This is a genomic window from Azotobacter armeniacus (genome assembly GCF_054779355.1).
The window spans coordinates 57,239-143,124 of the sequence record NZ_BAAGYK010000116.1 but is presented as its reverse complement, the minus strand read 5'-3'; the positions used below and the strand labels follow the sequence as shown (position 1 = coordinate 143,124).

The following is an 85,886-nucleotide window of genomic DNA, read 5'->3' as shown; positions in this document are numbered from 1 at the left end:
ACCTGGAACAGCGGGTGCAGGCCGGGCTGCCGCTCGGGTTGCAGGGCCTCGACCAGCAAGTCGAAGGGCAGGTCGGGATGCGCCTGCGCGTCGAGCACCGTGTCGCGTACTGCCGCCAGCAGTGCGCAAAAGCTCCCGGAGGCCTCGACCCGGGTGCGCAGCACCTGCACGTTGGTCAGGTAGCCGATCAGCCCGCGGGTCTCCGCGCGCTGCCGGTTGGCGATCGGCGACCCGACCCGCAGATCGCTCTGGCCGCCGAAGCGATAGAGGGTCAGCTTCAGCAGCGCCAGCATCACCATGAACAGGGAGGCATTCTGTGTGCGCGCCAAGCCGCGCAGCCCTTCGCTCAACGCGCCAGGCAGGCGGAAGCCGCAGCGTCCCTCCTGTAGATCGGCCGACAGGCCTCGCGGCCGATCCAGCGGCAACGCCGTGGGCGGATGCTCGCTGCCGAGACGGGCGCACCACCAGGCGAGCTGACGCTCCCGCTCGCCCGCCTCGAACCAGTTCCGCTGCCAGAGCGCATAGTCGGCGAACTGGATCGGCAGCGGCGCGAGCCGGGGCTGGCCGCTGCTGCAGCCGGCTTCATAGAGGGCGAAGAGTTCGTCGAACAGAATCTGGATCGACCCGCCATCGCCGGCGATATGGTGCAGCGCGAGGCCGAGAATGTGTTCGTCATCGGCGAGCCGCCACAGAGCGGCACGCAGCGGCGGCTCGGCATCGAGCCGGAAGGGCGTCTCGGCGAAAGCGCGTTGCAGGCGCCGCGCCTCGTCCACCCGCGACTCGCCCGGCAGGCCGCGCAGATCCGTGACGGGCAGCGCTATCGCCGCCTCGGCCAGAATCCGTTGCTCCGGTTCGCCATCGCCGCGCGTGGGATAGAGCGTCCGCAGGATCTCATGACGCCCGACGAGGGCCTGGAGCGCGAACTCCAGCGCGCCGGCGTCGAGGATGCCCTTGAGATGAAGCGCCCCGGGCATGTTGTAGGCCGGGCTCGCCGGCTCCAACCGCCAGGTCAGCCATAGGCTGCGCTGGGCGTAGGAGAGCGGCAGCGGGCCGCCGCGATCGGCCGATACGATGGGCAGTTCGGCGAAGCTGAGACCGGCCTCCTGAAGCTTCGCAAGGAATCCACGCCGCGCGTCGGGCGCCAGGGCGGCGAAACGCCGGGCAATCTGCTGATCGTCAAGTGCCATGGATCAAACCTCAAATTCGTTCAGAAGAGAGTCGATTTCCGCCAGCCGTTTCTCTTTGGAGCCCCGCGCGAGCAGGCCTCCGGCCGGCAGATGCGCAGCGAGCGCCTGAGCGAGCGCCTGGAGGGTCGGAGCGTCGAAGAAATGTCGGACGGCCAGCTCGCACGCGTGACGCTGGGCGAGAAGCGCCGTGATCTGAATGGCCAGCAGGGAATGCCCGCCCAGCTCGAAGAAGTTGTCCTGGCGTCCCACGCGCTCGACGCCCAGCACCTCGGCCCAGATCGCCGCCAGGGTTTCCTCGACCTCCCCCTGCGGCGCCTCGTAGGTCCGCTCGCCGGCCAGCTCCGGCTCGGGCAGCGCCTTGCGGTCCACCTTGCCGTTCGGAGTGAGCGGCAGGGCCTCCAGCGTCACGAGGACGCTCGGCACCATGTAGTCCGGCAGCAACCGGCCCAGCCGCTCGCGCAGCAGGCCGCCGTCGAGCGCCTGCCCGCCCGGCGCCGCCACATAGCCCACCAGCAACGCCCCGCCCGGCCCTTCCTTGGCCACCACCACTGCCTCGCGCACCTCGGGCTGGGCCAGCAGCTGCGCCTCGATCTCGCCCAGCTCGATGCGGAAACCGCGCACCTTCACCTGATGGTCGAGGCGCCCCAGGTACTCCAGCCGACCTTCCGCGTTCCAGCGCACCAGGTCGCCGGTACGATAGAGCCGCTCGCCCGTGCCGAACGGATCGGCCACGAAGCGCTCGGCCGCCAGAGCTGCCCGGTTCAGATAACCGCGCGCCAGGCCCACCCCACCCAGGTACAGCTCGCCCGCCCCGCCTGGTGGCGTGAGATTCAGAGCCGAATCCAGGACATAGAGCTGCGTTGCAGCGATGGCCCCGCCAATACCGGGCTCTCGGCACACTTGCTCCACCGTCGACCAAATTGTGGTCTCGGTCGGACCGTACATGTTCCAGAGCTCGACACCCAGGTTCCGCAGATCGCGTGCAAGATCCACCTGCAACGCTTCTCCGCCGCACAGTCCCTTGAATGTCCCGCAATGGCCACCGCGCCATCCGCCAGCCAGTAGAAGCCGCCAGCCTGCGGGGGTAGATTGGAGCATCGTTGCTCCGCACTCCCTAATGAGCTGCCCAAGAGCCGCCCCATCCCGCGCAAACTCTCTTGCCGCCACGACGATCCGGGCGCCGCACAGAAGAGGCAGATACAGCTCAAGCGCAGCAATATCGAACGACAAGGAGGTGACGGCGACCAGAACGTCTTCTGCAGCCATCCCCGGCTGGACTCTCATGCTGAGCAAGAAGTGGCTGAGTGATCGATGACGCACCATCACCCCCTTGGGCCGCCCGGTGGAGCCCGAGGTGTAGATCACGTAGGCGAGGTTGTCGCCGTGCGGCTCGATCGGCGGGTCCTGCTCGGGCTCGCCGTCGAGATCGAGGCTGTCCAACGCCAGTACGACCAGCGCCCGACCGCCGGCGATCCGCTCCACGAGGTGGCTTTGCGTCAGCAGCAGCCCGATGCCGCTGTCCTCGACCATGTAGGCCAGCCGCTCGGCCGGATAGTCCGGATCGAGCGGCACGTAGGCCCCGCCCGCCTTGAGGATGCCCAACAGGCCCACCACCATCTCGACGGAGCGCTCCACCGCGATGCCCACCTTGGTCTCCGGCGCGACGCCCAGGGCGATCAGCCGGTGCGCCAGGCGGTTGGCCCGGCGGTTCAGCTCGGCGTAGCTCAGTTCTTCGTCACCGAAGACCAGCGCCGTGGCCTGCGGCCGCTCCTGCGCCTGCCGCTCGAACAGCCGGTGCACTGGCTCGGCATCCGGGTAGCGCTGCGGGTTCTCGCCCCACTGGCGCAACTGCGCCCGCTCGGCTTCGTCCAGCAGCTCCACATCGCCCAGTGCCTGTTCCGGCCGCTCGGCCAGTGCGCGCAACACGGTCAGGTAATGCCCCGCCAGGCGCTCGATGGTTTCGGGCTCGAACAGCTCGCGCGCGTAGCGGAACCGCGCCTCGACCCTGCCGTCCTCGGTCTCGCAGGTCTCCAGTGTCAGTTCGAACTGCGCGACCTGTTCGTCGAAGTCCAGCCGCTGCACGGCCACGTCGGGCCACTGCGCCAGCGAGCGATGGTCCTGTCGCAAGTGGTTGAACATCACCTGGAACAGCGGGTTGATGCCCTGGCTGCGCTCTGGCTGCAGCGCCTCCACCAGCCGTTCGAAGGGCAGGTCCTGATGCGCCTGGGCGCCCAGCGCCCTGTCCCGGATCTGCCCCAGCAGCTCGGCCAGGGTCATCCGTCCGTCGAGGCGGGCAGGCAGCACCTGGGTGTTGACGAAGAAGCCGACGAGACCGGCCACTTCCGCCCGGTTGCGGTTGGCGATGGGCACGCCGACGCGGATATCCGTCTGGCCGGTATGGCGGAACAGCAGCGCCTGGAAGGCCGCCAGCAGGGCCATGAACAGCGTGCCGCCCTGCGCCTGTGCCTGCTGCCTGAGCCGGTCCAGCAGATCCTCGCCCAGCGCGACGCTGTGCAGGGCGGCGGCGTACTGGCCATCGGCCCGACGCAGCCGATCCGTATGCAGCGCCAGAACAGGCTGCTCGTCGCCCAGTTGCTGGCGCCACCAGGCGAGCTGGCGCTCGCCCTCCGCCCCGTCGAGCCACTGCCGCTGCCATACGGCATAGTCGGCGTACTGGATCGGCAACTCCGGCAGCCCGGCCGGCTGGCCTTGCCGGTGCGCCCGGTACAGGGCCGCCAGCTCGTCGAGAATGAGCTGGGTGGACTGGCCATCCGACACAATGTGGTGCATCACCACCACCAGCCGGTGCTCCTCCTCCCCGGTCTTGAGCAGCGCCACGCGAAGCAGCGGGCCATGGGCGAGATCGAAGGGCGTCGCGCAGATCAGCCGTACTTCGTCCTGAATGCGCGACTCGCGCGCGGCGGCTTCGAGGCCGGCGAGATCGATGCAGGGCAGCTCGATAGCCGGCGCCGGCTGGACGAACTGCTCCGCCAGGCCATCGCCGCCTTCCCGAAAGACGGTCCGCAGCGACTCGTGGCGGGCGACGAGGGCCTCGATGCTGGCGCGGAGCGACGGAACATCGAGGCGACCGACGAACGCCAGGCCACCGCTCAAGTGGTAGGCGGCGCTTGTCGGATCGAACTTCCACAAAAACCACTGGCGCTGCTGGGCGAACGACAGGGGAGCCCGGTCGCACGACGGGCGACGCGGGATGCTGTGCTGCGCCGTGGCGGCGGCAGCCCCGCCCCGCAGGCGGGTCCGCAGCTTGGCAAGCTGCTCGGGACTGAGCTTGGCACGGCGTTCGAAAAGGTCTTGCGGATCGGGCATGACGAGCCTCTCAAGCGGTTGCAGGCGCACGATCCAGGGCCGCGGCGGCCGAATCGGCGTTCTCGATTTCTTCGATCAGTCAGGTTTCGGCGAACGCCGCCAGCGCGGCGATCGTCGGGGAGTCTTGAAGAAGGTGGCGGGATACAGCTCCACGTCGCAGGCGCTGCGCCCCTCGGCGACCAGTCCGTTTAAAGAACCCTTTCAGGAGCCGCTCCAGTTGGGCAGCAAGCTGGCCGGCCTCGACGTTCAGCGCTCCCACACCACGCGCCGAGAGCACCTAGGAGTGCTGAAAAACCAGGCTGAGCGGCAGTGTCTTGGGCTGGAGCACCATGCCAGGATGCACGATGTCGATCTTCGCTAAGCCGGATGGTGCGAATCCGCTCCGGCAGTGGGCGGCGCCAGCACAGGCACAGGGTCGCGCTGGTGCCGTCGCACGGCCGGGCCAGCAGGTCGATGAAAGGCAGCTGCATGGAACGGATCACTGTGCGGTCGTAGCTGGAGCGTCGGCCGTCCGCATGGCCTGTTCGTCCATCCATTGGTGCAGCGGGCGCATGTCGGTCCAAACGTTCTCGACGTATTCGAGCACGGTCTTCCTGTCGCCCTTCTCTGCCTCGACAACCTTCCAGTGGGGCCGAATGGAGTACTCTTCCTCGTGGTTAGCGAGAACGATGAAGGTCTCGTCTTCGCGGTCAAAGCAACTGGTGGACATGGGCAGCCTCGTGCGGTTGAAGGGAAGCGAATCCATCCTCTGCCGGCCTGGGAACCGGCATGCGGGTCGTCTGCCTTCAAAGACGAAGCGGCCTGTGATTTGTTTAGTACTATCGTGTCATGAGCGTACTCACCATAGGCACATGTATAGGGTTTCTCCCGGTCTGCCAGTGAAACAGGGCAATCGCGCTATATCCCTCTTGCCTTTGGCGACGATTGCCGGTAGCGGATGGAATCTTTTCGAGCCCCTCTCATGCTGCCCAATCCCCAGCCCTACTGCGCCGAACTCATCGACCCCCGCCATGAAACCCGCAACAAGCTGCATGCCCTGCAGGACATCGCCATGATCACCCTCTGCGCCACCCTGTGCGGCTATGACGACTGGGTCAGCATCTAGGACTTCGCCCACGAGAACGAAGCCTGGCTGCGCGAGTTCCTGCCGCTGGCCAACGGCATTCCCTCGCACGATACCCTCAGCGACGTCATCGGGCGCCTGGAGCGCAAGGCCTTCGCCGACGCATTCGCGCGCTGGATGCAGGACAGCCAGCACTGGGTATTGGATGTGCAGTTTCGGGAGGATGCCAATCGCAGTCGCAAGGATCACTCGGCCAGCAACCTGGCCGTGATACGTCGGGCCGCCCTGAACCTGATACGACAGCACGACAGCAGCAAGCTGAGCATCGGCAGGCGGCGCATGCGGGCCTGCACCCATGCGCCGTACCGAACACAGCTGCTATTTGAGGCAGAAGATTCATAGCGCGATTGCCCTGCATGGTCGGAGGCGGCACGGATTGGGACGAGGAGGACTGTGGCTGGCAGGTGGTATCGGAACGGGGGCCGGCTTTACCGGTAGGCGAGCGCCGGGCCAATCAGTCCTGAGAAAACGCAGGAGAAAATTTCTCCCTGCTGCCGTTGGCAAGCCTGCTGGCGCCTATCCCCAGCAGGAAAAACGGTTGCGAGAAAATCCGCCTCGCCTTCAAGGTAGCGCTGCTATAGATGTGGGTCTGCTGCCATGATGTAGAAACATGCCTGCATTGACGTTAGAGGAGCAGACTATGCCGACGACCATTTCTAGCCGGGAGTTCAATCACGACACCAGCCGGGCAAAGAAGGCCGCGCTGACCGGGCCTGTGTTCATCACAGATCGCGGGAAACCGGCTCACGTTCTGCTGTGCATCGAAGAATATCTGCGACTGACCGGCAGCCAACCCAACATCATCGACATCCTGGCAATGCCAGTGGGAGAGGATGTGGAGTTTGAAGCCCCTCGCGCCGCGATCAAGACGAAGCCGGTGGATTTTTCTTGATGTTCTTGCTCGCTACCAATGTTGTCTCCGAGTTGCGTAAGGCCAAGCAGGGCAAGGCCGATACCGGTGTTGTAGCTTGGGCGCAAAGCGTTCAGGTCGGAGAGTTGTACCTGTCGGCCATCTCGGTGATGGAGTTGGAAACCGGAGTATTGCTGCGTGAACGAAAGGAGCCGACTCAAAGGGCGCTTCTGCGAGCGTGGCTCGATCAGCACACCCTTCCTGGCTTTTGCCGGACGCATTCTGGCAGTGGATACCGCCGTGGCTCTCCGGTGCGCGAGGCTGCATGTGCCGGATCAGAAGAGCGAGCGCGATGCGCTTATTGCTGCGACGGCGCTCGTTCACGGCATGACGGTCGTGACCCGGAACGTGGCGGATTTCGAGCGGACGGGTGTTGCAATGCTCAACCCCTGGACTTGAAGGACAAAGACGCGGAGCATTTGAAGGAGATCGTTGAGGCCAGTATGTGAAAGTGATGCTCCCCGCCCCATCGCCTGCTCAATCCGCTGCACCCCGAGGCTGGAGGGGCGAGTATTCAGGTAGAGAAATTTCCCCTCGACTCCCGCCTTATCTAGGGCCTGTTAACACTACTCCACGCGACCGCGACGGAGCCTGTTTTTGCGCGGGGTTAGGCGCGAGGAGAGAAGTTTGGTCATTCCAAATGAACGACGAGCAACGACACATCGCGCAAAAACAGGCCCGTCCCTGCGGGTTGCGCGGCAAATGGCGCCATGCGTCGTTGCGGGACTTGGCAAGGGAATGCCATTCCCTGCGTCCCGCGCCTCGCCTGGCGCCATTTGGCGCGGCAACGCGGCTCGCGGAGAGTAGTGTTAACAGGCCCTAGCGGATGCGCGCAGGCAGCCCGTGGAGAGACCTGCCCAGCGCCTTCGGAGGCTGGAACCGGGTCTGCAAGCGTTTCAACGCGTGGTCGGCAGCCGGCAAGTGGCTCAAGGTTTTCCAGGCATTGATCGAGGAGCCCGATCTCGAGTGGGCCTTCATCGATGGCACCTCTGTGAAGGCCCACCAGCACTGTGCCGGTGCGGCCAGCGACCAGCCCGAAGCCATCGGCAAAAGCCGCGCGGGACACACGAGCAAGATCCACCTGGCCGTCGATGCGCATGGATTGCCCGTGGCCTTCGAGATCACCGGGGGCGAGGTCAATGACTGTAGCTCGGCCCCCGAGCTGATTGCACAGCTGCCGTCCGCCGCGGTGATCGTGGCCGACAAGGGCCATGACGGTGAGCGCATCCGCGAACGGATCGAGGCGCAGGGCGCCCGGGCGGTCATTCCCCGAAAGCGCAACTCGATCAAGGGCAATGCCGATCTGGACCGGGGGCTGTATCGCTACCGGCATCTGGTCGAGAATGCCTTTGCGCGGCTGAAACATTACCGTGCCGTGCCGTGGCGTTCCGCTACGACAGGCTGAAGCGAAATCACGAGAGCATGGTGACCATGGCCTGTGGGTTTCTATGGCTCCCCATGTGAATCGTCAACGGCCCTAGCTACTCCACATTTATTCGCTATTGTTTTCCCGAAAATCGGTGTTGCTGACCAGCTTTTCGCACAGCTGATATCAACGCTTGCACTGCCGCCGAGTCGTTTCGTGGGAAGGCATAGAAGCGGACCATTGGCAGGTTGGGCATACCGTTCTGCGCGCCTAGAGTCCTTAAGCCATCGCATAACTGGCTGCGCGCCACTGGCGTAACAGCGAAGCCAGCCAGGGCGGCCGCTAGGCAGCCGGCCATGCTGCTGCTCTCGAAGACCAGGCGCCATGGGCGCATCGAGTGGCCGAGAGCGATCAGCGCCGACTCGCGGTAGACGCAGGGCTCGGGGAAGACGGCCAACGGAACGGTTGAAGCCGCATCGAAGTCCTGGTTCGCAGCAAATGCCCATATCAAATCTTCCTCCCACATCAGCTCACCGATGTCGGGCACGAGCACGCACTGTTTGCCGAACACCACATCCAGCCGGCTATTCGACTTATGCCGCAGCAGGTCGGCCGTCACGCCAACCTTCAGCTCGATAGAGGCATCGGGATGCCAACGGCGGAACGTCTGCAGGATGCGCGGCAACCAGGTTCCGGCGAAGTCCTCTGACGCGCCGACGCGCAACCGTCCCTTCAACGGCGCACCGCGCAGCCGGGCCCGAACTTCGCGCTCCAAGTCCACGATGTTGCGCGCATAGGCATACAACAACTCGCCGGCCGGGGTCAGCTCGAAGCGTCGCGTGGTCCGCGCCAGCAGCATGGCGCCGCTGGATTGCTCCAGGCGCTTGATGTGCCCGCTGACTGCCGAAGGCGTCAGGGCCAAGTGTTCCGCGGCCAAGGCGAAGCTGCCGCTGTCCACCACTTCCAGACTGGTCTCAGGTCGTGCTCTACTCGTACCGCCACCGCTGGGGCTTCGCCGAGGGCGACTCCACCTATGCCGCAGACGAGGCCTGCCTGAATCCAGCGCCGAGCCTGGCGGTGCCGACGCTGGTCCTGCACGGCAGCGCCGATACTTGCAACCAGCCGGCCAGTTCGGCGGGCAAGGAGAGCTTCTTCGTGGGGGGTATGAACGCCAGGAGCTGCTTGGCGTCGGGCACTTTCCGCAACGCGAGGCCCCAGGAACGGTCGCGGACGCCATATTGCGCTTCTGCGGTGACGGCAATGCCGGTTGACAGCGAGCGACAAGGTACGTCGTGGAGATCAGGTAGTACAGGTCACGTCCGAAGCCAACCAGCATTTGGCGCAGGGTGACCAGCGCACCGGCCATGTGTGCTTCGGCCTGCCGTTCCAGATCGGCCAAGGCCAGCCGGGTGAGCGGCAGGCAGGCGCGCAGTGGGCTGTCATCACACGGGCTCGGCCACCTTTCGTGCTGGCAAGCGCAGATCGAACAGGCCATATGCCGCAACCACGAGAAAGCAGAATCCCGGCAACGCATAGGAAATCGCCGCACCAAAGATGTCAATCACCGCACCCAGGGCTATCGGCATCAGCGCACCGCCTAAAAGCGTCATGCAGATCCTGGATCGATTAGGCTGGCGATTTCTGTGGCGGTCTTGCCTCGGCACTGGCCAGCAGGATCTGGCAGCGCAGCAGGGTGAAGGACTCACGGGCACGCAGACCGGCCTGCAGGGCCTGCCGCTCCCCGGTACTCAAGGGGCGAACGAATAATAAAGGTGCTTTCATGGGTCAGGGCATCGCCCGGCGCCGCACTTTTCACAACCATATCCATGAAACTGCACTATCACTACAGTTGCATATTTAGCCTTCATCTGCCTTGCTTGATGTATTCCCTTGCCTGGGAGAGACCGGATGACAACTGCATCGATCGAGACAACCCTGGAGCTGTGGGCTTCATCGCTGCGCGAAGTCAAGGCGCGTATGCGCCCCCTGTTTACCCAGGAGCGAGTGGCGGCCTCTGCCGGCTTGTTCCTCGATGGCCTGCTGGGCAACGAGCCACGCAAGACCGGCTGGATGCGCGCCGAGGCAGCCGGCGATCCCGGCCCCTGGCGTCAACAGGCCATTCTCGGCCGTGGTCGCTGGGAGGCCGATGCCCTGCGCGATCTGGTGCGCGCCTATGTGCTCGAGCATCTGTCCGACGACGAGGCCGTCCAGAACGCGTGGGGGCTCGATCATAACGAAACCCGTCCTGGCACGGCTGGTACCGCCATGTCTCGTTGGTCATGCTCGCCTTTGCCCTGCTGGCAGCGGTTCGCCATCGAGCCAATGTCATGGCTCCCCCCAAAACAGCCAGGCGGCTGGCGAGTCCCCTTCGGCAGAGCTGACTCGCTGGTCTGTTCAGGAAATTCGGCGCCTCACCCTCAGGCTTGCGCTGCGACGGGTAGATCCGGTTCACATCATCGCCTGGTCGCTCTGGCGAAGGGCTCATCAGGCCAGGGTCCGGCAAGCTCATATCAGCGCAAAAATGCAACTGTAGTGCTAGGGCGCAACCAAGCCGCCTTTCCGCTGCCTCAAGGACATGTTCATCGTTCGCATGTTTTTATTGTGCGCACTGCTGGCGGGGCTCGCCTGGGTCGGCTGGCAGGCCTGGCCAGCCGTGCCGCCCCGCTGGAATCCCTGGGCGCCGCTGGATGTGCGTGAACCGCCGAACCTGCTCACGTCCTTCAAGCAGTGGCGTCTGCAGCATAATTCCGCGCTCTGCGCCGAGGCCCTGGCCAGTTCCACATTGCGCTACGCTCCCTTGGCCGACAGCCGGCCGGCGCCTGGCTGTTCGATCGAGAACAGCGTTCTCTTGCACTCTTCCGAAGTCGCCTTCAATGCCAGCCTCACCGCCACCTGCCCGCTCGCCGTCGGTTATGCGCTGTTCGAGCGGCATGGCCTACAGCCCGCCGCCCTGCAGGTATTCGGCCAACCGGTGGTGCGTATCGAGCACTATGGCAGCTTCGCCTGCCGCAACATCGCCCGCAGCGCAAGGCGCAGCCAGCACGCCAGCGCCAACGCACTGGACATCGCCGGCTTCCGCCTGCATGACGGCCGGCGCATCACCGTGGCCCGCGACTGGGCGGGAGATGATGCATCGGCGCGCTTTCTGCGCCTGGTGCGCGATACCGCCTGCCATTCCTTCAACGTCACTCTGGGCCCGGATTACAACGCCGCACATCGCGACCATCTGCATGTCGACATGGGCCCAGGGCGGCTCTGTCGCTAGTGGCCTGTGCGGTTGATTGGTTAACGCAGGTTCGGATGATCGGGGTTTCGAGACAAGGCGCCGCGACGAGTCATGGCAGGGCTATGGCGAGGAATGGCAACGCAATATCGGAGCCTCGAGCGCCGAAATTGACTGATCCAATCAACCAAACAAGCCGCCAGGCCCGGATGGCATGAACCTGCCGGGAGCGCTGGGAATGGCCCCAACTCTGGCAGAATGCCGAATTTGAAGTTGGCGGCCGCCCGTGCGGCCATTTTCGAGCGTTTTGCAATGATCGATGAATGTCCTGCGGTACGTATCCGGGTCGAGGCCCTGGACCCGGTATTTCATGAAGCTGCACAGAGCCTGGCCGAGCGCCTGGACCTGCCGCTCGGCGGCGAGGCGCAATTCGCCCTGCAGCTCGGCGAGCAGGGCCTGCAATTGGCCGAGCTGGGGCCGCAGGCGCCCGGGCCGGTGCGGGTCGACTTTGTCGAGGGCGCGGTGGCGCATCGGCGGCTGTTCGGCGGCGGCAGCGGACAGATGATCGCCAAGGCGGTCGGTGTGCAGCCGGGCGTGCGGCCACGAGTGCTCGACGCCACCGCTGGGCTGGGGCGTGACGCCTTCGTGCTCGCCTGCCTGGGCTGTGAGGTGACCCTGATCGAGCGCCAGCCGCTGATCGGCGCGCTGCTCGAGGACGGCTTGGTCCGTGCCGCCCGCGATCCCGACGTTGCCCCCGTGGTTGCGCGCATGATCCTGCGCAGCGGCGACGCCATCGAGCAGATGCACGCCTGGGCAGAGGAGCCGCCACAGGTGATTCACCTCGACCCTATGTTTCCCCACCGTGACAAGAGCGCCCTGGTGAAGAAGGAGATGCGCCTGTTCCGCCCACTGGTGGGCGACGACCCGGACGCGCCAGCACTGCTCGAGGCCGCCCTGGCGCTGGCCAGCCACCGGGTAGTGGTCAAGCGCCCGCGCAAGGCGCCCTGCATCGCCGGACCGAAGCCGGGCTACAGCCTGGACGGCAAGTCCAGCCGCTACGATATCTATGCGCTGCAGTCGCTGAAGGGCTGAGGGAGCGGCGTTACTTGGTCTGCGGCACGGCGGCCTCGGCGGTCTGGTTCATGCGGGCCTCCAGTAGGTCGACCTGGCTGCCCATGCCCATCATCTTCATGGTCCTGGCGACCTTGCCGAGCTTACCCGGCAGTTCGATGCGCACTTCGGGATCGTTGCTGAAGCCGCCGGGTTTGCCCGGTTGCTGCACGGCCAACTGGCGCCCTGGCTGAGCGCATCCTTGAGTCCGCCGCCGGCGTCCTGTTGCGTGAGATCAGCAAGGGAGAGGGTGAAGGCGTTGGCGCTCAGCATGAGGCCTGCGAGCAGCAGGGCAAACGACGCATGATGGCATTCCGTGCGGAAAAGGGGCGGCCAGCTTAGCCGAGGCGGGCGGGACATCCACGCTTTCGCGAAATGGCCGCCTGCCGCGTGGCGCAGGGCGACTTGCCGAAAGGTTCCGGCGCCAGGCGGCGTCTTGCCATGCCGTCGACGGACTCCTTATAGTCCGCCGGCATTCACCACCGGCCGTTGGAAAGCCTCTATATACGGCCATGGACTCCGGAGGCCGGTTTGCCGGCCCGGATATGCCTGGCTTTCGCGCTACTTTTCAACGGATCGAACGAGACGCTTCCTGCGCAGGGCTGTCGGCTGGCAGGAAGGCTTCACTACACGGATGAGAGGCTATGATCGAGATAAACAACCTGACCAGGCGCTTCGCGCAGCACACCGCGGTGGACGATCTGTCCTTCCATGTCCGGCCAGGGGAGGTACTGGGCTTTCTCGGCCCCAATGGCGCCGGCAAGTCCACTACCATGAAGATGCTCACCGGCTTTCTCGCGCCGACCTCTGGCAGCGCGAGCATCCTGGGCTTCGACATCCGGCGTCAGACCCTCCAGGCCCAGCGGCGGATCGGCTACCTGCCGGAAGGCGCGCCCTGCTACGGCGACATGCATGTGGCGGGCTTCCTCGGCTTCATCGCCGAGGTGCGCGGTTTCCGCGGTGCGGAGAAGCGGCGCAGGGTCGCGGCGGCGGTGGCCCGGCTGGAGCTGGAGAAGGTCCTCGGACAGAGCATCGAAACTCTCTCCAAGGGTTTCAAGCGCCGGGTCGGCCTGGCCCAGGCGATCCTCCACGAACCGCCGGTGCTGATCCTCGACGAGCCGACCGACGGCCTCGATCCCAACCAGAAGCATCAGGTGCGCCAACTGATCGGCGATCTTGCCCGCGACCGGATCGTTATCATCTCCACCCATATTCTCGAGGAAGTGGCAGCGGTGTGCAGCCGCGCGCTGATCATCGCCGCCGGCCGGCTGGTGGCCGACGGCACGCCGCTGGAGCTGGAAAGCCGCTCGCGCTACCACCAGGCGGTGACCCTGGTCGGCGAGGGCCTGGAGCAGGACGCACTGGCGGCGCTGCCGGGTGTCGCCGGGGTCGAGGCCAATCCCCTGGAGGGCAGCCTCACCGTGCTGGCCAGGCCCGGAGAGGTGATCTTTCCCCAGGTCAATGCACTGATCCACCAGCGCGGCTGGGAGGTGCGCGAGCTGGACGTGGAGCGTGGCCGCCTCGACGAGGTGTTCCGCAGCCTGACCCGGGGGGAAGCGGCATGAGGCAGCTATCGGCGGTCTTCAAGCGCGAGCTGGGCAGCTATTTCGCCACGCCCCTGGCCTACGTGTTCATCCTGATCTTCCTGGTCCTCTCCGGGGTGTTCACCTTCTATCTGGGCCGCTTCTTCGAGAGCAACCAGGCGAGCCTCGCGCCTTTCTTCAATTTCCATCCCTGGCTCTACCTGTTCCTGGTGCCGGCCATCGCCATGCGCCTCTGGGCGGAGGAGCGCAAGTCGGGCTCCATCGAGCTGCTGATGACCCTGCCGATCAGCCGTTTCGAGGCGGTCGCCGGCAAGTTCCTCGCCGCCTGGGCGTTCGCCGGCCTGGCCCTGCTGCTGACCTTTCCCATGGTGCTCACCGTCAACTACCTGGGCGAGCCGGACAACGGCGCGATTCTCACCGGCTATCTCGGCAGCTGGCTGCTGGCCGGCGCCTACCTGGCGATCGGCTCGTGCATGTCGGCGCTGGCAAAGAACCAGGTGATTGCTTTCATCCTCGCGGTCAGCCTGAGCTTCCTGTTCATCGTCAGCGGCTTTCCGCTGGTGCTCGACGCCTTCGCCGGCTGGGCGCCGCAGTGGCTGATCGATGCAGTGGCCTCGCTGAGCTTCCTGGTGCGCTTCGACGCGATCAGCAAGGGCGTGCTCGACCTGCGCGATCTGCTCTACTTCGTCTCCCTGATCGCCGCCTGGCTGGCTGCCACCGTCGTGGTGCTCGATCTGAAGAAGGCCGACTGACATGAAGAAAATCCTGTATTCCGGCGCTGGGCTGCTGCTCATCGGCGTAGCGTTCCTCGCCTTCAACATCCTCTCCGGCCAGTTGCTCGGCAACGCCCGTCTGGACCTCACCGAGCAGAAGCTCTACACCCTCTCGGCCGGCACCGAGCAGATCCTCGCCGAGCTGGACGAGCCGCTCGACCTGTACTTCTTCTACTCCGACCAGGCCACCCGCGAGCTGGCGCCGCTGCGCAACTACGCCCGGCGCGTCGAGGAAATGCTCAAAGCCTACGAGCGGGTCGCGGACGGCAAGCTGCGGCTGCACATCGTCGATCCCGAGCCATTCTCCGAAGACGAGGACCGCGCCGCCGAGTTCGGTCTGCAGGCGGTGCCGCTGAACCAGGGCGGCGAGCAGGTCTACTTCGGCCTGGCTGGCCGCAATCCCGCGGGAAATACCCAAGTGATCCCGTTCTTTCCGCTGGACCAGGAGGAGTTCCTCGAGTACCAGATCAGTCGCCTGGTGCAGAGCCTGGCCCATCCCGAGCTGCCGGTGGTCGGAGTGCTCTCCGGGCTGCAGCTGAGCGGTGGCTTCGACATGCTGGCCGGGCAGCCGACGCAGCCCTGGATGGTGCTCGAGGAGATCCGCCAGCTGTTTCACATCGAAAGTCTGGAAGCTGGCGTCGACCAGATTCCCGAGGAAGTCTCGGTGCTGCTGCTGGTACACCCGAAGCAACTGCCGGAGCAGACCCTCTACGCCATCGACCAGTTCGTGCTGCGCGGCGGCAAGCTGCTGGCCTTCGTCGATCCGCTCAGCGAGGCCGACAGCGGCATGGGGCTGTCCGGCGAGATGGGAAGTGGTCGGGCATCTGACCTGGAGCCGCTGTTCAAGGCCTGGGGAGTGCGCCTGCGTCCCGGCGAGGTGCTCGGCGACGGTGCCTACGCCATGGCGGTGAGCATTGGCCAGGGGCAGCGGGCAGTGCGCCATCCCGCCTGGCTGAACCTGCCACCCGCGGCGCTGGACGGCGAGGATGTCAGCACCGCCGGGCTGGAAAGCCTGACTGTCGCCAGCGCCGGCATCCTCGATCCTGTGGAGGGCGCCTCGACCCGCTTCGTGCCGCTCATCCAGAGTTCTGCCTACGCCATGCCGCTGGATGCCGAGCGCGTCGCTGCCATCGACGACCCACAGGCACTGCTCGGCGACCTGCAGCCGACCGGCGAGCGCTACGCCCTCGCCGCGCGGATCAATGGACCGGCCAAGTCGGCCTATCCGGATGGCATCGAGGGGCGCGGAGATGGCCTCAAGGCGGCCGACAACATCAACCTGATCGTGGTCGCCGACAGCGATCTGCTCAGCGACCGCATGTGGGTGCGGGTGCAGGACTTCTTCGGCCAGCGCATTCCGCAGCCGTTCGCCGACAACGCCAGCTTCGTGATCAATGCGCTGGACAACCTGGCCGGCTCCGACTCGTTGATCGAGGTGCGCTCGCGCGGCCGCTTCAGCCGCCCGTTCGTGGTGGTCGAGGCGCTGCAGCGCGAGGCCGAGGCGCGCTTCCGCGAGAAGGAGGAGGTACTGCAGCAGCGTCTGGCCCAGACCGAGCAGCAGCTCGCCGCCCTGCAGCGCAGCGAGGAGCCGGGCAAGGCCCTGGAACTGAGCCCCGAGCAGCAGGCCACGCTGCAGCAGTTCCTCCAGGAGAAGCTGCGCATCCGCAAGGAGCTGCGCGAGGTGCGCTATCAGCTCAACGCCGACATCGAGGCCCTTGGGCGTACCCTCAAGTTCATCAACATAGCCCTGGTTCCGCTATTGCTGACCCTGGGGGTGCTGGCGGCCTGGCTGTGGCGCCGCCGGCGCCGGGTCTGAGGGAGCGTCGCAGGTGGCGAGCGACAGGGGGGTATTTGCCCGCGGAGCGGGCGAACACTCTGAAATCAGTCGAAATATTCAAATTTTCGCCTGATTTATTGATCTGGGGGGCTTGCGCTACCTGCGGCAAAAAGTCCTTCCTAGTCCGGGCGGTTGTTTTATACTGCCCGAGCGGCGCTTCCAGGGATGCGCCTTCAACACCCCAGCGAAACGAGCATGTTTGAGGGTTTGGAGCACGTCCGCCGGGCCTGCGGGGCCTCTGGTAAGGCAAACAACAAAATTGCATGTTTGGAGAGAGTGTTAATGGCTGATCGTGAGGTCGGAACCGTCAAGTGGTTCAATGATGCCAAGGGCTATGGATTCATTCAGCGCGAGAGCGGCCCGGACGTGTTCGTCCATTACCGCGCTATCCGCGGCGACGGTCATCGCTCCCTGATCGAGGGACAGAAGGTGGAGTTCTCGGTTATCCAGGGCCAGAAGGGCCTGCAGGCGGAAGACGTCTCCAGAGTGTAGTTTCCGGCAGGCCCGTCAAGCGACGGGCCTGTTCGCTTGCGGGTTTCGGCAGCCGCCGGTGCCTTCCAGAATCGTTCACTGGGTCCGCCAGATGAACTCCTGCTCGCCATCGCCGTTGATCTTGATCCAGCGGTCGGTGGCGTCGATGTCTTCCTCTTCCTGCCAGCCTCCCGGCGCACAGCGGATCTCCACGCCCAGTGCAGCGTAGGCGGCGCGGGCAAAGGACAGGTCATTCTCCCAGGGCGTCCGCTCGCTTTCGATGAACAGGCTGTGCCACTTGCCCACCGCGTTCGGCAGCCAGGTGACGGGTGCGCCGTTGGCCGCCTCGCACTTGAAGGTCTGGCCCTTGCTTTGCCAGGGCGTGCAGGGACCGATCGTTGCATTCAGCCAGTCGGTGACGACCTGCTGATCTCCGTCCTTCAGGTAGATCTCGATATCGGGTTGGCGCATGGCGAATCCCCTAGCTTCTTTCAATCCAATCGTAACGTATGGCGACTGTGGCCTCTAAGGGGGCGGCGATCACGGCGGCGCGCCGCTCGGCGCTGGCGCGCCAGCCGTGCGGGGTCATCGCCAGCAGGTCGGCGCGGGCCTCGGCGCTATCCAGACGCAGCCGGTAGCTTAGGGTTTCGCTGGCGGTCAGGCGCATGCCTGACGGAATCAGCGACAGATGCTTCTGATCGTCGTATTCGCGCACTTCGTCATAAAGCCTGGCGCGCAGTTCCAGCAGGTGCTCGCGGGTCGGCCCCATGCGCAACAGGCCGCCGCCGGGCGCCAGCAGGCGGTGGGCCTCCTGCCAGTCGAGCGGGCTGAACACGCTGGCCAGCAGGTCGCAACTGGCGTCGGCCAGCGGCACCCGGGCCATGCTGGCGACCAGCCAGGTCAGCTGCGGCGCACGGCGGCAGGCCCGCTTGACCGCCTCGCGGGAGATGTCCAGGGCATGGCCGTCGGCTTGGGGCAGGGCTTCGGCGAGTTGCTCTGTGTAATAGCCCTCGCCGCAGCCGATGTCCAGCCAGCGGCGCGGCGCGCGTTCGGCGGCCAGTTCGGTCAGGCGGCGGGCCAGGGGGGCGTAGTGACCGGCGTCGAGGAAGCGCCGGCGGGCCTCGACCATCGCCTGGTTGTCGCCGGGGTCGCGGCTCTTCTTGTGCTGCACCGGCAAGAGATTCAGGTAGCCCTGCCGGGCGCGGTCGAAGCTGTGTCCGGCGGGACAGGCGACACCCCGCTCGTCGCGCTGCAGCGCACCCTGGCAGAGCGGACAGATCAGCATGCCAGCAGCCGCACCAGGGTCTGGTAGTAGATCTCGGTGAGTAGATCCAGATCGCTGGCCAGGATGCGTTCGTCGATCTGATGGATAGTGGCATTGAGCGGGCCGAGCTCGACCACCTGGGTGCCCAGAGTGGCGATGAAGCGTCCGTCGGAGGTGCCGCCGCTGGTCGAGGGCGTGGTTTCCCTGCCGGTCACCGCGCGGATGCTGGCCGACACGGCGTCCAGCAGCTCGCCGGGCTCGGTGAGGAACGGCAGGCCGGACAGTGCCCAGTCGATGTGCCAGTCCAGGTCGTGGCGGTCGAGGATCGCGGTAACGCGCTGCTGCAGGCCCTCCACCGTGGATGCGGTGGAGAAGCGGAAGTTGAAGATAACCTGCAGCTCGCCGGGGATCACATTGTTCGCGCCGGTGCCGGCATTGATGTTGGAGATCTGGAAGCTGGTCGGCGGGAAGAAGGTGTTGCCGTCGTCCCAGTGCTCGGCGGCGAGCTCGGCGAGGGCCGGTGCGGCCAGATGGATGGGGTTCCTGGCCAGTTGCGGATAGGCCACGTGGCCCTGTTTGCCGCGCACTGTCAGGGTCGCGCCGAGGGAACCGCGGCGGCCGTTCTTCACCGTGTCGCCGAGCGCCGCGCTGCTCGACGGCTCGCCGACGATGCACCAGTCGAGGCGTTCGCCGCGCGCGCGCAGGCGCTCGACCACCGCGCGGGTGCCGTGCTGCGCCGGGCCTTCCTCGTCGCTGGTGATCACGAAGGCGATCGCTCCGCGATGGCGCGGGTGGTCGACGACGAAGCGCTCCACCGCGACTACCATGGCCGCCAGGCTACCCTTCATGTCCGCCGCGCCGCGCCCGCAGAGCATGCCGGCGTCGTCGATGCCGGCCTCGAAGGGGGGGGATCGCCAGGCGCCGGGCGGGCCGCTCGGCACCACGTCGGTGTGGCCGGCGAAACACAGTACCGGCCCGTCCTCGCCCACGCCGCCGTCACGGCGGGCCCAGAAATTCTCCACTTCCTCGATGCGCATCGGCTCCAGGGCGAAGCCGGCGGCGCTCAGGCGGGCCATCATCAACGCTTGGCAGCCTTCGTCCAGTGGCGTGACCGAGGGACGGTTGATCAGCTCGCAGGCGAGCGCCAGGGTGGGGGAGAGGGCTGGGGCAGTCATTGCAGCTCCGGAGCGGCGGGAAAAGGGCGTCATTTTAAGGCAAAAACCGCTGCTCGACTGCAGCGGCCTTGCCGGTGTACAGGATAAGGGTAGGCGGCTGCCGCCCTGCCGGGCCGGAGCCCGGTAGAGATGCCGTGCCTCAGGCGGCCTCGGCGAGCGGGGCTTCCTGGGCCTTCTTCGGCAGCGACGACAGCAGGGCCATGATCAGCGCTGCCAGGTAGGGCAGCGACTGGATCAGCAGGACCACCACCCAGAAGATCACGTCGTTGCTCGGGAAGCCCTGCACTAAGGCGATGCCGGCGGCCGCGCCCCACAGCACGAGCATGATGACGACTTCCTCGCGGGCTTCCGCCAGGGCCAATAGAATGCCATGGCTGGTAGCCATCTTCGGCGTGCGGAAGAACGGGATGCTGCTGGTGACGAAGCCGTAGAGCACCGCCTTGGCGATGGTGTGCGACAGCGCCAGGCCGGCGATCGCGGCATAGAAGGCATCCTTGAGGTTGACGCCCACCGCACGGCGGTACAGGAAGAGGATCTTGCCGACCTTGAAGGCGAACAGCGCCAAGGGTGGGATGGCGAAGATCAGCAGCGGCGGATCGACCCGATGCGGCACGATGATCATCGCCGCCGACCAGAGCAGGGCGCCGAGGGTGAAGAAGATGTTTAGCCCGTCGGCGATCCATGGCAGCCAGCCGGCAAGGAAGTGGTAACGCTGGCCGCGGGTCAGTTCGGTGTCCTTGCCCCACAGCAGGCTGCGGCTATGGCGCTTCATGATCTGAATGGCGCCATAGGCCCAGCGGAATCGCTGCTTCTTGAAGTCGGTGAAGGTGTCGGGCATCAGGCCCTTGCCGTAGCTGCGTTCCGAGTAGGCGGCGGAAAGGCCCTTCTCGAACACCCGCAGGCCCAGCTCGGCGTCCTCGGTGATGCACCAGTCGGCCCAGCCCAGCTCTTCCAGCACCGAGCGCCGGGTCATGGTCATGGTGCCGTGCTGGATGATCGCGTCGCGGTCGTTGCGGGTGATCATACCGATGTAAAAGAAACCCTTGTATTCGGCGTAGCAGAGCTTCTTGAAGGCGCTCTCCCGATCGTCGCGGTAGTCTTGCGGCGACTGCACCACGGCGATCTTCGGGTCGGCGAAGTGCGGCACCATATGCTTGAGCCAGTCGCGCTCGACGCAGTAGTCGGAGTCGATCACCGCAATCACCTCGGCATCCGCTGCGGTGTGCTGCATCACATAGTTCAGCGCACCGCCCTTGAAGCCGGCCAGCGGCGCGACGTGGAAGAATTTGAAACGCGGGCCGAGGCGCGCGCAGTGCTCCTCGAGGGGTTTCCAGACCGCCGGGTCCTTGGTGTTGTTGTCGATCACCAGCACCTCGTAGTCCGGATAGTCCAGACGGGCGAGGGCGTCGAGGGTCTGCTTGACCATCGCCGGCGGCTCGTTGTAGCAGGGCACGTGGATCGACACCTTGGGCCGGTAGGCGCTGTCGCCGGTGACTGGCGGGAACGGCCGGCGACGCTTGAGCATCCATACCGTCTCGGCCAGTTCGTGGGCCTCGGTGAGCAGCACGATGAACACGCCGAGCGCGCCTAGGGCGAGGAGGAAGCCGACGGTGAGGCTGAACCAGGTGCTGTACTGCTGGCTGTAGTCGTAGCCGATCCATACCAGGATCGAGCCGCAGGCGAAGGCGACGAAGGTCAGGAAGGTGCGCCCGCGCTGGTGCAGCGCGCTGCCGTCGATTAGCAGCAGGGCCAGGGCCAGCAGGGCGAGGACCACCGAGCCGACCGCCAGCAGGCGCCACTGGGGAATGGCCACTACTGGCCCTTCGAAGGCGAACTTGGGCTGGCGCCAGAAGTTGTAGACGCCCCAGTAGGCGCCCACAGAACCTTCGTCATCGATCTTCCAGGGCTGATCGAAGGCCTCGATGACGAAGTAGTTGTAGCCTTGGGCGTTGAGGGTGTTGACCAGGGTGCGCAGGTAGAGCGCCTGGTCGACCACGGAGGCCTCGGCGCCGCCGCGGGTACGGCCGTTGCTCGGCCAGCCGACCTCCGAGAGCAGCAGCGGCTTTCTCGGGAACAGCTTCTTCAGGTCGTGGGCGCGGTCGAGGACGAACTGAGTGGAGTCCTCCATCGGCACGAACTCCCAGTAGGGCAGGATGTGCGCGGCGATCAGGTCGACGTGGCGTCCCAACTCCGGGTACTCTTGCCAGATGTGCCACTGCTCGGAAGTGGTCACCGGCACCTTGACTGCGGCGTGTACCCGGTCGATGTAAGCTATCAGTGCGTCCACGGTGATCTCGCCGCGGAACAGCGCCTCGTTGCCGACTACCACGCGCACCACGCTGCGCGAGCTTTTGGCCAGTTCGATGGCCTTGGCGATTTCCAGTTCGTTGCGCTCGATGTCCTCGCTGATCCAGATGCCCAGGGTCACCCGCAGGCCGAATTCCTCGGCCAGGTGCGGCACGTTGGCCAAGGCGCCGTCCACCGAATAGGTGCGGATGCTATCGGTCTGCCGGCTGAGGAGCTCCAGGTCGGCGCGAATCTCCTCGTCGCTCGGGTAGACGCCCTCCTGGGGATTCTGCCCCGGACGGAATGGCGAGAAGGAGTAGCCGGAAATCTGCTCGGGCCAGTCCGGTGCGGTGACCGGTAGATTGTAGAGTGCCCAGAAACCGGTGAAGAGCGAAGCGACCGCCACGACCACCACCAGGTTGAGACCGAATTTATGCGATGACATGACTGATTCAGGTTCCAAGGGGTGGAACAGGGGAAGCCGGCGAACGCCGTCGGCGCATCCTACTCTGCCATCCCTGACCTGTATAGCTAGCTACCGCCTGTCCCGCCACGCCAGGCCAAGCGCAGCTTGCAGCCGTTTTGCAGCGGTGGGCCGGATAAGTTCGCCGTACTGTCCGCGGGAGTCCGGCGAAGGCTTCAATCCCGCCTCGCCAGCGCCGATAATACGCGCCTGTTCGCGAGGTATGTGCATGATTACAGAGGATCGGCGTTTCGGCGGCATCGCCCGCCTGTATGGCCGCGACGGCCTGGCCCGTCTCGCCGCGGCGCATGTGGCGGTGGTCGGGATCGGCGGGGTCGGCTCCTGGGCGGCGGAAGCCTTGGCGCGCAGCGGGATCGGCGAGATTTCCCTGTTCGATCTGGACGACGTCTGCATCACCAACACCAATCGCCAGGTGCATGCCCTCGAAGGGGCCATCGGCCGCCCCAAGGTCGAGGCGATGGCCGAGCGCCTTCGCGCCATCAGCCCCGACTGCCGGGTGCATGCGGTAGCCGACTTCGTCACCCGCGAGACCATGGTCGGGTACATCGGCGAAGAGTTGGACTTCGTCATCGATTGCATCGACAGCGTGGCGGCGAAGGCGGCGTTGATCGCCTGGTGCAAGCGGCGCAAGATCGGCATCGTCACCACTGGCGGCGCCGGTGGGCAGATTGATCCGACGCAGATCCAGGTCGGTGACCTGAACAAGACCTTCAACGACCCGCTGGCCGCCAAGGTGCGCTCGACCCTGCGCCGTGACTACGGCTTCTCGCGTACCCCGGGACGAAGCTACAGCGTGCCCTGCGTGTTCTCCAGCGAGCAGCTGCGCTACCCGAAACCGGATGGCACGGTGTGCCAGAGCAAGGGTTTCGTCGGCGAAGGGGTGAGGCTGGACTGCGCTGGCGGCTTCGGCGCGGTGATGATGGTCACCGCCAGCTTCGGCATGGCCGCAGCGGCGAAGGCGCTGGACAAGCTGGTAGCCGGCGCGCGCCGCCCGGCGGAGCGCTTCACCTCTTCAGTCTGAGAGGCTGGGCTGAAGGGAAAAAACGCACAGGTATGATCTCGGCCGGCTCAAGAAGGTGAGCTTGAGGCAGTATGGCTGCAGGCTTTGGACTGATCGTCGGCGGGTGAACCACTATTGCATCTGAAAGCGGTACCCCACCCCTGGCTCGGTCAGGATGAAATCGGGATTGGCCGGATCGTTCTCGATCTTCTTGCGCAGGTGACCCATGTAGACGCGGACGTAGTGGCTGTCCTCTGTGTGGGAGGGACCCCAGACCGCTTTGAGCAATTGCCGGTGGGTCAGTACGCAGTCGGGGTGCGAGACCAGATAGGCCAGCAGGCGAAACTCGATCGGGGTGAGATGAACGGGCTGGCCGTCCTTTTCCACCAGGCGCCGCCCGAAGTCGATCCGCACCGGGCCGAAGCAGACCGACTCCGTTCCCTCGGTGCCACTCCGGTGCCGCCGCCTGAGGTGCGCACGGACCCTGGCCAGCAGTTCGGCAGAGCCGAAGGGCTTCGACAGGTAGTCGTCGGCCCCCGCATCCAGGGCGGCGACCTTTTCCGCCTCGGCGGTCCGTGCCGACAGCACGATGACCGGGATGTCGGACCAGGTCCGCAGATCCCGGATCAGCTCGATGCCGTCCCCGTCCGGCAGGCCGAGGTCAAGGATGAGCAGGTCGGGCTTGCGGGTGCCCGCCTCGATCAGCCCGCGCTTGACGGAGTCCACCTCGTGGACTTCGCAGTCCTCGGCCTCCAGGGCCAGGCGCACGAAGCGGCGCAGGTTGGCTTCGTCCTCGACGACGAGAACTCTCGGAGTTGGCGTGGACATGGGTTCTCACTTTCCGGCTGGCAGCGATTGCCCGTCGTCCAGCGCGACGAGCGGCGGATTGCCGAGGGGCAAGGTAATGACGAAGCAGGCCCCGCCCCCCGGTCGAGGGCGGGCCAGGATGGTTCCCCGGTGTGCCTCGACGATGGCCCGGCAGATCGCCAGGCCGAGGCCGACGCCCGGCGTGCTGCCCTCCTGCTGGCCCCGCTCGAACTTCTTGAATATCGCCTCTTCGCGTCCTTTCGGCAAACCCGGGCCGTTGTCCTCGACATGGATCTCCATCTGGCTGCCCGCGGTGAAGGCGCCGATCCAGATGCCGCTGCCGGACGGGGTGTATTTCACTGCGTTCTCCAGGAGGTTGCAGAACACCCGCTGCATCAGCACCGAGTCGACTTCGACCAGCGGCAGGTCGTCCGGCAGCTCCACCTTGAGCCGATGTTCGGCCAGCATCGGCTTGAGGCTCTGGATGGCGCTGCCGACCACCTCCTCCAGGGGCTGCCACTGCCGGTTGAGGTGGATGCGGCCGGCCTGCAGGCGCGCCATGTCGAGCAGGTTGTTCACCTGGGCGTTGATGCGCAGGGCTTGCTCGCGCAGCTTTTGGGCAATGCCGGCCTGCGCTTCGCCGAGGGGCGGCTGGGTGAGGAACATGGAGTCCACCAGGCCGATGAGCACGCTCAAGGGCGTGCGCAGATCGTGCGAGATCGCCGACAGCAGGGAGTTGCGCAGGCGTTCCGACTCCATCTGGACAATGGTCTCCTGAGCCACGCTGACGTAATGCACGCGCTCCAGGGCGATCGCAATCAGGGAGGCGAAGGTGTCCAGGAGCCGCCGCTGTTCGGGACTCAGCAGTTGGGCCGGGTCACGCATTTCGAGGGCCAGGACGCCGCGGAAGCGCATCGGTGCCTTAAGGGGCAGGTAGAGAATCGGGCTGGCCGGCAGGGTGTTGGTTCCCTGGCCAGCCGGCTCGCCGTGGTCGAAGGCCCATTGGGCAATGCCCCGGTCGATCTCCGGGAAGCCGGCCGAGACCTGCGCTGGCACTTGCAGCCGGTCCGCATCGTCGGTCAGCAGGAAAGCTGCGCGCACGTTCATTTCCGTGGTGAGAAAACGGCTGCCGATCTCGGTGATCTGCTCCGGCAGCAAGGCCCCGGAAAGATCCCGCGACATTTCGTAGAGCGCCTTCACCCGCGCCTCCCGCCAGCCAGCGACGTGCGCCTGGTATTTGAAGCCTGCGGTGAGCTGGCCGACGACCAGCGCCACCACCAGCATCACCGCGAAGGTCATCAGGTATTGCACGTCGCTGACCGCGAAGGTGAAGCGCGGCGGAACGAAAAAGAAGTCGAAGATGGCCACGCTGAGAAAGGAGGCCAGCACCGACGGCCCACGACCGAAACGAACGGCGACCGCCACCACCGCGAGCAGAAACACCATCACGATGTTCGCCAAGTCGAAGAAGGGATAGAGGGGCGCCGCGATCAGCCCGGCCAGCCCGCATACAGCGGCACTCAGTACGTAGGCCGGCCAGTCCGTGGGACCGATCCGCTCCCTGGCGGGCCTGTCCTCCTGGGCTGTTTCCCGCTCGGCCCGGGCCACCTGGATCACATCCAGGTCCGCCGCGAGGCGGCCGATCCGGTCGGCGACGGAGCGCCGCCAGAAGCGCCAGAGCGGCGGATCGTCACGTCCCACCATGATCCGCGACAGATTGTGCGTCCGTGCATAGTGGACGGCCTCGTCCTCCACGCGGGTGCCCGAGAGGGTGGCGGTCTGGGCGCCGAGCTCCTGGGCCAGCCGCAGGGTCTTCAGGGGGCGCTCGCGGTCGGCCGGGGGAAGCCGTTGCAGGTCGGGCGTCTCCACATGGACCGCATGCCAGGAGGTCTCCAGTCGTCCGGCGATGCGCGCCGCGGTGCGCACCAGCTTCTCGCTGCCCATACCGGCGCCGATGCACACCAGCAGGGCGTCATGGGTCTGCCAGACCGGCGTGACCAGCTGGTCGCGGCGGTACTGCTGGACGTCCTCGTCCACCCGGTCGGCGGTACGGCGCAGGGCCAGCTCGCGCAGGGCCAGCAGGTTGCCTTTGCGGAAGAAGTTGCGGATCGCCCGCTCGGCCTGGTTGGGCAGGTACACCTTGCCTTCCCGCAGGCGCTGCAGGAGCTCGTCCGGCGGCAGATCCACCAGGACCACTTCATCGGCCTCGTCGAACACCCGATCCGGCACGGTTTCCCAGACGCGGATGCCGGTGATCCCGCTCACCACGTCGTTGAGGCTCTCCAGGTGCTGCACGTTCACCGTGGAATACACGTCGATGCCGGCCGCGAGCAGTTCCTCCACATCCTGCCAGCGCTTGGGATGGCGGGAGCCGGCGACGTTGGAGTGGGCCAACTCGTCCATCAGAATGAGCGCCGGCTGCCGGGCCAGCGCCCGGTCGAGGTCGAATTCCCGGAGTATCCGGCCGCGGTAGGGGATTTCCCGCAGATCGATATGCTCGATCCCCTCGGCCAGCACGGCCGTCTCCTGCCGGCCGTGGGTTTCCACCACTCCGATGACCACGTCCAGGCCCTGGGCGAGCTGTTGGCGGGCGGCGACCAGCATGGCGAAGGTCTTGCCCACGCCGGCCGAGGCGCCGAAGAAGATTCTCAGGCGACCCCGCCTGGCCCGCGCTTCCTCCAACTGGACCCTGGCCAGCAGCTCGTCCGGATCGGGACGGCGCGCGGCCGGGTCGGGGGGCATTGGCATGGCTTGTTCTCCCTCCTTCAGAAGTTGCGGGCGACCGAGACGACGAGGGTGGCGCGTCCCGCGTCTAGGTCATGGGAGCCATTGGCCCGGCCGGCGCTGTCGGTGCTGCTGCTGAAGCAATAGAGCTCGCCGTTGCCGCAGCTGCCCTGCGCATCGCTGGCGATATAGGAGGCGGCGACGACCCAGCCGGCAAGATCCTTGCTCAATCCCAGCCGCCAGTCGGTGTAGCGACCGTCGTAGCGGGAGCCGTCGGCATTGCGGTAGGAGAAGTCGCGCATGAAGAGGTGTCCGACATGGGCCGTCAGGGTCAGACCGTTGCCCAGCTCGTGGCTGGCGGCAAGGTCCAGATAGCCCGTGCCGCGGGTTCCGGGGAGCTGGAAATAGTCGGTAAAGGCATGGTGATATTTCAGCGTGAGAAAGCGCCAGCTGCCGGCCAGGTAGATTTCGCCGTTGTCGACCACGCCGTTGGCTTCCCGATCGGAATGACGAGCATTGACGCCTTTGAAGGCGTTGTCGAGGTGCGTACCAGGGTAATAGTAATAGATTGCCCCTATATCCAGACTACTAAAGTCGCCGATTCGGGTCTTGTAGCCCCCATAAAAGTCCATTTCCAGGCTGCCGCCCGGATAGCCCGCGCCGCTGCTGACGTTGGAGTTCCAGTTGCCGGCATAGAAGCCGCTGGCATGGCTGTACTCGAAGCCACCCTGCAGGGCCGGCCTGCCGAAGGTCTGGTCGAGGCCGCGGAAGCGGTACTCGCTGAACAGGCCGAGGTTGGCCGTGAAGCTGTGCGGCGTTGCCTGAGGCTGGTCGGCGGCGAGCGTCAGGCTCGCGCTGGCCAGGGTGGCCAGTGCGTAATGCTTGATGGTCATGGGTTCGGCTCACGATAAAGGGGGCATCACTGCCCCAGGGCATCCAGCGCGAGATTGAGCTTCAGCACGTTCACCCGCGGCTCGCCGAGCAGCCACCACTGGCGGCCTTCGGCATGGCCTTCCACGAGGGACCTGACCTGCGCCTCGGTCAGGCCTCGGGCGCGGGCCACCCGGGGCACCTGCCAGAGGGCCCCGGCCGGGCTGATGTGCGGGTCGAGGCCGCTTGCCGAAGCGGTGACCAGATCCACCGGCACCGGCTGGGCATTGCCCGGATCGGCGGCGTGTAGCGCCTCGAGGCGGGCCTCGACCGCCGCGGCCAGGGCCGGATTGAGCGGCCCCTGGTTGGAACCGGACGAGGCGTCCGCGTTATACGGCTGGGGCGCGGTCGCCGAGGGGCGTCCCCAGAAATACTGCGGTGTGCTGAAGTGCTGGCCGATCAGCTCCGAGCCGATCACCTGGGCGTCCTTGAAGATCAGGCTGCCGGCGGCCTGTTCGGGAAAGACGGCCTGGGCGATGCCGGTCACCGCCAGGGGATAGGCCAGGCCGGTGACGGCGCTCAGCAGCAGGAACAGGCTGACGGCGGGGCGAACGAGGGTTTTCATGGCTGGATCTCCGGGTCAGGCAAGGCCGCTGGCGGTCAGCAGCAGGTCAATCAGCTTGATGCCGGCGAAGGGCACGAGAATCCCGCCGAGACCATAAATGGCCAGGTTGCGGCGGAGCAGGACGGCCGCGCCGAGGGGGCGGTAGGGCACGCCCTTGAGCGCCAGGGGGATCAGGAAAACGATGATCAGCGCGTTGAAGATCACCGCCGAGAGGATCGCCGAGGCTGGACTGGACAACCCCATCACGTTCAGCGCGGCCAGTTGCGGGTAGGTGCCGACGAAGGCTGCGGGAATGATCGCGAAGTACTTGGCGATGTCGTTGGCGATGCTGAAGGTGGACAGGGAGCCGCGGGTCATCAGCATCTGCTTGCCGGTCTCGACCACCTCGATGAGCTTGGTGGGGTTGGAGTCCAGGTCCACCATGTTGCCGGCCTCCTTGGCGGCCTGGGTGCCGCTGTTCATCGCCACCGCCACGTCGGCCTGGGCCAGGGCCGGGGCGTCGTTGGTGCCGTCGCCGGTCATCGCCACCAGGCGGCCTTCGGCCTGGTACTGGCGGATCAGCGCCAGCTTGGCCTCCGGCGTGGCTTCCGCGAGGAAGTCGTCGACCCCGGCCTCGGCGGCGATGGCGGCCGCGGTGATCCGATTGTCGCCGGTCACCATCACCGTCTTGATGCCCATTTGGCGCAGTTCGGCGAAGCGTTCCTTGATGCCGCCCTTGATGATGTCCTTCAGCTCGATTACCCCCAGCACCCTCTTGTCCTCGGCGACGACCAGCGGCGTGCTGCCGCGCCGTGAGACCTCGTTGACCAGAATGGTCACGGAGCGGGGCAGGCTGCCGCCGAGGTTTTCCACGTGCATGCGGATCGCCTCGGCGGAACCCTTGCGGATCTGCCGGCCGCCCAGGTCCACGCCGCTCATGCGGGTCTGCGCGGAAAAGTGGATGAAGTGGGCGTCCAGGGCGTGGATGTTGCGTTCCCGCAGGTTGTACTGCTGCTTGGCGAGCACGACGATGCTGCGCCCCTCCGGGGTTTCGTCGGCGAGGGAGGCCAGCTGCGCCGCGTCGGCCAGCTCCGCCTCGAACACCCCATCCGCCGGCAGGAAGACCGAGGCCTGGCGGTTGCCGAGGGTGATGGTGCCGGTCTTGTCCATCAGCAGCACGTCCACGTCGCCGGCGGCCTCCACCGCTCGACCGGAAGTGGCGATCACGTTGGCCTGCAGCATGCGGCTCATGCCGGCCACGCCGATGGCCGACAGCAGACCGGCGATGGTGGTGGGGATCAGGCATACCAGCAGGGCGACCAGCACGGTGATGCCCACCGGGCTGCCGGCGCCGGTGGCGTCCACGGCGAACAGCGAGAAGGGCAGCAGGGTGACGGTGACCCCCAGGAAGACGATGGTCAGGGCCACCAGCAGGATGGTCAGGGCGATCTCGTTGGGGGTCTTCTGGCGCCTGGCGCTCTCCACCATGGCGATCATGCGGTCGACGAAGGTTTCGCCCGGATTGACGGTGACCCGCACGACGAGCCAGTCGGAGAGCACCCGCGTGCCGCCGGTGACCGCCGAGAAATCGCCGCCCGACTCGCGGATCACCGGCGCCGATTCGCCGGTGATCGCCGACTCGTCGACCGAGGCCACGCCCTCGATCACCTCGCCGTCGGCGGGGATCAGCGCGCCAGCCGGGTCGCCGGCCTCGACCAGCACCACGTCGCCCTTGCGCAGCTCGCTGCCGCGCACCGACCGCCATTCGGCGCCGTAGCGCGGCTCCTGCAGCTTCCTGGCCCAGGTTTCCTGCTTGATCCCGCGCAGGGAGGCCGCTTGGGCCTTGCTGCGGCCTTCGGCGAGCGCCTCTGCGAAGTTGGCGAAGAGCACGGTGAACCACAGCCATAGGGTCACCGCGAGGATGAAGCCGACCGGCGCCTCGCCTTCGCCGGTCAGGGCCTGCAGCCAGAGCAGGGTGGTGAACAGGCTGCCGACGTAGACCACGAACATCACCGGGTTGCGCCATTGCACGGCCGGATGGAGCTTGCGCAGGGCCTCGCCCATGGCCGGCAGCAGCAGGGCCGGATCGTAGAGGGTAAAGGTCTTCTTGGTCATGGTGTTTTCCTTCAGGCATCCATCCACAGCACCAGGTGTTCGACGACCGGGCCCAGGGCCAGGGCCGGCACATAGTTGAGCAGGCCGAACAGCAGCACGGTACCGATCAGCAGGGCCACGAACAGGAGGGTGTGGGTGGGTAGGGTCCCGGTTGTCGTGGCGATCCGTTTCTTGGCGGCGAGGGAGCCGGCCATGGCCAGCACCGGCACGATCACGCCGAAGCGCCCGAACCACATGGCCACTGCCAGCAGCAGGTTGTAGAACGGGGTGTTGACGGATAGGCCGGCGAAGGCGCTGCCGTTGTTGTTGCCCGCCGAGGTGAAGGCGTAGAGGATCTCCGAGAAACCGTGGGTGCCGGGGTTGGCGATGCCCGCCCGGCCGGCTTCCGTGCTCACCGCGAGGGCCGTGCCGAGAAGCACCAGCAGGGGGGTGACGAGGATGGCGATGGCGCTCATCTTCATCTCGTAGGTTTCGATCTTCTTGCCCAGGTATTCGGGGGTGCGGCCGATCATCAGGCCGGCGATGAACACCGCAAGGATGGCGAACACCAGCATGCCGTAGAGGCCGGTGCCGACGCCGCCGAACACCACCTCGCCGAGCTGCATGTTGGCCAGCGGCACCAGGCCGCCCAGGGGCGTGAAGGAGTCGTGCATGGCGTTCACTGCGCCGCAGGAGGCGGCGGTGGTGATGGTCGCAAAGAGCGCCGAGGCGGCGATGCCGAAGCGGGTTTCCTTGCCCTCCATGTTGCCGCCGGCCTGCCAGACGCTGGCCGCCTGATCCACGCCGAGGGCGGCCAGGCGCGGATTGCCCTGCTGCTCGAAGCTCATCGCCGCCCCGGCGGCGACCACGAACAGCAGGGTCATCGCCGCCAGGATGGCCCAGCCCTGGCGGGTATCGCCGACCATGCGCCCGAAGGTGACGCACAGGGCCGCGGGAATCAGGAAGATCGCCAGCATCTGCACGAAGTTGGTCAGGGGCGTGGGGTTCTCGAAGGGGTGGGCCGAGTTGGCGTTGAAGAAGCCGCCGCCGTTGGTGCCCAGCATCTTGATCGCCTCCTGGGAGGCCACCGGCCCCATCGCCAGTAGCTGCGGCCCGGGCTGGGCCGGCTCGAGGGTGGCCACCTCGCGATAGGCGTCGAAGTTCTGGATGACGCCCTGGCCGACCAGAAACACCGCCATCGCCAGGGAAAGAGGCAGCAGCAGATAGAGCGTGGCGCGGCTCAGGTCCACCCAGGCGTTGCCGAGCGTCGCGGCGCTGTGGCGGGCGAGGCCGCGGATCAGGGCGATGACCACCACGATGCCGGTCGCCGCCGAGAGGAAGTTCTGCACCGTCAGGCCGAGCATCTGCACCAGGTAGCCAAGGCTCGACTCCCCGGCATAACCCTGCCAGTTGGTGTTGGTGGCGAAGCTCACCGCCGTGTTGAACGCCGAATCCGCCGCGACGGCAGGCATCTGCTGGGGATTCAGGGGCAGCACGGCCTGCAGGCGCTGCAGCCCGTAGACGGCGAGGACGCCGAGGGCGTTGAACAGCAGCAGCGCCAGGGCATAGCGCAGCCAGCCCATTTCCTCGTCGGGCCGCACGCCGCACAGGCGGTAGAGGCCGTTCTCCAGCGGCCGCGCCCAGCGCAGCCGGCCTTCCATGAGGTGTGCGATGTAGAGACCCAGGGGCCTTGTCGTCAGCAGCAGGATGGCCAGGAAGGTCCCGAGCAGCAGCCAGGCATGCAGGCTCATGAAAAGTCCTCCGGCTTGAGCAGGGCGGCCAGCAGATAGATCAGCAGACCGGCGGCGGCGAGGCCGCCGAGCACGTAGGGCCAGCTCATTTGTGGCCTCCCAGGCGGTCGCAGCCGACCGCTAGTCCCACCATCAGCGCGAAGAGCAGGCCGATGGCGCCCAGGTACACGAAGTCCATGAATCCTCCTTGCGGATTCGCTCAATCGGTACTGGTCATGCTAGGCAGGGCGGTATTAAAAGGTTCGAAAAAAGGCGGGGCAGCGGATAAAGAACTTGTAAAAGAATCGGATGAGTTAGGCCGGCGGGATTCTTTACCCGACGCTTACCCAACCTGACCCAGCCCTTGCGCCCCAGCTGGCACCATCGACCGCCGTTCCGAAGCGTTCCGGAGACCGTGCGAATGTCGAAATCCAGGCTCTTGCGTCTTTCCTTGTCGTTGCTCGTCGGCGCCGTGCTGACGGACTGCGCCGGGCGGCCCGAGCCGCCGGGGCCGCCCGGCGAAGGGCTCGAACGCCATCTGGAGGGTGCCTACCGGCCGCCCGCGCGCCTGCCGGTGCGCGGCTGGGACGCCGAATGGCAGGTCGCCGGGCAGGCGGTCGAGGTCAGCTGGTTGGCGCCTGAGCAGGCCAAGAGCGCGCCGCTGATCCTCTACCTGCCGGGGCTCGGCGAGGGCAGCCGGGCCGGCGCGCAGTGGCGCCGGGCCTGGGCCGAGGCCGGCTACGCGGTGCTCTCGGTGCAGCCGCAGCCCTACAGACGGGCGGTCTATTCGCGTCCCGAGGCGCAGGCCGGCGAGCCGAGCCTGGCCGGGGTCGACTGGTAGACGCTGGTGGTGGCCGGCTTCGACCTCGGCGCGCAGACCGCCGCCGCCCTGGCCGGCGAGCGCACGGTCGGGGAAGCGGCTCGGTCCGGCTGGCAGCCGAAGGCGGCGATCTTGCTCAGTCCCTACGTGGCCGAGGAGGACGAGGCCGAGCGCTTCGGGCGCATCGGCACGCCGCTGCGGGCAGTCACCGGCCCACGCGACGAGGACTCCTTCGGCTGGGTCGAGCCACCGGCCCGCCGCCAGCGGCTCTGGCAGGGGCTACAGGTATCCGGCAGCTATCAACTGATCGCCGGCGAGGCCAGCCACCGGCTGCTCAGCGGCTCGTTCGAGGCCATGCCAAGGCCGGCCGGAAGGCGGCGGTCCTGGCGCCGGGGGGCCCAGAGGCGGAGGTCCGGGGGGCGGCAGAGAGGGTGGCCGGCTGGGCCATGGCCAGGGCATGGAGGAGCGCATCGATCCGCGCCAGATGGCCAGCCTGCTGACGCTCAGCCTGGCCTTCCTCGACGCCCGCGTGCGTGACGCCGTGCCGGCGCGCCTGTGGCTTGAGCGCGATGCCGCCCACTGGCTGGAAGCGACCGGCCGGCTTGAGCGGAAGCCTTAACCGGCCTGTCCGGCCAACTCGCGCATCCGCTGTAGCACGGCGTTCAGGCCATTGCTGCGCGACGGCGAGAGCTGGCGGGACAGGCCGAGCCGGGCGAACCAGTCGGTCAGGTCCACGGCCTGCAGTTCTTCTGCGCTCAGGCCGTCGACCCGCGCCAGCAGCATGGCCAGCAGGCCGCGCAGCAGGCGCGCGTCGCTGCCGGCGCGAAAGCGCCAGCGGCCGTCATGCTGCTCGGCGAGCAGCCAGACCTGACTTTCGCAGCCATGCACCTGATTGGCCGTACAACGCTCCTCATCGCTCAGCGGCTCGAGACGCTCGCCCCATTGCAGCAGCAGGCGTGCGCGCTGTTCCCAGCCGGGGCACTGGGCGAAAGCCTCCAGGGCCTCGCGGGTGGCGGCAGGCAGGTTCACCGCAGCAGCTCCAGGGCGTGATGAAGGGCGGCGAAGAAGCGTTCGAGGTCATTCCCGTCGCTGTACAGGCCGAGCGACACGCGCAGCGCGCCGGGCAGGCCGAGGCGGCGCAGCAGCGGCATGGCGCAGTGCTGGCCGGCACGCACGGCGATGCCCTGTTCGGCGAGCAGATGGGACAGGTCGGCGTTGTGCACCCCCTCGACCACGAAGCTGGCCAGGGCGGTGTGCGACTCGGCCAGCAGGTGCAGGCCGTCGAAGGCATGCAGCCCGGCGAGCAGGCGGGCGTGCAGGGCGGCTTCGTGGGCGGCGACTGCTTGGCCGTCCAGCCCTTGCAGATAGTCCAGCGCGGCGCCGAAGGCGATGGCCGCGCCGATCGCCGGGGTGCCGGCCTCGAAGCCGAGCGGCGCCGGGCGGAAGCGCGCTTCGTGGTAGCCGGCCTGCTGGACCATCTCGCCGCCGAACTGCCAGTGGCGCAGGTGCTCCAAGGCCTGGGGACGGCCGTAGAGCACGCCGAGGCCGTCCGGGCCGTAGAGCTTGTGCGCGGAGAACACGTAGAAGTCGCAGTCCAAAGCCTGCAGATCGTGCCGCCCATGGACCACTCCCTGAGCGCCGTCGACTACCGTCAATGCCCCTTGGGCCCGAGCCAGAGCCAGCAGCGCCGCGAGCGGCTGCCAACGGCCGAGCACGTTGGACAGTTGGCTGACCGCGAGCAGCCGGGTGCGCGGGCCGATCAGCTGGGCAGCCTGCTCCAGGTTGATGTCGCCGGCGGCGTCCAGCGGCAGCACCCGCAGCTCCAGGCCGCGGCGCTGCGCCAACTGCTGCCAGGGCAGCAGGTTGGCGTGGTGCTCCAGGGCGCTGACAACGATCTCGTCGCCCGGGGCAAACAGGTGTTCGAGGCCGTAAGCGAGCAGGTTGAGGGATTCGGTGGCGCCGCGGGTGAAGACGATCTGGCTGGCGCTGTCGGCATTCAACCAGGCGGCGACTTTCGCCCGGGCGTCCTCGAAGGCCAGGGTGGCGCGCTCGCCGGGGGCATGCTGGGCGCGGTGCACGTTGGCCGCGCCGCTGGCGTAGTAATCGAGCAGGGCATCCAGCACCGGCTGTGGCTTCTGCGCGGTGGCGGCGCTGTCCAGGTAGGTCTGGCAGTCCCGGCCGAAGGCCGCTAGGGCTGGAAAGTCGGCCCGCCAGGGGGAGGGGAGGGACATGGTGTTCAAGCCTCGCGCTGCAAGCCTCAAGCTGCAAGGGGGGGCGGATGTATCCCCCTCACCCCGGCCCTCTTCCCGTCGGGGAGAGGGGGCAAAGCAGTTGCCTGCCGCTGCTGTTCAGTTATGCGCGTGCAGCGCTTCGTTCAGCTCGATCGCCGACTTGTGACTCTTGCATTCCACCGCGCCGGTCTGCGAGTTGCGGCGGAACAGCAGGTCCGGCTGGCCGGCCAGCTCGCGGGCCTTGACCACCCGGACCAGCGCGTTCTTCTCGTCGAGCAGGTTGACCTTGGTGCCGGCGGTGACGTAGAGGCCGGACTCGACGGTGTTGCGGTCGCCCAGCGGGATACCGATGCCGGCATTGGCACCGATCAGGCAGCCTTCGCCGACGGAGATCACGATGTTGCCGCCGCCGGACAGAGTGCCCATGGTCGAGCAGCCGCCGCCCAGGTCCGAGCCCTTGCCGACGAACACCCCGGCCGAGACGCGGCCCTCGATCATCCCCGGACCTTCGGTGCCGGCGTTGAAGTTGACGAAGCCCTCGTGCATCACCGTGGTGCCCTCGCCGATGTAGGCGCCCAGGCGGATGCGTGCGCTGTCGGCGATGCGCACCCCGGCCGGCACCACGTAGTCGGTCATCTTCGGGAACTTGTCCACCGAGAAGACTTCCAGCAGCTCGCCCTTCAGACGCGCTTCCAGCTGGCGCGCCGGCAGTTCGGCCAGATCGACGGCGCCGTGGTTGGTCCAGGCCACGTTGGGCAGCAGTGGGAAGATCCCGGCGAGGTTCTGCCCGTGCGGCTTGACCAGCCGGTGGGAGAGCAGGTGCAGCTTGAGATAGGCCTCCGGGGTGGAGGTGAGGGCGGCGTCTTCGGCCAGCAGGGTGGCGACCAGCGGCTTGTGGCTCTCGGCCAGGCGGGTGAGCAGGGCGGCCTGCGCCGGGTCGATGCCCCTGAGCGCCTTGGCCAGCTCGGCGGCCTGGGTGGTGTCGATGGCGATCGCCTGGTTGCCGCCGGCATAGCCGAGGATCGGCGTGACCGCGGCGACCAGCTCGACGGCCGGCTGCAGCAGCGGCAGGGCGTAGAAGACTTCCAGCCAGGCGCCCTGGCGATTCTGGGTGCCGACGCCGAAGGCCAGGCTGAACAGGGTAGTGGACATGGGGGCGTTCCTTGTTGCTGATTCGTGAAGGCGCAGGCTTCAGGCCAGCGCGGCGGAGTAGAGGTCCGGCTTGAAGCCGATCAGGGTGCGCTCGCCGAGATCGAGCACCGGGCGCTTGATCATCGAGGGTGCGGTGAGCATCAGCTCGATGGCCTTGGCCTGATCAAGATCGGCCTTCTGTGTGTCAGCCAGTTTGCGGAAAGTGGTGCCGGCGCGATTCAGCACGACCTGCCAGCCGTGCTCGGCGCACCACTTCTCCAAGTGGGCGCGGTCGATGCCGGCGCTCTTGTAGTCGTGGAAGCGGTAGGCCACGCTCTGCTCGTCGAGCCAGGCGCGGGCTTTCTTCATGGTGTCGCAGGCCTTGATGCCGTAGAGGACCGGGGTTCCGTCTGTCATCGGGGTATCGTGTCGTCGGGAAAGAGGGCGGGAATTATGCCACGCCGAACCCGTGCCGGCGGCAGATTGAATCCGAACAGTTCGTCTTGCGGATATATCGCGCTGGTTGCGCCGCTGGCGGGGACGATTAGCCGCGAGAGAAGACCCGGCCTCTTCGCAAACCCCCTTCAGGCGCTACACTGCCTCCCCCTTTCGGCCGCCGTCACCACCGTTTTCCTGAAGGACCCGCATGCCCAGCCTGAACCGTATCATCCTGATCAACACCCACCTCCAGGGCGTGGTGGAACTGGTCGTGGACGACCACACCAACATCTGCGGCACCAACGCCTCCGGCAAGACCACCCTGCAGCGGCTGGTGCCGGTGTTCTACGGCGAATACCCCAGCCGCGTGGTGCCGGCCACCCGCGACAGCTTCGAGCGCTGGTACCTGCCCACCGAACAGAGCTTCATCGTCTACGAATACCAGCGCATGGATGGCCAGCTCTGCCAAGCCGTGCTGGCCGCCGCGCAGGGCAAGGGCGTCACCTACCGCCTGGTGCAGAAGGCCTTCGTGCTGGAGGACTACATCAAGAGCCGGCAGGGCGACGCGCTCACCTGTCTGACCATGAACGAGCTGGGCCGCCAGCTGAAACAGGCCGGCATCTTCACCACCACCCTGCTCAATACTAGCCAGTTCCGCGCGATCATCCAGAACGACCGCAGCCTGCTCGCCGCCGACGGCCAGCGCGTCGAACTGCGTACCTGGGTCCGGCAGTTCTCCCTGTGCGACCCTGAGCATTCCCTGCGGCATATCGAGAAACTAGCCAGGGCCGTGCACTCCCGGGAAGGCAAGATGGAGACGATCAAGTCGATGATTGCCGCCATCCTGGAAGAGGACGGCGTCAGCCCGCCGGCGTCCCATCTGAACCTGCAGCGGGTCGAGGCGTGGATTCGCGAGAGCCAACTGATCCAGGGCTTCAACGCCATCCGCCCGGAGTTCGACAAGCTGGAGCGCGAATATCAGGAACTGCTCGCCTGCGAACGGCGCCTCGGCGGCCTGCTGCAGGGCTACCGCACGGAGGAGCCGCGCCTGTACCAGCGCGAGGAGGAAACTAGCGTCGTCATCGAGCAGACCGGCTTTCAGCTCAAGCAGCTGGAGGAGCGCTGGAAGGACCAGCGCGACGCCCTCAACCAGGATCTTTCGGCGGCCAGGGGCGATATCGGCCGCATCGAGGACGAGCTGGACCAGATCGAAAACCAGTACCAGGCCTTTCTCGACGCCGACATCGAACAGGCCAAGGCCGATCTGGAGCAGGTCGGCGCCTGGCGCGACGACCTGGACAACCTGCAGGCCCGCCACCGCCTGCTGACCGAGCAGCACCTGGACGTGGAGAGCGCCTACCTGGCGCGCTGCCAGGCGATCAAGGACCAGCGCGAGGCCGCCCTGGAGCAGCTGCGCGAACAGCAGGAAGCCCTGCAGGAAGAGCGCGCCTTGCAGCGCGAGCAGCAGGCCGAGGCACTGGCGAGCCTGGACCAGAGCTTCAACCAGCGCCGCCAGCAGGGTCAGGACGACTTCCGCGAGCGGGAATACCAGCTCCAGCTGGAGCAGAACCGGCTGCAGCAGCAGATCGCCAACGCCGGCTACAGCGAAGAGGAAAACCGCAGCCTGGCGATCTTCGACCAGCGCCTGGAGCGCGCCGACGAGGACGCCGAGGTGGCCGAGGCCCGGGTCCGCCAGCTGGAAACCCAGGAGCGCCAGCTGCGCGGCCGGCGCGACGAGGCCAACACGGCCTTCTCGCTGACCAGCCGGCGGCTGGTCGAACGCCAGGAGCAGTTGGACGAGATCGACCGCATGCTCTATCCCGGTCACCACACCCTGCTGGAGTTTCTCCGTCGCGAGCAACCCGGCTGGGAAGGCCGGCTCGGCAAGGTGATTCACCCGGCGCTGCTGCAGCGTGCCGACCTCAAGCCGGCACTTGACGACGCGGCTGCGGAAAGCCTGTTCAGCGTGCGCCTGGACCTGGCCGCCATCGATACTCCTGAGCATGCGGCCAGCGAACAGGAGCTGCGCCAGCGCCTGCAGCTCGCCAAGGACGCCGTGCAGGACGCGCAGAACCAGCAGCAGGAGGCGGAAAAGCAGCTGGTCGAGGCCAGCACCGCCCTGGACGAGCTGCAGCGCCAACTGGTGTTTGCCCGCACCGAGCTGCAGAACCGTCGCGACGACCGCCAGCGCCTCAAGGACGAACGACGCAGCCAGAAGGACAAACTCGATGCCGCCCTGCAGGAGCGCAGGCTCAAGGCGAAGAAGCAGCTCACCGAGCTCGGCGGCGCACTGCAGCAGCTCGCCGGCGAGCGCGACCGGTGGCTGGCCGAGCTCAAGGACCAGCACGGCGAGGCCCGCCTGGAAAAGTCCGCCCACTGGCAGCAGGTCATCGGCAGTCTCGACGGGCAGATCCAGCAGCTCAAGGCGGCCGCCGACGAGCGCCGCAGCAAGGCCAGGGTCGAGCTTGACGAGTGCGAGCGCTGGTACAAGGCCGAGCTGAAGTCTCGCGGCGTCGACGAGAACGCCATCATGGCCCTGAAGCAGCAGATCCGCAGCCTGGAGCAGAAGATCGCGCGCACCGAGCAGCGCCGCTCCGAGGTGCTGCGTTACGACGACTGGTACCAACACAGCTGGCTGCTGCGCAAGCCCAGGCTGCAGGGCGAACTGAGCGAGAGCCGGACCCGCGCCAGTGCACTGGATCAGCAGCTGAAGACCGCTTCGGTAGAATACAAGGCCGAACGCAGGCGACTGGAGGAGGCACGCCAGCAGGCCCTTATACAAAAGGGCGCGGTCGAGGAGGCGCTGACCCGCCTGAAATCCCTGCTGCGTCGCTTCGGCGAGCTGAAACTGCCGCGCGAGGGCGAGCTCGCTGGCGGCGAGCTGGACGAACGCCTGCGCCTCGGCGAGGAGCTGCTGCACGGCCGCGAGCAGATGCTCGCCGCCATCCGCGCCCATGTGGAGCATTTCGACAGCGTGATCGCTGGCCAGTCCGGTTCCAGCCTGGCGGAAACCTGGGAGCGCAGCCGCGAGGAGTGCACCCTGGTCAACGACCGCGGCATCCCCGGCCTGGACTACCGTCGGCTGGTGCCGCACCTGGAGCAGTTGCTCAACGTGATGGTGCCGCAGAGCATCACGGCCCTGCGCGAGCAGGGCAGGATCTTCGGCATCGACCTCAACAGCTACTACGACGTACTGGCCAACGTCGACCGCAGCATTGCCACACAGAGCGCACGCATCACCAAGGAGGTAAGCGAAGAGCTGTTTTTGGATGGCGTATCGGGATCGGAGGTGCGCATCCGCTCGCGGATCAGCGAGCTGGAGTTCTGGCCTGAACTCAAGGCCTTCATCAATGCCTTCCACGACTGGCGGGAGGAGGGCTTCTCCGGTCTGCCCGGCGAGGAGTACACCAGCAGCATGCGCCGGGCGCTGGACATCATCGGTCGCTCTGCGCTGACCGGCGGCATTGTCGGGCTGCTGGAAATCGAGCTGCGCCTGCGCGAGGGCAACAGCGACCTGGTGATCCGCACCGACCGCCAGCTCAACGAATCCTCCAGCCACGGCATGGCTTATCTGATTCTGTGCAAGTTCCTGCTGGCTTTCACCCGCCTGCTGCGCGGCCAGTCGCCGGCCACCATCCACTGGCCCATCGACGAGCTGGGCACCCTGCACCACAACAACGTGAAGAAGATCTTCGACGCTTGCAGCAACAACAACATCCGCGTGCTCGGCGCCTTCCCCAACCCGGACTCCGAGGTGCTGTCGCTGTTCGCCAACCGCTACATCGTCAACAAGCAGACACGCCAACTGCAGGTGGTCAAGCCGCGGTTGGACGCGATCGCCGAGAAGCTGAAGAAACTGCATACCGAGGAGGCGCTGTAAATGCTCTCGACGAAAGGACAGGTCATCGAGCGCCTGCTCAAGGGCGACTTCATCTGCCGCACCACCGACGAGGACGGCTGGCGCTTCCTGAAGAACGCCGCCAACCGTGCCCAGGTGGACGACTACCTCGCCCAGCTCAACCGCATGGTCGCCCAGGTTGGCGCCAATGCCGACGGCGAGGTGTTCTTCTGCGGCTACCGGCAGCTCGGCGAGGACGAGCGCAGGGTCATCGGCCAGCAGTTCCGCGACATCTGCAACGCCCTGACGCCGCTGGTCGAATGGCTGGTGCTGGTGCAGGAAGCCGGCGCCCAGGATGCGCCGCTCACCGAGGGCACGCCGGTGCGCCTCAACGAGCTGCAGAGCATAGTCGAGGACACCCCGGCGTTCCGCGAGCAACTGGCGCGGATCAGCCACTACCGGCTGTTCAACTCCACCAGCAGCAGCGTCGACGGGCAGATCAAGCAGGTATTCAAGCGCCTGTGCGAGCTGGGCTACCTGACCCGCCCGAACCCGGACAAGCAGATCTACCTGGCCACCGGCAAGCTGGACTACCTGTACGAGGTGATCCGCTTCATCGACGAGACCGAGAGCCTGGACCTCGAAGGCCGTGCGGAAAGCGCCAGCCAGGGGCAGCTGCTATGAGCGGCAACCTGCATCAGGCCGGGGTGCGCTTCCTGCGCCAGCTGGGCCGGCATGCCGAGCCGATCATGGACGCCTACCTGTCCGGCTCGCTGGCAGATCAGGCGCTGGAGCCGGCGGTCGAGGAGCGGCTGGTCAAGGACGGCATCCTCTACCGTCCCGAGCCCGGCGCCGACCTGCACCTGCGCCGGGCGGTGCGCGCGCTCTTGGAGGAGGCCCTGCGCGACGACCGCAACCGGCAGATCGACACCAACACCGGCTCCGCCCTGGCCACCTTCAAGACCCTTGCCGCCCACTACAAGGAGGCGCGCCACCAGGGCGACTACGCCGCGGCGGATGCCTACCTGGGCGATCTCAAAGAGCACGTCTACGCCTTCGGCGAAACCCTGAGCCACAGCATCCGCGTGCTGTGGAGCCGGCTGAACAACGAGTTCGGCTACGTCGGCACCCTCAATGCCAAGATCCGCGAGAACGAGCTGGCCCAGTCCCAGGTGAGCGAGCTGCTCGCCGGGCTGGAGATGATCAGCTTCGAGGAGCTGGCGGAAACCGCCGGCGACCTGCGCGAGCTGCGCCGCCTCTTGGTCACCAGCCTGCAGCGCAGGATCAGCGCTTGCGCCCAGGAGTTGAGCGTGGTCCAGGGGCGCCTGCTGGAGCTGCTCGGCCGCTTCCGGCAAATCCGCGGACGCACCCGCCTGCTCAAGGGCTGGCTGCTGCACATGGAGCAGCAGCCGGACTATCAGGTGGGCAACCACGCCGCCCACCAGAGCGTGCCGCAGCTGTTCAACCTGGCGGCACCCGTGCTGGCGCCGGCAGCGCTGGACATCCACAACCCGCAGCACGAGGCCGATCTGCTGGTGCTGGTGGCGCAGATCCGCGCCCTGCAGTCGCCGGACCGCTTCGCGCCGCAGCCGGGCGAGGCCACCGAGCTGATCCTCGGCGAGGTGGAAGCCTTCGAGGTGCAGGGCAACCCGATCCGGGAGGCCGTCTCGGCCTACTTCTGCCAAGTCATCGACAGCGGCCAGCCGATCTCGGCCCTAGACTACCGCCGGCAGCACGACCTGTCTTGGGATGCGGAAAGCTGGCTGTATCAGGTGATCGGCGGCTACGAAGGCCTGCCGGAAGAGCAGAGGCGCCACTTCGAACTGGACGCCATCGGCGAGCCGCATCCTGTGTATTCCGGCAACTTTATCGTTAGGGATGTCGCACTATGGTTAGCCTGACCCCAAAACATATGCACGCGGTTCACAAGCTACTGCGAGAGCGTCTCGACAAAACCGAGCTGAACGTGACCTGGCAGAAGATCCATGCGGCCTTCGAGGTGGGCGAGCCGCTGGGCAAGTGGCTGTACTTCAGCCGTGAACAGCGGGAAATCCTCCGTGAACTGGCGCAGCGCGAATAGGGCTTAGATCCGCTGGAGCAGGTGCCAGACGGCACGCGCCGGGAGGTCGCCGCCCAGGCCATCGACGAAAAGCTCGCCCGCCAGCGACCCGACGACCACTACATACTGGCCAAGGGCCGCCTGCCTGCGCCGCTTCCCTCGCTGAGCCCGGAGCTGAGCCTGCGCGTGCCGCTGGCCAGCCTGGACCTCGTATCCATCGGCCAGGTCGTGGTGGTGGAGAGCCTGGACAGCTTCGACGACTGGCACGCCTATCCCGCCCCCGCCGAGCTGGCCGGCAGCCTGGTGCTCTACCGCGGCCATGGCAGCCTCGCCCGCGGGGCGCGCCGGCTGCTGGCGGCACTGCCGGACACGGCCCGCGTCACCGTCTTTCCCGACTGGGATCCGGCGGGCCTGTTCATCGCCCAGACCCTGCCGTGCCGGGGGCCGGCACCCTGCTGATGCCGGCGCTGGACGAGGCTCTTCTGGCCCGGGGCAGCAGGGAGCACTTCAATCGGCAGCACCTGGCCGTCCGCCATCTGGAAACGGCCGAGCTGGGTGGCTGGCAGGGCGTCTGGGAAGAGATGAAGGCTGCCCGGGTCAGCCTCAAGCAGCAGCACATGCTGGCGCTTGGAGTCGCGCTGCGGCGGGTGCCGCGCCAGTGACTCGAAAAGGCTTTCATCTCGACCAATGCACGGTCTCGCCGCTTCGCTTGAGGGAGTAGACTGAGACCCCCTGGCTGCTCCTTCCCGTTCAAATAACTTCCCTACATCATCCTGATCTTCCTGCTGCTTGGCCTGCAGCTGCCGGACATCGTCAAGGCCTCGCTCGGGGAGAGTGGGCCGCTCTGGGCGAGCGTCGGGCAGCTGGCGCTCTACGTGGGCCAGGTGTACCTGGCGCCGATCCTGCTGCGCTTTGTCTGGACCTATCTCTACTGGCTGGTATCCGGTGCGCTGCTCCGCTGGCGCGACCTGCTGATCTTCATCGCCGCCGGGGTGATCCTGCTATCCCTGCCGGTCGCTACGCTTGGCCTGCCACAGTTGCTTCGCGGCCTGCCGGCGGACAACCAGGAGGCGTGCGAACAAGAGTTGCGGCGGCACCGGGCAAAGACCGTCGAGGCGGCGATCCGCGCCCTGGAGGCGCAGAGCGACGACCCCGGCCTGAGCCCCGAGGGCATGGCCCTGGCGGCCGAGGTCAAGGCCAAGATCATGGCCGAGTACCGCCAGCAGCTGGAGCGCGACGATTCCGGGGAGGCGCGCACGCGCCTGCGCCAGATGGATGCGCTGGAGCAGCGTCTGGAACTGTACCGCCTGCGTTATCGCAATCAGGTCGACGACGATCTGCTCGGCGAGATCCTGCGCGAGCTGGACATCAGCGAGGCGCGGCTGAGGGGAGGGGCGGAGCGCCGGGTGCGCTCCGCCTGGAGGGTTCAGCCCGCGCGGGCGAAGTCGCGGATGCGCTCGGCGGCTTCCACGCATTCGGCCAGGGGCGCGACCAGGGCCATGCGCACGCGGTCGGCGCCGGGGTTGAGGCCGTCCACGCTGCGCGACAGGTAGGCGCCCGGCACCACGGTCACGTGTTCGCGGGCGAACAAGTCGCGGGTGAAGATCTGGTCGTCCACCGGGGTGCGTGGCCACAGGTAGAAGCTGCCGTCCGGGCGCTTGACGTCGAGTACCGGCTGCAGGATGTCCAGCACGGCGTCGAACTTCTCCCGGTACAGCACGCGATTGGCGCGGACGTGGGCCTCGTCGTTCCAGGCGGCGATACTGGCCAGCTGGGTGGGCACCGACATGGCACAGCCGTGGTAGGTGCGGTAGAGCAGGAAGCTCTTGAGGATCTCGGCGTCGCCGGCGACGAAGCCCGAGCGCAGGCCCGGCAGGTTGGAGCGCTTGGACAGGCTGTGGAACACCACGCAGCGCGCAAAGTCGCTGCGGCCCAGTTCGGCGCAGGCGGTCAACAGGCCGGGCGGCGGGTTCTGCTCGTCGAAGTACAGCTCGCTGTAGCACTCGTCGGCGGCGATGATGAAGTCGTGCTCGTCGGCCAGGGCGATCAGCTTCTTCAGGATCTCCAGCGGCACCAGGGCGCCAGTGGGGTTGCCCGGCGAGCAGAGGAACAGCAGCTGGCAGCGCTGCCAGACCTCCGCCGGCACTGCGTCGAAGTCAGGGTTGAAGCCGTTCTCCGGAAGGCACGGCAGGTAGTGCGGGGTGGCGCCGGCGAGCAGGGCCGCGCCTTCGTAGATCTGGTAGAAGGGGTTGGGGCTGACCACCAGGCCGTTGCTCTCGCGGTTCACCACTGTCTGGGTGAAGGCGAACAGCGCCTCGCGGGTGCCGTTGACCGGCAGCACATGGCGCGCCGGGTCCAGCCAGCCGGCCGGCACCCGGAAGCGCCGCTCGCACCACTGGGCAATGGCTTCGCGCAGTGCCGGCAGGCCGAGGGTGGTGGGATAGACCGCGAGCTGCTCGAGGTTGGCGGTCAGGGCTTCGGCGACGAAGCTGGGCGAGCGGTGCTTGGGTTCGCCGATGGACAGGGCGATGGGCTTCTTGTCTGCCGGCGGCTGCACGCCGGCGAGCAGCGCGCGGAGCTTCTCGAAGGGATAGGGTTGCAGCAGGTTCAAGGCGTCGTTCATGGGGCTTTCCTGGTGGCCGCAGGCGGCGGCCGCCTGGTCGGGGTGGGCCGCCGTCTGCTTCAAGGTTCAGATGCTGATCCGGCTCGGCTGGATGTGGCTGTCGCCGTCCGCCAGCTGTTCGACGATCGCCAGCTGCAGGCGGGCGCAGAGTTCCGGATCGGACAGCGGCTGGTTGCGCGCGTCGGTGACGAAGAACACGTCCTCGACCCGCTCGCCGAGGGTGGCGATCTTGGCGTTCTGCAGCGACAGGTCGAAGTCGAGGAAGATCTTGCCGATCCGCGCCAGCAGCCCAGGGCGGTCCGGCGTGATGATCTCGAGGATGGTCACCGGGCGCAGGGCGTCGTTGTGGATAATGACCTGCGGTGCGAAAGCAAAGTGCTTGAGCTGGCGCGGCACGCGGCGCTGGATGATGGTTGGGTAGTCGGCCGGATTGCGCAGGGCCTCCACCAGCCCCTGGCGAATCTCCTGGATGCGCGCCGGATTGTCGCCGATCGAGCCGCCATCGGCGTCGAGCACTATGTAGGTGTCGAGGGTGAACTGGCTGGTCGAGGTGATGATACGGGCGTCGTGGATGCTCAGGTTGAGCTGGTCCATGGCGGCCACGGTCACGGCAAAGAAGTCGTGCTGGTCCGGCGCGTAGATGAAGATCTGGGTGGCGCCCTCGAACTCACGCTGCGTGGTTTCCTTGATCAGTACCAGCGGCCCTCCGCTGCCGGGGTGCTGGAGGATCGCCTCGGTGTGCCAGGCAATGTCGTTGGAGGTGTGGCGCAGGAAGTAGTCGTCGCCCAGCTGCGCCCAGAGGTGTTCGGCGTCGTCGGGGTCGGTGCCGCTGCGGACCAGGATGTCCAGCGCGGCGTTCTGCGTCTGACGGATCTGCTCCTCGCGGCCGACCGGGTGCTCCAGGCCGCGGCGCAGGGCGTGCTTGGTCTCGGTGTAGAGCTGGCGCAGCAGGCTGGCCCGCCAGGAGTTCCAGAGGGTCGGGTTGGTGGCGTTGATGTCCGCCACGGTAAGCACGTAGAGGTAGTCCAGGTAGGTCTGGTCGCGGACCAACTGGGCGAAGTCGAAGATCACCTGCGGGTCGGAAAGGTCCTTGCGCTGGGCGGTCGTGGACATCAGCAGGTGGTTGCGCACCAGCCAGACCACCAACTGGGTGTCCCAGGCCGGCAGCTGGTGGCGCTGGCAGAAGGCCTGGGCGTCGGCGGCGCCGAGGTCCGAGTGGTCGCCGCCGCGGCCCTTGCCGATGTCGTGGTAGAGCCCGGCCAGGTAGATCAGTTCGGGCTTGGGCAGCTTCTCGATCACCTTGCCGGCCAGCGGGTATTTTTCCGCCAGCTCGGGCCAGAAGAGTTTGCGCAGGTGCTTGATCAGGTTCAGGGTGTGGGCATCGACCGTATAGATGTGGAACAGGTCGTGCTGCATCTGGCCGACGATGCGGCCGAACTCCGGCAGGTAGCGCCCGAGGATGCCGTAGCGGTTCATCCGCCGCAGGTTGCGGTGGATGCCCTGGCGGCTCCTGAACAGTTCGATGAACAGACTGGTGTTGTGGGGATCGCGGCGGAAGGCGTCGTCGATCAGGTAGCGGTGGTCGCGCAGCAGGCGGATGGTGTCGGCGCGCACACCCCGGATTTCCGGGTGCCGGGCCAGCAGCACGAAGATCTCCAGGAGGGCGGAGGGGGTCTTCTGGAAGACCTTCCCGTGAGTGGCCTCCAAATAGCCGTCACGCACCTGGAAGCGCTCGTTCAGCGGCTCGACCTGTCCAGCGGTGTCGCCGGGTAGGATGACTTCCTCGAAATGCTGGAAGACCAGCTCGGTCAGCTCGGCGATGCCCATCACCACCCGGTAGTACTTCTGCATGAAGCGCTCGACCGCCAGCTTGGCGTCGCTGTCCTCGTAGCCGAGCAGGCCGGCGATCTGCCGCTGGTGGTCGAACAGCAGGCGGTCCTCGGCGCGTCCGGCGAGCATGTGCAGGGCGTAGCGCACCTTCCAGAGGAACTCCTGGGAGGCGGCGAGCAGGGTGTATTCGCTTTCCAGCAGGAAGCCCTGGCCGACCATGGCATGCAGGTTAATGGTGCCGAACTGGCGGCGGGCGATCCAGAGGATGGTCTGGATGTCGCGCAGGCCGCCGGGTGAGCCCTTGACGTTGGGCTCAAGGTTGTATTCGGTGTCGTTGTAGCGGGCATGGCGGGCTTTCTGTTCGTCGCGCTTGGCGAGGAAGAAGGCCCGGCTCGGCCACATCCGCTGCGTGCTGGTGACTTCCTGCATGCGCTGGCGCAGGTGCTCTGGGCCGGCGATGGTGCGGCTTTCCATCAGGTTGCTGATCACCGTCAGGTCGGCCTGCGCCTCCTCGGCGCATTCGGCCTGCGAGCGCACGCTCTGCCCAACCTCCAGGCCGATGTCCCAGAGCAGGGTGAGAAAACCCTCGATCGGCTCGCGGAAGACCTCATGATCATCGCCGTCCAGCAGGACCAGCAGGTCGATGTCCGAGTAGGGGTGCAGCTCGCCGCGACCGTAGCCGCCGACGGCGATCAGGGCGATGTCGGCGTCCTCGCTCCAGTCGAAGCGGTTCCAGGCCAGGGTGAGGATCTGATCGACGAACCAGGCGCGATCCTCGATCAGGCGGCGGATGTCGCGGCCCTCCCGGAAGCGTGCGTCGAGCGCCTCCCGGGCATGTCGGAGCGCCTTCTTGAAGGCAGCGATGGGGCTGGACTTCAGGGCCAGTTCCGCCTGGAACTGGCCGGGGTCGAACAAATCGGGATCCACCTGCGGCATGGTGTCACCTTTCTGCTGCTGTCAAGAGCGCGATATTCATGGGCAAATGTGGATCAATGCGGGGTGCGTGCGATGCTATCGTCACGGCGCAGGGTGAGGATCTCGTAGCCGTCGGCGGTGACCAGCACGGTGTGCTCCCACTGGGCGGACAGCTTGCGGTCCTTGGTGATGGCGGTCCAGCCGTCGCCGAGCAGGCGGGTTTCCGCGCGGCCCTGGTTGATCATTGGCTCGATGGTGAAGGTCATGCCTTCCTTGAGTTCCAGGCCGGTCCCGGCGCGGCCGTAGTGGAGTACCTGGGGCTCCTCGTGGAACACTGCGCCGATGCCGTGTCCGCAGTATTCGCGGACCACCGAGAAGCCGTTCTTCTCGGCGTGCTTCTGAATCGCCTCGCCGATGTCTCCCAGGTGTGCGCCCGGGCGCACCAGTTCGATGCCCTTGTACAGGCACTCCTGGGTCACCTGGCACAGGCGCTTCGCCCACTCGGGGGTCTTGCCGACCTGGAACATCATGCTGGTATCGCCGTGGTAGCCGTCCTTGATTACCGTGATGTCGAGATTGACGATGTCGCCATCCTTCAGTGGCTTGTCGTTGGGAATGCCGTGGCAGACCACATGGTTGACCGAGGTGCAGATCGACTTGGGAAAGCCCTTGTAGTTGAGCGGCGCGGGAATGGCGTGCTGCACGTCAACAATATAGTCGTGACAGAGGCGGTCCAGTTCCTCGGTGGTGACGCCGGGCCTGACGTGTTCGCCGATCATTTCCAGCACCTCGGCGGCCAGGCGGCCGGCCACGCGCATTTTTTCGATTTCCTCGGGCGTCTTGATGGTGACGGTCATGCAGACTCTCTCTCGGCGCCTGGGGCGCAAGGCATTCATTTGGATGGGGGCGATGATAAACCAAATCACCCGGGCGCCGCGCGGCGGGAGCATGGCGAGCAGGGTTGGCCGTCTGCCATCCGGTAGCCTGCGCCCGGCTTTTGTGCTATAAAACGCGCCGCTCGGCGGACCTCTGTTCGCGAGCTAACCCCACACACGTATCGGCACGGTATCCTGGGTGCCCGCAAGGGTTGGATATCGGGATGCGTGGAGGCCTAACCCGATTCGATCGAGGAATTTGAGATGTCCCAAGTCAATATGCGCGACATGCTGAAGGCTGGCTGCCACTTCGGCCACCAGACCCGTTACTGGAATCCGAAGATGAGCAAGTATATCTTCGGCGCGCGCAACAAGATTCACATCATCAACCTGGAAAAGACTCTGCCGATGTTCAACGAAGCCCTGAGCTTCGTCGAGAAGCTGGCATCGGGCAAGAACAAGATCCTGTTCGTCGGCACCAAGCGCTCTGCCGGCAAGCTGGTCCGTGAAGAGGCGGCCCGTTGCGGCATGCCCTACGTCGACCACCGCTGGCTGGGCGGCATGCTGACCAACTACAAGACCATTCGCGCCTCCATCAAGCGCCTGCGCGAACTGGAAATCCAGTCCCAGGACGGCACCTTCGTCAAGCTGACCAAGAAAGAGGCGCTGATGCGCTCTCGCGATCTGGAGAAGCTGGAGCGCAGTCTGGGCGGTATCAAAGACATGGGCGGTCTGCCGGACGCAATGTTCGTGATTGACGTCGACCACGAGCGCATCGCCATCACCGAAGCCAACAAGCTGGGCATCCCGGTCATCGGCGTGGTCGATACCAACAGCAGCCCCGAGGGTGTCGACTACATCATTCCGGGTAACGATGACGCCATCCGCGCCGTGCAACTGTACCTGGTCGCCGTGGCCGATGCCGTGCTGAGCGCCCGTCAGAACGCCAGCACCGGTGATGAGTTCGTCGAGGAAGTCGCCGCCTCCGAGGTTTCGGAAGGCTAAGCGCGGGACGCCAGGCGGTACCCGCTGCGCAAGAAGGGGGCTAGGCCCCCTTTTTGCCACCTTCATATATGAAGATCTGTAGCGCCCGATCCAGCGGGCGGAATGGTTGAAAACCTATTCAAGAGGATTGCGAACATGGCAGAGATTACTGCGGCGCTGGTCAAGGAACTGCGCGAACGTACCGGCCAGGGCATGATGGATTGCAAGAAGGCTCTGACTGCCGCCGGTGGTGACATCGAGAAGGCGATCGACGACATGCGCGCCGCCGGCGCGATCAAGGCGGCCAAGAAGGCTGGCAACATCGCGGCTGAGGGCTCCATCGCGATCAAGGTATCCGACGACAGCAAGGCGGCCGTGATCGTCGAAGTCAATTCCCAGACCGACTTCCTGGCCTTGCAGGACGACTTCAAGGCCTTCGTCGCCGAGAGCCTAGAGAAGGCCTTTGCCGACAAGCTGACCGAAGCCGCTCCGCTGATCGCGGCCCAGGAGCCGGCTCGTGAGGCCCTGGTAGCCAAGTGTGGCGAAAACGTCAATATCCGCCGTCTGACCCGTGTCGAGGGCGACGTAGTGGGGGCCTACCTGCACGGCCACCGCATCGGCGTTCTGGTCACTCTGAAGGGCGGCAACGCCGAGCTGGCCAAGGAAATCGCCATGCACGTGGCGGCCAGCAACCCGCAATTCTTGAGTCCATCCCAAGTTTCCGAGGAAGCGATCGCCAAGGAAAAGGAAATCTTCCTGGCGCTGAATGCCGACAAGATCGCCGGCAAGCCGGAAAACATTGTCGAAAACATGGTCAAGGGCCGCATCAACAAGTTCCTTGCCGAAGCCAGCCTGGTCGAGCAGCCGTTCATCAAGGATCCGGAAGTCAAGGTAGGTGATCTGGCCAAGAAGGCCGGTGCCGAAATCGTCTCCTTCGTCCGCTACGAAGTGGGTGAGGGCATCGAGAGGGCGGAAGTCGACTTCGCTGCCGAAGTGGCTGCCCAGCTCGCTGCCAGCAAACAATAAGACGGCTTCGAGATTCCGTCGTCCCGACAAGAGGCTGCCCGCTCACGCGTGTGGCCTCTTTGGCGACTGGCAGCCCGCGGTTCGCTGGCCCGGCGCCGGACGTCCGGTTTCGGACCTGGGCGTGGCGATGCGGCATTTCCGGCCGCTACGCCGGAAATGCCGCTACAACCAATTTGCAGGCAGCTGGGTGCGCAACCGCTTCGCCGGGTTGCCTCCCAGCCGCCGGCCCGCGCTGTTCCCGGCGCTGAGCAACGGCAGGCACGGGTGCCTGTTTCGACTGATATGGATAGAGTCGCAGGAGAGATACGCAATGGCCCAGCAGGTGAGTGGTCGTCAACCTCGCTATAAACGCATTCTGCTCAAGCTCAGCGGCGAAGCTTTGATGGGCTCCGAGGAGTTCGGCATCGATCCCAAGGTGCTGGACCGCATGGCGTTGGAGGTCGGTCAGTTGGTTGGCATCGGTGTGCAGGTCGGTCTGGTGATCGGCGGTGGCAACCTGTTCCGTGGTGCCGCGCTGTCCGCCGCCGGTATGGATCGGGTCACGGGCGATCACATGGGCATGCTGGCCACGGTAATGAATGCGCTGGCTATGCGTGACGCCCTGGAGCGCTCGAATATCCCTGCGCTGGTCATGTCAGCGATCTCCATGGTTGGCGTGACCGACCATTATGATCGGCGCAAAGCCGTGCGCCATCTGGGATCCGGCGAGGTAGTGATCTTCTCTGCCGGTACCGGCAACCCTTTCTTCACTACGGACTCCGCGGCCGTCCTGCGTGCCATCGAGGTCGATGCGGACCTGGTATTGAAGGCCACCAAGGTGGATGGTGTCTACACAGCCGACCCCTTCAAGGATCCCAATGCCGAGAAGTTCGAGTACCTGACCTACGACGAGGTGCTGGATCGCAAGCTGGGCGTGATGGATCTGACCGCCATTTGTCTGTGTCGCGATCACAAGATGCCGCTACGCGTCTTCAATATGAACAAGCCGGGTGCCCTGCTGAACATCGTGGTCGGCGGTGCCGAAGGAACCTTGATCGAGGAAAGCAAGCATGATCAATGAGATCAAGAAGGATGCGCAGACGCGCATGAAGAAGAGCCTGGAGTCTCTGGAGCACGCCTTCGCCAAGATTCGTACCGGCCGCGCCCATCCGAGCATCCTGGATAGCGTCATGGTTTCCTACTATGGGGCCGACACTCCGCTGCGCCAAGTTGCCAACGTGGTCGCCGAGGATGCACGTACCCTGGCATTGACTGTGTTCGACAGGAGCATGATCCAGGCGGTGGAGAAGGCCATCATGACCTCCGATCTGGGTCTCAACCCAGCGACCGCCGGCACCACCATCCGCGTGCCGATGCCGGCGCTGACCGAAGAAACCCGCAAGGGCTATACCCGTCAGGCGCGTGCCGAGGCGGAAAACGCCCGGGTCGCGGTGCGCAACATCCGTCGCGATGCACTGGCCCAGCTCAAGGACCTGGTCAAGGAGAAGGAGATCAGCGAGGACGACGAGCGCCGCGCCGCCGACGAGGTGCAGAAGCTCACTGACAAGGCTATCGCCGAAGTCGACAAGGCGCTGGAGGCCAAGGAGGCCGACCTGATGGCCGTGTGATAGCGGTCGCTACGGGACATTTCATGGACAAGTACAAGACCGCTGCTCCTGTCGTGGTGCCGCGCCATGTGGCGATCATCATGGATGGTAACAACCGCTGGGCGAAGAGGCGCCTGCTGCCCGGCATCGCCGGGCACAAGGCGGGGGTCGATGCGGTGCGGGCGGTGATCGAGGTGTGCATCGAGGCGGGGGTCGAGGTGCTGACCCTGTTCGCCTTCTCCAGCGAGAACTGGCAGCGCCCGGCCGCTGAGGTCGGCGCCTTGATGGAGCTGTTCCTGGCGGCCCTGCGCCGCGAGGCGAGGCGGCTCAGCGAGAACGGCATCTGCCTGCGCATCATCGGCGATCGCTCGCGCTTCACTCCAGAGCTGCAGGCCGCTATGCGCGAGGCAGAACTGCAGACCGCCGGGCAAAGGGGCCTGCTCCTGCAGGTAGCTGCCAACTACGGTGGGCAGTGGGACATCGCCCAGGCCGTGCAGCGCCTGGCGCGGGAGGTGCAGGCCGGCCATCTGCGGCCGGACGACATCAGCCCCAAGCTCCTGCAGAGCTGCCTGTCGACCGGCGACCTGCCACTGCCGGACCTGTGCATCCGTACCGGGGGGGAGCGTCGCATCAGCAATTTCCTGCTCTGGCAGCTGGCCTATGCCGAGCTGTATTTCACCGATCTGTATTGGCCCGACTTCAAGCAGGATGCCATGCGCCAGGCGCTGGTCGACTTCGCGTCCCGCCAGCGCCGCTTCGGCAAGACCAGCGAGCAGGTGGAAGCAGAGGCGCGAACCTGATGCTCAAGCAACGAGTCCTCACCGCGCTGGTGCTGTTGCCCCTCGCCCTGGTCGGTTTCTTCCTGCTCGAGGGCGGGGCGTTCGCGCTGTTCATCGGTGCGGTCGTCACCCTGGGCGGCTGGGAGTGGGCGCGGCTCGCCGGCTTCGCCGGGCAGTCGGCCCGCATTGGCTTCGCGGCGGCAGTCGCGGCACTGCTCGTTCTGCTCTACTGGCTGCCGGTGCTGGCGGCTGGGGCCATGCTGCTCGGCATCCTCTGGTGGCTGCTGGCCGTGCCACTGGTCCTGAACTACCCGCAGAGCAGCCATTGCTGGGCGGGGACGGGGTGCCGGCTGGCGATCGGCCTGCTGATCCTCCTGCCGGCCTGGCAGGGGCTGCTGCTGCTCAAGCAGTGGCCGCTGGGCAATTATCTGATCCTGGCGGTGATGGTGCTGGTCTGGACCGCGGATATCGGTGCCTATTTCGTCGGCAAGGCCTTCGGCAGGCGCAAGCTGGCGCCGCAGGTCAGTCCCGGCAAGAGCTGGGAAGGGGTGGCCGGTGGCCTGCTGGTCTGCCTGCTGGTTACCGTCGCTGTCGGGCTGGTTCGTGGCTGGTCGGTGGGCGAGCAGGTGCTGGCCTTGGTGGGCGCTGCCCTGGTGGTGCTGATCTCGGTAGTCGGCGACCTGACCGAGAGCATGTTCAAGCGCCAGGCCGGTCTCAAGGACAGCAGCCATCTGCTGCCCGGGCACGGCGGCGTGCTGGACCGTATCGACAGTCTGACGGCAGCCATCCCGATGTTCGTCGTCATGCTCTGGATCGCTGGTTGGGGGGCATTTTGAGTCCGCAACAGATAACCGTGCTGGGTGCCACCGGCTCCATCGGCTTGAGTGCCCTGGACGTGATCGCCCGTCATCCCGATCGTTACCGGGCCTTCGCACTGACGGGGTTCGCCAGGCTGGACGAGCTGAAGACCCTCTGTCTGCGCTTTTGTCCCCGTTATGCTGTGGTGCCCGAGGTTGTGGCGGCGCAGCGGCTCGAGGGCGAGTTGCGCGCTGCCGGTCTGGCCACTCGGGTATTGGTCGGCAGCGAAGGCCTTTGCGAGGTAGCGGCCCACCCCGAAACGGATGCGGTGATGGCGGCGATTGTCGGCGCCGCTGGATTGCGCCCCACCCTGGCGGCGGTGGAGGCGGGCAAGAAGGTCCTGCTGGCCAACAAGGAGGCGCTGGTGATGTCCGGTACCCTGTTCATGCAGGCGGTGCGCCGCAGCGGCGCGCAGTTGCTGCCGATCGACAGCGAGCACAATGCGATCTTTCAGTGCCTGCCCTCCGGTAACGGGCAAGGCCTGGCGGCGGTGGGGGTGCGGCGTATCCTGCTGACCGCTTCCGGCGGGCCATTTCGCGAGACCCCGGCGGCCGAGCTGGCCGGGGTGACGCCCGCGCAGGCCTGTGCCCATCCCAACTGGTCGATGGGACGGAAGATCTCCGTGGACTCGGCCAGCATGATGAACAAGGGGCTGGAGCTGATCGAGGCCTGCTGGCTGTTCGATGCACGACCCGCACAGGTCGAGGTGGTGGTTCATCCACAGAGCGTGATCCATTCTCTGGTCGATTATGTCGACGGTTCAGTGCTGGCGCAGCTGGGCAATCCGGATATGCGCACACCGATTGCCCATGCCTTGGCCTGGCCCGAACGCATCGACTCCGGAGTCGTCCCTCTGGATCTGTTCGCTATCGCCCGTCTGGACTTCCAGGCTCCCGACGAGTCGCGCTTTCCCTGTCTGCGTCTGGCTCGCCAGGTGGCCGAGGCCGGCGGCAGCGCGCCGGCCATGCTCAATGCAGCCAACGAGGTGGCCGTGGCGGCCTTTCTCGGCGGGCGTGTCCGCTTCCCGGAAATCGCGAGTATCATCGAGGAAGTTCTGCAGGGTGAGCCGGTTGTCACTCTCGATGACCTCGAGACGGTGCTGCTCGTCGATGGCCAGGCCCGTGCAAGGGCCGAGTGCTGGCTGCGGCGCTACGATCGCTGAGCCAGGCCGGCGGCTGACATGTCTGGTCGAGCAGGCATCTTTCCGTTGTGCCATGCCGGGGCTCGTCGGTCAGCAACATAAGGAGGCGTATCCTTGCTGGACAGGATGCGCGGGCGCGCGACGAAGGGGCGAGCACAGCCCTTTCGGCAGGGCAGGTGAGGCGAGTTCGCCAGCCTGCCCGGGCGTCCACACCGCGACTTGAGTTCGGCGGCTCGATCGTCGACCCGGAGAACTTTCGATGAATACTCTGTACATGATTGTTGGCACCCTGATAGCGCTCGGGGTGCTGGTCACTTTCCACGAATTCGGCCACTTTTGGGTCGCCCGTCGTTGCGGAGTCAAGGTGCTTCGCTTTTCCATCGGTTTCGGTACGCCTTTGCTACGTTGGCGCGATCGGCAGGGAACCGAATTCGTGATCGCCGCGGTTCCGCTGGGTGGCTATGTCAAGATGCTCGACGAACGGGAGGGCGAGGTGCCCCCGGGACTGCTCGACCAGACATTCAATCGCCAGGGTGTCGGCCGGCGCATCGCCATCGTCGCGGCAGGCCCCATCGCCAACTTTCTCTTGGCCCTGCTGTTCTTCTGGGGGCTTGCCATGCTTGGCAGCCAGCAGCTACGACCGGTGGTCGGAGCGGTGGGCGCGGGCAGTCTGGCAGCGGCTGCGGGGCTGCAGGCCGGAGAGGAGATCCTCGCAGTGGATGGCGAGGAGACGCCTGGCTGGGCGGCAGTCAACCTGCAAATGGTGCGCCGCCTAGGCGAGAGCGGAACCCTCGAGATCACCGTGCGCGAGCCGGGCTCCAGCGTGAATGCTCAGCGCCGGTTGATTCTCAAGGACTGGCTGAAGGGCGTAGAGGAACCTGATCCAATCGCCAGTCTCGGGATTCGCCCATGGCGTCCCGCCTTGGCGCCGGTATTGGCGCAACTGGATCCGAAGGGGCCGGCGCAGGCGGCTGGCCTGCAAGGCGGCGACCGTCTGCTGGCACTCGACGGGCAGGCGCTGGACGATTGGCAGCAGGTGGTCGATCGGGTGCGCGCCCGCCCAGGCGCGCGGGTCATCTTCCTGGTCGAGCGGGAGGGGCAGCGGATCGAGCTGCCGGTCAAGCTGGCGGTGCGTGGCGAGGGCGAGGCGCGCAGCGGCTATCTCGGGGCCGGCGTGGAGGCTGTTGAATGGCCGCCGGAAATGGTTCGGGAAGTGCGCTATGGTCCGCTGGATGCGGTCGGTGAAGCCCTGCGGCGCACCTGGAGCATGAGTGTCCTGACCCTTGATTCCCTGAGGAAAATGCTCTTCGGCGAGCTCTCGGTAAAAAACTTGAGCGGGCCGATAACCATTGCTAAAGTGGCGGGCGCTTCAGCCCAGTCAGGGGTGGGAGACTTCCTGAATTTCCTCGCCTATCTGAGCATAAGCTTGGGGGTGCTCAATTTGCTGCCGATTCCAGTGCTCGATGGCGGGCATCTGCTTTTCTATTTCGTCGAGTGGGTCCGTGGGCGCCCCTTATCGGAACGGGTCCAGGCTTGGGGAATGCAGATTGGGATCAGTCTTGTCGTTGGGGTCATGCTGCTGGCTCTGGTCAATGACCTGAGTCGATTGTGACGCGTTGCCGGGTTTCGAAACTGCCGCGTTTCGTTTCGCGGCAGTTTCTTTATTGTTAGTTGAAAAAGAAAGGACTTCATGAAACGCCTGCTGCTGCCTGCGGTCCTCGCCGCTCTGATGACCGCCGAGGTTCACGCCGAGTCCTTCACCATCACCGATATCCGTGTCAATGGTTTGCAGAGGGTCTCCGCCGGTAGCGTGTTCAGTGTCCTGCCGCTCAGCGTTGGCGATCAGGTAGACGATCGGCGTCTCGTGGAGGGTACGCGGGCCCTCTTCAAGACCGGGTTCTTTCAGGACATACAGCTTGGTCGTGATGGCAACATCCTGGTAATCACTGTAGTCGAGCGGCCTTCGATTTCCAGTATCGAGCTGGAGGGCAACAAGGCCATCAAGTCGGAAGATCTGCTGAACGGCCTGAAACAGTCCGGTCTGGCCGAGGGCGAGATCTTCCAGCGAGCCACCCTGGAGGGGGTGCGCAACGAGTTGCAGCGTCAGTACGTCGCCCAGGGCCGTTATTCGGCCTCGATCGAGGCCGAGGTCGTGCCGCAGCCGCGCAACCGGGTGGCACTGAAGATCAAGATCAACGAGGGTTCGGTCGCCGCCATCCAGCACATCAACGTGGTGGGCAACACCGTCTTTTCGGACGATACGCTGCTCAACCTGTTCGAGCTGAAGACCACCAACCTGCTGTCCTTCTTCCGCAACGACGACAAGTATGCCCGCGAGAAGCTGGCCGGTGACCTGGAGCGTCTGCGCTCCTACTACCTGGACCGCGGCTACATCAACATGGATATCGCTTCCACCCAGGTATCCATCACGCCGGACAAGCGGCATGTCTACATTACTGTCAATATCGACGAGGGCGAGAAGTACAGCATCCGCGAGGTCAAGCTCACCGGCGACCTGAAGGTTCCCGAAGAGGAAATCGAGTCCCTGCTGCTGGTCAAGGAAGGCCAGGTGTTTTCCCGCAAGGTAATGACCAGCAGTTCCGAATTGATCACCCGGCGCCTGGGCAACGAGGGCTATACCTTCGCCAACGTCAATGCCGTGCCCGAACCCCATGACGAGGACAAGACGGTTTCTGTCACCTTCGTGGTCGACCCGGGCAAGCGTGCCTATGTCAACCGCATCAACTTCCGCGGCAACACCAAGACAGAGGATGAGGTACTGCGTCGCGAAATGCGCCAGATGGAGGGCGGCTGGGCCTCGACCTACCTGGTCGACCAGTCCAAGACCCGTCTCGAGCGGCTGGGCTTCTTCAAGGAGGTCAGCGTCCAGACGCCACAGGTGCCGGGCACCGACGACCAGGTCGATGTCAACTTCACAGTCGAGGAGCAGGCATCCGGTTCCGTCACCGCCAGCGTCGGTTTTGCCCAGAACGCCGGTCTGGTCCTGGGCGGCTCGATCAGCCAGAACAACTTTCTCGGCAGCGGCAACAAGGTCACCATCGGCCTGACCCGCAGCGAATACCAGACTAACTACAACTTCGGCTTCGTCGATCCTTATTGGACCGAGGATGGCATCAGCCTCGGCTACAATGTGTTCCTCCGGACCACAGACTATGACGATCTGGAGGTAGACTATTCCAGCTACTCGGTGGACAGCTTCGGCACTGGCATCAACATCGGCTATCCGATCAGCGAGACCTCGCGCTTGAGTTTCGGGCTTACCGCCCAGCAGGATACCATCGATACCGGCACCTTCACTGTCGACGAGATCTTCGAGTTCCTCGACGAGGAAGGCGACGATTATCTGAACCTCAAGGCTTCGGTGGGCTGGTCCGAATCGACCCTGAATCGTGGAGTGATGCCCAATCGTGGTGCCTCCCAGAATCTGGTGTTCGAAACCACGCTGCCCGGCAGCGACCTGTCGTTCTACAAAATCGACTACAACGCTCAGATGTTCAAGGCATTGACGGACGATTACACCCTGCGTTTCCATACCAAGCTTGGCTATGGCGACAGCTTCGGCTCCACGTCGAAGATGCCTTTCTACGAGCACTACTATGCCGGCGGTTTTTCTTCTCTCCGCGGATTCAAGGACAACACCCTGGGCGCGCGCAGTACGCCGAGCCGGGGCGAGGCGGTGACCGGCCACGAGGGTACCGAGGAGGATCCGGATCAGGATGAAGAGCCGTTCGGCGGCAATGTGCTGATGGTCGGCGGGGTCGAGATGATGTTCCCGATGCCGTTCGTCAAGGATCAGCGTTCGCTGCGCACCTCCGTCTTTTGGGATGTGGGCAACGTGTTCGATACCAACTGCAGTTCCTCGCAGAAGGAGCGCAACGACGAGAGTTGCGACATCGACTTCAGCAACATGGCCAGCTCGATAGGGCTGGGTGTGACCTGGGTCAGTGGCTTCGGACCGCTGAGCTTCAGTCTGGCCGTGCCGATCATGAAGCCTGATGATGCCGAGACCCAGATATTCCAGTTCTCAATGGGTCAGAGCTTCTAACGAGTCTGCCCTCATCACGTAAATGCTGCAAAGCGGGAGTTCATCGTGCGCAAGCTGACTCAATGGGTTTTATTAAGTGCTGCCCTTCTGGCTTCACCGGCCTTCGCGGAAATGAAAATTGCCGTGCTCAACTATCAGATGGCTCTGCTCGAATCCGATGCAGCGAAGAGATATGCTGTGGATGCGGAGAAGAAGTTCGGCCCGCAGTTGAACAAGCTGAAGACCCTGGAAAGCGACGCCAAGCGTATCCAGGATCGTCTGGTGAATGAGGGCGAGAGGCTGCAGACCGCCGAGCGCGAGCGGCTCGAGCTCGAGTTCAAGCAGAAAGCCCGCGATTTTCAGTTCCAGTCCAAGGAGCTGAACGAGGCCAAGGCGGTCGCCGACCGCGACATGCTCAAGCAACTGAAGCCGAAGCTGGACAAGGCCGTCGAGGAAGTCATCAAGAAGGGAAGCTACGATCTGGTGCTCGAGCAGGGCTCGGTGGTCGAGGTCAAGCCACAATATGAGATTACTCGCCAGGTCATCGAGCGCATGAACCAGATGCGCTGATGATGAGCATTCCCGCATTCACACTCGGCGAGTTGGCTGAGCGCCTTGGCGCCACGCTGCGCGGTGCGGCGAATAGAACCGTTCGCGGGCTTGCCGCCATTGATGAGGCTGGCCCGGAGCACTTGAGTTTCCTTGCCAACCCGAAGTACCGCAGATATCTGGGAAGCACCCGCGCCGGAGCCCTGCTGCTGACCCCGGCGGACGCCGAGTCCTATGCGGGTGATGTCTTGCTGCTGGCCAATCCCTACCTGGCCTATGCGCAGCTGTCGCACCTGTTCGATCCGAAGCCAGCAGCTCCCGCCGGGGTGCATGCCACTGCCCTGGTCGCGCCGGACGCCTGCGTTCATCCCACCGCCAGCATCGGTGCCTATGTGGTGATCGAGGCCAGGGCGCGGATCGAGGCGGGGGTCTCGATCGGCGCGCATTGCTTCGTCGGTGCCCGCAGCGTGATCGCAGAGGGCGGCTGGCTGGCCCCGCGGGTGACGCTCTATCACGACGTGCGGATCGGCAAGCGGGTGGTCATTCAGTCCGGAGCGGTGATTGGCGGCGAGGGGTTCGGTTTCGCCAACGAGAAGGGTACCTGGCGCAAGATCGCCCAGATCGGCGGGGTGACTATCGGCGACGATGTGGAAGTCGGCGCCAATACCACCATCGACCGGGGCGCGCTGGCCGATACCCTGATCGGCAACGGCGTCAAGTTGGATAACCAGATCATGATCGCGCACAACGTGCAGATCGGCGATCACACCGCCATGGCTGGCTGCTGCGGCATTTCCGGCAGCACCAAGATCGGCAGGCACTGCATGATCGCCGGCGGCGTCGGCATGGTAGGGCATATCGAGGTATGTGACGGAGTGTTCGTCACCGGGATGACCATGGTCACCCGCTCGATTCACGAGCCGGGTGCCTACTCCTCCGGCACGGCGATGCAGCCTGCCGCCGAGTGGAAGAAAAGTGTCGCCCGTATTCGCCAGCTGGATGATCTGGCGCGGCGCCTGCAACAAATGGAAAAGCGCCTGGTAGCTGTGACCTCCGATGGAGATGCTACATCAGAGGCTGACCCACTTTGATGTGCGTCCCCAACTTTACCTACAGGCTTTCCTGGAAATGATGGACATTAATGAGATTCGCGAATACCTGCCGCACCGCTATCCTTTCCTGCTGGTTGATCGGGTGGTGGACCTTGATGTTGAAGGCCAGCGCATTCGCGCCTACAAGAATGTCAGCATCAACGAGCCGTTTTTCAATGGCCATTTTCCTCAGCATCCGATCATGCCTGGTGTGCTAATCATCGAGGCGATGGCCCAGGCAGCCGGCATCCTGGGTTTCAAGATGCTGGACGTGAAGCCCGCCGATGGCACGATCTACTATTTCGTCGGCTCGGACAAGATGCGCTTCCGTCAGCCGGTGATGCCAGGCGACCAGTTGATCCTCGAGGCCAGGTTCCTCAGTGCGAAGCGCAGCATCTGGAAGTTCGAATGCCAAGCCATGGTGGATGACAAGCAGGTTTGCTCGGGCGAAATCATTTGTGCGGAACGTAAACTATGAGTTTGATCGATCCTCGCGCCATCATCGATCCGACCGCCACCCTGGCGCCCGACGTACGTATCGGTCCCTGGACCCTGATCGGGGCGAACGTGCATATTGGCGAAGGCACCGAGATCGCTCCCCATGTGATCGTCAAGGGGCCGACCTGGATCGGTCGACACAACAAGATCTTCCAGTTCTCCACCATTGGCGAAGACACCCCCGACCTGAAATACAAGGGCGAGCCGACCCGGTTGGTGATCGGTGATCACAACGTGATCCGCGAGGGGGTCACCATCCACCGCGGCACTGTCCAGGACCGTTCGGAAACCACCATTGGCGACCACAATCTGATCATGGCCTATGTTCACATCGGCCATGACTGCGTGATGGGCAGTCACTGCATCCTGATCAACAATGCCTCCCTGGCCGGCCACGTGCACGTGGGCGACTGGGCGATCCTCTCCGGCTATACCCTGATCCACCAGCATTGCCAGATTGGCGCGCACAGCTTCGTCGGCATGGGCAGTGGCGTGTCCAAGGATGTGCCGGCCTTCGTCACCGTCCTCGGCAGCCCGGCCCAGGCCCGCAGCATGAATTTCGAGGGCATGCGCCGGCGCGGCTTCACGCCCGAGGCCATGAATGCGCTGCGCCGGGCCTACAAGATCGTCTATCGCCAGGGGCTGACGGTGGAGCAGGCGCTGGTGGAGCTGGAAGAGGCGGCTGTGCAGTTCCCCGAGGTTGCCGTTTTCCGCGACTCCGTTCGCGCCTCCACCCGCGGAATCACCCGCTGAGATGGTTGTTAAAGTGCTACGCGTGGCCCTGGTAGCTGGCGAGGCGTCCGGCGACATCCTCGGCGCCAGCCTGATGCAGGCTCTGAAGGCGGTCCGTCCGGATATCGAGTTCATCGGCGTTGGAGGCCCGCGCATGCAGGCCGAAGGCCTGCGGTCGTATTTCCCCATGGAGCGCCTGGCGGTCATGGGGCTGTTCGAGGTGCTCGGCCGCCTCCCCGAGCTGCTGCTGCGCCGCCGGCGGCTGATCCGCAGCCTGATCGAAGCCCGGCCCGACGTGTACATCGGCATCGATGCGCCGGATTTCAACCTGGGGGTCGAGCTCAGGCTGCGCCGCGCCGGCATCCGCACCGTGCACTATGTCAGCCCGTCAGTGTGGGCCTGGCGGCAGAAGCGTGTGCTGAAGATTCGCAAAGCCTGCGACCTGATGCTCACCCTGTTTCCCTTCGAGGCGCAGTTCTACGAGGCGCAGGACGTGCCGGTGCGTTTCGTCGGCCATCCGTTGGCCGATCAGATTCCCCTGCAGGCCGATCGCGACGCCGCCCGCGCTGCGTTGGAGCTGACTGCGGGAGAGACCATCATTGCTTTGCTGCCAGGCAGCCGCGGCGGCGAGCTGGCCCGTCTCGGCCCGCTGTTTCTCGAGGCTGCCGAGCGTCTGCTGGCGCTGCATTCCGGGGCGTTGCGCTTTGTGGTGCCCTGCGACAGTCCCGAACGGCGCCGACAGCTCGAGGAGATGCTCAGCCACACCCGCCGCGACCTGCCGGTGATGCTGCTCGACGGCCGCTCCCACGAGGCGCTCGGCGCCTGCGACACGGTTCTCATCGCCTCCGGTACCGCAACCCTGGAGGCCCTGTTGTACAAGCGGCCGATGGTCGTGGCCTATCGCCTGGCGCCGCTGACCTACAAGGTCGCCAGGCATCTGGTAAAGACACCGTTCTTTTCCCTGCCCAATCTGCTCGCCGGTCGGGCGCTGGTGCCCGAGCTGCTGCAGGAGCGTGCGACCCCTGAGGCGCTGGCCGAGGCGTTGATGCCGCTGCTGGAGACTGGCCGGGAGCAGACCGAATGCTTCGATGCCATCCATCGCTCGCTGCGCCGGGGCGCCTCGCGCCAGGCGGCCGAATCGGTGCTCGAGCTGGCGGAGCGCGGTTGATGCAGCTGGGCCTGGACTTCGGCCGGGTCGAGGCGCTGGTCGCCGGCGTCGATGAGGTCGGCCGCGGCCCGCTCTGCGGGGCGGTGGTTACTGCCGCGGTGATTCTCGACCCGGGCCGACCGATCCTTGGGTTGAACGATTCGAAGAAGCTCTCCGAGACCCGTCGCGAGGCGCTGTTCGAGGAAATCCGCGAGAAGGCACTGGCCTGGTGCATTGCCCGCGCCGAAGTGGAAGAGATCGACCGGCTGAACATCCTCCAGGCGACCCTGCTGGCCATGCAGCGTGCCGTCGAGGGTCTCGCCGTGACGCCCCGCCTGGCGCTGATCGACGGCAACCGCTGTCCGCAGCTGGCAGTGCCCTGTGCGCCAGTGGTCAAGGGCGACGCCCAGGTGCCGGCCATCGCCGCGGCATCGATTCTCGCCAAGGTCGCCCGGGATCGGGAAATGCTCGTGCTGGATGCCCTCTATCCCGGCTACGGACTGGCCAGGCACAAGGGCTACCCCACCGCCATGCACCTGGAGGCCCTGGCCCGTCTGGGGCCGACCGCCATCCATCGGCGCTCCTTCGCGCCGGTGCGCGAACTGCTCGACGCTAGCCCCGGCATCTATGTCCTGCCCGAAGTCCTGCTTTCCTGAGCGGACGCTCGTTGCGAACAGTTGCCAGTAAGACGGTTACAATCCTGCTTCTGCCGTTTCCCTGTCAGTCAAGGTCTGCCATGTCCGTTTCCTTCGTCCACCTGCGCGTGCACACCGAATTTTCCCTGGTCGATGGCCTGGTGCGGATCAAGCCTCTGATCAAGGCGGTGGCCGGAGCGGGCATGCCGGCGGTGGCGGTCACCGACCAGAGCAACATGTGCTCGCTGGTGAAGTTCTACAAGACTGCCATGGGCGGCGGGGTCAAGCCGATCTGCGGCGCAGATCTCTGGCTGGCCAGCCCCGAGGTCGACGGCCCGCTGTCGCGCCTGACCCTGCTGGCGATGGATGCCGGGGGCTACCGCAACCTCACCGAACTGGTTTCCCGTGGCTGGACCGACGGCCAGCACAACGGTGGCCTGGTGATCATCCAGCGCGACTGGGTGAAGGAGGCCGCCGATGGGTTGATCGCGCTGTCCGGGGCGAGGGAAGGGGAGGTCGGCCTGGCCCTGCTCAACGGCCATGCCGAGGAGGCCGTGGCGCTGCTCGGCGAGTGGCTGGCGGTGTTCCCCGAGCGCTTCTACCTGGAGGTGCAGCGCACCGGCCGGGTCGGCGACGAGGAGTATTTGCATGCCGCCGTCGAACTGGCCAGCCGCTGCGGCGCCCCCCTGGTGGCCACCAACGACGTGCGCTTTCTCAGGCAGGAGGACTTCGAGGCCCACGAGACCCGCGTCTGCATCGGCGAGGGCCGCACCCTCGGCGACCCACGGCGGCCGCGCAACTACTCCGACCAGCAGTACCTGAAGACACCTGCGGAGATGTGGGAGCTGTTTTCCGACCTGCCAGAGGCGCTGGAGAACAGCGTGGAGATCGCCCGGCGCTGCAACATCGAGGTGCGCCTGGGCAAGCACTTCCTGCCCAATTTTCCGGTGCCGGAAGGCATGACTATCGACGACTACCTGCGCCAGGTGGCCTTCGAGGGGCTGGAGGAGCGCCTGGCGGTGCTCTGGCCGAAGGGAACCACGCCCGACTACGAGGAGAAGCGCCAGGTTTACGTCGACCGCCTGGAGTTCGAGCTGGGCACCATCATCCAGATGGGCTTTCCCGGCTACTTCCTGATTGTGATGGACTTTATCAAGTGGGCGAAGAACAACGGTGTGCCGGTCGGTCCCGGCCGCGGTTCCGGCGCCGGTTCTTTGGTGGCCTATGTACTGAAGATCACCGACCTTGATCCGCTGGCCTACGACCTGCTGTTCGAGCGCTTCCTCAATCCCGAGCGGGTCTCCATGCCCGACTTCGATGTCGACTTCTGCATGGACGGCCGCGACCGGGTCATCGACTATGTGGCCGAGTCCTACGGGCGCAACGCGGTGAGCCAGATCATCACCTTCGGCTCGATGGCGGCCAAGGCGGTGGTGCGCGACGTGGCGAGGGTGCAGGGCAAGTCCTACGGCCTGGCCGACCGCCTGTCGAAGATGATCCCCTTCGAGGTCGGCATGACCCTGGAGAAGGCCTACGAGCAGGAAGAGATGCTCCGCGAATTCCTCAAGAACGATGAGGAGGCCCAGGAGATCTGGGACATGGCCCTCAAGCTGGAGGGCATCACCCGCGGCACCGGCAAGCACGCCGGCGGCGTGGTGATCGCGCCGACCAAGCTCACCGATTTCGCGCCGATCGCCTGCGACGAGGACGGCGCCGGTCTGGTGACCCAGTTCGACAAGGATGACGTGGAAGCCGCTGGCCTGGTCAAGTTCGACTTTCTCGGCCTGCGCACCCTGACCATCATCAAGTGGGCGATGGAGACCATCAACCGCGAACAGGCGAAAAAGGGCCTGGATCCGGTGAATATCGACTTCATCCCGCTGGACGATCGAAGGACCTACGAACTGCTGCAGCGTGCCGAGACCACCGCGGTGTTCCAGCTCGAATCGCGTGGCATGAAGGAGCTGATCAAGAAGCTCAAGCCGGACTGTCTGGAAGACCTCATCGCCCTGGTGGCGCTGTTCCGCCCGGGCCCGCTGCAGTCGGGCATGGTGGACGACTTCATCAACCGCAAGCACGGCCGGGCGGAAATCTCCTATCCGCACCCGGACTACCAGTACGAGGGCCTCAAGCCCGTGCTGGCGCCCACCTACGGCATCATCCTCTATCAGGAGCAGGTGATGCAGATTGCCCAGGTGATGGCCGGCTATACCTTGGGTGGCGCCGACATGCTGCGTCGCGCCATGGGCAAGAAGAAGCCGGAGGAGATGGCCAAGCAGCGCGGCGGCTTTATCGAAGGCTGCGCCAGCAACGGCATCGATGGCAACCTGGCGGGCAACATCTTTGATTTGGTGGAAAAGTTCGCTGGTTACGGCTTCAACAAGTCGCATTCCGCGGCTTATGGCCTGGTCTCCTACCAGACCGCCTGGCTGAAGACCCACTACCCGGCGTCCTTCATGGCCGCGGTGCTTTCGGCGGACATGCACAATACCGACAAGGTGGTGACCCTGATCGAGGAGTGCCGCAGCATGAAGCTGCACATCGTCGCGCCGGACGTGAACAACTCCGAATTCATGTTCACTGTCGACGACGAGGGCCGCATCGTCTACGGCCTGGGCGCGATCAAGGGGGTCGGCGAGGGGCCGGTCGAGGCCGTCGTCGAGTGTCGCAGGGCGGGCGGTCCATTCACCGACCTGTTCGACTTCTGTGCGCGGGTCGATCTCAAACGGATCAACAAGCGTACCCTGGAGGCGCTGATCCGCGGTGGAGCGCTGGACCGCCTGGGGCCGTACTTCTCCGACGAAATCAAGGCCTACCAGGCGAACATCGACCGCAACCGGGCGGTCCTGCTGGCCGCCGTGGAGGAAGCCGTGCAGGCAGCCGAGCAAACCGCGCGCAGCGCCGACAGCGGCCACCTGGACCTGTTTGGCGGGCTTTTCGCCGAGCCCGAGGCGGATGTCTATGCCAACCATCGCAACGCCCGCGAGCTATCACTCAAGGAGCGCCTGAAGGGTGAAAAGGACACCCTCGGCCTGTACCTGACCGGCCACCCGATCGACGAGTACGAGGGGGAAGTCCGCCGCTTCGCCCGCCAGCGCATCGTCGAACTGCGTCCAGCGCGGGATACCCAGACCGTCGCCGGGCTGATCGTCAACTTGCGGGTGATGAAGAACAAGAAGGGCGACAAGATGGGCTTCATCACCCTCGATGACCGGTCTGCGCGGATCGAGGCCTCGCTGTTCGCCGATGCCTTCGCCAGCGCCCAGGCGCTTTTGCAAACCGATGCCCTGGTGGTGGTGGAGGGCGAGGTCAGCAACGATGACTTTTCCGGCGGCCTGCGCCTGCGCGCCAAGCGGGTGATGAGCCTGGAGGAGGCGCGCACCGGACTGGCCGAGAGCCTGCGCCTGCAGGTCGCCAGCGAGGCGCTGGTGGGCGACCGCCTGCGCTGGCTGGCGGAGCTCTGCAGTCGTCATCGTGGTGCCTGTCCGATCACTCTGGACTACATCGGGCACGATGCGCGGGCCCTGCTGCAGTTCGGTGAGGCGTGGCGGATCGATCCGGCGGATAGCCTGATCCAGGCGCTGCGTGACCAGTTCGGCAAGGACAACGTCTTCCTGCACTACCGCTGAGACGAATGCCGGTGGAATTATCGTGCGCGAGGGTCGCTCCGGACTGCTCCGATTCTCGACGCCAGGTGCCCGATTCCGTAAGGTTAGGGCGCCAAACGGAACAGCAAACGGCGGCTTGGCCGTCGACTCAAGACGGAAACTTATGAACCCGAACTTTCTGGATTTCGAACAGCCGATTGCCGACCTGCAAGCCAAGATCGAAGAGCTGCGTCTGGTTGGCGATGACAATGCACTGAACATCAGCGACGAAATTTCCCGCCTCCAGGACAAGAGCCATGCGCTCACCGCGAGCATCTTCGGCAACCTGACCAGTTGGCAGATCGCCCAGCTGGCGCGGCATCCGCGGCGTCCCTACACCCTCGACTACCTCGAGCACATCTTCACCGAATTCGAAGAGCTGCATGGCGATCGCCACTTCACCGACGACGCCGCCATCGTAGGCGGTGTGGCGCGTCTGGACGGCGAGCCGGTAATGGTCATCGGCCATCAGAAGGGGCGTGACGTGCGCGAGAAGGTCCGCCGCAACTTCGGCATGCCGCGCCCCGAGGGTTACCGCAAGGCCTGTCGCCTGATGGAGATGGCCGAGCGCTTCAAGCTGCCGATCCTGACCTTCATCGACACCCCCGGCGCCTATCCCGGAATTGACGCAGAGGAGCGCAACCAGAGCGAGGCCATCGCCTGGAACTTGCGGGTAATGGCACGTCTGAAGACACCGATCATCGCCACGGTGATCGGCGAGGGCGGCTCCGGCGGTGCGCTGGCGATCGGTGTCTGCGACCGTCTGAACATGCTGCAGTATTCGACCTACGCGGTGATTTCCCCGGAAGGCTGCGCCTCGATCCTCTGGCGCACCGCCGAGAAGGCCGCCGATGCCGCCGAGGCGATGGGCATTACCGCCGCGCGCCTGAAGGATCTCGGCATTGTCGACGAAGTGATCGGCGAACCCCTGGGCGGCGCCCACCGTGATCCGGCCGCCACCGCCGGCGGCATCCGCCAGCAGCTGCAGGCCCAGCTGGAGGAGCTGCGCAGCCTGGATAGCGACACGCTGCTCGAGCAGCGCTACGACCGCCTGATGAGCTACGGCAGGATCTGATGGGCGACGACCGGCAGCACTCCGGCGGGGTTGGGCGGATGCGCCTGGCTCGTTCGGGATCTGCCGGTCGGTCTGTGTGCTGCGCAGGGGCTTCGGGCCCGCTGCGCTGATGCTTCCGCGATTTATCCAGCATGACTTTGGAGTCCCGCCTGTTCACCGTCCTGGCCCCCTGGTGCGACGCGCCGGGATGGTGCCTGGCCTTTTCCGGCGGGCTGGATTCCACCGTCCTACTGCATCTGCTGGTACGTCTCGGCCGGCGGCGGCGCCTGCCGCCGCTGTCTGTCCTCCACGTCCATCACGGCCTGCAGAGCGTGGCCGACGACTGGCCGGAACACTGCCGGCAGGTCTGCGCGCGGCTGGGGGTTCCCCTGCAGGTTCGCCGGGTTCGCGTCGAGGCCGGCGCCAGCCTCGAGCATGCCGCCCGCGAGGCGCGCTACCGGGCCTTCGCCGAAATGCTCGGGGAGGGCGAGCTGTTGCTGACCGCCCAGCATCGCGACGACCAGGCGGAAACCCTGCTGTTTCGCCTGCTGCGTGGGGCCGGGGTGCGCGGTCTGGCGGCCATGCCGGACATGCGTTCGCTCGGTCGCGGTCGGCTGCTGCGGCCCCTGTTGGAGGTTTCCCGCGCCGAGCTGGAGCGCTATGCTGTCGCCCAGGGGCTGCAGTGGGTCGAGGATCCCTCCAACCGCGATCAGCACTTTTCCCGCAATTTCCTGCGTCACCGGCTACTGCCGCTGCTCGCTGAGCGCTGGCCGCAGGCCGTGCGAAACATGGCCCGCAGCGCCGCGCACATGGCCGAGGCCCAGGAGCTGCTGGACGATCTGGCGCAGCTGGATCTGGCCGCCGCTGGAAATGAGGGGGCCTTTTTCTGGCTCGGGCTGCCGTCGCTGGCCCTGGCGCCGCTGCGCGGACTGTCCCCGGCGCGCCAGCGCAATGCCCTGCGCCATTGGCTGGAGCCCTTCACGCCCCTGCCGGATACCGACCACTGGGCCGGCTGGGAGGCGCTGCGTGATGCGGCGGTGGATGCGGCGCCAGTCTGGCGGCTGGCCGGAGGCGAGCTGCGCCGGGCTTCGGGACGGATCTGGTGGCTTGCCGGCGACTGGCTGCGCCCGCCTGTCGGGCCGTTGTCCTGGAGCCGGCCGGCAGAGCCCCTGGCGCTGCCGGGCAACGGCTGCTTGCAACTGCAGGGTCAGGGGCCGAGCGCTCTCCTCGAGGTGCGCTACCGACAGGGCGGCGAGGTGCTGGCAGTGCCGGGGCGCGGCCATCGCGACCTGAAGCGCCTGCTCAACGAGTGTGGCCTGCCGACCTTCGTCCGCGGCCGCCTGCCACTGCTCTACCACGGCGCCGAGCTGCTTGCCGTGGCCGCTCTGCCCGGCCTCGACGGGCCGGCCGATGGAGCTTGGAGGCTGGTCTGGAGGCCGCCGGAAAATGTCGAGGTTTGAGCTGAAAACCCCTTTCCGGTAGACTACGCTCCCGTCTTACATCGTTATTGCGGACTCTAGTCAGGGAACCCGCAGTGCTTTGCTGTTGTCGCACAGTGCGCAATCGCTCCTTCGCTTTCCCGGCGGCGCCGGCCGCTTAAACGCAGACTTCTAGGGTTATTCATGACGCGCTACATCTTCGTCACGGGCGGTGTTGTTTCTTCATTGGGGAAAGGCATCGCATCGGCATCCTTGGCGGCTATCCTGGAGGCGCGGGGGCTGAAGGTCACCTTGCTCAAACTGGATCCCTATATCAACGTCGATCCGGGCACCATGAGCCCCTTCCAGCACGGTGAAGTGTTCGTCACCCACGACGGGGCCGAGACCGACCTCGATCTGGGCCACTACGAGCGTTTCGTGCGCACCACCATGACTCGCAACAACAACTTCACCACCGGTCGCGTCTACGAGGACGTGCTGCGCAAGGAGCGACGCGGCGACTATCTGGGCGCAACCATCCAGGTCATCCCGCACATCACCGACGAGATCAAGCGGCGCATCATCAAGGGCGCCGGCGATGCCGACGTGGCGATGGTGGAGATCGGCGGCACCGTCGGCGACATCGAGTCCCAGCCGTTCCTCGAGGCGATCCGCCAGCTGCGCCTGGAAGTTGGCGCCAAGCGCGCGATGCTGATCCACCTGACCCTGGTGCCTTACATCGCCACCGCCGGCGAGACCAAGACCAAGCCGACCCAGCACTCGGTGAAGGAGCTGCGCTCCATCGGCCTGCAGCCAGACGTACTGATCTGCCGCTCCGATCACCCGATCGACATCTCCTCGCGGCGCAAGATCGCCCTCTTCACCAACGTGGAGGAGCGCGCGGTGATCGCCCTGGAAGACGTCGACACCATCTACAAGATTCCTTCGGTGCTGCATGCCCAGGGCCTCGACGACATTGTCGTCGAGCGCTTTGGTCTGGAATGCAAAAGCGCCGACCTCGCCGAATGGGAACGCGTGGTCGATGCCAAGCTGCATCCGGAGAAGGAGGTCACTATCGCCATGGTCGGCAAGTACATGGAACTGCTGGACGCCTACAAGTCGCTGATCGAGGCCATGGGGCACGCCGGCATCCAGAATCGCACCCGCGTCAACCTGCGCTACATCGACTCGGAAGACATCGAGAACCAGGGCACCGCGCTGCTGCAAGGCGCCGATGCCATCCTGGTGCCGGGCGGCTTCGGCCTGCGCGGCGTGGAGGGCAAGATCGCCGCGGTCAAGTATGCCCGCGAGAACAGGATCCCCTACCTGGGCATCTGCCTCGGCATGCAGGTGGCAGTGATCGAATATGCCCGTAATGTGCTAGGCTGGGCTGATGCCAATTCCACCGAATTCGACAAGTCTACCGGCCATCCGGTGGTCGGCCTGATCACTGAATGGCAGAGCGCCACTGGTGCCACCGAGACCCGCAGCGAGTCCTCCGACCTGGGCGGCACCATGCGCCTTGGCGCCCAGGATTGCCAGCTGGAGGGCGGCTCCCAGGTGCGCCAGTGCTACGGCAAAGAGGTGATTGTCGAGCGTCACCGCCACCGCTACGAAGTCAACAATAACCTGCTGCCGCAACTGACCGGGGCTGGCCTCAAGGTCACCGGCCGCTCTGGCGATGGGGCGCTGGTGGAGGTGATCGAGGTGGCCGACCATCCTTGGTTCGTCGCCTGCCAATTCCACCCGGAATTCACCTCCACCCCGCGCGACGGCCATCCGCTGTTCAGCGGTTTCGTCAACGCCGCGCTTGCGCAGAAAGCCCGTAAGGCCTGAGACATGACCCAGAAAACCATCCGTGTCGGCAATATCGAGATCGCCAACGACAAGCCCATGGTACTGTTCGGCGGGATGAACGTGCTGGAGTCCCGCGATCTGGCGCTGAGAGTCTGCGAGGAATACGTACGGATCACCGAGAGGCTCGGCATTCCCTACGTGTTCAAGGCCAGCTTCGACAAGGCCAACCGTTCCTCGATCGCTTCCTTCCGTGGTCCGGGTCTGGAAGAGGGCATGCGGATTTTCGAGGATGTGAAGAAAGCCTTCGGCGTGCCGGTGCTCACTGACGTGCACGAGCCCTATCAGGCGGCGCCGGTGGCGGACGTCTGCGACATCCTCCAACTGCCGGCCTTCCTCTCCCGGCAGACCGATCTAGTGGTCGCCATGGCGAAAACCGGTGCGGTGATCAACATCAAGAAGGCCCAGTTCCTCGCCCCGCAGGAGATGAAGCACATCCTCGGGAAGTGCGAGGAGGCCGGCAACGACCAGCTGATCCTCTGCGAGCGCGGTACCTCCTTCGGCTACAACAACCTGGTGGTCGACATGCTCGGCTTCGGCATCATGAAGCAGTTCGAGTACCCGGTGTTCTTCGACGTGACCCACGCCCTGCAGATGCCGGGCGGTCGTGCCGACTCCGCCGGCGGCCGCCGCGCCCAGGTCACCGATCTGGCCAAGGCCGGCATCAGCCAGGGCCTGGCCGGGCTGTTCCTCGAGGCCCATCCGGACCCCGACAACGCCAAGTGCGATGGCCCCTGTGCCCTGCGCCTGGACAAGCTCGAGCCCTTTCTCGCCCAACTCGCGCAGCTGGATGCGCTGGTCAAGAAATTCCCGCCAATCGAAACTGCTTGAACCCTGTTGCTTGCAGCTATCTATGGAGTGTTGAACAACAATGGCAAAGATCGTCGACATCAAGGGACGCGAAGTGCTCGACTCCCGTGGCAATCCCACCGTGGAAGCCGACGTAATTCTCGACAATGGCATCATCGGCAGTGCCTGCGCCCCGTCCGGTGCCTCCACCGGCTCCCGCGAGGCTTTGGAGCTGCGCGACGGTGACAAGGGACGCTATCTGGGCAAGGGTGTGCTGAAGGCCGTGGCCAACGTCAATGGCCCCATCCGCGACCTGCTGCTGGGCAAGGATCCGGCCGACCAGAAGGCGCTGGACCGGGCGATGATCGAGCTGGACGGCACCGAGAACAAGGCCAGCCTGGGCGCCAACGCGATCCTCGCCGTGTCCCTGGCCGCTGCCAAGGCAGCCGCCAAGGACAAGGGCGTGCCGCTCTATGCGCACATCGCCGATCTGAACGGCACCCCGGGCGTCTACTCCATGCCGGTGCCGATGATGAACATCATCAACGGCGGCGAGCATGCCGACAACAACGTCGACATCCAGGAATTCATGGTGCAGCCGGTCGGTGCCCAGACCTTCGCCGACGCGCTGCGCATGGGTGCCGAGATCTTCCACAACCTCAAGGCCGTGCTGAAGGCCCGTGGCCTCAACACCGCGGTGGGCGACGAAGGCGGCTTCGCGCCGAACCTGGCTTCCAACGAGGACGCCCTGGCTGCCATCGCCGAAGCGGTCGAGAAGGCCGGTTACAAGCTGGGCAGCGACGTGACCCTGGCCTTGGATTGCGCTTCCAGCGAGTTCTACAAGGGCGGCAAGTACGACCTGGCCGGTGAAGGCAAGACGTTCGACGCCGCCGGTTTCGCTGACTACCTGGCCGGTCTGACCCAGCGCTATCCGATCATCTCGATCGAGGACGGCATGGACGAGTCCGACTGGGCGGGCTGGAAGGGCCTGACCGAGAAGATCGGTGCCAAGGTGCAGCTGGTCGGCGACGACCTGTTCGTGACCAACACCACGATCCTGAAAGAGGGCATCGAGAAGGGCATCGCCAACTCGATCCTCATCAAGTTCAACCAGATCGGCTCGCTGAGCGAAACCCTGGAAGCCATCCAGATGGCCAAGGCCGCCGGCTACACTGCGGTGATCTCCCACCGCAGCGGCGAAACCGAGGATACCACCATTGCCGACCTGGCCGTGGGTACCGCTGCCGGGCAGATCAAGACCGGCTCGCTGTGCCGCTCCGACCGCGTGTCCAAGTACAACCAGCTGCTGCGCATCGAGGAGCAGTTGGGCGCCAAGGCTCCGTACAAGGGGCGTGTCGAGTTCCGCGGCTGAGCCGTGACATGCCTTGGAAAGGGGCGGCGCAAGCTGCCCCTTTTCGTATGGCGGGCGAGCGAACCCATGAGCAGAGGCCTGGCGAAGCTTTTTTGCCTTCGTACCCAAGCGAAGTATCCACATGTCATTCCTGCGTAGTCATTCCTGGCTTTTCGTCGTGCTGGCCATGCTGCTGGGTGGCCTGCAGCATCGCTTGTGGGTGGGTGATGGCAGTCTGGCGCAGGTGACTGAACTGAAGCGGCAGATCGCCGAACAGCAGGGCGAGAACGAGCGCCTGCACGAGCGCAACCGGATTCTCGAGGCCGAGGTGCGGGAGCTGAAGAAGGGAATGGAAACCGTCGAGGAGCGCGCCCGCCATGAGCTCGGCATGGTCAAGGAAGGCGAGACCCTCTATCAGCTGACCAAATGAACGCCCCCGACCTGCCATCCTTCTGGGCCGTCATCCCGGCTGCCGGTATCGGCAGCCGCATGCGTGCCGACCGTCCCAAGCAATATCTGTTGCTCGGCGGAAGGACCATTCTCGAGCATACCCTCGACTGCTTCCTCGGCCACCCCCGCCTGAAGGGGCTGGCGGTCAGCCTGGCGGCAGATGACCCCTACTGGCCGCAGCTGTCCTGCGCCAGCGATGGACGCATCCTGCGCGCCGCAGGTGGCGGCGAGCGTGCCGATTCGGTGTTCAACGCTCTGCAGCTGCTCGCCGGGCAGGGCGCGGGCGCGTCGGACTGGGTGTTGGTGCACGATGCCGCGCGGCCGAACCTGGCCCGCGCCGATCTGGACCTGCTGCTTGCCGAACTGGCCGACGACTCGGTCGGCGGCTTGCTGGCGGTGCCTGCGCGGGACACCCTGAAATGCGCCGATGCCGATGGCCGGGTGCGCCAGACCGTGGACCGCTCGGTGATCTGGCAGGCCTACACGCCACAGATGTTCCGCCTCGGCGCCCTGCGCCAGGCGCTGGGCGACGCGCTGCAGGCCGGCGTGGCGATTACCGACGAGTCCTCCGCCATGGAGTGGGCCGGACAGGCGCCGCGGCTGATCGAGGGCCGCGCGGACAACTTGAAGATCACCCGCCCGGAAGACCTGCAGTGGCTAGCCCGGCGCTGGGCGGACGGCTGAGCGCGCCCCTCTTTCTCGCCGAAAGGGAGGGCGGGAATCTTTTCCGGATGACCGGTCATCCCTTCCGGTCCTTGAATTAGACTTCTGGCTTTCCAATGCATCGAGACTGTCTGTCATGACCCTTAAGTCCCGCGCCGCCGTCGCTTTTGGTCCGAAACAACCCTTGCAGATCATCGAAGTGGATGTGGAGCCGCCGAAGAGGGGTGAGGTGCTGGTGCGTATCGTCGCCTCCGGCGTCTGCCATACCGATGCCTTCACCCTGTCCGGCGACGACCCGGAAGGCATCTTCCCGACGATCCTCGGCCACGAGGGCGGCGGCATCGTCGAGGCGGTGGGCGAGGGGGTGACTTCGCTGCAGGTCGGTGATCACGTGATTCCGCTGTATACCGCCGAATGCCGCGAGTGCGAGTTCTGCAAGTCCGGCAAGACCAACCTGTGCCAGGCGGTGCGCGCCACCCAGGGCAAGGGCCTGATGCCGGACGGCACCACCCGCTTCAGCTACCAGGGTCAGCCGATCTACCACTACATGGGCTGCTCGACCTTCTCCGAGTACACCGTGCTGCCGGAAATCTCCCTGGCCAAGATCCCCAAGGACGCGCCGCTGGAGAAGGTCTGCCTGCTCGGCTGCGGCGTGACCACCGGCATCGGCGCGGTGCTCAACACCGCCAGGGTCACCGAGGGCGCCACCGTGGCGATCTTCGGCCTGGGCGGCATCGGGCTGGCGGCAATCATCGGCGCGAAGATGGCCAAGGCCAGCCGCATCATCGGCGTCGACATCAACCCGGCCAAGTTCGGCATCGCCCGCGCGCTGGGCGCTACCGACTTCGTCAATCCCATGGATCATGCCAGGCCAATCCAAGACGTCATCGTCGAAATGACCGATGGCGGCGTGGATTATTCTTTTGAGTGCGTCGGCAATGTGCAACTGATGCGCGCAGCGCTAGAGTGCTGCCACAAGGGCTGGGGCGAGTCGACCATCATCGGCGTGGCTGGTGCCGGCCAGGAGATCAGCACCCGGCCGTTCCAGCTGGTCACCGGCCGCGTCTGGCGCGGCAGCGCCTTCGGCGGCGTGAAGGGGCGCACCGAGCTGCCGAGCTACGTGGAGAAGGCGCAGAAGGGCGAGATCCCGCTGGACACCTTCATCACCCACACCATGGGGCTGGAGGATATCAACCAGGCCTTCGACCTGATGCATGAGGGCAAGAGCATCCGTACCGTCATCCACTTCTGAATGGGGAAGGCGTAGGGTTCCCGTTGATCGCGCCCATGCTTTTGCATGAGCGCGCCACTTTGGACGCTTCGCGTCCGGCCAGACAACGTTCAAGGATTGCTCATGGCCCTCGAACTGCTCTCCAGCCAGAAAAGCTTCGGTGGTCGGCACAACCGTTACCGCCACCACTCCGACACCCTGCAATGCGACATGGTGTTCGCCGTCTACCTGCCGCCACAGGCGGAGCAGGGCGGCCAACTGCCGGTGCTCTACTGGCTGTCGGGGTTGACTTGTACCGACGAGAACTTCATGCAGAAGGCCGGCGCGCACCGGCTCGCCGCCGAACTGGGGCTGGTGCTGGTCGCTCCGGACACCAGCCCGCGCGGCACCGAGGTGCCGGGTGATCCGGACGGCGCCTGGGATTTCGGCCACGGCGCCGGCTTCTATCTGAATGCTACCGAAGAGCCCTGGGCGCGGCACTACCGCATGCACGACTACGTGGTGGACGAGCTGCCGGCGCTGGTCGAGGCCAGCTTCCCGGTTTCCGGTCGGCGCGGCATCAGCGGCCATTCCATGGGCGGCCATGGCGCGCTGGTCTGTGCCCTGCGCAATCCGGGGCGCTACCGTTCGCTGTCGGTCTTCGCGCCGATCGCCAATCCGAGCGCTTGTCCTTGGGGCGAGAAGGCTTTCAGTCGCTATCTGGGCAAGGATCGCGAGACCTGGAAAGGCTGGGATGCCTGCGCGCTGCTCGCCGGGGCCCGGGAGCGTCTGCCAATCCTGGTGGACCAAGGCGATGCCGACGGCTTCCTCGCCGGCCAGCTCAAGCCCGAGGCCCTGCAGGCCGCAGCGGCAGCGGCCGGACATCCGCTGACCCTGCGCCTGCAAGCGGGCTACGACCACAGCTATTATTTCATCGCCAGCTTCATCGACGATCATCTGCGCCACCATGCCGTTGCGCTGAATCTTTAGGAGCCCGCTTGCTGGTGCTCTGACTCCCGGCAGCCTTGATCGCCAGTAGGCTGGCTCTTACCTGGCGAGACTCCTGTAGAATCACGGCCCGACTTTTCAGGGTGTTCTTCATCATGCGTATTGGCCACGGCTACGACGTGCACCGCTTTGGCGAGGGTGATTTCATTACCCTCGGCGGGGTGCGGATTCCCCACCGTTTCGGACTGCTCGCCCATTCCGACGGCGACGTGTTGCTGCATGCGCTCTGCGACGCACTGCTCGGCGCCGCGGCGCTGGGCGATATCGGCCGGCACTTCCCGGACAGCGACCCGCAGTTCAGGGGGGCCGATAGCCGCATGCTGTTGCGCCATGTGAGCGCCCTGGTGCGGGGCAAGGGCTGGCAGGTCGGCAACGTCGACGCCACCGTCGTCGCCCAGGCGCCGAAGATGGCTCCGCACATCGAGGCCATGTGTGCGCATATCGCCGCCGATCTTGCAGTCGAGTTGGATCAGGTGAACGTCAAGGCCACCACCACCGAGAAGCTCGGTTTCACCGGCCGTGAGGAGGGCATCGCCGTGTATGCGGTTGCCCTGCTGCTGCCGCTATGACGGAGCTCGAACTGCTCGGGCCCAGGGCTCATGGCAAAGCCTGCGGCCAGGCGGTGCTCAAAGCCTGCGCGGAGGACTTCCAGGTCGACGAGGTGCTGGACATCCCGCTGAGCGGGCAGGGCGAGCACCTCTGGCTGTGGGTGGAGAAGCGCGGGCTGAACACCGAGGAGGCGGCGCGGCGCCTCGCCCGCGCCGCCGGGATGCCGCTGAAGGCAATCAGCTATGCCGGCTTGAAGGATCGCCAGGCGCTGACCCGCCAGTGGTTCAGCCTGCACCTGCCGGGCAAGGCCGATCCCGATCTCGCTGCCGCGGAAGGCGACAACCTGCGCATCCTCGAGCGCGCCCGCCATTCGCGGAAACTGCAGCGCGGCGCCCATGCGGCCAACGGCTTCATCCTGCGCCTGACCGGCCTCGCCGCCGATCGTCCGGCGCTGGACGCGCGCCTGGAGCGGATCCGCCGCGAGGGGGTGCCCAACTACTTCGGCCTGCAGCGCTTCGGCCATGACGGCGGCAACCTCGCCGAAGCCCGTGCCCTCGCCGGGCGGAGAGAGCTGCCGACCCAGCGCAACCTGCGCTCGCGGCTGCTTTCGGCGGCGCGCAGCTACCTGTTCAACCGGGTGCTGGCCGAGCGGGTCGCGGCCGGCAGCTGGAACCGGGCGCAGCCTGGCGACCTCTTGGCCTTCACCGACAGCCGCAGCTTCTTCATGGCGGAGGAGGCCGAATGCGCGGACCCGCGTCTGGCGCTGCTCGACCTGCATCCTACCGGACCGCTCTGGGGGGTGGGCGACTCCCCGGCTGGCGCGGCCGGTCAGGCGCTGGAGGAGACCGTCGGCCGGAGTGAGGCGCCGCTGTGCGACTGGCTGGGAGAGGCGGGCATGGTGCACGAACGGCGCATCCTGCGCCTCCCCATCGATCGGCTGGCGTGGCATTATCCCACTACCGATATCTTGCAACTGGAATTCGTCCTGCCGGCCGGCTGCTTCGCCACTGTCGTGGTGCGCGAGTTCGTCGATCTGCTGCCGGCGGGTCAAATGGACACTTCATGCGTATTCTGATCGCCAACGACGACGGGGTGCATGCCTCCGGCATCGCCGCGCTTCACGATGCTCTGGTCGATATGGCCGAGTGCGTGGTCGTCGCACCCATCAAGGACATGAGTGGCGTCAGCAGTTCGCTGACTCTGGACCGGCCACTGCATCCGCAACGCCTGCCGAATGGCTTCATCGCCCTAGACGGTACCCCCACCGACTGTGTCCATCTGGGTCTCAACGGCCTGCTGGAGCAGGTTCCGGACATGGTGGTCTCCGGCATCAACCAGGGCGCCAACCTGGGCGACGACGTGCTCTATTCGGGAACCGTGGCGGCCGCCATCGAGGGGCGATTCTGCAACCGGCCGGCCTTCGCCTTCTCGCTGCTGTCGCACCAGCCGGACAACCTGCCGACGGCTGCGCACATCGCTCGTACCCTGGTCGAGCATCACGCGCGGCTCGAGCTGCCGCCCCGCACCGTGCTCAGCGTGAACATCCCGAATCTGCCCCTCGACCACATCCGCGGCATCCGCCTGTGCCGCCTCGGCCATCGGGCCCGGGCCAAGGCGCCGGTCAAGGTGGTCAATCCGCGCGGCAGGGAGGGCTACTGGATCTCGGTGGCCGGCGACGTCGAGGATGGCGGGCCGGGGACCGATTTCCACGCCGTGATGCAGGGCTATGTGTCGATCACCCCGCTGCAGCTCGACCGTACCTTTCATGAGGCCTTCGCTGGTCTCGACAGCTGGCTGGAGGGCCTGCTCTGATGCGCCGCTGGCATGATGGCCTGTTGCACAGTGGCATCGGCATGACCTCACAGCGTACCCGCGAGCGGCTGATCCAGCGCCTCTGCGAGGAGGGCCTGTCCAGTGCCCCGGTGCTCGAGGTAATCCGCCGCACGCCTCGCCATCTGTTCGTCGACGAGGCCCTGGCGCACCGGGCCTACGAGGACACTGCCCTGCCGATCGGCCACAACCAGACGATTTCCCAGCCCTATATGGTCGGCCGCATGACCGAGCTGCTGCTCGCTGGCGGTCCGCTGGACAAGGTGCTGGAGATCGGTACCGGTTCCGGCTACCAGACGGCGGTATTGGCGCAATTGGTCGAGCGGGTGTTCTCCGTCGAACGAATCCAGACGCTGCAGGAGCGTGCCAAGGAAAGACTGCTCGAACTCAAGCTGCGCAATGTGGTCTTTCGCTGGGGGGACGGCTGGGAGGGCTGGCCGGCGCTGGCGCCCTACAATGGCATCATGGTCACCGCTGCTGCTCCGAACGTGCCGCCAGCACTGCTGGTACAGCTGGCCCCCGGCGGTCGTCTGGTGATTCCGGTAGGTGCCGGCGACGAGCAGCAGTTGTTGCTGATCGTTCGCGAGGCCGACGATTTTCGCCGTCATATGCTGGAAACCGTGCGTTTCGTGCCTTTGCTCCAAGGCTCCTTGTTCTGACCGTTCTGGATGGACTCCGTGAAATCTTCCTTGCTTCTTTTTCTGAAGGGCGCCGCCATGGGGGCGGCCGATGTCGTGCCCGGTGTCTCGGGTGGCACCGTCGCTTTCATCAGTGGTATCTATGACGAGCTACTGCACTCCATTGGCAGTCTGCCCAGCGCCCTGCCGCTGCTGCTGCGCGGGCGCGTCGCGGAGGCCTGGCAGCGTGCCAATGCGACCTTCCTGCTGCTCCTCCTGAGCGGCATCCTGGGCAGCGTGTTCAGCCTGGCGCGATTGATCACCTGGCTGCTGGTGCATCAGCCGATCCCGCTCTGGTCGTTCTTCTTCGGCCTGATCATGGTATCGAGCTGGCTGGTCGGTCGTGAGATCAGCCGCTGGAGCTGGTCGGGCCGGCTGAGCTTCGCGCTGGGCGCGCTGTTCGCCTGGTGGATCACCGTGGCGGCGCCGATGCAATGGGGGCACGACCCCCTGAGCCTGTTCTTCGCTGGCGCCATTGCCATCTGCGCGATGATTCTGCCGGGTGTTTCCGGCAGCTTCCTGCTGGTGCTGATGGGGCTCTACAGCTTTGTGCTTGATGCGGTCAAAGGATTCGATCTGCCCGTGCTGCTGGTGTTCGCCGCCGGCTGTGCCTGTGGCCTGCTCAGCTTCGCCCGCCTGCTGAGCTGGATGCTGGACAACATGCGCAACCTGACCCTGACCTTCCTCACCGGTCTGATGATCGGCTCGCTGAACAAGGTCTGGCCCTGGAAGCAGACGCTGACCTGGCAGACCGGCAGCCATGGGGAGCCTGTGGCGATGCTGCAGGAAAACCTGCTGCCGGGCGACTTCGCCGCTATCAGCGGGCAGGATCCGCAGCTGCTGCTGGCCACTGTCCTGGCCTTGTCCGGAGTCGGGCTGGTGCTGTTCCTCGAGCGGCTGGCCGGTCGTCGCCAGCCGGCAGGCAGCGTTGCCGAGTAGCCAGGGTTCGGCAGAATTCCAGAGTTACGTCATCGGGTCATCGGAAAGGGGATGCACGGGTGAGTCTCAGAGTTTTTCAATTTCGAATTGGCGGCCGCGTTGCCCGGTTCCCTCTGGGCGGAGTCGCCTTTGTCCTGCTGCTGGCTGGCTGCGCCAGCTCTTCCCGGGACAGCGTGCAGGTGGTGGAGCGCCAGGAGGCTCCGCGCGTCACCGGCGGCCACCATGTGGTCAGCCGTGGCGAGTCGATTTCCTCCATCGCCATGCGTTATGGCTGGGAGTGGCAGGAGCTGGCGGCCCGCAATGGTATTAGCGCACCCTATGTGATCCATCCGGGACAGAAGATTTACTTCAGCCCGGCGCGTCAGATCAGCACGTCCCAGCCGGCTCGGCGGCCGACCCCATCAGGGGCTGCTGCTCCAGCAGCCCCTGCGGCGACCCCGTCTGCCGTGGCGACGGCCCCGGTCAAGCCGGCCGAAGAGAAGGTCCAGGCGAAATCCGCGACAATGGCTCCCGGCTCCCAGGCGGCGGCACCGTCCCGTTCGCCGTCCGGCTGGTCCTGGCCGGCCGACGGTCTCTTGGTGGGACGCTTTTCCTCAAACGGTAGTTTGAATAAAGGCATTGATATCGGCGGACAATTGGGCCAGCCTGTCTTGGCTGCGTCTGATGGATCGGTTGTTTACGCCGGAGGTGGATTGCGGGGTTACGGTGAACTGATCATTATCAAACACAGCGATATCTATGTCAGTGCCTATGGTCACAACCGCAGGCTGCTGGTTCGGGAAGGGCAACAGGTCAAGGCGGGGCAGACTATTGCCGAAATGGGGTCGACAGGTACTGATCGGGTGAAGCTCCATTTCGAGATTCGCCGCCAGGGCAAACCGGTGGATCCACTGCAATATCTACCTTCCCGGTGAACCGCTGCAGCCCGTTCCAGTCAGAGATAAGGGCTCAGGTGTTAGCCATTGGATGGCGGCGCCGGAGCTCGTTAACATAGCATGGGACAACAACGATGGCTCTCAATATAAAAGCAAAAGAAGCGCCGGAGTTTGATGTAGGCGACGATATGCTGCTGATGGAGTCGGAGATCGTACTGGAAGATGTCCTGGATGACGAGCCGGACCTCCCCATTGCGAAATCCAGGCAGGCGAACCTTAAGCAGCATAAATATATCGACTACAGTCGGGCGCTGGATGCGACCCAGCTTTATCTCAATGAAATCGGCTTCTCGCCGCTGCTGACCCCAGCGGAAGAGGTGCATTTCGCGCGGTTGGCCCAGCGGGGCGATCCAGCCGGGCGCAAACGGATGATCGAAAGCAACCTGCGGCTGGTAGTCAAGATCGCCCGTCGCTATGTCAATCGTGGTCTGTCACTGCTCGACCTGATCGAGGAGGGCAATCTGGGTCTGATCAGGGCGGTGGAGAAGTTCGACCCGGAACGCGGTTTCCGCTTCTCGACCTATGCCACCTGGTGGATTCGCCAGACCATCGAGCGGGCCATCATGAACCAGACCCGCACCATCCGTCTGCCGATCCATGTGGTCAAGGAGCTCAACGTCTATCTGAGGGCGGCGCGCGAGTTAACCCAGAAGCTCGATCACGAACCCACGGCGGAGGAGATTGCCAACCTGTTGGAGAAGCCGGTCGCCGAAGTCAAACGCATGCTTGGGCTCAACGAGCGGGTCACTTCGGTCGATGTCTCGCTGGGCCCGGATTCGGACAAGACCCTGCTCGACGTACTGACCGACGATCGCCCCTCCGATCCCTGCGACCTGCTGCAGGACGATGATCTGTCGCAGAGCATCGACCAGTGGCTGTTCGATCTGACCGACAAGCAGCGGGAAGTGGTAGTACGCCGCTTCGGCTTGCGCGGTCACGAGAGTTGCACGCTGGAGGAGGTGGGCCAGGAGATCGGTCTGACCCGCGAACGGGTGCGCCAGATCCAGGTCGAGGCGCTCAAGCGTCTGCGGGAAATCCTCGAGAAGAACGGCTTGTCCAGCGACGCGCTGTTCCAGTAGCGCGCGGTCCCGCCCCTTTCGCAGAGCGGAGATGGCGCTGTGCGAGGGGCGGCTCCGGTTTCCGGTTGCAGCGAAACTTGTTGCCTGTAAAAACGCAAAAGCCCGCCATTCGGCGGGCCTTTGCGTTTCGACGCGGAATCAGCGTTCGAGATGCTGCAGCTTGCCCTTAATGCCATCCCATTCTTCCGCATCCGGCAAGGCTTCCTTCTTCTCGGTGATGTTCGGCCAGACTTCCGCCAGATCGGCGTTCAGCTGGATGAATTCCTGCATGTCCTCAGGCACTTCATCCTCGGAGAAGATCGCCTGGGCCGGGCACTCGGGCTCGCAGAGCGCGCAGTCGATGCACTCGTCCGGGTGGATGACCAGGAAGTTCGGCCCTTCGTAGAAACAATCTACCGGGCAGACTTCAACACAGTCGGTGTACTTGCACTTGATGCAGTTGTCGGTGACGACGAAGGCCATTCCAGTGTTCTCCTCAGGCGCAGCTGTGGAACCGAGCCGGCTCCCTGCTTGTATGAAAGGGCCCCGGGCTTCAGGCTAAAGATCCCGGAATTCCCTGAAAGCGCGCGATTTTAACAGCTTGCTTGGGTATGCGTTAGAGCTGCGTTTTCCATGTATATAACAGCTCGAGGGCTTGGCGTGGGCTCAAATCATCCGGCCTGATACGCGCCAATTCCTCCAGCAGCGGGTGCGGCAGGCTGGCGAACAAATCGTTCTGGATTGGCGGCAGGGGTTTACCCGCCTCGTGGGGCAGGTTGGTTGTCTCCAGGCGTGTCAGGTGTTCGCGGGCGCGGGCGATCACCGCCCCCGGCACCCCGGCCAGTTGAGCCACCGCCAGGCCGTAGCTCTGGTTGGCAGGCCCCGGCAGCACGTGGTGAAGGAAGACGATGCGCTCGTTGTGCTCGGTGGCCGACAGGTGCACGTTGGCCACGGCTGGCTGGCTTTCTGCCAGTGCGGTCAGCTCGAAGTAGTGGGTGGCGAACAGGGTCCAGGCACGCAGGCCGGCCAGATGCTCGGCCGCTGCCCAGGCCAGCGACAGGCCGTCGAAGGTACTGGTCCCCCGACCGACCTCGTCCATCAGCACCAGGCTGCGCTCGCTGGCGTTGTGCAGGATGTTGGCGGTCTCGCTCATCTCCACCATGAAGGTAGAGCGGCCGCCGGCCAGGTCGTCGCTGGAGCCGATGCGGGTGAAAATGCGGTCCACCAGGGACAGCTCGCAGCTGGCTGCCGGGACGAAGCTGCCGATGTGGGCGAGCAGCACGATCAGCGCCGTCTGGCGCATGTAGGTGGATTTACCGCCCATGTTCGGCCCGGTGATGGTCAGCATCCGGGTGCTGTCGTCGAGTTCCAGGTCGTTGGCGACGAAGGGCGTGTCCAGCACCTGCTCGACCACCGGGTGGCGGCCCTGGCGGATGCGCAGGCAGGGCTCTTCGACGAAGCGAGGACGGTTCAGGTCGAGGTTCAGCGCCCGTTCGGCGAGGTCGGCCAGAACGTCCAGTTCGGCCAGGGCGGCCGCGGTTTCCTGCAGTGGCGCCAGCTGGCCGATGAGGATCTCCAGCAGCTCCTCGTAGAGCACCTTTTCCCGCGCCAGGGCGCGACTTTTGGCCGACAGGGCCTTGTCCTCGAAGGCCTTCAGCTCCGGGGTGATGAAGCGCTCGGCACCCTTCAGTGTCTGCCGGCGGATGTAGTCGGCCGGCGCCTGCTCGGCCTGCACCCGCGGCAGCTCGATGTAGTAGCCGTGGATGCGGTTGTAGCCGACCTTGAGGTTGGGCAGGCCGGTGCGCTCCTTCTCCCGCGCCTCCAGATCCATGAGGAACTGGCCGGCGTTCTCACTGAGCGACAGCAGCTCGTCCAGTTCGGCGTCGTAGCCCTGCTTGAGCACGCCGCCGTCACGGATCACCGCCGGCGGGTTGTCGATGATGGCGCGGGCCAGCAGCTCGGCCAGTTCGGGATAAGTGCGGATGCTGTCGGCCAGGGCCTGTAGGTGTGGTGCTTCCAGTGATGTCATCGCCGCCTGCAACTGCGGCAGCGCGGCAAGGGCGTCGCGCAGGCGGGCGAAGTCGCGCGGGCGGGCGTTGCGCAGGCCGATGCGGGCGAGGATCCGCTCGACATCGCCGATATCCTTGAGCTGCGGCTGCAGGCTTTCAAAGCGGTAGTTCTCCAGCAGACAGGCGACGGAGTCCTGGCGCGCCTCCAAAACGGCGCGATCACGCAGCGGGCGATTCAGCCAGCGGCCGAGCAGGCGGCTGCCCATGGCGGTCTGGCAGCGGTCGATCACTGCTTGCAGGGTGTTGTCGCGTCCGCCGGAAAGATTGATGTCCAGCTCCAGATTGCGCCGGCTGGCACCGTCGAGGATCACAGTATCGTCAAGGCGCTCGTGGCGCAGGCTACGCAAGTGCGGCAGGGCGGTGCGCTGGGTTTCCCTGGCATAGCCGAGCAGACAGCCGGCGGCGCCGATAGCCAGGTTCAGACCGTCACAGCCGAAGCCTTTGAGATCCTGGGTGGCGAATTGTTGGCAGAGGCTCTTGTGCGCACTGTCGCGGTCGAAGTCCCAGGGCGCCCGGCGGTGCGCGCCGCGGCGTTTCTCCAGCGGCAGGCCGGGCGGCCAGTCGTCGGGATATAGCAGCTCTGCCGGGTTGAGGCGCTCCAGTTCGGCCAGCAGGCTTTCCCAGCCCTTGATCTCCTGCACGCTG

Annotated in this window: 75 protein-coding genes and 6 pseudogenes (1 of these 81 cut by a window edge); 54 read left to right on the top strand and 27 right to left on the bottom strand. The window is 65.6% G+C overall.

Annotation, left to right across the window (positions count from 1 at the left end):
- Together ACYVD0_RS15895 and ACYVD0_RS15890 are read right to left on the bottom strand one after the other, a co-directional pair.
- Nucleotides 1–1,187, bottom strand: a 1,187-nt coding sequence (locus tag ACYVD0_RS15895; protein ID WP_460427706.1) for a condensation domain-containing protein, incomplete at its 3' end; no start/stop codon positions are given.
- A gap of 3 nt (nucleotides 1,188–1,190) precedes the next feature.
- Nucleotides 1,191–4,514: a non-ribosomal peptide synthetase gene (locus tag ACYVD0_RS15890; RefSeq protein WP_460427705.1), complete on the bottom strand. Its 3,324-nt coding sequence runs from the start codon at nucleotides 4,512–4,514 to the stop codon at nucleotides 1,191–1,193.
- Here ACYVD0_RS15890 and ACYVD0_RS15885 point away from each other — a divergent pair.
- On the top strand, nucleotides 4,513–4,875 hold the full coding sequence (locus ACYVD0_RS15885; RefSeq protein WP_460427704.1) for a hypothetical protein: 363 nt from the start codon (nucleotides 4,513–4,515) through the stop codon (nucleotides 4,873–4,875). The genes ACYVD0_RS15890 and ACYVD0_RS15885 overlap by 2 nt on opposite strands.
- Before the next feature lie 117 nt (nucleotides 4,876–4,992).
- Here ACYVD0_RS15885 and ACYVD0_RS15880 read toward each other — a convergent pair whose 3' ends face one another.
- Entirely contained in the window at nucleotides 4,993–5,223 is a 231-nt protein-coding gene (locus tag ACYVD0_RS15880) for an MbtH family NRPS accessory protein (protein WP_460427703.1), read from the bottom strand.
- Between the two features lie 228 nt (nucleotides 5,224–5,451).
- Here ACYVD0_RS15880 and ACYVD0_RS15875 point away from each other — a divergent pair.
- The 4 genes and pseudogenes from ACYVD0_RS15875 to ACYVD0_RS15860 all read left to right on the top strand — a co-directional run.
- Nucleotides 5,452–5,979 (top strand): annotated as a pseudogene (locus ACYVD0_RS15875) (ISAs1 family transposase).
- A gap of 298 nt (nucleotides 5,980–6,277) precedes the next feature.
- Nucleotides 6,278–6,529: a type II toxin-antitoxin system Phd/YefM family antitoxin gene (locus ACYVD0_RS15870; RefSeq protein WP_460427702.1), complete on the top strand. Its 252-nt coding sequence runs from the start codon at nucleotides 6,278–6,280 to the stop codon at nucleotides 6,527–6,529.
- Nucleotides 6,529–6,946 (top strand): annotated as a pseudogene (locus ACYVD0_RS15865) (PIN domain-containing protein). Before ACYVD0_RS15870 ends, ACYVD0_RS15865 begins: the two are co-directional and overlap by 1 nt.
- Nucleotides 6,947–7,370: 424 nt before the next feature.
- Nucleotides 7,371–8,011 (top strand): annotated as a pseudogene (locus ACYVD0_RS15860) (IS5 family transposase); the annotation flags it as partial.
- 35 nt (nucleotides 8,012–8,046) lie between these two features.
- On the opposite strand, the gene ACYVD0_RS15855 reads toward ACYVD0_RS15860, so the two are convergent.
- A complete protein-coding gene (locus ACYVD0_RS15855; RefSeq protein WP_460427734.1) occupies nucleotides 8,047–8,880 on the bottom strand; it encodes a LysR family transcriptional regulator in 834 nt (277 codons plus the stop codon).
- Here ACYVD0_RS15855 and ACYVD0_RS15850 point away from each other — a divergent pair.
- Nucleotides 8,877–9,184 (top strand): annotated as a pseudogene (locus ACYVD0_RS15850) (alpha/beta fold hydrolase); the annotation flags it as partial. The gene ACYVD0_RS15855 and the pseudogene ACYVD0_RS15850 sit on opposite strands and share 4 nt — an antisense overlap.
- Before the next feature lie 171 nt (nucleotides 9,185–9,355).
- On the opposite strand, the gene ACYVD0_RS15845 reads toward ACYVD0_RS15850, so the two are convergent.
- Together ACYVD0_RS15845 and ACYVD0_RS15840 are read right to left on the bottom strand one after the other, a co-directional pair.
- Entirely contained in the window at nucleotides 9,356–9,499 is a 144-nt protein-coding gene (locus ACYVD0_RS15845) for a hypothetical protein (RefSeq protein WP_460427701.1), read from the bottom strand.
- A 40-nt stretch (nucleotides 9,500–9,539) separates the two neighbouring features.
- Nucleotides 9,540–9,695, bottom strand: coding sequence for a hypothetical protein (locus ACYVD0_RS15840; protein WP_460427700.1), 156 nt, complete (start codon nucleotides 9,693–9,695; stop codon nucleotides 9,540–9,542).
- Between the two features lie 126 nt (nucleotides 9,696–9,821).
- Here ACYVD0_RS15840 and ACYVD0_RS15835 point away from each other — a divergent pair.
- The 3 genes and pseudogenes from ACYVD0_RS15835 to ACYVD0_RS15825 all read left to right on the top strand — a co-directional run.
- Nucleotides 9,822–10,121, top strand: a pseudogene (locus ACYVD0_RS15835) (IS701 family transposase); the annotation flags it as partial.
- Nucleotides 10,122–10,503: 382 nt separating this feature from the next.
- Nucleotides 10,504–11,178, top strand: coding sequence for an extensin-like domain-containing protein (locus ACYVD0_RS15830; RefSeq protein ID WP_460427699.1), 675 nt, complete (start codon nucleotides 10,504–10,506; stop codon nucleotides 11,176–11,178).
- Between the two features lie 270 nt (nucleotides 11,179–11,448).
- Nucleotides 11,449–12,228 carry a class I SAM-dependent methyltransferase gene (locus ACYVD0_RS15825; RefSeq protein WP_460427698.1) on the top strand — a complete coding sequence of 260 codons (780 nt, stop codon included), beginning with the start codon at nucleotides 11,449–11,451 and terminating at the stop codon, nucleotides 12,226–12,228.
- 13 nt (nucleotides 12,229–12,241) lie between these two features.
- Here the strand turns inward: ACYVD0_RS15825 and ACYVD0_RS15820 are convergent.
- Nucleotides 12,242–12,519: pseudogene (locus ACYVD0_RS15820) on the bottom strand (DUF4197 family protein); the annotation flags it as partial.
- Between the two features lie 371 nt (nucleotides 12,520–12,890).
- Between ACYVD0_RS15820 and ACYVD0_RS15815 the strand changes: the two are divergent.
- The 4 genes from ACYVD0_RS15815 to ACYVD0_RS15800 all read left to right on the top strand — a co-directional run bounded on the left by ACYVD0_RS15815 (nucleotide 12,891) and on the right by ACYVD0_RS15800 (nucleotide 16,892).
- On the top strand, nucleotides 12,891–13,811 hold the full coding sequence (locus ACYVD0_RS15815; protein ID WP_460427697.1) for an ABC transporter ATP-binding protein: 921 nt from the start codon (nucleotides 12,891–12,893) through the stop codon (nucleotides 13,809–13,811).
- Entirely contained in the window at nucleotides 13,808–14,542 is a 735-nt protein-coding gene (locus ACYVD0_RS15810) for an ABC-2 transporter permease (protein WP_460427696.1), read from the top strand. Before ACYVD0_RS15815 ends, ACYVD0_RS15810 begins: the two co-directional genes overlap by 4 nt.
- Nucleotide 14,543: 1 nt before the next feature.
- Nucleotides 14,544–16,379, top strand: coding sequence for a Gldg family protein (locus ACYVD0_RS15805; RefSeq protein ID WP_460427695.1), 1,836 nt, complete (start codon nucleotides 14,544–14,546; stop codon nucleotides 16,377–16,379).
- Nucleotides 16,380–16,682: 303 nt separating this feature from the next.
- Nucleotides 16,683–16,892 (top strand): cold shock domain-containing protein, encoded by a 210-nt coding sequence (locus ACYVD0_RS15800; protein WP_460427694.1) that lies wholly within the window; start codon nucleotides 16,683–16,685, stop codon nucleotides 16,890–16,892.
- Nucleotides 16,893–16,967: 75 nt separating this feature from the next.
- On the opposite strand, the gene ACYVD0_RS15795 is transcribed toward ACYVD0_RS15800, so the two are convergent.
- The 4 genes from ACYVD0_RS15795 to ACYVD0_RS15780 all read right to left on the bottom strand — a co-directional run bounded on the left by ACYVD0_RS15795 (nucleotide 16,968) and on the right by ACYVD0_RS15780 (nucleotide 22,041).
- Nucleotides 16,968–17,342 (bottom strand): hypothetical protein, encoded by a 375-nt coding sequence (locus ACYVD0_RS15795; RefSeq protein WP_460427693.1) that lies wholly within the window; start codon nucleotides 17,340–17,342, stop codon nucleotides 16,968–16,970.
- Nucleotides 17,343–17,352: 10 nt separating this feature from the next.
- Nucleotides 17,353–18,156 (bottom strand): class I SAM-dependent methyltransferase, encoded by an 804-nt coding sequence (locus tag ACYVD0_RS15790; protein ID WP_460427692.1) that lies wholly within the window; start codon nucleotides 18,154–18,156, stop codon nucleotides 17,353–17,355.
- Complete coding sequence (dapE, locus tag ACYVD0_RS15785; protein WP_460427691.1) at nucleotides 18,150–19,310, bottom strand: succinyl-diaminopimelate desuccinylase; 1,161 nt, start codon at nucleotides 19,308–19,310, stop codon at nucleotides 18,150–18,152. Before dapE ends, ACYVD0_RS15790 begins: the two co-directional genes overlap by 7 nt.
- A 139-nt stretch (nucleotides 19,311–19,449) precedes the next feature.
- Nucleotides 19,450–22,041 carry a glycosyltransferase gene (locus ACYVD0_RS15780; protein WP_460427690.1) on the bottom strand — a complete coding sequence of 864 codons (2,592 nt, stop codon included), beginning with the start codon at nucleotides 22,039–22,041 and terminating at the stop codon, nucleotides 19,450–19,452.
- Between the two features lie 247 nt (nucleotides 22,042–22,288).
- Between ACYVD0_RS15780 and tcdA the strand changes: the two genes are divergently transcribed.
- Entirely contained in the window at nucleotides 22,289–23,101 is an 813-nt protein-coding gene (gene tcdA / locus ACYVD0_RS15775) for a tRNA threonylcarbamoyladenosine dehydratase (RefSeq protein WP_460427689.1), read from the top strand.
- A gap of 111 nt (nucleotides 23,102–23,212) precedes the next feature.
- Here the strand turns inward: tcdA and kdpE are convergent, their stop codons facing one another.
- From kdpE to kdpF, 7 genes are read right to left on the bottom strand one after another with little or no spacing between them, the layout of a single operon-like run.
- Nucleotides 23,213–23,908, bottom strand: a complete 696-nt coding sequence (gene kdpE, locus ACYVD0_RS15770) for a response regulator transcription factor KdpE (protein ID WP_460427688.1) — start codon at nucleotides 23,906–23,908, stop codon at nucleotides 23,213–23,215.
- Nucleotides 23,909–23,914: 6 nt separating this feature from the next.
- Nucleotides 23,915–26,629 carry a two-component system sensor histidine kinase KdpD gene (kdpD, locus tag ACYVD0_RS15765; protein ID WP_460427733.1) on the bottom strand — a complete coding sequence of 905 codons (2,715 nt, stop codon included), beginning with the start codon at nucleotides 26,627–26,629 and terminating at the stop codon, nucleotides 23,915–23,917.
- 23 nt (nucleotides 26,630–26,652) lie between these two features.
- Nucleotides 26,653–27,504 (bottom strand): TorF family putative porin, encoded by an 852-nt coding sequence (locus ACYVD0_RS15760; protein ID WP_460427687.1) that lies wholly within the window; start codon nucleotides 27,502–27,504, stop codon nucleotides 26,653–26,655.
- A gap of 26 nt (nucleotides 27,505–27,530) precedes the next feature.
- Nucleotides 27,531–28,106, bottom strand: coding sequence for a potassium-transporting ATPase subunit C (gene kdpC / locus ACYVD0_RS15755; RefSeq protein ID WP_460427686.1), 576 nt, complete (start codon nucleotides 28,104–28,106; stop codon nucleotides 27,531–27,533).
- 15 nt (nucleotides 28,107–28,121) lie between these two features.
- The gene (kdpB, locus tag ACYVD0_RS15750; RefSeq protein ID WP_460427685.1) at nucleotides 28,122–30,200 is read right to left on the bottom strand and encodes a potassium-transporting ATPase subunit KdpB; all 2,079 of its coding nucleotides are present in this window, start codon (nucleotides 30,198–30,200) and stop codon (nucleotides 28,122–28,124) included.
- Between the two features lie 11 nt (nucleotides 30,201–30,211).
- Nucleotides 30,212–31,930 carry a potassium-transporting ATPase subunit KdpA gene (gene kdpA, locus ACYVD0_RS15745; protein WP_460427684.1) on the bottom strand — a complete coding sequence of 573 codons (1,719 nt, stop codon included), beginning with the start codon at nucleotides 31,928–31,930 and terminating at the stop codon, nucleotides 30,212–30,214.
- Nucleotides 31,927–32,019 (bottom strand): K(+)-transporting ATPase subunit F, encoded by a 93-nt coding sequence (kdpF, locus tag ACYVD0_RS15740; RefSeq protein WP_082045373.1) that lies wholly within the window; start codon nucleotides 32,017–32,019, stop codon nucleotides 31,927–31,929. The genes kdpA and kdpF overlap by 4 nt, the downstream gene beginning before the upstream one ends.
- Nucleotides 32,020–32,330: 311 nt before the next feature.
- Here kdpF and ACYVD0_RS15735 point away from each other — a divergent pair, with 311 nt between their 5' ends.
- Complete coding sequence (locus ACYVD0_RS15735) at nucleotides 32,331–32,750, top strand: alpha/beta hydrolase (RefSeq protein ID WP_460427683.1); 420 nt, start codon at nucleotides 32,331–32,333, stop codon at nucleotides 32,748–32,750.
- Between the two features lie 436 nt (nucleotides 32,751–33,186).
- Entirely contained in the window at nucleotides 33,187–33,348 is a 162-nt protein-coding gene (locus tag ACYVD0_RS15730) for a hypothetical protein (RefSeq protein WP_460427682.1), read from the top strand.
- Here ACYVD0_RS15730 and ACYVD0_RS15725 read toward each other — a convergent pair.
- From ACYVD0_RS15725 to ACYVD0_RS15710, 4 genes are all read right to left on the bottom strand, one after another.
- Complete coding sequence (locus ACYVD0_RS15725) at nucleotides 33,345–33,758, bottom strand: SufE family protein (RefSeq protein WP_460427681.1); 414 nt, start codon at nucleotides 33,756–33,758, stop codon at nucleotides 33,345–33,347. The genes ACYVD0_RS15730 and ACYVD0_RS15725 overlap by 4 nt on opposite strands.
- Nucleotides 33,755–34,960 carry an aminotransferase class V-fold PLP-dependent enzyme gene (locus ACYVD0_RS15720; RefSeq protein WP_460427680.1) on the bottom strand — a complete coding sequence of 402 codons (1,206 nt, stop codon included), beginning with the start codon at nucleotides 34,958–34,960 and terminating at the stop codon, nucleotides 33,755–33,757. The genes ACYVD0_RS15725 and ACYVD0_RS15720 overlap by 4 nt, the downstream gene beginning before the upstream one ends.
- Nucleotides 34,961–35,077: 117 nt before the next feature.
- Complete coding sequence (gene dapD / locus ACYVD0_RS15715) at nucleotides 35,078–36,112, bottom strand: 2,3,4,5-tetrahydropyridine-2,6-dicarboxylate N-succinyltransferase (RefSeq protein WP_460427679.1); 1,035 nt, start codon at nucleotides 36,110–36,112, stop codon at nucleotides 35,078–35,080.
- A gap of 39 nt (nucleotides 36,113–36,151) precedes the next feature.
- On the bottom strand, nucleotides 36,152–36,508 hold the full coding sequence (locus ACYVD0_RS15710; RefSeq protein ID WP_460427678.1) for an arsenate reductase: 357 nt from the start codon (nucleotides 36,506–36,508) through the stop codon (nucleotides 36,152–36,154).
- 229 nt (nucleotides 36,509–36,737) lie between these two features.
- Here ACYVD0_RS15710 and ACYVD0_RS15705 point away from each other — a divergent pair, with 229 nt between their 5' ends.
- Genes ACYVD0_RS15705 through ACYVD0_RS15680 form a run of 6 tightly spaced genes read left to right on the top strand, consistent with a single transcriptional unit; the run spans nucleotide 36,738 to nucleotide 43,088 of the window.
- Entirely contained in the window at nucleotides 36,738–40,409 is a 3,672-nt protein-coding gene (locus ACYVD0_RS15705; protein ID WP_460427677.1) for an ATP-binding protein, read from the top strand.
- Nucleotides 40,410–41,051 (top strand): hypothetical protein, encoded by a 642-nt coding sequence (locus ACYVD0_RS15700; RefSeq protein ID WP_460427676.1) that lies wholly within the window; start codon nucleotides 40,410–40,412, stop codon nucleotides 41,049–41,051. It abuts the gene before it with no gap.
- Nucleotides 41,048–42,268, top strand: coding sequence for a phosphoenolpyruvate carboxylase (locus ACYVD0_RS15695; protein WP_460427675.1), 1,221 nt, complete (start codon nucleotides 41,048–41,050; stop codon nucleotides 42,266–42,268). Before ACYVD0_RS15700 ends, ACYVD0_RS15695 begins: the two co-directional genes overlap by 4 nt.
- 11 nt (nucleotides 42,269–42,279) lie before the next feature.
- Nucleotides 42,280–42,447 carry a hypothetical protein gene (locus ACYVD0_RS15690; protein ID WP_460427674.1) on the top strand — a complete coding sequence of 56 codons (168 nt, stop codon included), beginning with the start codon at nucleotides 42,280–42,282 and terminating at the stop codon, nucleotides 42,445–42,447.
- Between the two features lie 21 nt (nucleotides 42,448–42,468).
- Nucleotides 42,469–42,885, top strand: coding sequence for a DUF7281 domain-containing protein (locus tag ACYVD0_RS15685; protein WP_460427673.1), 417 nt, complete (start codon nucleotides 42,469–42,471; stop codon nucleotides 42,883–42,885).
- Nucleotides 42,861–43,088, top strand: a complete 228-nt coding sequence (locus ACYVD0_RS15680; RefSeq protein ID WP_460427672.1) for a DUF7281 domain-containing protein — start codon at nucleotides 42,861–42,863, stop codon at nucleotides 43,086–43,088. Before ACYVD0_RS15685 ends, ACYVD0_RS15680 begins: the two co-directional genes overlap by 25 nt.
- Nucleotides 43,089–43,852: 764 nt before the next feature.
- Here the strand turns inward: ACYVD0_RS15680 and dapC are convergent.
- The 3 genes from dapC to map all read right to left on the bottom strand — a co-directional run bounded on the left by dapC (nucleotide 43,853) and on the right by map (nucleotide 48,651).
- Nucleotides 43,853–45,049, bottom strand: coding sequence for a pyridoxal phosphate-dependent aminotransferase (gene dapC / locus ACYVD0_RS15675; protein WP_460427671.1), 1,197 nt, complete (start codon nucleotides 45,047–45,049; stop codon nucleotides 43,853–43,855).
- A 66-nt stretch (nucleotides 45,050–45,115) separates the two neighbouring features.
- Nucleotides 45,116–47,815: a bifunctional uridylyltransferase/uridylyl-removing protein GlnD gene (locus tag ACYVD0_RS15670; protein WP_460427670.1), complete on the bottom strand. Its 2,700-nt coding sequence runs from the start codon at nucleotides 47,813–47,815 to the stop codon at nucleotides 45,116–45,118.
- Between the two features lie 53 nt (nucleotides 47,816–47,868).
- Nucleotides 47,869–48,651: a methionyl aminopeptidase gene (gene map, locus ACYVD0_RS15665; protein ID WP_460427669.1), complete on the bottom strand. Its 783-nt coding sequence runs from the start codon at nucleotides 48,649–48,651 to the stop codon at nucleotides 47,869–47,871.
- Nucleotides 48,652–48,933: 282 nt separating this feature from the next.
- Between map and rpsB the strand changes: the two genes are divergently transcribed.
- The 32 genes from rpsB to rpoS all read left to right on the top strand — a co-directional run bounded on the left by rpsB (nucleotide 48,934) and on the right by rpoS (nucleotide 83,193).
- Entirely contained in the window at nucleotides 48,934–49,674 is a 741-nt protein-coding gene (gene rpsB, locus ACYVD0_RS15660; protein WP_460427668.1) for a 30S ribosomal protein S2, read from the top strand.
- A 135-nt stretch (nucleotides 49,675–49,809) separates the two neighbouring features.
- Nucleotides 49,810–50,679, top strand: a complete 870-nt coding sequence (tsf, locus tag ACYVD0_RS15655; RefSeq protein ID WP_460427667.1) for a translation elongation factor Ts — start codon at nucleotides 49,810–49,812, stop codon at nucleotides 50,677–50,679.
- 310 nt (nucleotides 50,680–50,989) lie between these two features.
- Nucleotides 50,990–51,739 carry a uridine monophosphate kinase gene (gene pyrH, locus ACYVD0_RS15650; protein ID WP_460427666.1) on the top strand — a complete coding sequence of 250 codons (750 nt, stop codon included), beginning with the start codon at nucleotides 50,990–50,992 and terminating at the stop codon, nucleotides 51,737–51,739.
- Complete coding sequence (gene frr / locus ACYVD0_RS15645) at nucleotides 51,729–52,286, top strand: ribosome-recycling factor (RefSeq protein ID WP_460427665.1); 558 nt, start codon at nucleotides 51,729–51,731, stop codon at nucleotides 52,284–52,286. The genes pyrH and frr overlap by 11 nt, the downstream gene beginning before the upstream one ends.
- A gap of 23 nt (nucleotides 52,287–52,309) precedes the next feature.
- On the top strand, nucleotides 52,310–53,065 hold the full coding sequence (gene uppS / locus ACYVD0_RS15640; protein WP_460427664.1) for an undecaprenyl diphosphate synthase family protein: 756 nt from the start codon (nucleotides 52,310–52,312) through the stop codon (nucleotides 53,063–53,065).
- Nucleotides 53,065–53,880 (top strand): cytidylyltransferase family protein, encoded by an 816-nt coding sequence (locus tag ACYVD0_RS15635; protein WP_460427663.1) that lies wholly within the window; start codon nucleotides 53,065–53,067, stop codon nucleotides 53,878–53,880. The genes uppS and ACYVD0_RS15635 overlap by 1 nt, the downstream gene beginning before the upstream one ends.
- Entirely contained in the window at nucleotides 53,874–55,064 is a 1,191-nt protein-coding gene (ispC, locus tag ACYVD0_RS15630; RefSeq protein ID WP_460427732.1) for a 1-deoxy-D-xylulose-5-phosphate reductoisomerase, read from the top strand. The genes ACYVD0_RS15635 and ispC overlap by 7 nt, the downstream gene beginning before the upstream one ends.
- Before the next feature lie 238 nt (nucleotides 55,065–55,302).
- Nucleotides 55,303–56,655 (top strand): peptidase M50B family protein, encoded by a 1,353-nt coding sequence (rseP, locus tag ACYVD0_RS15625; RefSeq protein WP_460427662.1) that lies wholly within the window; start codon nucleotides 55,303–55,305, stop codon nucleotides 56,653–56,655.
- 78 nt (nucleotides 56,656–56,733) lie between these two features.
- Nucleotides 56,734–59,109, top strand: a complete 2,376-nt coding sequence (gene bamA, locus ACYVD0_RS15620) for an outer membrane protein assembly factor BamA (protein ID WP_460427661.1) — start codon at nucleotides 56,734–56,736, stop codon at nucleotides 59,107–59,109.
- Between the two features lie 45 nt (nucleotides 59,110–59,154).
- The gene (locus ACYVD0_RS15615) at nucleotides 59,155–59,658 is read left to right on the top strand and encodes an OmpH/Skp family outer membrane protein (protein ID WP_460427660.1); all 504 of its coding nucleotides are present in this window, start codon (nucleotides 59,155–59,157) and stop codon (nucleotides 59,656–59,658) included.
- Entirely contained in the window at nucleotides 59,658–60,728 is a 1,071-nt protein-coding gene (gene lpxD, locus ACYVD0_RS15610) for a UDP-3-O-(3-hydroxymyristoyl)glucosamine N-acyltransferase (RefSeq protein WP_460427659.1), read from the top strand. The genes ACYVD0_RS15615 and lpxD overlap by 1 nt, the downstream gene beginning before the upstream one ends.
- Nucleotides 60,729–60,765: 37 nt before the next feature.
- Nucleotides 60,766–61,206, top strand: a complete 441-nt coding sequence (gene fabZ / locus ACYVD0_RS15605; protein ID WP_152389964.1) for a 3-hydroxyacyl-ACP dehydratase FabZ — start codon at nucleotides 60,766–60,768, stop codon at nucleotides 61,204–61,206.
- The gene (lpxA, locus tag ACYVD0_RS15600) at nucleotides 61,203–61,979 is read left to right on the top strand and encodes an acyl-ACP--UDP-N-acetylglucosamine O-acyltransferase (protein WP_460427658.1); all 777 of its coding nucleotides are present in this window, start codon (nucleotides 61,203–61,205) and stop codon (nucleotides 61,977–61,979) included. The genes fabZ and lpxA overlap by 4 nt, the downstream gene beginning before the upstream one ends.
- A gap of 1 nt (nucleotide 61,980) precedes the next feature.
- The gene (lpxB, locus tag ACYVD0_RS15595; protein ID WP_460427657.1) at nucleotides 61,981–63,126 is read left to right on the top strand and encodes a lipid-A-disaccharide synthase; all 1,146 of its coding nucleotides are present in this window, start codon (nucleotides 61,981–61,983) and stop codon (nucleotides 63,124–63,126) included.
- A complete protein-coding gene (gene rnhB / locus ACYVD0_RS15590; RefSeq protein WP_460427656.1) occupies nucleotides 63,126–63,761 on the top strand; it encodes a ribonuclease HII in 636 nt (211 codons plus the stop codon). The genes lpxB and rnhB overlap by 1 nt, the downstream gene beginning before the upstream one ends.
- A gap of 80 nt (nucleotides 63,762–63,841) precedes the next feature.
- On the top strand, nucleotides 63,842–67,369 hold the full coding sequence (gene dnaE, locus ACYVD0_RS15585) for a DNA polymerase III subunit alpha (protein WP_460427655.1): 3,528 nt from the start codon (nucleotides 63,842–63,844) through the stop codon (nucleotides 67,367–67,369).
- Nucleotides 67,370–67,511: 142 nt separating this feature from the next.
- On the top strand, nucleotides 67,512–68,462 hold the full coding sequence (locus tag ACYVD0_RS15580; protein ID WP_460427654.1) for an acetyl-CoA carboxylase carboxyltransferase subunit alpha: 951 nt from the start codon (nucleotides 67,512–67,514) through the stop codon (nucleotides 68,460–68,462).
- Between the two features lie 131 nt (nucleotides 68,463–68,593).
- Complete coding sequence (tilS, locus tag ACYVD0_RS15575) at nucleotides 68,594–69,901, top strand: adenine nucleotide alpha hydrolase family protein (protein WP_460427653.1); 1,308 nt, start codon at nucleotides 68,594–68,596, stop codon at nucleotides 69,899–69,901.
- A gap of 162 nt (nucleotides 69,902–70,063) precedes the next feature.
- Entirely contained in the window at nucleotides 70,064–71,695 is a 1,632-nt protein-coding gene (locus tag ACYVD0_RS15570; RefSeq protein WP_460427652.1) for a CTP synthase, read from the top strand.
- A gap of 3 nt (nucleotides 71,696–71,698) precedes the next feature.
- On the top strand, nucleotides 71,699–72,544 hold the full coding sequence (gene kdsA / locus ACYVD0_RS15565) for a 3-deoxy-8-phosphooctulonate synthase (RefSeq protein ID WP_460427651.1): 846 nt from the start codon (nucleotides 71,699–71,701) through the stop codon (nucleotides 72,542–72,544).
- Nucleotides 72,545–72,584: 40 nt separating this feature from the next.
- Nucleotides 72,585–73,874: a phosphopyruvate hydratase gene (eno, locus tag ACYVD0_RS15560; protein WP_460427650.1), complete on the top strand. Its 1,290-nt coding sequence runs from the start codon at nucleotides 72,585–72,587 to the stop codon at nucleotides 73,872–73,874.
- Between the two features lie 121 nt (nucleotides 73,875–73,995).
- Entirely contained in the window at nucleotides 73,996–74,283 is a 288-nt protein-coding gene (ftsB, locus tag ACYVD0_RS15555) for an FtsB/FtsL family cell division protein (RefSeq protein WP_460427649.1), read from the top strand.
- Nucleotides 74,280–74,987: an IspD/TarI family cytidylyltransferase gene (gene ispD / locus ACYVD0_RS15550; protein WP_460427648.1), complete on the top strand. Its 708-nt coding sequence runs from the start codon at nucleotides 74,280–74,282 to the stop codon at nucleotides 74,985–74,987. The genes ftsB and ispD overlap by 4 nt, the downstream gene beginning before the upstream one ends.
- A 115-nt stretch (nucleotides 74,988–75,102) precedes the next feature.
- Nucleotides 75,103–76,218, top strand: a complete 1,116-nt coding sequence (locus ACYVD0_RS15545) for an S-(hydroxymethyl)glutathione dehydrogenase/class III alcohol dehydrogenase (RefSeq protein ID WP_460427647.1) — start codon at nucleotides 75,103–75,105, stop codon at nucleotides 76,216–76,218.
- A 102-nt stretch (nucleotides 76,219–76,320) separates the two neighbouring features.
- Complete coding sequence (gene fghA / locus ACYVD0_RS15540; RefSeq protein WP_460427646.1) at nucleotides 76,321–77,166, top strand: alpha/beta hydrolase family protein; 846 nt, start codon at nucleotides 76,321–76,323, stop codon at nucleotides 77,164–77,166.
- 113 nt (nucleotides 77,167–77,279) lie between these two features.
- A complete protein-coding gene (ispF, locus tag ACYVD0_RS15535; protein ID WP_460427645.1) occupies nucleotides 77,280–77,753 on the top strand; it encodes a 2-C-methyl-D-erythritol 2,4-cyclodiphosphate synthase in 474 nt (157 codons plus the stop codon).
- Nucleotides 77,750–78,808: a tRNA pseudouridine(13) synthase TruD gene (gene truD, locus ACYVD0_RS15530; RefSeq protein ID WP_460427644.1), complete on the top strand. Its 1,059-nt coding sequence runs from the start codon at nucleotides 77,750–77,752 to the stop codon at nucleotides 78,806–78,808. The genes ispF and truD overlap by 4 nt, the downstream gene beginning before the upstream one ends.
- On the top strand, nucleotides 78,796–79,545 hold the full coding sequence (gene surE / locus ACYVD0_RS15525) for a 5'/3'-nucleotidase SurE (RefSeq protein WP_460427643.1): 750 nt from the start codon (nucleotides 78,796–78,798) through the stop codon (nucleotides 79,543–79,545). The genes truD and surE overlap by 13 nt, the downstream gene beginning before the upstream one ends.
- Nucleotides 79,545–80,222 carry a protein-L-isoaspartate O-methyltransferase gene (locus tag ACYVD0_RS15520; RefSeq protein WP_460427642.1) on the top strand — a complete coding sequence of 226 codons (678 nt, stop codon included), beginning with the start codon at nucleotides 79,545–79,547 and terminating at the stop codon, nucleotides 80,220–80,222. Before surE ends, ACYVD0_RS15520 begins: the two co-directional genes overlap by 1 nt.
- Nucleotides 80,223–80,240: 18 nt before the next feature.
- Nucleotides 80,241–81,179, top strand: a complete 939-nt coding sequence (locus tag ACYVD0_RS15515) for a polyprenyl-phosphate transporter (protein WP_460427641.1) — start codon at nucleotides 80,241–80,243, stop codon at nucleotides 81,177–81,179.
- Between the two features lie 59 nt (nucleotides 81,180–81,238).
- On the top strand, nucleotides 81,239–82,093 hold the full coding sequence (locus ACYVD0_RS15510; RefSeq protein ID WP_460427640.1) for a M23 peptidase family protein: 855 nt from the start codon (nucleotides 81,239–81,241) through the stop codon (nucleotides 82,091–82,093).
- A 95-nt stretch (nucleotides 82,094–82,188) separates the two neighbouring features.
- Complete coding sequence (rpoS, locus tag ACYVD0_RS15505; RefSeq protein ID WP_460427639.1) at nucleotides 82,189–83,193, top strand: RNA polymerase sigma factor RpoS; 1,005 nt, start codon at nucleotides 82,189–82,191, stop codon at nucleotides 83,191–83,193.
- Nucleotides 83,194–83,331: 138 nt separating this feature from the next.
- Here rpoS and fdxA read toward each other — a convergent pair whose 3' ends face one another.
- Nucleotides 83,332–83,655 (bottom strand): ferredoxin family protein, encoded by a 324-nt coding sequence (fdxA, locus tag ACYVD0_RS15500; RefSeq protein WP_460427638.1) that lies wholly within the window; start codon nucleotides 83,653–83,655, stop codon nucleotides 83,332–83,334.
- Nucleotides 83,656–83,788: 133 nt separating this feature from the next.
- On the bottom strand, nucleotides 83,789–85,886 hold the 3' portion of the coding sequence (mutS, locus tag ACYVD0_RS15495) for a DNA mismatch repair protein MutS (protein ID WP_460427637.1). It continues 461 nt past the right edge of the window; 2,098 of the gene's 2,559 nt are visible here — the last part of the coding sequence; its start codon lies beyond the right edge, outside the window; it ends in the stop codon at nucleotides 83,789–83,791.

Bases quoted from the DNA above. Each gene is read 5' to 3' on its own strand.
- ACYVD0_RS15795 (WP_460427693.1), bottom strand. From the start codon at position 17,342: ATGCGCCAACCCGATATCGAGATCTACCTGAAGGACGGAGATCAGCAG.
- ACYVD0_RS15810 (WP_460427696.1), top strand. From the start codon at position 13,808: ATGAGGCAGCTATCGGCGGTCTTCAAGCGCGAGCTGGGCAGCTATTTC.
- ACYVD0_RS15805 (WP_460427695.1), top strand. From the start codon at position 14,544: ATGAAGAAAATCCTGTATTCCGGCGCTGGGCTGCTGCTCATCGGCGTA.
- tsf (WP_460427667.1), top strand. From the start codon at position 49,810: ATGGCAGAGATTACTGCGGCGCTGGTCAAGGAACTGCGCGAACGTACC.
- ACYVD0_RS15710 (WP_460427678.1), bottom strand. From the start codon at position 36,508: ATGACAGACGGAACCCCGGTCCTCTACGGCATCAAGGCCTGCGACACC.
- ACYVD0_RS15790 (WP_460427692.1), bottom strand. From the start codon at position 18,156: ATGCTGATCTGTCCGCTCTGCCAGGGTGCGCTGCAGCGCGACGAGCGG.
- ispF (WP_460427645.1), top strand. From the start codon at position 77,280: ATGCGTATTGGCCACGGCTACGACGTGCACCGCTTTGGCGAGGGTGAT.
- ACYVD0_RS15735 (WP_460427683.1), top strand. From the start codon at position 32,331: ATGTCGAAATCCAGGCTCTTGCGTCTTTCCTTGTCGTTGCTCGTCGGC.
- ACYVD0_RS15760 (WP_460427687.1), bottom strand. From the start codon at position 27,504: ATGACCATCAAGCATTACGCACTGGCCACCCTGGCCAGCGCGAGCCTG.
- ACYVD0_RS15545 (WP_460427647.1), top strand. From the start codon at position 75,103: ATGACCCTTAAGTCCCGCGCCGCCGTCGCTTTTGGTCCGAAACAACCC.
- kdpC (WP_460427686.1), bottom strand. From the start codon at position 28,106: ATGAAAACCCTCGTTCGCCCCGCCGTCAGCCTGTTCCTGCTGCTGAGC.
- ACYVD0_RS15670 (WP_460427670.1), bottom strand. From the start codon at position 47,815: ATGCCGCAGGTGGATCCCGATTTGTTCGACCCCGGCCAGTTCCAGGCG.
- ACYVD0_RS15885 (WP_460427704.1), top strand. From the start codon at position 4,513: ATGACGAGCCTCTCAAGCGGTTGCAGGCGCACGATCCAGGGCCGCGGC.
- fdxA (WP_460427638.1), bottom strand. From the start codon at position 83,655: ATGGCCTTCGTCGTCACCGACAACTGCATCAAGTGCAAGTACACCGAC.
- ACYVD0_RS15730 (WP_460427682.1), top strand. From the start codon at position 33,187: ATGGAGGAGCGCATCGATCCGCGCCAGATGGCCAGCCTGCTGACGCTC.
- ACYVD0_RS15845 (WP_460427701.1), bottom strand. From the start codon at position 9,499: ATGCCGATAGCCCTGGGTGCGGTGATTGACATCTTTGGTGCGGCGATT.
- rnhB (WP_460427656.1), top strand. From the start codon at position 63,126: ATGCAGCTGGGCCTGGACTTCGGCCGGGTCGAGGCGCTGGTCGCCGGC.
- ACYVD0_RS15870 (WP_460427702.1), top strand. From the start codon at position 6,278: ATGCCGACGACCATTTCTAGCCGGGAGTTCAATCACGACACCAGCCGG.
- ACYVD0_RS15800 (WP_460427694.1), top strand. From the start codon at position 16,683: ATGGCTGATCGTGAGGTCGGAACCGTCAAGTGGTTCAATGATGCCAAG.
- kdpE (WP_460427688.1), bottom strand. From the start codon at position 23,908: ATGTCCACGCCAACTCCGAGAGTTCTCGTCGTCGAGGACGAAGCCAAC.
- rpoS (WP_460427639.1), top strand. From the start codon at position 82,189: ATGGCTCTCAATATAAAAGCAAAAGAAGCGCCGGAGTTTGATGTAGGC.
- rseP (WP_460427662.1), top strand. From the start codon at position 55,303: ATGAATACTCTGTACATGATTGTTGGCACCCTGATAGCGCTCGGGGTG.
- ACYVD0_RS15700 (WP_460427676.1), top strand. From the start codon at position 40,410: ATGCTCTCGACGAAAGGACAGGTCATCGAGCGCCTGCTCAAGGGCGAC.
- fghA (WP_460427646.1), top strand. From the start codon at position 76,321: ATGGCCCTCGAACTGCTCTCCAGCCAGAAAAGCTTCGGTGGTCGGCAC.
- bamA (WP_460427661.1), top strand. From the start codon at position 56,734: ATGAAACGCCTGCTGCTGCCTGCGGTCCTCGCCGCTCTGATGACCGCC.
- ACYVD0_RS15720 (WP_460427680.1), bottom strand. From the start codon at position 34,960: ATGTCCCTCCCCTCCCCCTGGCGGGCCGACTTTCCAGCCCTAGCGGCC.
- dnaE (WP_460427655.1), top strand. From the start codon at position 63,842: ATGTCCGTTTCCTTCGTCCACCTGCGCGTGCACACCGAATTTTCCCTG.
- rpsB (WP_460427668.1), top strand. From the start codon at position 48,934: ATGTCCCAAGTCAATATGCGCGACATGCTGAAGGCTGGCTGCCACTTC.
- truD (WP_460427644.1), top strand. From the start codon at position 77,750: ATGACGGAGCTCGAACTGCTCGGGCCCAGGGCTCATGGCAAAGCCTGC.
- frr (WP_460427665.1), top strand. From the start codon at position 51,729: ATGATCAATGAGATCAAGAAGGATGCGCAGACGCGCATGAAGAAGAGC.
- kdpF (WP_082045373.1), bottom strand. From the start codon at position 32,019: ATGAGCTGGCCCTACGTGCTCGGCGGCCTCGCCGCCGCCGGTCTGCTG.
- tilS (WP_460427653.1), top strand. From the start codon at position 68,594: ATGACTTTGGAGTCCCGCCTGTTCACCGTCCTGGCCCCCTGGTGCGAC.
- ACYVD0_RS15695 (WP_460427675.1), top strand. From the start codon at position 41,048: ATGAGCGGCAACCTGCATCAGGCCGGGGTGCGCTTCCTGCGCCAGCTG.
- pyrH (WP_460427666.1), top strand. From the start codon at position 50,990: ATGGCCCAGCAGGTGAGTGGTCGTCAACCTCGCTATAAACGCATTCTG.
- dapD (WP_460427679.1), bottom strand. From the start codon at position 36,112: ATGTCCACTACCCTGTTCAGCCTGGCCTTCGGCGTCGGCACCCAGAAT.
- kdpA (WP_460427684.1), bottom strand. From the start codon at position 31,930: ATGAGCCTGCATGCCTGGCTGCTGCTCGGGACCTTCCTGGCCATCCTG.
- ACYVD0_RS15880 (WP_460427703.1), bottom strand. From the start codon at position 5,223: ATGTCCACCAGTTGCTTTGACCGCGAAGACGAGACCTTCATCGTTCTC.
- lpxB (WP_460427657.1), top strand. From the start codon at position 61,981: ATGGTTGTTAAAGTGCTACGCGTGGCCCTGGTAGCTGGCGAGGCGTCC.
- ACYVD0_RS15780 (WP_460427690.1), bottom strand. From the start codon at position 22,041: ATGTCATCGCATAAATTCGGTCTCAACCTGGTGGTGGTCGTGGCGGTC.
- lpxD (WP_460427659.1), top strand. From the start codon at position 59,658: ATGATGAGCATTCCCGCATTCACACTCGGCGAGTTGGCTGAGCGCCTT.
- ACYVD0_RS15570 (WP_460427652.1), top strand. From the start codon at position 70,064: ATGACGCGCTACATCTTCGTCACGGGCGGTGTTGTTTCTTCATTGGGG.
- ACYVD0_RS15580 (WP_460427654.1), top strand. From the start codon at position 67,512: ATGAACCCGAACTTTCTGGATTTCGAACAGCCGATTGCCGACCTGCAA.
- ACYVD0_RS15840 (WP_460427700.1), bottom strand. From the start codon at position 9,695: ATGAAAGCACCTTTATTATTCGTTCGCCCCTTGAGTACCGGGGAGCGG.
- ftsB (WP_460427649.1), top strand. From the start codon at position 73,996: ATGTCATTCCTGCGTAGTCATTCCTGGCTTTTCGTCGTGCTGGCCATG.
- ACYVD0_RS15825 (WP_460427698.1), top strand. From the start codon at position 11,449: ATGATCGATGAATGTCCTGCGGTACGTATCCGGGTCGAGGCCCTGGAC.
- kdpB (WP_460427685.1), bottom strand. From the start codon at position 30,200: ATGACCAAGAAGACCTTTACCCTCTACGATCCGGCCCTGCTGCTGCCG.
- lpxA (WP_460427658.1), top strand. From the start codon at position 61,203: ATGAGTTTGATCGATCCTCGCGCCATCATCGATCCGACCGCCACCCTG.
- kdsA (WP_460427651.1), top strand. From the start codon at position 71,699: ATGACCCAGAAAACCATCCGTGTCGGCAATATCGAGATCGCCAACGAC.
- kdpD (WP_460427733.1), bottom strand. From the start codon at position 26,629: ATGCCCCCCGACCCGGCCGCGCGCCGTCCCGATCCGGACGAGCTGCTG.
- ACYVD0_RS15635 (WP_460427663.1), top strand. From the start codon at position 53,065: ATGCTCAAGCAACGAGTCCTCACCGCGCTGGTGCTGTTGCCCCTCGCC.
- surE (WP_460427643.1), top strand. From the start codon at position 78,796: ATGCGTATTCTGATCGCCAACGACGACGGGGTGCATGCCTCCGGCATC.
- dapE (WP_460427691.1), bottom strand. From the start codon at position 19,310: ATGACTGCCCCAGCCCTCTCCCCCACCCTGGCGCTCGCCTGCGAGCTG.
- ACYVD0_RS15690 (WP_460427674.1), top strand. From the start codon at position 42,280: ATGCACGCGGTTCACAAGCTACTGCGAGAGCGTCTCGACAAAACCGAG.
- tcdA (WP_460427689.1), top strand. From the start codon at position 22,289: ATGATTACAGAGGATCGGCGTTTCGGCGGCATCGCCCGCCTGTATGGC.
- ACYVD0_RS15815 (WP_460427697.1), top strand. From the start codon at position 12,891: ATGATCGAGATAAACAACCTGACCAGGCGCTTCGCGCAGCACACCGCG.
- ACYVD0_RS15890 (WP_460427705.1), bottom strand. From the start codon at position 4,514: ATGCCCGATCCGCAAGACCTTTTCGAACGCCGTGCCAAGCTCAGTCCC.
- ACYVD0_RS15520 (WP_460427642.1), top strand. From the start codon at position 79,545: ATGCGCCGCTGGCATGATGGCCTGTTGCACAGTGGCATCGGCATGACC.
- dapC (WP_460427671.1), bottom strand. From the start codon at position 45,049: ATGAACGACGCCTTGAACCTGCTGCAACCCTATCCCTTCGAGAAGCTC.
- map (WP_460427669.1), bottom strand. From the start codon at position 48,651: ATGACCGTCACCATCAAGACGCCCGAGGAAATCGAAAAAATGCGCGTG.
- ACYVD0_RS15705 (WP_460427677.1), top strand. From the start codon at position 36,738: ATGCCCAGCCTGAACCGTATCATCCTGATCAACACCCACCTCCAGGGC.
- fabZ (WP_152389964.1), top strand. From the start codon at position 60,766: ATGATGGACATTAATGAGATTCGCGAATACCTGCCGCACCGCTATCCT.
- eno (WP_460427650.1), top strand. From the start codon at position 72,585: ATGGCAAAGATCGTCGACATCAAGGGACGCGAAGTGCTCGACTCCCGT.
- ACYVD0_RS15830 (WP_460427699.1), top strand. From the start codon at position 10,504: ATGTTTTTATTGTGCGCACTGCTGGCGGGGCTCGCCTGGGTCGGCTGG.
- uppS (WP_460427664.1), top strand. From the start codon at position 52,310: ATGGACAAGTACAAGACCGCTGCTCCTGTCGTGGTGCCGCGCCATGTG.
- ispD (WP_460427648.1), top strand. From the start codon at position 74,280: ATGAACGCCCCCGACCTGCCATCCTTCTGGGCCGTCATCCCGGCTGCC.